A 115,343-nucleotide genomic window follows, 5' to 3' on the forward strand; every position below is an offset into this window, starting at 1 on the left:
GTAGGAGTCTGGGCCGTGTCTCAGTCCCAGTGTGGCTGATCATCCTCTCAGAACAGCTAGGGATCGTCGCCTTGGTGAGCCATTACCTCACCAACTAGCTAATCCCACCTAGGTTCATCCAATCGCGGAAGGCCCGAAGGTCCCCTCCTTTCCCCCGTAGGGCGTATGCGGTATTAGCAGTCGTTTCCAACTGTTATCCCCCTCGACTGGGCAGATCCCTAGGCATTACTCACCCGTCCGCCGCTCGCCACCTCAGGAGTAAACTCCCTTGTGCTGCCGCTCGACTTGCATGTGTTAGGCCTGCCGCCAGCGTTCAATCTGAGCCATGATCAAACTCTTCAATTAAAAGTTTTTTGTTTAACTCGCGTTAAACGACTCAATGAATTCTACTGTTTTGATTCGCTTCGCTCACTAAGAAGCATTGCGTTTCAATTTATACATTACTGTATGTACATATTGCTATGAACACTCATTCATTGATTTAATTCTTTGATTACTCGCCAAACGGCAGAGTAATTTCGATTAACTCAACACCTGTGAGTGTCCACACAGATTTGCTTGATAAATTGTTAAAGAGCATTGACCATCGCATTATCACAAGTGATTTCAGCGGGTCAGGGCTGCGTATTTTACGCATTCCCGTTTTTGCGTCAAGTAGTTTTTTAAACTTTCTTTTCGCTCATCAAGGACTGAATCACTTGATGAACTGGCACTTGAAACTGCGTATCGCTGTCTGCCGTGTCAGTGGATGCGCATTATAGGCAGCGGAACTTTTTGTGCAAGCGCTTTTTTAGCCCCTAAAAACTGTACGCCGACATTTTAAGCATTATGTTTATTTTTTATCTATTTTGGCTTGGTTATTCAATTTTGATGTAAGTTTTTATCTGATAAATGATAATTCGCGCTCAATTTTTCGGCAGCAGTCTAGTGTAAAAGTAAATAATTCATTACCATATGACTTGCTGTTAACAGTTATTTATCATTTTCTATTTCATTCAGAGAGCATTTATATGCAAAAGTCATTTCTTATTGTTTTGGTTATTGCCATTCTTGGCGCAATTGCGCTATCTCAATTTGCAACAACATTACCCGCTTACATCGCCTTTGTTGCTGGCGTGATTATTACTACGCTTATCTTTAAATTTGTCCCTGATTTAGGTACCACTCAAGCTGCTGATGAACAATATGTCGGCCCGACAATGACACTCTATGTAGGTAACTTGCCTTATCGTGTGCATGAGGGAGAAGTGAAAGTCTTGTTTGGTGAATTCGGCCCAGTCAATTCAGTCCGTTTAGTTCGAGATCGTAAAACAGGCCGCCGTAAAGGCTTCGGTTTTGTTGAAATGTCCGAAGCAGGTGCTCAAAAAGCAATGGTTAAGCTAAATGACTTTAACTTCCAAGAAAGAACCTTAAAGGTTAGAGAAGCTAAGACTCAAGATTCGGAAGCTGCCGACCGTACAGGTACTGATGAATAATCTGCGTTAGCTTATCCGTTCTGGTTGATTGTGGTGATTCGCTCTAGGGCCGAAAAGCCACAATCGACTAACATAGTCATCAATCCCTCACTGATTTCCGCTTTAGTATAAAACGCCTGCATAACCGAATCTTGATGCGCGTCTTTTAGACCTTGCTGTTCGCTCTTAGTAGCTAACAGTGTTTTGACTCGTTTAGCTATTGCCTCACCTGAATCAAGCAGAGTCACACCTTGACCCAATACCTGCTGCAATTCATCACGCATCATTGGGAAATGAGTACATCCAAGTACCAATACATCTAACTCCGCCTCGACAATCGGCGACAATATCTGCGTTAATCGCACCATATCCAGCTGACCAGTGGCAATCTTCTGCTCGGCCATCAGCACTAATTCCGAACATCCGAACAGCTCTACATGGCAGTCATCGGCAAATTGGCTAATGAGTTCGTGAGTATAGTGGCGCTTTACCGTACCTGGGGTGGCAAGCAAACCAATACGCTTACTTTTAGATAACTGCGCCGCGGGTTTAATGGCGGGGACAACTCCCACCACAGGAATAGATAGAGTGGCACGCAGCGCGGGCAGCACAACCGTACTCGCGGTATTGCAGGCAACGACAACAATAGCTGCATGGGTACGCTCTACGACTTGGTCGATTAGCGCGACACAACCCGAGACAAGTTCCTGCTCTTCCAACTCGCCATAGGGCAATCTGGCATTATCGAATAAATAGCAGTAATCATGGTGAGGAAGCAGTTTGCGAATTTCTGCTAATACGGATAGACCGCCGATGCCAGAATCGAATACTAATATTGGTTGCGACAAGCCCATCTCCAGTTAATTCTTCTTCGCCCCATGCGCGGGCGGATTTTCCCACAGCTTTGCTCAAACCGCAAAACCAAGATGCTGGACATTCGTGTCACCTAGTATAAAATTTGCGCCCCAATTTACAGCCACGGTGAATCAACAATGAATTTAGCAGCAATGGATCCCACGACCTATGATGCGCAACTGACTGCAAAGCGTATCAAGCTAGAGCAGGCCTTTGCCCAATTTGAGACGCCGAGTGTTGAAGTGTTTGCCTCTGAGCCTGCCAACTACCGTATGCGCGCCGAGTTTCGCGTATGGCATGAGGGCGACGATTTATACTATTACATGTTTGATAAAGTATTGAACGACAAAGTACGTTGTGATCAATACTTACCTGCGAGTGCGTTAATCAATCAAATGATGGCGGCACTGATCGCCGAGTTAAAACCTAACCACAGCCTACGCCACAAACTCTTCCAGGTTGATTTTTTATCAACGCTCAGTGGTGAGATTCTAGTATCACTGCTGTATCACAGACAGCTTGATGACCAATGGCGCAGCGAAGCCACCGCGCTCAAAGCCAGATTGAGCAGCCAATTTAAGGTCAATATCATTGGCCGTGCGCGCAAACAGAAAATCGATTTAGATAAAGACTTTGTAGTTGAGTCACTGCAAGTGAATGACAAAGTTTTCCATTACAAACAAATCGAAAACAGCTTTACCCAGCCAAATGCCAAGGTGGCAATCAAGATGCTGGAATGGGCTATCGACGTGACTCAACACAGCCAAGGCGATTTGCTGGAGCTTTACTGTGGTAATGGCAACTTCTCTATCGCGCTGGCACAAAACTTTAATCGCGTGCTCGCGACCGAGTTGGCCAAACCTTCAGTAGATGCAGCCCAATACAATATCGAAGTCAACAATATCGATAATCTGCAAATTATCCGCATGTCGGCGGAAGAGTTTAGCGATGCGATGGCCAAAAAACGCAGCTTCAGGCGCTTAGAAGGCATCGATCTGGATAGCTATGTGTGCAGCACCATTTTTGTCGACCCACCAAGAGCAGGTATCGACCCAGCTACGTTGGACTTAGTGCAAGGTTATGAGCGGATTTTGTATATCTCGTGCAATCCCTATACCTTAAAAGACAATTTGCAGCAACTAAATCAGACTCACAAGGTGACACGTTTTGCGCTATTCGATCAGTTCCCTTATACCGACCATATGGAAACAGGTGTACTGCTAGAGCGTCGTTAGGCGACTCTATATACCTAAAAACAAAGGAGCCTGTGGCTCCTTTGTTTTTAGTCAAACCATACCCAACTAACGATGTTCTACTTTATGTTGTAATGCTTCAGCGCCCTTGGCGACCATGCGCAGCTGCATTACTAATTGATCGGCAAGCACTTTACGATCGGCGCGCTTCATATCCAGTGCCGACGCTCCGGCGTTAAACACTAAGGTCACTAGCGCTTCTGCCTGTGCTCTGGCCAGCATAGGTGTACGGCCCGCCGTCGCTTCAGTGTAATGAGCCAGTTCAGAAATAAAATGTTCGATCTCGCGAGCCACCGCTGCGCGGAATGCCGCCGAGGTACCTGAACGCTCATGCAGTAAAATTCTGAAAACGTTTGGATTAGAATCAAGTACTTCCATAAAGGTATCCACTGATATACGGATCACGCTACCACCCGCTTCAGCACGTTGACGCCCCTTGCGCATCATTTGCCTTAGGGTAAGCCCGCCCTCGTCGACCATAGTCAACCCAAGTTCATTCATATCCTTAAAATGACGATAAAAGGATGTGGGCGCAATGTTGGCTTCCCTCGCCACTTCTCGCAAACTTAAGCTAGAGAAGCTCCGCTCAGCACTGAGCTGATTAAAGGCCGCATCGACTAGAGCCCGCCGAGTTTTCTCTTTTTGCTGTGCACGAATACCCATTCTTGAATCCGCTAACTGAATGTAATGACGCGATAATACCGCTTTTGCGATTGAAACACAGCCCTATCCACCTTGACCAAACAAGATTGCTGGGCTAAATTAGCTTACAGTTGTACGCTCAAATGCGGATATTGGAAACTATAATGAATAAACCCCCTATCATCTGGCTTAATGTCACCCTATTTAGCCTAACCTTTCTCAGTGCGGTAATCCTCGTTCCTTGGTATGGCCTAGCCCACGGTTACGGTGCCAGCGAATGGATTGCTTTTGTGGTGCTAGCCTTTGCCAGTGGCCTGTCGATCACTGCGGGTTACCATAGACTCTGGTCACATAAAGCCTATAAGGCACACCCTGTAATACGTTTCATCTACGCACTTGGTGGTGCATTAGCATTACAAAACAGCGCGTTACATTGGGCATCCGATCATCGAGTGCATCATAAGCATGTCGATGACAATGACAAAGATCCTTACTCCGCCAACATGGGTTTCTGGTACAGCCATATCGGTTGGATGCTGCGCGAATACCAAGCCCAACGCTACCATGACTACCAAAACGTGCGTGATTTGCAGAACGACCGTATCGTGATGTGGCAACACAAGCACTATCTTGCGCTTGTGCTACTTATGAATATTGGTCTGCCTGCTTTATTAGGCTGGTTCACTGGCAATATCGCGGGTATGTTACTGATGGCGGGACTTCTGCGCTTAGTGGTCGTGCATCACTGCACCTTCTTCATTAACTCCCTCGCCCACGTGTGGGGTAGCCAACCTTATACCGATAAAAATACGGCCCGCGATAACGGTTTTCTGGCTGTACTGACCTACGGTGAGGGTTACCATAATTTCCACCATATCTTCGAAAACGATTATCGTAACGGCATTAAATGGTGGCATTACGATCCCACTAAGTGGTTGATTAAGGCGTTATCTTGGGTGGGTTTAGCCAAAGACTTACGCACGAGTCCGCAGGAGCGAATCGAGAGTGCCCGCTTACAAATGCAACTGCTGCATGCTAAAAGCAAAGTGCTCAATTTGCCAAATGCCGATGAAATTATTGAAAAGATTCAACAAGAGTATGAGTTGATGAAACAACACTTACTCGAATATTATCAAGCCCAAAAGGCACTGTTAGAGGCCAAACGTAAGCAACTGGTCGATCAGCAATTATTGCAGCAAGTCGAAGAGCTAAAAACCCGACTCCTGAATCAGCAAAAAAGCTGGAAGAGCCTGACTGCAACTTATAGCTAGGCCACAATTATCGGTAAAAATCATACGGCCGCCTTGCATGGTGGCCGTATCCTATTATTATGATGCCTCATTCACTTTTTACAGGATGTTAGGCTCATGTCGAATTGTGCAGTATCTCCAACCGATAGCATTAAACTCACCGAATATAGTCATGGTGCCGGTTGCGGCTGTAAAATTTCGCCGAAGGTACTAACGACCATTTTAGCCTCCCAGCTCCCCGTATTTACCGATCCCAATCTGCTGGTCGGCAATCAGAGTCGCGATGATGCGGCCGTGTATAAGCTCAATGATGAGATTGGCATTATCAGTACCACTGATTTTTTTATGCCCATTGTTGATGACCCCTTTACCTTTGGCCGCATTGCTGCCACCAATGCGATTAGTGATATTTACGCCATGGGCGGCACGCCGATGATGGCGATTGCTATTTTAGGCTGGCCAATCAACAAATTGCCTGCCGAAATCGCGCAACAAGTGGTTGATGGCGGTCGTCAAGCCTGTATGGAAGCAGGCATTATGCTGGCTGGCGGTCATAGCATCGATGCACCTGAACCTATCTTTGGCCTTGCAGTAACAGGACAAATCGCCTTAACCGATTTAAAACAAAACGACACTGCTAAAACTGGCGATCGTTTGTATCTCACAAAACCGATTGGCATTGGCATCCTGACCACGGCACAAAAGCTGAAGAAGCTAAAAGACGAAGATAGCCACATTGCGGTGAATGCCATGTGCCAACTCAATAGCGTAGGCGCTAAGATCGCTAAGATCAAAGGCGTAAACGCCCTGACCGATGTCACTGGCTTTGGTCTTGCAGGCCATCTGCTCGAAATGTGCCAAGGCGCTAAACTCACCGCCAAATTAACACTCGATGCAGTGCCGCTCTTACCTCGCGCCCTCGACTATCTTGCGCAAGGTTGTGTTCCCGGCGGAACCCACCGTAACTACGACAGTTATGGCGAACACTTACCCGCCCTTACTGATCATCAAAAAGCCATTTTGTGTGACCCGCAAACCAGCGGAGGCTTGTTAGTGGCGGTATCGAGTGAGGCCGAAGCGGAACTGGTGGCACTGCTTAATGCCCATCAAATTGAGCCTATCTGTATTGGCTCATTAGAAACGCCCACCTCCACCGCTAATGTAGTGCTGTGTTAATGTCAGCGATGATCATTCCCGCCCAGCAATATCACGATATCTTTGTTGCTGGGCAGCCATTAATCGACTTAAGGGCGCCAATCGAGTTTGACCGCGGCGCGTTTCCTTCCTCGGCAAATCTGCCGTTAATGGTTGATAAAGAAAGGGAAAAGGTCGGCACTTGTTATAAAGAGCAAGGTCAGCAAGCTGCAATAGCCTTGGGCCACTCCCTCGTACATGGCGCAGTAAAACAACAAAGAATTGATGCTTGGTTACACTTTTTATCGGCCCACCCCGAAGCTTATCTTTACTGCTTTCGTGGTGGCCTGCGTTCACAATTAACTCAGCAATGGCTAAAAGAAGCGGGCGTAGTCGTACCTTATGTACAGGGTGGCTACAAAGGCATGCGCCAATATTTAATTGGTGTGATTGATGCCATCCCTAACGAACAACGCTTGTTAAGCCTAAGTGGTATGACGGGCTGCGGTAAAACGGATTTTTTAAAACAGCGCAAAGAGGCAGTGGATCTTGAGGGTATCGCCAATCACAGAGGATCGAGTTTTGGTAAAAACATCGACCCACAACCAACGCAAATTAACTTTGAAAATCGGCTCGCCATTGCCCTGTTGCACCATCAATTAGGCAATCACGCCTGTTTGTTGCTCGAGGATGAAAGCTTTTTGATTGGCCGCTCGGCGCTGCCGCAAAGCTTTTATAGCGCCATGCAGGCAGCCGATATTGTAGTACTCGAAGAAGATGATGACATTAGGCTAAGTCGCTTACTCGATGAATATGTTCATAAAATGCATCACGGTTTTGTTGAACGCTTAGGTATTGAGGCAGGCTTTGATGCCTTTAGCCAATATCTTTTGCAGAGTCTTACCAGTATTCGTAAACGTCTCGGTGGTAAACAATTTCAAGAATTACAAGACATCATGCAACTGGCTCTGACGCAGCAACTCAATCAAAACCAAACCTCACAGCATTTAACTTGGATAAGCCTGCTACTGCAAAAGTATTACGACCCTATGTATGAATACCAATTAGCAAAAAAAGCACATAGAGTGCTTTTTAGGGGAAATCACCAAGACATGCATCAGTGGTTAGATAACTTATCGCAAGATAATCTTGGCTAAACAAGTACAGCTCAGCATGTTAAAAACAAGAAAACCGTGTGCTAACTGCCACGGTTTTCTTTATCTATCTCGTCAAGTTAGGACTTATTGAGCAGATTCAAGACACTATCCCTTAGCGAGTGCCGATCAGCGCTTTGACCATCCACCACATCCGTTAAGCTCACCGATACCTTGGACCAGAAGCGTTTCGGCATTGTGGTCAATGCATGGCCATCTTTATGACTGAAGTAAGAGCCCCACAGACCATTGAGCGCCATAGGGATTACGGGCACGGGATCGCGGGCCAAGATTTTATCGATACCAGGGCGAAACTCGCCGAGTTCACCATCCGGCGTTAAACGACCTTCGGGGAAGATACACACCAACTCGCCATTCGCTAACGCCTCATGAATTGATTCAAAGGCTTGATTGTAAGTCGCCTCACTCTGGCGTGGCGAACAAATCGGAATCACTCCTGCATGGCGGAACAGGTATTTCAGCACCGGAATTTCACTGATCGATTTATCCATCACAAAACGAATCGGCCGGGTCGACGCGCCCATAATGATCAACGCATCCACATAGCTCACATGGTTACAGACTATGATACCCGCGCCTTCTTTGGGGATCTTTTCCCGCCCAGTCACAGTCACTCGATACATCACATGGCTGAGTAAGTAACTGATAAATCGTTGGGTAAACTCAGGCACTTGTGAATACACATAGAGAGCAACAACGAAATTCATCACGGCTAGCAGTAAGAACAACTGTGGAATACTCCAGCCAGCCACACCGAGTAACAGCATAGACAACAACGCTGACGCCACCATAAAGAGCGAGTTCATAATGTTATTCGCGGCAATCGCTTGCGCACATTCTCCCTTCGCAGAACGCGCTTGAATAAAGGCGTACAGAGGGACGATAAACAGACCTCCGCTGACCCCAATCATAAAGAAGTCCAGCATCACTCGATAATGCTTCTGCTCGGCAATAAAGCTTTGTAAGCCATAAACAAAACTAGCATCCGCTGGTGCAGGCGGAATCGCCCACAGCAAGTCCACACCAAACACGGTTAACCCGAGCACCCCAAAGGGCAACAAGCCTAACTCCACATGGCCAAAGGAAAAACGCTCACAGACAAAGGAGCCCACCGCAATCCCAATAGAGAACATTCCCAGTAGCAGCGACACCACTGTCGCGCCAGAGTGCAAATGCAGCTTGGCAAAGTTAGGGAATTGGGTCAGATATGTCGCCCCCAAAAACCAGAACCAGCTAATGGCGAGGATGGCCATCCAAATCGAAGGCGTTTGGCGTGCCTTCTTAATGGTGCGCCAAGTGCCTGATAATGGACGAAATTGGATTTTCTGTACCGTGCCCTGCGGCGGTAAAGCAGGGATCGCACGGCTAGACAAATACCCCGCCAAGGCAAGGGCTGCAACCGTGATGGCCGACCACAAGGTGGCGTTGTTTTCAGACACTAAGATCCCGGCACTCAAGGTACCGATCAAGATAGACAAAAACGTCCCCATCTCAACCCAGGCATTGCCCGTCACTAACTCATCCTCTTTTAAGGCTTGAGGCAAGAGGGAATATTTGACCGGACCAAAATAGGCTGACTGGCTACCGGTTAAAAACAGCAGTAATAACATCATCATGTAATTCTCACTCACAATAGCGAGTGCGGCGCTGAACATAATGATGACTTCGAGCAGTTTTAAGCGACGGATAAGTTTGGCTTTATCCATATTGTCGGCCACGACGCCAGCATGGGCAGAGAACAGGAAAAACGGCAGGATAAAGACCCCTGCAGCCAAATTAACAAACATGTCGACGCTAATGGGTAAATCATTGACTTGGCTGAAGGTGACGAGCAACAGCAACACATTTTTATAGATATTGTCGTTAAGTGCGCCCAGACATTGGGTTGCGAAATACGGTAAAAAACGTTTTGTTAGCAGCATGATGCTTCCCTCTGATAACCCATTCCCTGTAAATACCCAGTCACATGACTTTCTAGTAAAGCGGGTAAAGATGCCGTATCGGCAAACAATTTATTATCCAGTGACAATGCCGTGAGGCCGTGGATGCCGCCCCAGAGTACTCGACTCATTTGGAGTTGCTGCTCAGCAGTCTTATGGGGGAACAACAGGGCTAACTCACGTTCAATTAAACTGAATAAACTCGCGATAAGATGGCCTTGAGATTCGGGCAAAGGTTCGGAGTCGAGTAGCTGCAGTTCAAATACCAACTTAAAACATTGGCGCTGTGCATGGGCAAACTCAGCGTATTTTTGCGCCATGTTGATGATTTTATTGCGACTATTATCTGCATTTACCTCGGAGAGCTCATGCATCAGCGCCTGCAGCGTTGCCTCAGAAACGGCTAACAAAAGGTAGTTATAGCTACCAAAGATATTAATTAAGGTACTCGGCACATAGCCAATCTGGCTAGCAATCTTGCGTAAACTCAGTTCTTGTGTCCCTTGCTGTTGCAGCAGTGCCATTGCCGCTTCTACTGCCATAGTACGAATTTCATCATGACTATGCTCTTTGCGTCTCGCCATAGGTCTCACTCCCTGTTGAATGCAGTGAGATTAACAGTCTGAAAAATAAAAAACAACGTTCAAAATAAGTTTATTTTGCGTACAGCATGAAGTAAAAGGCATAAAAATGAGGGAAGAAAGTCTAACTCTGGGCAATCGCTCGATGGCAACCCTGGAGGGAATTTAACTTTTAGCACATAAAAAACGACGCCCTGAATCGAGAGCGCCGTTTCGACATTGAACTTTTACCTAGCGGCAGTGATAACTCATCACGACTCTGTCGGCCCCAGCGCCAAAATAGTCCGCTTCGAAGGCAGTATCGACAAACCCTAAACGCTGATATAAACCATGGGCAGGATTATGGGGATCGACAGTTAAATCCACCCGCTTAACCAGAGGTGGTATTTGGCTTAAACATTGTTGTATTAATTGTTTACCAATGCCTCGCCCGCGGGCTTGCTCACTCACCGCCACGGACAGGATCCACATACAGGTAGGGTCGCCACTTTGAGCGCAGAGCAAATAGCCTAAAAGCTCCCCGTCAGCGTCTACGGCAACCAGAAACTGCTCAGGCCAACAATCAAACCCTTGGCGGAAGAAAAAATCGGGATAACAATGATCGCCAAAGATAGCCTGTTCAAGTTGAAAAACGTCGGCTAACTCTGACTTTAATACTGGACGAATCGACTGCATGTAAACCTATTCACCAATTAAAATTTTATCCCACGCTAAATTGGGCGCACCAACAACAATAAAGTTAGGATTTTCAAGCGTCTCACGTTCGTTGTAGGTTAAAGGTTGCAGCTCGGTATCCATAAGCTGACCACCCGCTTCCTCAATAATGATCTGTGCGGCGCCGGTATCCCACTCTCCCGTAGGCCCGACTCGCACATAACAATCGGCGCGTCCTTCGGCGACCAGACAACTCTTCAAGGCCGCACCGCCCATGACCACCAGTTCACAATGCTTAGGATGATTGAATAGAGTTAATACAGATTGAGGATCCTGACGACGACTCACCGCTAACCTTAGGGAAACTTGCTCACGGTGCTGAATTTGCCTACTACTGATGCGCACTTCCTGCTTATCGGTGCGTTTATAGGCACCTAATCCCGCGATGGCGTAGTAACACACCTGCGTCATCGGCACATAGACCACACCCATTACTGGACGATTGTGCTCCACCAACGCAATGATCACCGAAAAATCACCACTACCGGCAATAAACTCTCCCGTGCCATCGAGAGGGTCGACTAACCAATAACGTTTCCAGCCGACACGCTCACTCAGGGGAATATCGGCAGCCTCTTCAGACAGGATAGGAATATCGGGCGTCAATGCGGCTAAGCGTTCACAAATCAGCTTATTCGCCGCTAGGTCCGCCGAGGTGACAGGGGTATTATCAGACTTGGTTTCTCGCTCAAAATTACCCTTGAGGTAAATCTCACGAATAGTGCGACCCGCATCCGTTGCTATCGCAATCACCTCGTCGATTAACTCTTCTGGCTTCATAACCACTCCAATCGCTAACATCGCGAATGATCCACAAGCACTCAATTGCTGAATGCTATAACAAAAAAGATTATTTAAGTTGTAGGTGTTTCTGCGCTAAAAACAATGCGCTCACACTACGGGATTCCGAAAAATCGCTATTTTCGAGTAACGCTTCCCACTCGGCCAACGCCCAAGGCACCACATCTATGGGTTCTGGCTCATCGCCTTCGAGGCGGCTTTCATATAAATCTTCTGCTATGAAAATTTGCATCTTGCTAGAGAAATAACCCGGCGCAAGGCTAAGTTCTTTCAACAGGGTCAGCTTACGGGCCCCAAAACCAATTTCTTCCTGCAATTCTCGATTGGCCGCTTCGATAGCTTGCTCACCAGGGTCTATTAATCCCTTAGGAAAACCTAGCTCGTAATTGTCAGTACCAGCTGCATATTCACGGGCTAACAGCATGTTACCTTGATGAATGGGTACAACCATCACAGCGCCACGGCTTCCGCCCTTCATCCGCTCATACTGGCGCTCGACACCGTTAGAGAATTTAAGATGGACTTGTTCAATTTGAAACAAACGGCTCTTAGCGACAACTTCAGTATGCAAGATTTCCGGCTTGTGGTGCCGCTGTGACATAACTGCCCCTGGATAAAAATAGCAACAAACTAACTAGGATAAGTGACAATCTTACTATCCTGTCTTTAATCTACAACCTGAATTTAGTGCGGCTATTCCAAAGACCACCACCCAAGTAATGGGATTTAAGTCACGCACTAAGCAATAACAAAGGAGAAGCGGCTAAAACTTTCCCGCTTTTTATCGCGAAAATTCACCCACAAAAAAGGGGCTAAGCCCCTTTTGATGTCAATATCATCTAAAACTGATAACGCAGATTGAGTTGATAGCTCAATAGGTCATTCGGCTCTATAGCAAGGTATTGATAACCTAAACCCACAGACCAAGCATCACTAAATTGGTAACTAAAACGCACTCCCGCATACCAATCTGTGCCATCTAAATCAGTCGTTATCGTGGTATTGCCCATGGTACTACTAATATCCGCTTGCCAATGGAACAAGCCAACGGGTACTTCAAAGCGCCAACCCTCATGTTCAAGCAAGGTAAGCCTCAGGCCAAGCATAACCCCATCGGCAAGCACTGGGGTGACGGTTTTCACCAACTCATGGTATTGCGCTGGCGTTAACGTCGAGCCCTTAATTCTCGCGCTTCCTTCACCAAAATCGGCATAGCCCAGTTCCAACGCCACAATCGGTGTCCATTGATAACCTAGACTCACCCCAAATGCGGTATCCGAGTCATCGACGCTGAGGAGTTGTCCCTCTCCGACTTGGGCGTTTAACTCAGGCAGTGTTTTATCGGCCTGCGCTTGGCCGATAAAACCCTCAACATACCAGTCTGTTGCCTGTGCCTGTTGCGTCACACTGAGCAATAACAGGCAGCCTAAGGCCAATCGCTGTAATTCTCGGCGACGCAATATCGCGCACGCTAAGATAAATGCCAACGCCCATGAGGTCATACTGCCTCCTCCTGACTTATTATCGATAATGACCTCTTGATAGGCTTTCACTGTGATAAGCACCTGCCCCGTCGCTTCACCACCTTGGCCATCGCTAATCCTATAGGTCACGGTATCCACACCATCGAATCCTGTTTTAGGGATATAGCGCAGTTTATTGGCTTCGATAGCCACAGTGCCCTGTTGAGCCGTCGCACTTAATAGGGTCAACGTATTACCATCCACATCGGTGTCATTACTCAGCACATCGATAAGCAAGCTGGTACGGTCATCGGTAGCGGCGCTGTCATCGACAGTCACAGGTGCAGTGTTACCATTGACCACGATCGTCAGCTCACTACTTGCCGTACCACCTTTACCATCGGTAATGCTATACACCAACACATCGGTGCCGATAAAGTCTACCGCTGGCGTGTAACTGATCCGTTGATCCGCTAACACTGTGGCAGTGCCAAACTCACTGATCACTTGAGTAACACTCAAACTATCCCCATCGCTATCCGTATCGTTGGCAAGCACATTGACATCAATACTCTGGTTCCAAGCAATTGCTGCCGAGTCGGGATTGGCGACAGGCAAGTGGTTACCATTGAGCATCACAGCAACGCCACTTGGGTCGACGATAGTACGGTTAGCCACACCATCATCATCGTTAGGGCCACCGTCTTCGATAGTCAACTGCACACACCAATGGCCTTCGGTTAATCCCGGCGTCCAACGGCTATCCCCCGGCGGAGGGCAGAAACCACGTTCCCCCTCAGTACTGGCAACAGTGTTGTTTGCATCAATCACAAAGTCTCGCCAGCCCGCTTGCGCATTAAACTTGCGGTAGACGGCATTCGCTGGAACGGGCGAGCGTTGTGGCAATACCAAGCTATAGCTTTGGCCCTGTTGTGGTAGACCCGTCGCGATAAAGTCGAAAATACCACCCACATTTGCGGCTAAAGCATCTTCAGCCACAGCTTCAGGCTGTAGTTGCACGCCGCTCTGTCCACGGCTTAGGGCAATATTTCCCAAACGTAAACAGACGCCCGCTTGCCCTTCGGCCAAGAAGTACACTGGCTGCAATTCCCCTTCAGGCATCACATTACAGTCATTGTTCGCATCCAAATAATCTGGGATGCCATCACTATCGCTATCGCTATAGCCTTCTTGAACATCGGGGATTAAATCGCCATCCGTATCAGCACTCGTCAATGCGGCTAAACTTGGACGCACTACGATGTACACCGTTTCGGTACTCGACAGCACAGGCGAACCATCATCGGTCGCTGTTAAGCTCACGGGATAAATCCCCGGCGTTACCGCGGCTGGAGAGAACATCATCCCCGTCGCATCCGCTTGCAAGCTTAACGCACCGCTTGCCCACGTCAGCGTTAATGTATCTTGCTCATTGGCATCGGAGGCGGTGGCACGAATATGCACATCGCCGCCATTTTGCGCGACTATCACCTGCTGTTGGCCAGCTTGAGTCACCGCCAAACTAAGCTGTGGTGCAATATTGGCTTCGGTAATCACCACTTGGGTCTGCTGCTTACTACCAAGATTCAGGCTTGGGTCAAGGCTGATTAATACCTCTTCATTCCCTTCACTCACACCATCGTTCAAGGTAGTAAAGTGGATTTCTGCCATTTGTCCTGAGGCTATCTCCACTACGCCATCAACCAAATCATGGTCGCTGCTGTCTGCCGTTCCTGACACTGTGTAAGGAATACTCAGCGGATAGCTTGGTGCCTCTCCGTTGAGGTGAACACTCACGGTCACTTGATTCCCTTCTGCAATAACTTGATCTTTGCTCAGCGAAATCAATGGATTGACTTTGACCTTCTGCGCTTTAATCGCCTTGTTGCCCTCGCTGTCTACTGCCTGCCAATAGGCTAAGGAGTTGCCAGGGGCGAAGAATAAGCTCTTATTCACCAGCGACACGGGTAATGGATGGCCATTACGGTCAACCGCCTTGGCAAAACCGAGTTTCACCCGCGTAAACAGGCCTGTCGCATTCACCTCAACATCATCAGGTAGAGTGATCACGGGTTGACTCGCTGAGTCAGCGCCTTCAATCAGCACATTCACTTTGGCGGTTGCTCGGCCTTTGTTGCCATCGCTAATGGTATAACGCAGTGCAACAGGCCCCACATAAGCCTCGGGCGCGGTAAAGCTGAGTCCATCAGCAGTGATTTGTACACTGCCAATATCCGCAGCAGCACCATCAATGCTTAAGGTGTCACCATCGACATCCACATCGTTTGCCAACACAGCTAACGAATAGGTGTCATTTGCAGTACTGGTTAAGGTATAGCTGTCATCGACAGCTTGAGGATCGTCGTTCACTGGCGTAACCGTAATGGTGACTGTGGCAGGCTCTGAGCTCAGCTCTGCATCTTTAGCGATAAAGCCAATAGAGTCAGTACCATTAAAATCCTTCTCAGGCGTATAGAGCCAGACACTACCGTGCTGCTCTAAGGTACCAGAGGCAGGTTGGGCGCTGATCTCATAGGTCAGAGGATCATTATCGGCATCCTCACCCGCAAGCGTGATCATCACCGAACTGTCTTCCTCAAGAGCTACAGACTGATTGGAAGCGACAGGCGCATCGTTGACGTTTGCCACTGCAATCGTAAAGCTCTGGTCTGCGGTTAAACCATCCACATCGGTGGCGCGAAGCACCACGGCATGACTGCCGACATTGGTGTTAGTTGGGGTGCCACTTAACACGCCCGTGGCTGCATTGAAGCTCAGCCAACTTGGCAAAGTGACTGCGCTTAAGGTGACACTGTCGCCCACATCGCTGTCGGTCGCCACCAAGGTGTAGCTATAGGCCGCATCTTGGGTGGCGCTAGTCTGTGCACTAGAGGTGATGGTTGGTGCATCGTTGACGTTTGCCACCACAATGCTGAAGCTCTGGTCTGCGGTTAAACCATCCACATCGGTGGCGCGTAGCACCACGGCATGACTGCCGACATTGGCATTAGTTGGGGTGCCACTTAACACGCCAGTCGCGGCATTAAAGCTCAGCCAACTCGGCAGAGTGACTGCGCTTAAGGTGACACTGTCGCCCACATCGCTGTCCGTTGCTACCAAGGTATAGCTATAGGCTGCATCTTGGGTAGCGCTGGTTAACGCCGTTGAACTGATGGTCGGCGCATCATTAACGTTTGCCACCACAATCGTAAAGCTCTGGTCAATCGTCAGACCATCCCCGTCCGTGGCGCGTAGCACCACGGCATGACTGCCGACATTGGCATTAGTTGGGGTACCACTTAACACGCCCGTCGCGGCATTAAAGCTCAGCCAGCTTGGCAGTGTAACCGCGCTTAAGGTGACACTATCGCCCACATCGCTATCCGTTGCTACCAAGGTGTAGCTATAGGCCGCATCTTGGGTAGCGCTAGTCTGTGCACTAGAGGTGATGGTCGGTGCATCGTTGACGTTTGCCACCACAATGCTGAAGCTTTGCTCTGCGGTTAAGCCATCGACATCGGTGGCGCGTAGCACCACGGCATGACTGCCGACATTAGCGTTAGCTGGGGTACCACTGAGGACTCCTGTCGCCGCATTGAAGCTCAGCCAGCTTGGCAGAGTGACGGCACTTAAGGTGACACTGTCGCCCACATCGCTATCCGTTGCTACCAAGGTGTAGCTATAGGCCGCATTTTGGGTAGCACTGGTTAACGCCGTTGAACTGATGGTCGGTGCATCGTTGACGTTTGCCACCACAATGGTAAAGCTCTGGTCAATCGTCAGACCATCCACATCCGTAGCGCGTAGCACCACCGCATGGCTGCCGACGTTAGCATTAGTTGGGGTACCACTCAGCACACCCGTGGCTGCATTAAAGCTCTGCCAACTTGGCAGTGTAACGGCACTTAAGGTGACACTGTCGCCGACATCGCTGTCGCTTGCGACCAAGGTGTAGCTATAGGCTGCATCTTGGGTGGCACTGGTTAACGCCGTTGAACTGATGGTTGGTGCATCGTTGACGTTTGCCACCACAATGCTGAAGCTTTGCTCTGCGGTTAAACCATCCACATCGGTGGCGCGTAGTACCACGGCATGGCTGCCCACGTTAGCATTAGTTGGGGTACCACTCAGCACGCCAGTCGCGGCATTAAAGCTCAGCCAACTTGGCAGTGTCACGGCGCTTAAGGTGACACTGTCGCCCACATCGCTGTCCGTTGCTACCAAGGTGTAGCTATAGGCTGCATCTTGGGTGGCACTCGTGAGTGCGGTTGAACTGATAACGGGAGCACCATTAGGCTTCACTGCGTTACTCGCCGAGGAGGCGCTACTGGTTCCTGCTGAGTTTATAGCTGCAACCGTAAATGAATAGGAAGTCCCATTGGTTAATCCCATTATCGTGATGGGTGAAGAAGTACCCGATGCCGTAATACCGCCTGGAGTCGATACTAAGGAATAGCCCGTAATGGCATCACCACCAGTGAATGCCGGAGCACTAAAACTCACCGTTGCTTGAGCATTCCCCGCAGTGGCAGTGCCGATTGTTGGCGCGCTTGGCACAACGGCATTGATACTGAATGAACGACTCACTTGAGTCGCCGCCAAATAACTCGCATTGCCCACTTGGTCTGCGTTGATGGTACAAGTGCCTACAGTGACAAAGCTCAATAAGCCCCCACTGGTGATGGTACAGACACTCGGAGTGGATGAGGTAAAGGTTGGTGCCAAACCTGAATCAGACGTTGCAGTCAAAGTCGGTGAAGTACCAAAGTTTTGCGATCCCGGATTAGTGAAAGTAATGGATTGGCTTGCTGCGGGCGTCACGCTATTTGATGCAGCTGATGCAGCGCCTGTGCCAGCAGAGTTATTTGCCGTTACCGTAAAGGTATAGGCCTGTCCATTAGTCAAGCCTGTCACTAAAATCGGCGAACTGGCACCATCAACTGGGGCAACATCAGGCGGGCTGACGCTCACGGTATATCCTGTTAGGGAGGTTCCACCCGTGTTAACCGGGGCAATAAAGGATACGTTTGCTTGCATGTCACTGGCCGTTGCTGTGCCAATTGTTGGCGCACTCGGTACAACAGCATTTACTGTAAATGTTCGGCTGACCGTGGCGGCGGCCAGATAGGACGAATTACCAGCCTGCTCAGCGTTGATGGTACAAGTACCTGCAGTGACAAAAGTCAGGGTTGAACCGCTAACCGTACATACCCCTGTGGTAGATGAGCTAAAGCTGACGGCTAAGCCTGATGTTGAGTTGGCAGACAAGTTGGGCGACGTTCCAAAATTCTGCGCCCCAGGGTTAGCAAAAGTAATAGTCTGAGGCGATGCGGGTGTGACTGAATTGGATGCTGCAGACGCAGCACCAGTACCTGCGGAGTTAGTCGCTGTGACAGTAAAAGTGTAGGCCACTCCGTTAGTCAGCCCTGTCACTGTAATCGGCGAACCAGATCCAGTACCCGTTGCACCACCGGGGCTAGCGGTGACAGTGTAGCCTCCGGCAAGGATCGGTGCACCACCAGTGCTAACGGGGGCTGTAAAGCTAACCGATGCTTGAGTATCCCCGGCCGTTGCGGAGCCAATCGTTGGAGCACTGGGGACAACAGCATTAACGGTAAAGCTTTGGCTTACCGTCGTTGCAGCATTGGTGGCCGCATTCCCGACCTGGTCGGCATCGATAGTACATGAGCCAGAGTTAACAAAGGTCAACGCACCTCCAGAGGTGATGGTACAGATCCCCGTCGTTGAAGATGAGAAGCTGACCGTCAAGCCCGAGCTAGAAGTCGCACTTAGGGTCGGACTGGTACCAAAGTTCTGTGCACCGGGATTATTGAAAGTAATTGTTTGATTAGCTTTGGGCACCACTGAATTGGAAGCACCAGACACAATGCTTGTTCCAATGGCATTAGTTGCCGTCACTGTAAAAGTATAAGCCGTGCCATTCGTAAGGCCCGTTACCGTTATCGGAGACGTTGTAAATCCATTACCACCTGCGGTAATACCGCCGGGATTGGAAGTCACGGTATAACCAGTAATTGCCGAGCCACCGTTATTGACCGGTGCAGTAAAGGCGACTGTGGCCTGTCCAACGCCTGCCGTTGCAGTGCCTATCGCTGGTGCATCCGGTGCCGTTGGAATGGCTACCGTATGGCTCGTGCCACTGGTATAAGCTGCTGGGCCAGCATTGCCTGCCGCATCAGAAATATTGGTGGAACCGTTCAGGTTGAGCTTTATCGTACCATTGCCAGTAATACCACTCACCGTCACTGTCACACTGGAGCCCGAACTAGCAGATACACTTGCAATCGTGCCTGTTGCACCACCTGTAGTTCCCAAAGCGAAATCGTCAGTGGAAATATTACTGACAGACTCACTGAAATTCACGCTGAAATCCACGCTGGGATCCGTTGAAACCGCGCCGCCAACAGGGGCAGTACTGGTTACAAAGGGCACGACGCCATCCACCACCAACGCTTTGTTAGCGCCTAATGAATTAGCCGCTCCGGGTGAAGCCAGTGTAAGGGTCGCATTATTCGTAGCCGCATCGCGAATACTGCCGCCGTTCAACGCCAGCGAATTGGTTGATACATAGTCCAAATCGCTGTTGTTGTCGCCCGCCTGAACCGTATAGCTGAAGGTCAAGCTGCTGGAGCCACTACCACTCGCATAATTAATGGTGCGATCCGTTGTGCCAGTTTCCAGAGTCAGTTGTGGCGTACCAGTGACATTCACCACTTCGCTAAAGTTAACTTGGATACTGATGCTATCGCCCACTTTATAAGTGCCATTGGCTGTACTGGCTGTCACAGAAGATATAGTGGGCGCTATGCCATCAATAACAATATTCTTATTTGCGCCCAAAGAATTGGCAGTCCCAGGGCTTGGCAAGGTTAGAATGGCATTGTTGCTGGCTGCATCGCGGATAGTGCCACTGTTTAGCGCTAAAGAATTGGTCGCCACATAATCCAAATCGGCCGAGATGTCACCAGATTGAACCGTGTAGTTGAACGTCAAGCTACTAGAATTACTGCCGCTGGTGTAGTCAATAGTGCGATCAGTAGTGCCTGTTTCAAGTGTGAGTTGAGGTGTGCCAGTGACCAACACAGTTTCATCAAAATTCACCTGAACACCAATAACATCGCCTACTTTGTAGGTACCGTTTGTGGTACTGGCGGAAATAGAACTTACCGTCGGAGCAAGAGTATCGGTAGAAAAAGCGCCCACAGGATTAAAGCCAATGCCGCTGCTGGTACCAGTGAGCGAGCTGCTATTGGTTTGACTGTCATTTACGGTAGTACCACTGGTTTCATTTAACTTCCAATAACCCAATAAACCGGTTTCATTCCCCACCAACTCCATACTACGATTGTTTTGAATTTGCGTTTGGGTGCGTGCACTACTCCATAAACGTATGTCATCAATGCTACCTACAAAATCATCGACAGATGGGTGGTTTTGCATACCAAACAGCAGGTTGGTCACCGACGATCCAGCATAATCAGGGACAACATTGATAGCCCCTTGATCAAGAATATTGATACCCTGTGCTACTCCATCGACATAAAAATCCCAAGTTCCGTTATCAAATACTACTGCAATGTGATACCAGGTCCCCGCACTTAAGGACAGTGCATTACTTTCCGTCAAGCAACCAAAATCACAGGCCAAATCGACAGTCAGTTTGCCTGCGTTCAATATGAGACCACCAGCATCGTTACCACCGGTGATATCCACTAAATTGATAATGCCACTGACATTGGTAAATTGCGCCCAGAACTCCAGTGTAAATGTCGTCCGGTTCGATAGCGCAGAAGCCGCATTAGTCAGTGTAACGGTATCATTAGCTGTAAAATCATAGGATCGGTTTTGTGCATTAGCACCAAGGGAAGTCATCGCAAACAAACTGCCTACAATAAGTATTGTCCAATAAGAATGCCAGAATCTAACAATAAGATTCTTAACGGCATGTATCGCTTTATAAGCAGGTTGATGCATGATAATTCCCCATAAATAACTTGCCCTAAATGCAAATAGTGCGTACTACTTACGCACTATTTCTCTTACAGATTCCCCTATCTAGTTCATGTAAATTTAATTACGCGAAGGGAAAATCCCTTCAGTTGCGATAATAAAATTAACCACTACATAAGGTTGTAAAATAGGAACGGGCTGGTTGTTACCGACTACACCCGTATTACCAGTCACATTAACGGTCGTGGTGGTATTCACTGGCAAAAGCGTGGTATTAGGTGCAGTAGTGCTATATGCGTTGAGCGCATTTAATCCGCTGGATACCTTGGCAGGTACTGTCGTTGGTCCCGGTGCTGGTGCATTACCGTTAGCTGAAGATGCCCCAAGCGCAACACTGACATTTCCAGTTCCACTCAATGCAACACCATGACTATGAGTCGGCAATTCACTGATCGTCAATGTTACATTCTCGGTTCCACTTACCTCACCCAAAGTATATTGGCTTGTACCAGGGCTTTGGCCTGCGTGCACAGGCACACGCCCTTGTAAATTAGGCAGCGCAAAGGTCGTTTGGCCATTGCCACCATAGGTAGTACCCAGAATTGCAAAAAGTGCAGAGTTTTGCGAGATAGACAGTAACTGCCCATTACAAAGTGCCCAGCCACGGGGAGCAAAGTTGCCGGCAAACATAGAGATTTGACCGATAAATGGATCTGACATTGTATTTCTCCTTAAATAACGACTTTGTCTATGTAACGTCTTGCAATGACTTAATTACTCACGACAATTAATCGACAGCGAGTCCTTTTGCTGATGACAACATCATTCACATCACACAATCGATGGTCTACTGTGAAACATAATGAAAACAATTTAGCTACAACTAAACATATCTGAAAAATCGGCAAACACAATTAAGCAGAAATAATTTTGTGTAAATTATCTGCCGACGTTTAAGGCCATAGCATTGACTCATAGGTTTCGGAACGGCTTTGAAACTGAAATCCATGCCGTAAATAAAGTGATTTAGCTTGAGTATTTTCACTCTCTACTGATAAATGAACAGGCAACTGACGTTGCCTCGCCTCAAGCTTGACCGCCTCTAATACCGCAGAGCCTAAACCGCGACCTCGCATACTTGGCGCAATAATAAAATCAACAAGATGAACCCTATGCTCATTGGTATCGAGCATTAGTTTGCCGACCGCTTGTTGCTGATAAAACAATATATAGGTAATGGCATGTGGATATTGCTCCCGATAGGAGACTTGTTGCAGCCGATATTGTTGCTCCAACATGTTCTGTACGACATCAAGGGGTAAACCAAGCTCATAGAAGAAGGTTTTAGTTGAATAAAAAAGTTCTGCCATAAATAGGTTATCGCTTGCATTGGCAGGCTTAATACTCAAGCCAGTGAATGGATTTAACTCAGCTAGCATCATGGTTTTTATCTCGAACTAAAGGTTGCAACAGTTGCTCATAAGCATTCAATAACAGCTGCCATGAGAGAGTTTGTGATTCATTTAATGGGGTAGATAGCACGGGTACCATGGGTACAAACAATTGCCCTTGTCGCTTTACATCAAAGCGCCAGTGGCCTTGCCAATGCTCAATATCTTCTGCGGCTAACGGCCATTCTAAAATGGCCGAAAGTGCGCTGGGTTTAAGCGCATTTAATTGTTGATAATCCATTAAGATGCAATGACTTGATTGATAAAGTGCAGCAGTTTGCTGGGCAAAACCATGTAACACACCCATTCGAAATGCATCTACACTAGGCTCACCATGTGTGTTTTCACTAAGCGGCAATGCATGGAGAAATACAGCCTTCACTCGCCCCGCCATATGCATCCCAGCCTCTCGTTGATGCGAAGCCAAAATATCTCTGGGATGGCGCATAAGACATAGCACTCGACTATTAGGGTAGAGTTCTAGCAACATGGGCCAACAAGCTAAATCCCACGCATTCCACTTGATCACTAGCTCACGCTCATCAGGCCGCAACCGCCCTTGCAGCCTTAAACATAAATCCACCAGCTGCGGTGTTAAGGCCGAAGGCCAAGCATCATGGTGCATCACATCGCTGCAGAGCATAGATTCGGATAACACTCGGCAAGTTTTGAGTAGGGAAAAACTGCTTGAAACGAGTGTTGACCCACAACGAGACCAATGGAAAATCATCAAGTTAGGATTGATAGCGGACAAACTTTCGCGTTGGGATAATAAGGGTTCGAGCAAGGTTTGAGGCTGGATAAAACTAGCCAGTAAACCACGACGAGCATCGCAGATATCGTCCTCCAAAAAAGGGTTTGATAACCGCTTAAAAACCGGAACCCAACTGATTGTTTTGGTTTGAGAATGATAACGAGAAGGAAACCAAACTTGGCTAAAGCGTGCTAAATCCGGAATGAACCCTTGTTGCTGCAAGGCAATAAATGCCAGCATCTGCTCTAAATTTAGCTCAGGCCAATTGAGGAAGTCTGCCATCAGAGCAATAAAATGCTCAACATCCTGCGCTTGATGCAGTAAAAACAATGATTCAGGCTGATGCAGCAATTGCCAATGGCGTTGCTGCTGTTCATTAAAATCAATCATTAGCAGGCCATTGGGTAGAAGTTAATGTACTGCACCATGCGTGGTAACACGCCTCGATTGGGCGTCGGTCCATGGGGCAAGGCATGGTGCCAAATAATTAAATCCCCTGCGTTTGCGGAAATGGGTTTAATGGGCCACTCCTCCCAACGCTGTTGCTGCAACTCAATATCAGTCTTGTTTTGTTCCTGTAGCCAAGTTTCTATTTTGAGGTGAAAACCGGGAACACAGCAAAATGCCCCTTGCTCGGCAGGGGTATCCGTAAGATAAATCAATCCTTGAGTCCCAAATGGCACAGGCAGTTGCAATGGCATATCCCAATGCATATGCGGGCCAGGAAACTGCCAAGTGGGCGTTTCAGGGGGATTAAAACTCACTCTATCAGTCGTCATCACTAAATCGGTTCGCTGCCATAATTGTTCAAAGGCTTGACGGATTAGAGGTGCTTGCCGATTGGCATCGAGGATAGGATGACGAAATAACTGCAGCATGATTTTCTGCATCAACTCATGGGACTGATACCAAGTTGATGGATCATTTTCATTCGCGCCAAGCTGTTGCCAAATCACGGCTCGACTGGCCTCGCATTGGGCTTTTGACAACACTTGCGGGATGACTAAATATCCCTCCCGTTGCCAAAAGGCGAGTTGGGCATCGGTAAGCACTTGAGGTAAAGCGTTACCATAAGCTAACTCGGTATTGCCGCTTTCTAGCTCAGCTTGGGATAAGGCACGCAATCGCTGATTAATACCGACAATATCCGCGGTGGTCAGTTTAGTTTGTCTTTGAACGAAGGCGATAAAATCAGTTTGTTTATCAAATTGATAGAGCGCCTTGATCCCAGGTTCTAATCCAATACCGCACAGATCCAGCAGCGCTTTATCTAGGCTCCATTCTCCCTCTGCCACCTCATTGGTTTGTCCACGCTTTTGCAACTGAATTTTTTGCCATAGTCGCTGCAAGTGATAAATGCCCAAACAACTCAAATCCTCACTGCCAACAAGCGCCAATTTATGCTGCTGATATTGGAAGATAAAATCGGGATATGCTCCCAGCTCGTAACGGAAGTCCACTCTGCTAAGAGGTTTAAGCCACAGGGACTTTTTATATTGGGAGAGGGTTAATTGTGATTGGTTTTCAAGTAATTGATGTTCGCCATAAACCCTGATTTTTGTCGTCAGTTTTAGGCTTATGGGTTGGGGTTCATAATCAGGTAACAATAAGCTCCCCACTAGCCCACTTCTGTCACCTTGAGCGAGCAAGCGGGCATGAGCTAAATCGAGACAGAATAAAGGACCCAAATAAATGGGTGGCCGCTCTTTTAGCTCGATCCACGCATCCAACTCAATCGACTCAGGGATCAAACATCCATCCTCTGCTAAAAAATGCTGTAGATGGCTAAAAATCTGTACCTGCGGTTCCTGTTGCAGTAGGTGTTTCATGGTTTCAGAAATTATCAGATCAAAGGTTTGTGTTGATGCTGGCCGCCAAAGCGTAGCGTCAGCATAAATAAGCGCATCGACACGATCCGCTACATCGAAATATGCCAGCAGCTTTTCAACACTCTCCAATGACGCTCGATGAATGTCGAGTAAGGTTACTCGCACTTGCTTCGCCGTAAATAGCGGTAATAAGGCTAAGATTAACCAAGCAAAAGGCCCGGTTCCGGCATAGAGTATGTGCACAGGATGGTTCGAGTTAGCTTTAAGTTTGTCCTGTATCGCTTGATAAATTCCCTGAATAAACACTCTGCTACGTTCGGGATCTTCTGCACATTGCGCCGCAGTTGTCGGTGATACCGCCTTGCCAAAAGCCGTAATACTAGCCTCCGTATCGAGAAACAACGCCGGGTGCAGTTCCAACCCAGTCAATTGGCATAACTGCGCCAGCATTGGATCGATAAGCCGCTTTGCCTCCCCCGCTGAATGGGATTGCAACAGCGCCTGAGCAAACAGCTTTAATCTTAGATACGCCCCGCGCTGCCCTGCATTAGGCTTTGATCTTGGCATCATGGATAAGCTCCTTTAACCACGAGTTGACTTCACAATCGATCACCAAATTAATTCTGGCATCCACGCCTTTATTCGCGACCCAATGGGTTTGGTCAGCATTGATATACCAAAGCTCTCCGGCCCGCATAGGTACACGTTTATCATCCACATAAAAATAAAGCTGATCATGGGTTTGTAGGGGCAAATGTAATCTAGCCTCACCCTGTTCAAGTGATAATCCTTGATCCCTATGGGGCTTGATTTCAGCACCAGCGTGTAAGCGCATTAAGCGCACCGATTTAACTGGGCAAGCAAGGGATTGAATAAACTGCAGCAGCGCGGGGCTCGATTCCAGTGAAGGCAAATTATCCCAATCTGTCGCGGCACTAATGGAAAAGGCTTGTAAAATGGGGTGCGCGACTCGATATTCCTCGGCGCAGCGTAGAGCCAACACATCCCAACCGCCCTGAGAGCCCGCGTGATAATCACGTTGGTTAATGTGTGGCAACCACTCATGCTGCAACAAAGTCGTGAGTTCTTGCTGTAAACTAGTGATATTCGGAGCTTGGGTGAGTAAGGCGAATGAGCAGATATCCATATCCAAGTGTCTCATTTTTAGACAAAAACGAATTAATCAAGCCTAGCACAAAGTGTCATGCTGACAAGATAAGCTGATCTACAAGCCAACCTAACCACACAGGACATCCCATGTTTGACTGGAAGAAGATTGATACTGTACTGCTCGATATGGATGGCACCCTGCTCGACCTGCACTTTGATAACCATTTTTGGTTGAGTCTGGTGCCACAGGAGCTGAGCAAGCAGCGGGGATTAAGCCAGAGCCAGGCACAACAACGGGTGGAAGAAGCCTACGGCAGAGTCGCAGGCACGTTAGATTGGTATTGCCTCGATTATTGGCAGTCCGAGCTGCAGCTCGACATTATGGGGCTTCACCGCGACTTAGTTGACCGTATTCAACTGCGCCAAGACAGTATGCCTTTTCTCGATGCCCTCGCCGCCGCGGGCAAAAAACGCATCTTAGTCACCAATGCCCACCCTAAGAGTCTTGCTCTTAAGCTGGAGCATACTGAACTTGGAAGTGGTTTAGATGCGATGATCTCAAGCCATGAAACGGGTTATCCCAAGGAACACCCACAATTTTGGCAAACGCTATTTGAAAAATTCGCCCTCGTGCCAGAGCGCTGCCTGTTTATCGATGATAGTGAACCCATTTTAAATGCCGCGCGCTTAGCGGGCGTGGGGCATCAGCTCGGGATCAGCAATCCCGATAGCCAAAAACCTGCCAAAACCTTCAATGATTTTCCGGCCATTAGCGACTATCGTTTGTTGCTTAACGATCTCGCGAGTTAACTCCTCGAAACACAAAAGGCACCCAAGGTGCCTTTATCAAATCATGCATTAGGTTACATTACTGGCTAGATTAAAGCCCAGGAATACGCCCCTGATAAACAATAGGGAAGTAACCGTCATCTCCACGCTTGCCGAGGATATTAAGAGATTTACGCATATCTTCCGGCTGTTCGTTGGTCTCTTTGATCTTAGCGGCAACCTTGACCATATTCCCCTCGTCTAACTGTAAGGTACCGATAATTCCCAACTGGTTTTTACTCTCATCGGTAGCAAGCTGGGCTTTCCCCTCAACACAGCTAAGGCCCAACTCGATATTACCCAGTGGATAATCGCCGAATTGATTCTTCACATTGGTTTGGTTTAAGAATAATTTACCCGATAACTGCTCGCACCAAGGTTTACCTTGTTCTAGGGTTTCAACCAGCAGGCTGACTTCACCATTAATTTCGGTTCTAAAGGGCAGCTTAGTATTACCAATTAAGAAGCTATCGGGCGCTTCAAAGCGTAATCCCTGCGCACTAATGCCAGCCATTGACCAAGTGATTAACCCTTTAGCACTTACGGGTGTTGCTCGGCTACCTACTTGAAAATCCAGCTTCACTTTACCTAAAAACAAAGACCAAGGGCTGAGTTCCCAACGCACTTGCTCCAATTGGCGCTGCTGAATATTCAAAGTTTCAATGCTACCCGCCCAAATACTGCCACTCACTCCAGAAATTCCCACATTCGCTGGGAGTGGTGCGAGGCGCACGGCCACACTGGCAGGAAACAACGCCACTAAAAACACGATATAAATTAGTACACCAATAATAATCTTTTTTATCAGACTCACAGCTACACCTTAACCTATTGCGCTAGTTGGATCCGTCTTACTTTGACATAGCCAGGCGCGTCAGCCTCCGCCAAATCAACACTCTCAAGGGATAAGCCCTTTTGCTGCACTAAATCATTCAAATAACTGAGTAAGGCATCGAATGGCACATCATCCATCCACACTTGGATTTTATCGCCCTGGGGCTGCATGCGAGTGATCACTAAGCCATAACTGCCCGCTGTTTGGTTGACGACTGAACTTAAACTGCCGCTCATCGTCGGCTTAGCGCCGCTTTGTTTTAAGCCAGCGATTTTATTCGCCGTCTGCTTTACATAGGTCAAGGTTTGCTGCTGTGCCGTTAAGTTGCGCAGTGCATTGGCCTCAGCATTGGCGATTGGCGTCCAAATCCCCCAGTAAAATAGACCGATCACTAAAAATACGGCGCCAAAACCTACGATCTGCTGCTCGCGCGACGCAAGCCCTTGCCACCAAGTCCGCAAATTATCCATCTTATTTGCTCCTCAAGGTTAAGGTGCTGGTGACCTGATCTTCACCGCTATTCATCGTGCCACCATCGATTTGGAAACGACGGCCGACAATCTCTTTAAACTTCTCAATTTGCGCGTAATTTTTAGCAGTGACTTGCATGCGGATTTCATTACGGGCACTTTCAAATCGTAAGCTATTGGGTTTTAGCTCAGGTACTTGTTTAAAGGCGTCTTGTAACCCCGCCAGCATAGCAAAAAACTCTGCACCACTGCCTTGGCCTTGGAGTGCGCGCAGTTGGCTCTCCATCTGCGAGCGTAAATTCACAATACGTGAATTGCCTGGTATCACTTGTTGATAAATGGCTTCACTTTGCGCCTTCAAATCGGCGATTTGGCCATTTACCTGATGAATAGTTAAGCCTTTATTTACCAGAGACAACACAATAGCAATGGCTAGTACAATTGCCGCATTTTTCCATTGCAACAGATGCTTACTGTATTCGCGCTTAGGCGTATAGACACCCGTCAGTAAGTTAATCGGCGCATGTAAAATGCCGCGCGCCAGCACCAACATAGGTAAGTCGAGTGGCTGTGGCTTAAGCTCGACACCGTCCAACTCCATCTCGGTGTAACTGGCGACCGACACCTCGTCTGTCTGAGCCGTCAGTTGCTTCATTGCCACTGGCAACCAAGATAAAGGCAGGCTATGGCCCGTTCCTAATCCTGTACGCAACAATAACTCATTACCGAAACGCATGGCCGCCCATTGGCATTCCTGCAATGGCAAGGCCAAGCAATCAGGCACGATACGCTTTACTTTTAAGCCCGCTTCGGCCAAACAGCTGAGCCAAGTTTGCATTTGCTCATGGGCAACGGCGACCACGCTGAGGGCATCGCCATTGCGTGGACCAACGGTAAAGTGCATCGCATCCACATCCTCGGCGATGGATTCTTCCAACATAAAAGGCAGGGCCTTTAAGGCTTGGCGTTGACCTTTTTCGGGCAGATTCACGCTGGTGAGCGTCATGGCGGAAGCTGGCACCAACACATCAATGGGGCGATTGCCCGCGCGCTCAGTTAAGGTTGATAAACCTTGGGCGTTGGCCAGTTCGCCTGAGGCGATAATTTCTTGTTCTTGTTCGGACCAAACCAGCCAAGAGCATGCCTGCTCTGCGGTTCTGCCTAAGCGAATAAATAGCCGTTCACTCACAGTTTTTCTCCACCAGCTTCAACCTTAAGGGATTGAGCTTGTTTGCTATTATTTTTGTCCACCAAACTGACGGGTGAGCACATCCATTTTGTTACCGCTGCCCTTTTTGAGCACACTCTCCATCCTAAAAATGGCGTTGTCGACCTTTGCGCCCGAGGCAAGGAGGAAATATTGACTGTCGATCACAAATGTCGACTTCATCGCATCTTCCCATTTAATCGACCCCATTGAGGAGGATTCGTAAAAATCATCAATCTTGGCAAAACCATCGCCAGGGCGCTGGTTAATAATGCTTTCCGCCTCACCGACGGAAATCTGATTATCGAGCATGGCCGCCAGCAGCGCTGCTTGTTCGACATCAATGGTATTCACATTCAACAATTGCCTGTCATTCCCCGGGATAACACAAATATAGGGCAATAATTTCAAATAAATATCCTGTGTGTATCCCATCACTGCCCGCAGCTCACTTCGATGATTCATCAGAGTGTTGGCGGCACGGTATGGCACGTGGCGTGCTTCATACTCGGCATCTTCAGCGCCATAGGGGCTGGTGATCGTGTCTTCGTCGATATAATCCTTTAGGGTTTGAGTGAGATGATCAGCGGTAAAATCATCCATACCTAAACTCACTAATAACGCCTTGTATTGCTTAGCAGCCAAGGGCAATTTAGGTTGACCGTTTTCCACATCTTTTGTGGTGACGGACAAGGCATTTAAGTTAAAACACGAACGCATATCGGTGATCTTGCCTGCAATCTCGCCATATTCTGCCGGAAATACCACATCGCTCATGGCCCAATATTGTTGCTTATGGACACGCCCCTCTGAATCGTCTAAGTCCTGCTTGAGGATCTTCTTCGCCAGCTCTTCGGCGGAAATCGCATACCAATAGGCCTGATCGTACTGAGCTAAGTTTAAGGTGCGGCGCATCGACAACTGATTACGACTGGTAATATTGGTGGCAATAATCACCACCATGGCCACGATCAGTAATACGACGATCAGCGCGACACCACGCTGTTTAGTAGGAGTTCGCCTTATCATGCGCCATCCTCATTTTCTGGCTCACCGGTGCCGGGATCTTCTTCCCCGTTACCGGAACCATCGCCGTTATTATCTTTGTCACCGTTGTCTTCTTTATTGTCTTCGGTGTTTTCGTCTTTGTTGTCTTCATCACTAGACTTTTCTGGCGCCGCCGCGCCCAGAGGCAGCATAAACTTACGCTGAATCTTACCTAGACCTTCAATCTCAATTTCGATTGCAATGGCTTTGGGTAACTTAGTCGCCTCAACCTTTCGCTCCCACTTATCCTCCATAAAGAAGGAGTACTCGACCGAGAGCACCTTATCGATAATCACCGTCTTGATTGGCTCGGCACCAAATTCCGGCTCAGGGTAAGGAAAATACCAGCGTTCTAATTTTCCTTCTCGTACGACATAGGCGACTGACTGCAAACTGCCACGGGGCAATAAGCCATCTGGATTGAGCCAGCCCAAGCGGTAAAAGACTAAAGCCTCGGATTCCGAATCTAAAAGGTCATTCCCCGTCTGAAATACCGTTGTTCCGCGGCCACCTTCGAGGAGTCTAGGTGTGCGGGCAACCATCTGTCCCAAGTCGCGCTCAATCGCTCCAAAGCCCTGTTGCAACGCTTTTAAACGGGTTGAGAAATTCTTTGTCACTTCATCATTGGTCAGAACTGTGCTGAGTACCGCATTAGCCGCTAACCCCAACATGGCAAAAATCGCAATCGCGATCAGCATTTCCAGCAGGGTAAACCCCCGATGAGCATTAGTTTGTTTTAAGGACATAACTGCTCACTTGTGCTGCAATACGCTGATAACGCTCATCTTCACTGACACTAATACGGATCATGCGAAAATTATCATCGGTGGTTTTCACCACTTCTTTTCGCCAGTACCAATCCTTACCCGCCAGTTCTACTTGGCCCTCTTTTTTACCGATTTCCGGAAATTGAGGCTCGAGTCTGGCATCGACCATTTGATTGTCGGCTACCCACTGAGCAAGGGTGCGCGACTCCAAAATCGGCATATTCGCCATTTGCTCACCCAAGCTTTTGGTGATGGAAACGGCGGCAATCGCAAACACCGCCAAGGCGACGATCACTTCGAGTAACGTCATGCCCTTAGCGTATTTCATCGGGGCGCCCTAGGGTTAAACGGCCAAGGGCATCGCCCACCACCAATACGTCGAGGGGGCCTTTATCTGTCTTGGTAATAAAACTCAATTCAAAGGCGCTCATTTCGCCGCTGGGTAATAGCAAAATCTGTGGTTCAGGGTGCTTTTTCTTATCTTCCGCAGAGGGCTCGATTAAAGGTTCTTTAAACCAAGAGTCATCTTGTTCGTCCTCTTGTGCGAGCGGTAAACCATCGAGCACCAAATTAATCACCACACCAGGTTCCATTTGTTTTTCAGACAGAATTCTGTCCTTTTCCAATGGACTCCATTTACCATCCTTATAAAAAACAAACTGATAACTGGTTTTTTCCACCACAATACCGATAAATTGGCCGCTTAATACGGTTTCATCCAGCACTAACTCTGTAGCGGCTATAAATTGCTGCGCGGTTTTTTCCAGCGCCTGTTGTGGCCCCGAATTGCCAATAGACATGGTCACCGCCGCGGCGGTGAGTCCCATTAGCAAAATCACCAGCATCACCTCCATCAAGGTGAAGCCGGCGTGGCGCAGCGTTAACATCTTATTGGAAATTCTGTAAGTTCCAGTTACCGATATCATCTTCGGTACCTGGTTGACCGTCTGGGCCTGCACTAAAGATATCTAACTTGCTGTTTTCGCCAGGGCTTAACAGTAAGTAGTTATTACGCCATGGGTCCTGTGGTAAACGCTTTACATAACCTTCTTCGCGGTAGTTACGAGGCTCAGGTGAAATCGTTGGTTTTTGCACCAAGGCTTCTAAACCTTGCTCAGTCGTTGGATAAACACCGTTATCTAACTTGTACATATCTAAAGCGTTTTCGAGCGCGACTATGTCAGATACCGCTTTTTGTTGGTCGGCTTTATCTTTGTTGCCCATCAGATTTGGCACCACCATAGACGCCAAAATACCGAGGATAACGATTACCACCATCACTTCAAGTAAGGTAAAACCCTTGTGCTTTTTATTCATTTGCATCGATTACATCTCCTAAAAAACCTGTGCCATTCTCAGCCGTATGACTGAAAGGCAATATTCCATAATGTCAAAAACTAGCCACTAATCAAATTGTTCAGCGCCAATATCGGTTGCAGAATGGCCATTACGATAAAGAGTACAACCCCCGCCATACTTACCACTAACATGGGTTCGAATACGCCGAGGGCGAGCGTCACATTACTCTCAAACTCGCGATCTTGGTTATCCGCAGCACGCTCAAGCATGTCTTCGAGCTGACCACTCTTCTCCCCTGAGGCGATCATATATAACATCATCGCAGGGAATAGCTTAGTGTTAGTCAACGCGGTACTGAGGCTAGTTCCTTCCCGTACGCGCGCCGTTGCATCATCCACCGCCGCCCGTACCCGCATATTTTGCAATACCTCGCTGGCAATGCGCATCCCGTCCAACAAAGGCACCGAACTGGCGGATAAAATACTCAAGGTACGCGCAAAACGCGCAGTATTGAGTCCTTTACTTACTCGGCCAATCACCGGCATTTTCAGCAAAAATGTATGGTATTTCATCTTGAAAATCGGTGACTTGAGTAGACGCTGGAACACTACCAACAGAATACCAATCGCTAAAACAACAAACAGACCATAGTGTTGGACAAAATCCGAGGCAGCAATTAAGAAACGGGTCGTCGCCGGTAACTCGGCGCCCATATGCTCAAACTGGCCAACGACCTTTGGTACCACAGCCGCAAGTAACACTGATACCACCCCAATAGCGACAATCGTCAGCATGATGGGATAAATCATCGCCTGTTGCAGTTTAGATTTAAGCTGCTGGCGACGTTCGGTGTAATCGGCTAAGCGGTTTAGCACCACTTCCAAGTGGCCGGATTTTTCCCCCGAGGCCACCATAGCGCGGTATAAGTCATCGAAAATATGCGGAAATTCAGCCAAGGAATCGGCCAGACTATAACCCTCAACGACCCGGGAGCGCACCGCCATGATCATACTGGCAAGCCGCGCCTTCTCACATTGCTGACCTACCGCCTTAAGACATTCCTCGATCGGTAAGCCCGCCGCCACCAGTGTCGCGATTTGACGGGTGATCAGCGCTAATTCCGCCACTGAAATCCCGCGCTTAAAGGGCGAAAATCCCGCACCTTTCGCCTTGGCTTCTTTTTCAGTGACCGGCAGAATATCCAGCGGCATCAAGCGTTGATCGCGCAATTGGCTACGTGCGTGTCTGGCGGTATCCGCTTCGATCACGCCCTTAAGCTGCTTCCCCTTGGCGTCCAGCGCCTTATATTCAAATGCAGGCATAGCTTACTCCTCGCGGGTCACCCTTAGGACTTCTTCCAGAGTGGTGATACCTGAGAGCACCTTGCTCATGCCATCGTGACGAATGCTTGGTACCGACTGGCGGATATATTTCTCAATCGCCAGTTCGCCACGTCCACCGTGAATAAGCTCGCGCACATTATCATCGACCAACAATAGTTCGTGAATGCCCGTACGACCACGGTAGCCACTGTTACCACAGGCCTTACAGCCGTTGGCACGATAAATATGGCGTGGATCATCGGCAATAATACCCAGCAGCTCACGTTCACGCTCATCGGGCACATGCTCTGTCTTACATTTTGGACAGAGGGTACGGATCAAGCGCTGAGCCAATACCCCGAGCAAACTTGATGAGACTAAGAAAGGCTCAACACCCATATCCTGCAAACGGGTAATCGCGCCCGAAGCGGTGTTGGTGTGGAGAGTCGAAATCACTAAGTGACCCGTCAAGGATGCCTGCACCGCAATTTGGGCGGTTTCAAGGTCACGGATTTCCCCAATCATCACCACATCGGGGTCTTGACGCAGAATCGCCCGTAGACCACGGGCAAAGGTCATGTCCGCCTTAGTGTTAACTTGAGTTTGGCCTATGCCTTCTAATTCGTATTCGATGGGATCTTCAACGGTTAAGATATTGGTATCTTTAGAGTTAATCTCAGTAAGCCCAGCATATAGCGTGGTACTCTTACCCGAACCCGTAGGACCCGTTACCAAGATAATGCCGTGGGGACGACGAATAAGCTCATCGAACTTGGCTCGGATGCTGTCCGTCATACCCAGCTGTTTTAAATCCAGATTACCGGCATTCTTATCCAGCAAACGCAGCACCACACGCTCACCGTGGCTCGATGGCATGGTCGATACCCGCACGTCCACCGCGCGGCCCGCAATCCGCAGCGAAATACGGCCATCTTGTGGTACACGTTTCTCGGCGATATCGAGGCGCGCCATCACCTTAATCCGCGACACCAACAAGGATGACAGCTTACGATTCGGCTTAAGCACTTCCTTCAGCACACCGTCGATACGGAAACGCACGACTAGCTGCTTCTCGTAGGTTTCGATATGGATATCCGAGGCTTCTTCTTTAATCGCTTCTGATAACAGGGCGTTAATGAGCTTAATGATCGGCGCATCATCATCGCCTTCGAGCAAATCTTCGGTTTGTGGCAACTCTTCTGCAAGAGTAAATAAATCCATTTCATTGCCAATGTCTTCCATCAGCTGCTGCGCTTCGGAGGAATTGGCTTGATAGGCCTGAGTCAGTTTGACCTCAAACTTACTCGGCTCGAGCTGTACCAAAGGTAAATCCACGCCCGAGTAGCGACGCGCTTCAAGCATCGCCGCTAACGGGGTTTTGGCGGTATAAAACAGGTTCAAGGCGCCATCATCGCCATAGGCTAAAATCACCTCATGGCGGTGGGCAAAGGCAAAGGGTAAACGCTCTTTGCTGCTGGAGCGAAATACCTCATCACCTTCGGCTTCAATACCTAGTTCATTGGAAACTAAGCTTAAATCCTCGACTTGGGATACTTGTATTTCACTCATTGTGTTTTATCTTTGTTTTTGTTTTCATCCAGCGACTTGAGAGTCGGGTCAGTTTTACGCATCTGAGTCTCTAGTCCTTTGCCTTCTTTATAACGATCTAAAATATCGTTCACTTCTGGCGGCACATACTCAGACTGGTTCCACTCATCTAATACCGGCACTTTAGTCTCAGGCATTAGATTGACACCACGCTCCTGCTGTTCAAGCTGCAATGCTCTGAAATAGTTGTATTTACGACCAGCGATACCTTCCATCGTCACACCATCACGGATAATGGTGGGTTTGATAAAGATCATCAGGTTCTTCTTGGTCTTCTTACTGGAAGAAGATTTGAATAAATGGCCAAGTACTGGAATATCGCCGAGGAATGGCACTTTCTGCACGCTTTCTTGGACTTCTTCGTTAATCAAACCACCGAGTACCACGATTTGGCCTGAATCAGCCATAACAGTAGTGGTTAAACGGCGAGTAGCGAAGGAAATATCCACACCCGTGTTACCGTTTACGCCGGAGACTTCTTGCTCAATCGCAAGCTTAACCGCGTTGCCTTCGTTGATCTGCGGCACCACTTTTAACTTCACCCCAACCTCTTTACGCTCAACGGTTTGGAATGGGTTGCTGTTGTTTGAGCTGGCGGTAGAACCGGTAAGAATAGGCACTTCATCACCGACGATGAAAGAGGCTTCTTGGTTATCTAAGGTAGTAATAGAAGGTGTTGCAAGTACGTTTGAGTTAGTGTCACTCGATACGGCTTGTACTAGGGCACCAAAGTCACCCATAGCAACGCCCCATGCCATACCATTCACTTTACCTAAGGCTTGAGCAAGTAAGGTAACATCGCCCTTTGTATCTGGGTTTTTACCAATCACGTCACCTGTGTTTGGATTGGTAATATAGGTTCCTTCTTTATCCTGCGCCTGCCATACACCCGCGCCAATCTCACCGATAGTTGGGCCTAAGTTATTGAACTGAGTTCCACCACCCGCTTTCGCGGCCCATTGCACCCCAAAGCCGACGTTATCGCCTTCGGCAACTTCCACGATAATGGCTTCGACTAATACTTGGGCGCGGCGAATATCGAGTTGGTTGATCACGCTTTCAATAGTGCGCATTTGATCTGGCTCAGCGCTGATCACTAATGCGTTAGTATCAGTGTGGGCCATAATATTGATTTCATTACGACGTTTGCCACCACCCGCTGCCTGAGCGCTAGGATCTTTTTCACCTTCCAACTTTTGGGCAAAACCAGTTAGCACTTCAACTAAGTCTTCGGCCTTGGCATACCGTAAATAACGTACTTTCGTATTGCCCGTGCTGGCTTGCTCGGCATCGAGACGGTGGATCAGCTCCACCACCCGTTGACGACTCTTTTCATCACCACTGACCACAACAGCGTTAATCCGCTCGTCGGCAACAACCTTAGGCGCTTGTCCTGGGAGCTGCGCTTGGTTAGCTGTCGCGCGGTACAGGGTATCGATAATTCGCACCATTTCGCCAGCAGAAGCATATTCAAGTGGCACGACTTGAACAGAGGTATCACCCTGTTTATCTACACGGCGAATGATTTCAACTAACTTATTAACCACCGCAGCGCGGCCAGAGAGCATCAGCACGTTTGATGGATCGTAGTTCACTACGTTACCACCACCAGCGTTATCGTTTAACTGACGTAATAATGGTGCTAATTGCTTGGCTTCGGTGTTATACAACGCCACGATGCGGGTAACCATTTCATCGCCTAGGCCAGGATCGTTGTCATTAGCAACACGAATCGCCGCGGTTTTCGCATCTTTGTCTTTGATCACTTTGATAACGTTATTTTCCATCTCGACGATGGCATAACCGTATACTTGCAGCACGTTGAGGAAGAACTGGTAATACTGCTCATCATTGAGCAGATCATAACTGCGAACGTTGATCTTGCCGCGAATCGTCGGGTCAACAATGATGGTTTTGTTCAAGTTTTTACCAACAATATTGATAAACTCTTGAATATCAGTGCCTTTAAAGTTGGCCGCATATTGTTCAGACCAAACAAATTGCGAGGTCAGCATAGTGGCGCCCGCCACAACTCCAGCAATCAGTTTGCGTCGAATCCGTTTGTTATTCATTATTTTACTTTCCCCTAACGCGTGTTATTGCGGCAAACTAAACATGATTTCAACCAACTGTCCTTCCCGTTCAACCATAACAGAAACTTCAGTTAATTCAGACAATTGGCTCATCATTTCTAACGCCTGACTCATTACGGTCAGGTCGTATCCATTAATCGATTTAGCAAGGTCATTGGGTTTAAAGCCTGCTTGCTTAAATAGGTTCACATCTTTGCCAGGATTGAGGCGATAACCAACAACGTTTTCTCCCTGTCTCACGGGCGAAATCGCAATATAGTCAGTAATTTTACTGGGATCGGCTAAAAGTTCACTGCGAGATTCGGCCAGTTCTTGAGAGATTTCAGCATTCTTGCGCTGATCCACTCGGCTAACGACTTCAGCTTTTCCGCTCTTGGCCTTTTGTAATTGTTGATTCGCTGGGCTTTGACTGGTGTAAACCAAACCATCAAGCATCAAGGTTTCATAGCGACCCGCATTGGTAATGATAATCCGGTCTGCATAGACTTCTTTTAACGAAGCGGATGTACCCTTAATTTTATCACCCAAGCTGTAGGTTTCTTGGCTACCACTGGATTCAATAATCGCTAGACCTTTTTGGTCAGCGGTGGATGCCACCACCCCCGTCAGTTGAATAGAAAGGGAAGTCTTTGGCGCATCGGTTACGGTTTCGACCACTTCGACTTTAGGTTTATCCGCCTTGGCGTCGGCTTTGCCGAAAAGTGCGAGTTGCTGTAATCCTGCCAGATCAATTTGCCCAGCCCCTTTACCCGCCGTGGTCACCGCAGTGGGAGACCATGCTGTAGGAGATGAGGTGGTAGGCACGAGTTTCCATGTAATTTGCGCGGCTAAGAGTAAACTCAGAATAAAACCAAGCCAGAAAACAACCTGACTCAACGGCTTATGCGGAATACCTGCAGCTTTTGCGATAACGTTATCTAATAAATCCATATTTATGTGGACCCTCAATACAGGTCTCTGTTCTGATTATAAAAATTATCATGTTCGCCACATGCTAACCTAGGCCGCATTTGGCAACAACCCCATAACAGTATTGCAATTGGCGAAAATTGGCCATTTATGCTAACTTTGCCCGCCTAAAAAGGGTGTGAAGCGCACCACTCTTTAACATAATAGCAATGCGACTTAGGCATTTTATTACTCAGCATGTGAACTCATCGATCTTTTATCTTGGAGACACTATGACACAAAGTTCAGGCGACAGTGGCAGCGTTCGACTCGATAAATGGTTATGGGCCGCACGTTTTTATAAAACTCGAGCCATAGCCAAAGAAATGATCAACGGCGGCAAAGTACATTACAACGGTGCGCGCACCAAATCTAGTAAGAATGCTGAGATAGGTGCCGTCCTTAAGATACGACAAGGTTATGACGATAAAGAGATCGTCATAAAAAAATTATCAGAATCACGCCAAAGTGCATCAATTGCACAGGAATTGTACGAAGAAACCGCCGCCAGCATCGCTAAACGCGCGTTAAATGCCGAAGCAAGACGATTGAATATTCTTAATAATCCTGCACCCGACCATAAACCGGATAAAAAGCAACGACGCCAACTTATCCGATTTAAAGAATGCTAAGAATTACGTAAAAGTTACCTAATAGTGAGATACAAAATGACCCAAGATATTTTACACCGCTACCTGTTCGATAATGCCGATGTGCGTGGTGAACTGGTGCAATTGCAAGACAGCTATCAGCAGGTAATAGGCTCACATGCCTATCCTCCTGTGCTGCAAACCCTGCTCGGCGAGTTGCTAGCGGCGACCTCTTTATTAACCGCCACCCTAAAATTTAGCGGTGATATTAGCGTGCAGTTGCAAGGGAATGGCCCAGTATCGCTGGCGGTGATCAATGGCAATAACCAGCAGCAATTACGCGGTATCGCCCGCTGGGATGGCGAGTTAGCCGACGATGCCAGCCTAGCCGACCTGTTTGGCCAAGGTTATATGGTTATCACCCTCACACCGGACGAAGGCGAACGCTATCAAGGCGTGGTCGCCCTTGATAAACCCACCTTAGCCGCCTGTGTCGAAGACTACTTTAACCAGTCAGAGCAATTACCCACAGCAATGTGGCTATTTGCCGACGGTAAACAAGCTGCTGGCATGTTCCTGCAAATATTACCAAGCCAAGAAGACCACAATGCCGACTTCGAGCATTTATGTCAGCTGACAGCGACCATCAAGGCGGAAGAGTTATTCACCCTAGAAGCGCAGGACGTATTACACCGCTTGTATCATCAAGAAGAAGTACGTCTGTTCGATCCTATCGAAGTCAGCTTTAAATGCACTTGCTCACGCGAGCGCAGTGCGGCGGCGATTAAAACCATCGATCAAGCCGAAGTCGAAGCCATTCTGGCGGAAGACGGTAAGGTCGAAATGGGTTGTGAATACTGCAATGCGAAATACGTGTTCGATGCTATTGATGTTGCAGCAATCTATGCCAATGGCACCACTTCAAATACCCAGCAGTAAGTTTTTACTTACTGTCAAAGGGCACCTTGGGTGCCCTTTTTTGTACCACCTCAATGATCCAGCTCACACTTTAGCCACGGATAGGATACAATCGGCACACTTTGTCCCCTAGCACGCCTCGGGCGATAAATAAAAGCAAAATCGGCAGACGATCGATAAAAAATAACCTTACAAATACAAGTCAATGGAGACCTCACTATGGCGGATGGATTAAACCGCGTTCATTACAACCCCTCAACAGCACAACTGGTCGAATTTGCCCTGCTCCGCGGCGAAGGTGAATTAACCGCCAATGGTGCGCTGGTTGCCAAAACCGGTACACGCACAGGTCGCTCTCCTGGCGATCGTTTTATTGTTAAAGAACCTAGTTCAGCGGCTGATATCGAATGGGGACCCGTCAACCAAGCATTTGAACCCGGTGCTTTTGAAGGATTATGGGCGCGTGTAGAAGCATTCCTCGCCGATAAAGAGTTGTTTGTATCTGACCTCGAAGTCGGTGCAGACCCAGAACATTACCAGCCAGTGCGCGTGACGACTCAATACGCTTGGCACCAACTGTTCGCCCGCAACCTTTTTATCATCCCAGAAGAATTTAACCGTCAAGACAAGCCTGTATGGCAAATCATCAACGCACCAGACTTCGTCTGTGTTCCTGAGCGTGATGGTACCAATTCAGATGCAGCGGTGATCTTAAACTTTGCCGAGCGCAAAGTGTTGCTAGCGGGCCTGAAATACGCTGGCGAAATGAAGAAGTCGATGTTCTCTGTACAAAACTTCCTGCTGCCAGCCCAAGGCGTATTGCCAATGCACTGCTCGGCTAACGTAGGTAAAGACGGCGACACCACCCTCTTCTTCGGTCTGTCAGGCACGGGCAAAACCACCCTGTCTGCGGATCCAAAACGCTTCCTGATCGGTGACGATGAGCACGGCTGGGCACCGGGCGGCGTATTCAACATCGAAGGCGGCTGCTACGCCAAATGTATCGACCTGAGCCAAAAGAACGAGCCTGTGATTTGGGATGCGATTCGTTTCGGTACTGTGCTGGAAAACGTGGTAATGGACGAACACCGCGTGCCTAACTACAAAGACAGCAGCCTGACGGAAAACACCCGCGCAGCTTACCCGCTCGAGCATATCGCCCAGCGTAAAGAAGACAACCGTGGCGCCGAGCCGCACGCAGTGGTGTTTTTAACCTGCGACGTGTCTGGCGTATTACCACCGGTTTCTATCCTGAGCAAAGAGCAAGCGGCTTACCACTTCCTCTCTGGTTACACCGCGAAAGTCGGTTCGACTGAAATCGGCTCAACCTCTGCGATTCAGTCAACCTTCTCTACCTGCTTCGGCGCGCCTTTCTTCCCACGTCCTGCGGGCGTGTATGCTGAACTGTTGATGAAGCGTATCGAATCATTCGGTAGCCAAGTGTACTTAGTTAACACTGGCTGGACTGGCGGCCCACACGGTATTGGTAAACGTTTCGACATCCCAACCACCCGCGCCATTGTCGATGCGATTGTCAGCGGCGAGCTGAAAAACGTTGAAACCGTTCATTTAGATACCTTAAACCTCGCGGTGCCTGTAGCGGTTAGCGGTGTCGACAGCAATCTACTCAACCCAGTGAACACTTGGAGCGATAAAGCACTGTACGCCGAATACGCCCAAAAACTGGCCGAAGCCTTCACTAAGAACTTCGCGAAGTATCAAGTGTCAGACGCCATCCGTAACGCGGGCCCAAAGGCATAAGCGTAGCGAATTCATTTAGATAATGTAATCAAACACATTGTTGAGTAAAAAAGCGCGAGTTCAGCGATGAACCCGCGCTTTTTACTTGTCTGTTGATTTTGTAACTAAACCCCACCCGCACTAACGTCACTGCGTTAGATTTTTTATGTGTTTTGTTTCTTATCGATTAGTTAAACCAAGCTTAAATTAATGCTGCGTTTTTATAATCACCAATAACAATCATCACTTTTAGGAAGCGGCACCCAAATGGAAAATCATAAACCTGCCACAGGATTCCAGCGATTTCTCAATACCGTCGAAACCGTAGGGAATAAACTCCCCGACCCCGCAGTATTATTTGCACTATTTCTAGGCTTGGTCTGGCTGATCTCTTGGGGGTTATCGGGCGTCAGTTTTGATGAAATCGACCCTCGTACTGGCAACCCCATTCAAGTCGTGAATATGCTCGAAGGCGGTGCATTAACCGCCTTTACCTCAACACTCGTATCAACCTTTGTGACTTTTCCACCGCTCGGTGTCGTGCTGGTTGCTATGCTTGGCTTAGGTGTTGCCGAACATACAGGCTTTATTAATGCGGGGCTGCGCTCAATTTTATCAGTGACCCCCAAGATGTTACTCACTCCGGTACTTATCGCAGTGGGTATCCTGAGCCATGTCGCGGTTGATGCGGGTTATGTTCTGGTTATCCCACTCGGCGCGGTGATCTTCTATGCCGCGGGTCGTCATCCACTAGCCGGTATTGCCGCTGCTTTTGCTGGGGTATCCGGTGGTTTTTCTGCAACCGTGGGCGTGCCATCGAGTCTTGATCCTATGTTAGCCGGCTTAACTCAGGCGGCGGCAAGATTATCCGCCGACCCAGCTGCCGCCACATTAACGATTAACCCACTGAATAATATATTCTTTACGTCGGCATCTGCTGTGTTAATTATCTTAGTTGGCTGGTTTTTAACGGATAAAGTGATTGAGCCACGCCTAAAAAACACTGCGGTGAATGGCGATCCCAGCACGCTGCCAACGCTTGATGAGCTGGCGCCCCATGAGCGCCGCGGTCTCAAATTCGCTATGGGTGCCATGTTGTTATGTGCCTTAGGGCTGGTGTTTACCGCCTATGGTGACAACTCTGCCTGGCGTGGTACCGATGGCGCGCTAACCAGTGCTTCGGCTCCCTTAATGCGCTCCATTGTGGCGATTATTTTTGTGTTCTTCCTCGTGCCAGGCATAGTCTATGGCTATGTTGCGGGTACGGCGAATAACCACAGAGCCATTATTCAAGGCATGAGTAAGTCCATGAGCGGCATGGGTTATTACATCGTCATGGCCTTCTTCTGCGCTCAGTTTATTTATGCCTTTGGCCAATCCAATTTAGGCGCATTAATGGCCATTAAAGGCGCGTTGGCGTTGAAAGAATTGGCTCTTCCGATGGGTGTAACTTTGGTGGGGATTGTGTTTCTCACCGCGTTTGTCAATCTATTAGTCGGCTCGGCCTCAGCCAAATGGGCGTTGATTGGTGCCATTATGGTACCCATGTTAATGGAGCTGGGCGTATCACCCGATTTGACTCAAGCCGCTTACCGCGTGGGCGACTCGTCAACCAATATCATTACCCCGCTGATGCCTTACTTTCCGCTGATAGTCGTGTTTTGCCAAAAATACGTTAAGGAGTCAGGTATTGGCACCCTAGTGGCGCTGATGCTGCCGTTTTCAATCAGTTTTCTCCTGCTTTGGAGCGGTTTCTTATTGGCATATTGGGCATTAGGTCTGCCATTAGGTATCGGTAGCTCATTCACTTTCCCAGCAATGCCTTAGGGCGTAAAAGAGGTATGCAGAGTGCTAGCAACATTGAATTTATAATAAACAGGGCACTCGATACCTCAATAACCACTAAACACTGCACCGCTTACCACCTCGCTTAAACGCCGATGCCGACGTAAAACGTCGGCATTTCATTTGATTAAAAACATTTAAATACAAATACTTAAATATCTATAAACGCATCTCGCTCATAGTAAAAGATAATAGCCTCAAGTAGTTCCTGTTCACTGGGCTGAGCTTTTTGCTGCTTAAGATTAGCAATGACATCCTCGATTTGATCCGTATTTAGCAGATAACCATAGTCACTGCGGCCTAAACCATCCTCAAAGGCATTGATTTCGTCATCCGAGAGATCCCTATCAGCCACTATCGGGAACAACAATGTGGTCAGTTGAAGGGATTCACCTTGATCAAGATCTTGATAGACCAGCCAATAACTTAATCCAGGTTGTTCGATACATTTTCTTATCCAGCACTGTAACGACTCAGGTTTACCAAAGTATGAAGTGATATTCATAATGTCCTCGAATGGTGTTGTCATAGGGAAAACTGAGTGAGTCAAAGAGTTGAATAGTCATGGAGGCTATTTGGCTATTCGCCACTCTCAAGATTCATACAAGTAAAAGATGGGAGTTCTCGCGACTCAACCGGTGCCAAGAATACGAGAGGATATCTGCGCCCATCAAAGCCTAAATCACAATTCATCAATTCGATGGACAAAAAACAAGTCAGAATTAAATAAAAATCACTTTAATACGATAATTTTTAAATATTCTTTATTTATAGGTCATGTTATTTAGGTTTTGGTTATTTTCAAATCAAGGTTGATGATGTTTCACAAAACCTATTAAGCCAACTGTGATACCTTAGGCGCCCAAAAAACCTATCGGGGCTTAGCTTTTTACGCTAAAAGCAAAGGCTGACCTGTAAATAGATAACGAGTCTTAAGACACAAAATGCTGCGGCAACCGGGGAGTTTCGCAAGAATGAAGAGCAAGAGTTTATTAGGCAACATTGGTGTTCAAGTGGTTATCGCCATGATTATTGGCGCACTGGTGGGTTTTATGATGGGTGAAAGTGCGAGTATCTTCGCACCGCTTGGTACCATTTTTATCCATTTAATCAAAATGCTAGTGATCCCACTGGTACTGGTTTCTATCATCAGCGGTGCCGCCAGCTTAGGTGATAGCCCCTCGGCAGGTAAGATTGGTGTGGGCACTTTTGGCTTCTTTATTGTCACCTCAGGCCTTGCCGTCGCTTTGGCATTAGTGATGGGTAAGATGTTTACACCCGGCGCAGGTGTTGACTTTACCGCCCACAGTGGCAGTGGCTTGATGGAAGTAACAGCCGAACATGGCGCACTCCCCGGAGTGATCGACACCTTTATCGGCATGATCCCAACCAATGTGTTCGAATCGCTAAACGGCGGAAATATCCTTCAAATACTGGTATTTAGTATTTTCTTTGGTATCGCACTGACGAAGGTCAAAGGCGATGGCGCTAAGCCCATCATAGCGGCGTTAAATACTGTCGTCGACGCCTTTGTGTGGATGATCAACTGCGTGATGGTGATTGCCCCTATCGGTGTGTTTGGTTTGATGGCCGATTCCGTCGGCACCTTTGGTTTTGATGCCTTAGAAGTCGTGTTTAAGCTGTTTGCCGTGTTTGTGGCCGCGATTCTGCTCTATGGTTTTGTGTTCTTCCCCTTAGTGGTGCAGCTGTTTTCTAAGGTCTCGGCACGCCAATTTATTTCGGCGATGAAAAAGCCCCAGGTGATGGCACTGTCGACGGCGTCATCAATGGCAACGCTGCCAGTAAATATGGAAACCTGCGAAGAAGATCTTAAGGTTTCTAAGGCCACCACTGCCTTTGTGCTGCCTTTAGGTGCCACCATCAATATGAGCGGCAATGCGATTTATTATGGTCTGGTCGCGATGTTTTTCGCGCAAATGTACAACATTGACCTCTCAATGACCGCCTATGCCGCGATTATCTTTACCTCCACCTTAGGCGCCATTGGCCAAGCGGGCGTGCCAGGTCCGTCATTTTTAGTGGTCGCAGTGCTATTGGCTGCGGGTATTCCCATTGATGGTTTACCGCTGTTATTCGCCCTCGACCGAGTGTTTGACATGATCCGCACCGCGCTAAACATCACAGGTGACGCCGCCTGTGCCGTGATTATGGATAAGTACACTGCGGAGCAACCGACTCAAGAACCGAGTTAACACGCACGCGCATCCTAAGGCTTGAATAGGCTTGCTTATTCAAGCCTTTTTTATGACAGAGCCTTGTACAGACTGCACGCTATCTTACTGATTTAATATCAATTACCTAGCTTTAATGTGATCTTGGCGGTGCCTTGGACTAAGCTCAAACAGCGCCGCCTCGCAATTTGCATTTCTTTATCAGCCCAACCACACGGGCGAAGTGCCTTTCTGCGATAATGGCTTGGCTACCATCAGTCCAAAGGAGTGTTGCATTATGTCCGTCTTTGCCCCTGCAAGCCCTTTTGCCGACTTTATCTATCGCCATTTCCGCGCCATTCACGCCCTCAAACTCGGCCTCGCCCTGCTGATTGCCGTCACCATTAATGCCATTTGGTCACCGCCGCATTTTATTTGGAGCATGGTGACGATTGTGATCATTATGATGAGTCTGCCACAGGTGGGCGGTGCGATTGAAAAGTCACTGCAACGGGCGGTAGGCACTTGTTTAGGCTCGGCTTATGGCGTGATGCTAGTGGCCACACTCGACAGCTATTGGGTAATTATGGGGCTGTTAATTTTAGGGGTGACGCTGATCTGTTTTATCTCGGCAGGACGCTACAGCTATGCCTATCTGGTGGCAGGATTCACCATTATTATCGTGGTGGGCGATGCGAACCACGACACCTCAGAGGCACTCTGGCGCACGGCAAATATTCTGCTGGGTTGTGTTATCGCGATTCTGGTGTCGCTGTTTATCTTCCCGATTAAGGCCAAACAGGACTGGCGTAGTCAGCTCGCCAATGCCATCGATAATATGGCAAAGGTGCTGACCCAACATTTACAGGCCCCCGCCAACCATGATTTAGATTTTCGCGCCGAACTCGAAGCAGCGATGAAGGCGGTATTAACTCAGAAGAAACTGTTTTTCTCCCTAGAATGGGAAAGCCAAACCTTAAAAAAACATAAAATACTGCTGGCGGAATTGGTCAATAAACAGGTTCGGCTGATCACCTTACTCGAATTGTTGCCTTTGAGTCGCTGGCAGGAAGCCGACAAAGAGGCATACCACCAAATCAACAAAGTCGCCGCCGAGCTTACGGCTTATCTGCAACGCCTTAGCGAATTTGTTGCAGGTAAAACAGCTACATTGCCCACACTACCAAATGCATTAGAGCAAGAGTTGCAACACAGATTACAACTTAGCTTGGCCAGCTCGGCACCGAATTCGCCCCCTTTGGCAAATGAAGTCGCACAGGGATTTGCCCTCACGGGATACGGCTGGCTTATCTATCAACTCGCCATTGCCGTCGAAGCCCTCTACGCCGATATCGAGATTATCGAAGTCGCCTATCGCGGACAAACCGTGTTACATAAAACTACCAAGCGCGCATAGGCCGTCACCACGGGAATAGAAGCGAAAAATCACTCCCTCAGACCAAGATAAACCCTTGGCAGCCCTTGCACTTGTAGGGGCTTAATGAAAAGATACCGCCCTAATAAAAATTCGATGTGTGGACTGTTTTCATGCGCTTGTTTTCCCCTTCCGTTATCGCCATTGCCTGCTTATCGGCGGGCTCATTATTCACAGCCCAGTTAGCCGTTGCCGCGAATACCGAAGTCGCACAACCCGAAGTGACTAATTCTGGAGCTGCCAACGCTGAAGTTGCCAGCACTGAGGCCGCTAAAACCGACGCGGTTGAAACAGATGCCAGCAGTAGCGCTTTGAGCGCGACAGAAACCGCTCCCGAAGTCGCAGCGACACCAACTCGCGCTAATACCTTTGTCAATGACGCCATTCTCCCGCCGAGCATCACGTGGCACGGTGGCAGCGAAGCTCTGTTACTCAGCGCCGATAACGAATGGGCAACGCCCTTCGAGCAAAGCAATGGCACCGAAAGCCCAAGCTATGACGACACCATCGCATGGCTCGACCGATTGGCGGCCGAAACCACTAAATTGCAAAAAGTCAGCCTAGGTCAGAGCCCTCAAGGCCGCGACATTTGGATGTATGTCGCCAGCAGTGAAGGCATTAACGAATCGGCACGGCTAAAGCAAAACACTAAGCCGACGATTCTGGTGCAAGCCGGTATCCATGCCGGTGAAATCGACGGTAAAGATGCAGGCATGATGCTACTGCGAGATATAGTCAAAGGCGACAAAAGCGAGCTACTCGAAAAAGCCAACCTGCTGTTTGTGCCTATGTTTAGCGTTGATGCCCATGAGCGCAGCGGCGAATTTAATCGCGTTAACCAACGTGGCCCGGTGAATATGGGCTGGCGCACCAATGCCAATAATCTCAACCTGAACCGTGACTATGCCAAGGCCGACACCTTAGAAATGCAGAATATGCTGCGGGCAATCAATGTGTGGCAACCGGATCTGTATATCGATGTGCATGTCACCGACGGCATCGATTACCAATACGACATCACCTTCGGCTACAACCTCGCCCAAGGCTTGAGTCCCGCCAGTTTCCGCTGGCTCGAAAATAGCTACCGCCCAGCGGTAGAAGCGGCCTTAACAGCCCAAGGCCATATCCCTGGTCCACTGATTTTTGCCATCGACAATACCGATATCACTAAAGGCATGTCACTGTGGAACCCAAGCCCACGCTTCTCCAATGGTTATGGTGATGCCCGCCATCTCCCGACTATTTTGATTGAAAACCACAGCTTAAAACCCTTTAAACAGCGCGTACTTGGCACCTATGTAATGCTAGAGCAAACCCTAAAAACCGTGGGTGACCAAGCGACCAAGTTAAAGAGTGCGATTCAAGAGGATAAATACCGCGCCTCACCACTGGTCACATTAACGTGGAAATCGGCACCACTGGCTAAAGGCTGGGATTTTAAAGGCATTGACTACACTCTTGAGAAAAGTCCGATTAGCGGCACCGAGGTAGTGCGTTGGACAGGCGAGCCTAAACTGTACCCTAACCTGCCTGTGATGGCCGAAACCGTGCCCGATATTAAAGTCACTCGCCCGAGCGCCTACTATATTCCCGCAGAATGGACGCAAGTGATTGACCGCTTGAATCTACACGGCATCCGGATGACACGTTTAAGCAAACCGACTGAGCTTAAATTGCAACAATACAGCTTGAGCAATCCGGTGTTTAATACCAAAGCGTTCGAGGGACGACTCACAGTGAAGGCCGACTCGACACTGGCCAAACTGACCACCACCTTGCCCGCGGGCACAGTGAAAATCAGCACAGATCAACCCTTAGGCGATCTGGCGATTTTACTGCTTGAGCCACAATCACCGGACTCGTTACTGCAATGGGGCTTCTTTAACCCTATCTTTACCCGTACCGAATACATTGAGGACTACGCAGTAGAGCCGCTGGCCGCCAAGATGCTTAAGGAAGATCCAAAGCTACAGGCGGAATTTAACAAAGCGCTGGAAAACCCAGAGTTTGCCGCCGATCCCGAGGCACGCTTACGCTGGTTCTATGAACGCAGCCCTTACTACGATAATCAACATCTTAAGTATCCAGTCTACCGTAGCCGTTAATCCCGCCGTTAAAAACGGCAAGGATTAAGCAGGCTTACGCGCGCTAATGCTATATACCAAGGGCACCTGTTGCCCTTGGTGTTTTAGTACATAACGGCCATCGGCTTGCGCCTCTAGCCCTGCAAAACAGTTATAGGGGCTAAACGCAAATTCGTGGAAGAACGCTAACTCCAAACCCGCCTGCAATAAGGCATTGATCACCTCAGACAAGCTATGCGACCAGCACATTAAGGTGTGCTGCTCATCACCGGCATTCTCGGTATAAGTCCCTTCCTGCTCAATATCTGGCACTCCGCGATTAAAATAGCTATAGCCATCGAATAGCTGCTGCGCCGGATGAAACTCGGCCATATAAAACTGTCCGCCGGGCTTTAAACACGCCGCAATGGTCTGCGCCCAGAGTGTTAAATCCGGTAGCCACACAATGGCACCATAGGAGGTAAAAACAATATCTTGCGGCTCAACCTTGCCTACAACGCTGTAGACATCGCTACAAATAAACTCGGCAGACAACTGCGTCTGCTGCGCCAACTTACGCGCCTCAGCAATCGCCACTTCGGATAAATCAACCCCAGTCACTTTTGCGCCCATTCGCGCCCACGACAGGGTATCTAAACCAAAGTGACATTGCAGATGCAATAGACTTTTGCCCGCCACCGCAAGCTCACTCAGCTCGATTTCCGTTAAGGATGTTTTGCCACTCAAAAAGCCTTCAACATCATAGAAATCAGAAGTTAAGTGCACTCGAGTGCGGGCATCCCAAGCGATTTTATTGGTCGTTAAGTAATCCATGTGAATCCTTTCTAGTTGCACTTTTAATCAAGCAGGAATGTTGGACACACGCTAACCGAATAAGTGAGTAATTTCACCACTCTTTGGGAAAATCACTCATTCAGCGGACATGTCCGCCTGCGCCCAAGCGGACACATTTAACTTATCTGCATGATTATTAATACATTTTAAAATTGGCATAGGATGTGCAATCTCTACTTACATAAAGTTAATCGCTATCAGTGTTGCACTCAGTCGGTCGTCGAGTGTCGATAACAAGGAAGAAGAAAATGTCACTACGCCCTTTTATATTCACCCTCGGATTTGTCGCCCTCTTTACGGTTGGCGTGTCACTCACTGGCTGCATTATCAATGTGAACGCCGCTGGCATGCCGGATTTAGACCACGAGCAACGTGAACTCAGCCTCGATGCTCAAGACTTGCAGGAGCTCGTTGCCGAAACAGGTGCGGGCAGCCTTGAAATCATCGGTGTCGAAGGCCTAACCCAAATTAAATTAGTCGCTGATATCTATAGCAATGACGATAGCAAAGTCATTCTCACCCTTGAGAAAAAGGCCAACAAAGCCAAGCTTAAGGCCGACTTTGAATCCCATAGCAGCTTTAGCAATTACTCTCCCTATATCGATTTGAAACTACAAGTGCCAGCAGGATTAGCGCTAGATATCGACGATGGCTCAGGTGCTATGTTTATCAACAAGATGACTGCGGATATCAAGGTCAAGGATGGCTCAGGCGAACTGGTTATCCATGGCGGCAATAATGTCAGCATCGACGATGGTTCTGGCGCGATTGAAGTCAGCCAAGTCAACGGCAACCTTGCCATTGTCGACGGCTCTGGTGGTATCCAAGTCAATGATATTAAAGGCAGCATCACCATTGATGACGGTTCAGGCGAAATTGAAGTCGCTAATGTGCAAAGCACAGTCACCATCAACGATGGCTCAGGCGATATCAATGTGGTGAACACTAAGGGGTTAACCATTCTCTCAGCAGGTTCAGGGGATGTGAGCTTCGATAAAATCGATGGCCCAGTAAGCAAACTCTAAACCCGTTAAACCAACAGCGTTACCGCTCAACCAACTTCCCGGCGTAGAGACTGATGTTGTAACGGTTCCCAACCAAAATGTCAGTCTTCTACCCACCCTTTTTAGCGTTACCGTTCCATGGACAATCTTATGCACTTTATGCCACTAACCCCTTGTAGTGGCATCTTTTTTTGAGTCTGAGACTTTCCGGGATTGGGTGCAACCATTGATAACCGAGTAATGCCTGTCATGACTTTTTTAGTGCCGACTTATTCACTCAATATCGACGTTTTGTTTTGAAAAAGGCAAGTAGTTGCTTTTGTTTACCAGCTTCAGCCAACACATCGTGGCAGGCCTTGCTGGCACTGCCAACACCCATTACGTTTTGGTCGACTATTTCAACTGTAGAGGAAATATTTTGGGAGATATCTTCAGTCACACTTGATTGTTCGCTAGAAGCCGTTGCAACGACAGTATTGACATTAGAAATTGTATTAACCGACGTGGAAATACCATGGAAAGCGTTACGTACCTTTTCCGAAACCATTTGAGATTCATCTAACAAACTTGCATTTGCTTTCATGTAATGATCAGCTTTTTCTGCTTGAGACTGTAGCTTGGAAATGATCCCTTGAATATCAATAGTCGATTGTTGTGTTTTAGCGGCAAGTGAGCGTACTTCATCTGCCACGACAGCAAAACCGCGTCCAGCTTCTCCGGCCCGTGCCGCTTCAATTGCAGCATTTAATGCCAGTAAATTAGTTTGTTCGGAAATACTGGTAATAACGTCAATAACAGAGCCGATTTCTATAGAATAATCTTTTAACTGATTCACTATGGCTCCTGAATCACGAATGGCCGCACCGATTTTTTCAGAAATGACATCAGATTCACCGAGGGATTTATTACCCACTGTGACATTATCCATTGCCTCCCTTGCGCTGGTTTCAGCCTCAGTTGCATTTTTACTGACTTCTAGGGCTGTACTGGACATTTGATTGAGTGCGGTCGCGATCTGTTCTACCTGAACCAGCATTTGCTTAGAGTTATTTTCAACCTGATTCATAGTGGAGGCCAATACTTCCGCAGAAGTCGCTGTATTATCGGCAACGTTAATCAACTGCTCGGTCATTTCAGAAATTTTATCAGCAGTATCATTGCAGCCCTTTGCCAATAGACCTAATTCGTTATTACCAATATCGTTAATTCGATCTGTAAGATCGCCATTTGCTAATTTAGAAATAAAGGCCTGAACTGTCTTAATCGAAGTTACAATAAATCTTGATATGATAATCGATGTAGCTAATACCAATAGCGAAACAATGACTAAGATAAATAGCATTATTTTTATCGATTCATCGTAAATCTCATCACCATAACTGCTCGCAGCTTGTGCTCCTTTGCTATTTAAATCAGATAATTGGAGTAATAAATCCGAGTATTCGTTATAAGCATTTAGAGATTCGGTTAACAGCAGTTGTTTGGCGTCTTCATTCTTGTTTGCTCTTGAGAGAGTGAGAAGCTTCTGCTGAATTCCTAGGTACTCCTTATATAAGCGATTAAAATCATTGAATATGACTTTTTCTTCATTCTCGCTAATCAGTTGTTGATAGGTGCGTATAGATTCGTCAATTTTCTCTTTTATTTTATCCAATTCGCGTTCAGTATCTCGCATTTGAGCATCGTCCAACGAGAGAATATGACGGGATTCTAACACCCTAAGATCTGCCGTTTGGCCATTCAGTCGTTCTATAACGCGCACGGATGGTAGCCAGTCGTTGGATATGACGGTGGATTGCTCATTAATGACTTGCATTTTACCTATCGCTAGCATGGCTAACCCAAGAATCGCAATCATGGGAATTGCAAAAGCTCCAAGTAAAAGATGATTTATCTTTAGATTACGCATGTAAACCCCGACAATGATGACTATGCTCAAATGTATTTATCTGACGCCTGATACAGGCTTATTCCCTCCATAAATATATAAGCCAGACATTCAACTTTCGCTATCCGAACGGATAATTAATAGTAGTTATTTGCTGGTTTCTAAAAGGCATAACCTTAGCTAATACATGATTTAAAGTAACAACGATAAATGTGGGGCAAAATTTAACAATGAGTGTCTCGATAAACTTCGATGGTAGGTACGTCCGGAACAGTTACGGTACACTTGACGCCAGCTAAGTAAAAGGGTGCACACCATGTTAGTTAAATTTATCAATAAACGCAGCCGCAGTCGTAAGCATATGCGCGATTATGCCAAAAATATCTTTGAATATAACCAGTATTTGCTACCTCTTTATATTGACAGCGGGGTAACAGAAGGTTTTGAGAGAATTCAGCCATACCGCGAATTTGATGAGGACTTTCGCCAGTGGGAGTTGTTGGGTGCCGAATTAGGCGTACCCGAATGTTATTTCGCCGATGTGGCGCAACTTGCGTATATAGAATCAGGCAGGCTTGAGGCGGCGCCGCTGATGTGCTCGCTCGCTTACGGTTATTTTGCAACCGCCATTGATTACTATAAATATTGTTCATCGATAGAAAAAACTGGCGGGATAGCAAACGCTATGTGGCCTACAATCAGCGTGTTTCGGCTTGTACTGATGCTGTTCACTGGGCTTAAACACTATGCAGACGAGCTGTACTACGCTGAGGCAACCGCGCGGCGTTCGGGCTGGATTGCTCGCTCCCATGGTTTTATTGGCGATTTTTTGGTGCTGCTGTATGGCCGTTATTTGGGACATATCGAGCCGCCTTTCACTAGTGAGGTGCAAGTGACACTGCGAAAAACGGCTCCTTTCCCCTATGCGTCATTTTTAGATAACTGGGACACACAGGATATCGAATTCATCAGCACCATGCTGCAAACCCTCTGCGATGATCAGGTAGAACAAGCAGTTATCGGGGATAAAAAGTGTTTTTTTGAGTTCCACAATGGACATCTCTCATACATACCGTTGACGGCGTTAATGCTGCTAAAGCTTCGAGACCTCAGGGGCTTGGCTAATCCGCAGTTTAGTCATCCGGCATTTGGCGATATAACAGCTTTGTTTGAGCAAGTTGATCAGCAGTTTACCGATTATATCGCGGCAGAGGGGATTCACAGGATTGAAGATGCTGCCGATGAGGTGTTAACCAAGACGCTTGCACGAATGCAAACACAAACCTTTGATGCAAAATCCATTTTCTCTAAGCGACCTTGATATACAACATAAAGACAGGACATGCATATCTTTTTAGCATCGATACTGCCTATGGGTAGTTCCATAGCAAAACTTAGTTGCGGTAATAGTTCGAGGGGCAAATAGGCGGCATCATGGCTTCTGGCTATCGTATCACCTAATTGCCTGCCGCAGGCTTTCGCACGCTCTTATATGAGCCACACCAGTGACTCGCCGTACTCATGTTTTAAAAATCGCGTCCATGTAGGCTCTACTAAAGAATCCCTGTTTTAGGAGATCACTGGCGCAACAATGCTGGATTGGGTGCAACCATTGATAGTCGAGTAATACCTATCATGACGCTTTCTCGATGCTGGCTGTTAACCCCACAAGAATTTTCCAAGTCTACCATTCCCGTAAGAAAATTTAACAATGGGTGTCTCGATAAACCCTCCTACCTTTTCTTTTCAGCTACTAAAGTATTCATCTAATGCGAATCTCAATTTATTAGCATCGACGAGATCACCAAAGTTAACCTTTACTACTTCTTGACCGTTTAAAGTTTCATCTCTCATAGATATCGATATGTTGTGAAATCCGCGCATATAATCATCCAAGTCATTAGCATCAAAAGTATGATTAACATACATAAACGCCTCATCACCTTCAAAAAATAATTCATTAATTTTCATAAGCTTACCGAATTCCCAAAGAGTTTGTTAATTTCATTTCTGCTGGTATAGGATCGCGTTTGTCGTACCCATTACCTTAAGATTTATCTTGCTTTTTAGAGCAGTACGTCCGCATAAATGGTTAGGATTTAGCCATTGATTTAAATCCAGCAACCAAGGCTTGCTCCACAAAGCTGGGGTTCATCATGCAACTATTCTGTTTAATTGACACACTTATTTTGGTTGGCTCAGCTCTTATTCTCTGTGCAGGCTGTTAATCCTAAAAGAGTTTTTCCAGCCCTATCATTCCTGTAAGGTAATTTAACAGTCGATATCCTGATAAACTGCCTGTAATCTGTTTGTTAAAACGTTCTTACCCATAAAGGTGAACACTCTTTGTACCAGTGGTCTACTTGCATTAATTCATCTTTATCGTTGAAAAAGAAGCTAATACCCTCGATGATTACAGACGATGCAAATTTATTATCGTCCCACGATTGGTTATTATATTGTTCTTTTACTTTCTGGATACCTAATTTTGATTGTGCAATCTTTAAAAGTTCGCCTTTGGAAATAGAGCTGTTAACAAATTGAGATAAAACAAAATTATCACGCTTTAATCTAGAGTGAGCTTCAATAGTGTAACTGTGCTTTGCGAACCAAAAAACCAAGTAAACATTCAATATAAAACTGAGGAAAAACAACACATTTAGTAACATTTATGCCATCCATAATTAGTAATTACAATGTCTTTTCGATGCTGATGAAACATATTACATCAACAATTTAGAGGGTCTATCCCTATGCTTCGCACATGTAAAAATCTTATAGGTTCAAAAATGTATTTTTTACCATTTATAATAATGGATGGTAACTGGACAGAGTAATCTTCCAATTTATACTCAATATCGCTCGAAAAAATACTTATTGATGCGCCAGAATTAAAATACTTTTTACCAAATAATGTGTTATAACCAAAAAAGGTATTACCAGTTATCTTCGATGTTGGAATTACACTGAAATACCCACCATTCTTAGCTGACTCATCAGAATTAGCGTTTGGAATGTTCTCCGCCCGTGTAATTAATTCAACTATCTTTACACTCCATGTTTTGTTTGTTGTATTGTCAGAAATTACAATTTCATCGCTCTCAAATTGAAAATATGTTCCAGATGGAGCAATAATTGAAGCTGAAAAATGAAAATTCTTAAATCTCTCATTTTTTGCTGAACTCGAGCTAGATACTTCGAGTTCAACACCTTCACTAAGCTGTATTGATATTTTATTCGCAGGACCAGAACCTCCACAGCCACTACTGTATGTAACTCCTTCGCTATATATTGGTTTATAGTAATCTCGAACTACAGGCGCACACGATATAGATATCATTGAAAGAGAAATTATAAATACACATTTTTTGAAAAACATATATGGCGCACAATTTCCTTTGAAACATAACGTCTTAGTTCGCATGAGCGTTAACCTCATAAAACCAGTAAAGTGCATATATTTAATCACTTGTAATAAAAGAAATTTATCAGAATTACAATAAATACACCATCACAAGAAATGACATTATAACGAGCAAGTACTATTTCAACTCTTCTTTTAGCGGCTCTATTTTTCTGACACCAATAACAGAATCAGGATATGCGCAGGCTAACAGAACACTCCGTGGTTAATGGAATTAAGCACTGATATGGAAGTGACCGTTGGCGGCATGGCCGCTCTTTCACATCCATGTGATCGCGGCATTCGTACTTCCATATGCAGCAGATGCCGCGGTCGAGCCTATAGGGATACTTCTTGTTAAATGAAAGGGCGGCGTGTCACTGGAATGGCAGTGCTTAATCATTACACGTGTACACCAATGATTTAGCTCTTTTATCTCGCACTATCGATGTTCAGCTGATTCAATCAACCTCAACTTCTGACTGCGGCTCAATTTTTTAACCGCGATCTCACGCTTTAGGGCATCACTGCGGGTGCCGACTTGTTCTTGATACATCAGGGTTAATGGCCCTTTGCCGCGCAGGTACTTTGCTGCTTTGGGGCTGCTTGATTGATGTTCATTAAATCGGCGTGCGACATCTTTGGTGATGCCGGTGTACAAGTGGCCATTGGCGCAGCGGATAAGATACAGATACCACGTTGATGCTTGTTCAATCTCTGATGTTGCGCCTTGCTCCGAAGTCACAGCTTGCTCAGCACCTAGCGCTTCTGGCTTGCTAGAAAGCTGAGCTTGGTTAACAGCTTGCGCTTGGCTAGCCCCTTTTTGGGGGCTAGCCGAAGGAGTTGAAATAGCGGCTTCAATCACTAAATCGGTCACCCGTTGGCGCCTACTTGGTCATGCCTAGCAGACTTAAGAAGAAGGCATATTCCTGCGCTGTATCTTGGTACTGGCGGTAACGACCACTCTTACCACCGTGTCCTGCATCCATATCGACGTGGAATAACAACACCTTATCGTCCAGTTTGTACCATTTATTTTGCACTTCACGCAGTTTTGCGACCCATTTAGCTGGCTCGAAATACTGCACCTGCGAATCATGCAAACCTGTGGTGACCAACAGGTGTGGGTACTCATGGTCGGCAACATTGTCGTAGGGCGAGTAGCTGAGCATATAGTCGAAATAGGTCTTCTCGTTTGGATTACCCCATTCATCGTACTCGTTGGTGGTGAGCGGAATCGACTCATCGAGCATAGTCGTAACCACATCCACAAAGGGCACATGCGCCGCGATAGCAAAGTACTTTTCAGGCGCCATATTGGCAATCGCGCCCATTAACAGCCCACCAGCACTGCCGCCCGAGGCCACCACTTTATTTTTATCGCCATACCCTTGCTCGGTTAAGGCGGTGGTGACATCGATAAAGTCATTAAAGGTATTCTTTTTATTCAGTAATTTGCCCGCATCGTACCAAGGGCGGCCGAGCATTTCTGAGCCGCGCACATGGGCGATGGCATATACAAAGCCACGGTCGAGCAGACTGATCACCGATGAAGAAAAGTCAGGCTCAACAGTGTAACCATATGAACCATAACCATATTGGTACAGAGGGTTGGTGCCGTCTTTCTTGAACTTATCCTTACGATACACCAAGGACACTGGCACCTTAGCGCCATCGCGGGCGGTGACAAATAAACGTTCGGCGCGGTATTGGCTGGCATCGAAGCCGCCGAGAACTTGTTCCTGCTTGAGCAGATCGCGTCTATCGGGATTGCTTAAGTGGTACTCATAAATCGCCTCTGGCGTGGTCAGGCTAGAGTAGAAAACCCGTATCTTATCGCTATCTTGCTGGGCGTTAACATCTAAACCCAGCACATAGGCGGGTTCATCGAAACTCAGCTCAAAGGGCTTTTGGCCATTGAATGGCATCACTTTAATCCGTGTCAGGCCATTTTCACGGGTTTGAATGATCAGGTAATCCTTCAGCACCAGCTCATCTTCAAGCCGCGCATTGGGATTGTGAGCAACTACTTCCTGCCATTTGGATTTATCGGCGGCATCCTTAATCGCCACTTTCATCAAACGGAAGTTAGTCGCCTGCCAGTTGGTGAGAATGTAATAACTATCACCCAGTTTAGAAACGCTATATTCATGGCCTTCTTCCCGCGCAAGCACAGGTTTGAACAGGCTTAAGGGATCGTTTGCATCCAGCACTGACACTTCGCTGGTTGTGGTGCTTTCGTGGAACAGCACAATTTGCGACTCGTCTAAACTCTTGGCGAGAGAGATGTAATAAGCATCATCTTGCTCCTCATACACCAACACATCTCTCGATTGTGGCGTGCCGAGTTCGTGGCGATATACACGATAGCCCAGCAGGGTTTGCAGATCTTTGGCGATATAAAACACATGGCGATTATCATTGCCCCAAACGATACGACCCTCTGTGTTTTCAAGCACATCGGTGATCATGGCGCCGGATTCAATATCTTTAAAGTAGATGTGATACACGCGGCGGCTTAACACATCTTCACCAAAGGCCAGCATGGTTTCATCTGGGCTGACGCTAACGCCACCTAAACCATAAAACTCATGGCCCTTGGCGCGTTCATTCACGTCCAGCATCATTTGCTCAACCCCATCACTGCCTTTGCGGGCGATCAGCGGATATTCGCTGCCCTCTTGGTAGCGGCGGTAATAGCTATGCTGGTGCCATTGGTACGGCACACTCGACTCATCGGCCACTAAACGCCCAGTCAGCTCGTTAAACAACCCGTCTTGCAATGACTTAAGCGGTTTAAAGTAAGCTTGGGTATAACGGTTTTCAGCGTTTAGATGCGCCAATACTTTGGGATCTTGGCGTTTATCGTCGCGCATCCAGTAGTAATCGTCGGTGCGTGTGACCCCGTGCAAGGTCATCACATGGGGGATTTTTTCCGCAACGGGCGCAGAGACTTGCCCTTTTGGAGTGGAGCAACCGGGTAATAACATAGCAAGACCTAAAGTAAGCAGCAGAGAGCGCATGTATACGTCCTTGTGACGTTCAAACACCATCGAGGGGCACGACGGCAAGCCAATAAGTTGATGTGCCGGATATGATATACCCAAGCTAGCTCAAGTTGCGAGTTTCCTAAAGATTGCGCTTGCTTAAGGATCACAAGGCATTGTGCGCTTGCGCAAACATTGCCCAATTTCAGGCGCGATGTTGTTGCCATCACCAATAATTAGGCGCAACATAACCGCGTTTTTAGGCTAAAGCCTAACAACAATTCTCAGGGCGGGGTGAAACTCCCCACCGGCGGTAAATAGTGAGGTGAATAAAATTTCCCCACACTAAAGCCCGCGAGCGCCCGAACGCAATTCGGGGTCAGCAGATCTGGTGCCCTAGCTTGTCTCGTTATGGTTAAGCCTATCGAGCGCTACTATTCCAGAGCCGACGGTAATGGGCTGTTTGCAAACATTGCAACGGTACTGAGTCCGGATGGAAGAGAATGTAAGACAACACTTGGATAATTGGCATTAACTTGAGCTAAGTATCCCTGCTGTTAGCCTCATATTTTGCAATCACGTTTTTAAGCCTGCGCTTAAAACGGGTCGATTGCTACAGCACAATCCCCTTTAGGGTAATGGCTGTATTTCTGCACGCCCTGATTCTGGATATTCCCATGTCGTATTTTTGAAGGATATTAACCATGAATCAGTCTTTACTTGCTCCTTTTGGTACTGCTATCGAACGCGTTGAAGTGGGTCTTGCTGCCCTGCGCCAAGGCCAAGGTGTGTTGGTGGTCGATGACGAAGATAGAGAAAACGAAGGCGACTTAATTTTTGCCGCCGAGTCACTGACCAATGCGCAAATGGCCATGCTTATTCGCGAATGCAGCGGTATCGTGTGTTTGTGTTTACCGGACGAAAAGGTCAAAGCCCTTGAGCTACCACCTATGGTCGAAAACAACTCAAGCCAATATGGCACCGCGTTTACCGTAAGTATCGAGGCCAAAGTGGGCGTCACTACAGGGGTTTCGGCCGCTGACCGTGTCACCACCATTAAAACCGCCATCGCCGACAATGCTAAGCCGAGTGATTTAGCTCGCCCAGGCCATGTGTATCCGCTGCGCGCTCAACCCGGCGGCGTGTTAACTCGTCGTGGCCACACCGAAGGCACGATTGATTTAATGCAACTGGCCGGACTCAAGCCCGCTGGCGTATTATGTGAAGTCACTAACCCCGACGGTACTATGGCGCGTCTGCCTGAGATTATCGCCTTTGGTGCAGCGCATAAAATGCCTGTACTGACGATTGAAGATATCGTGGTTTACCGTAAGTCGTTATTAGCCAATGTAGGCTAAATTTGGCCCCATAAACAGGATGCAATTTAAAGGACGCGTGCGAAGGCACGCGTCCTTTTTTATTTAACTTCGATAAAACACTTTGGTTAAGTATCAAATCACGCTAGATATCACAGACAGCAAAACAATTTATCTGCTAGGAGAAAATTTCATCAATAAAAATATAATCTTAGGTGTATATAATAAATAGCTGAATTTCGTGAGCTAGATTAGATATCCATAAACCAAGGGTCGCGAGCGACAGACTTGTATGTTAAATATTCGCACCCAGTGCCTGACCTTCCGCTTTCACCCCATCAAGGAAATTCCTTGATTTTTTATGTCTCAAATCAGGCCAATTGAGGAGTAAGTTTGTATGCCATCCACGCTACAGCATCTCAGCTTGAAACAGAAACTGATTCTGTTTTCGCTGCTACCTTTGCTGATGATGAGTATTTTTGTGCTGTCGCGAATGTATGTACTTGTGAAAGAGTATCGCTTTGCCACTCAAAACCATTTGGCAATACAAACTACTTCAAAAATCAATGAATTACTCTATCAACTTCATAACGAATATGGATTAAGTACCCAATTACTCCCAGCCACTACGCCTCAAGATGAAACTCGTCTATTGCAACAGCAACAACTGACCTCTGATGCACTAGAAGCACTGCTTAAAAGTCCGGCTTTGCTTGCGTTGAATACTGCGTTAAGTGGCCAACTGGCATCGACCCAGTTACAGGAAAAACTGACGAGTTTAACGCTGCTAAGTCATAAATTGGCATCGAGCCGCCAAGAAGCGCTCGATCAACACCCATCTGCATTTATCGATTTATATCAACAATTTAATTCTGAATTAATGCAGTTAATCCAACAACTGCAATTACTCACCAATGATATTAATCAATCAAGAGCCTACGCAGATTTACTGAATCTACTGATGGTGCAAGAGTTGGCAGTGAAAGAACGCAGCGCCATCAATCGTATGTTGTTGTCAGAAAGCCTCAGCATTAATGACTACAAAGCCATCAATACCATTATGTATGAATATGGCCAAGCCATCTCCCATGCCAGCAATGCCTCAATATCTGACAGACATTCCCTCATCCGCCAGATACAAGCCTCACCGGAAAGCTTGCGAATACTTAAAATCAGTCAACAAATAGAGCAACAGATCCATATCAGCACGTTAGTACAAAGCATCAACGCCAATCTGGGTTACGATGGGTTAATCGATAGTTTTCAAGATTACTTATTAACGGGTAGCCTGATATCGCTTGAGAAGTTCAATCAATCCTTAGCCACGATTCAGCAAAAACTCGCAGAACTTAACCGCGAAACAATCAACCTGCCTTCACTTGCGCCTGCAGTACAGATTATCGAAGAGAGTATCAACCAGTATCAATTCTGCATGTCCAAGATCTTACAATTAAAAGATCAAAAACTATCGCTCGCTGAAATCACCGCCCTTGCTCACATCAACAATACCGATCTCACTAGCGCCATTGATAAATTATTAATGCCTCCCCATCCAGTGAGCAGCAAACACTGGTGGACATTAACCACAGATAGAATCAATAAGCTGAACGCGCTCAGTAATGAAATCACGCGTACCATGGCTCGCCAGAGTAATGAACAACAACAGCATGCGCTAACCCTATTAGGTATTTATCTGCTCTCCGCCTTATTTACCGCCACCATCACCCTGTGGCTAGGGCGGAAAATCATTCGTAGCTTTATGGATAAAATCACCCAAATTGCTAATGATATGCAGCGAATGGCCGCCGACCCTGAGTTGAATATTCATATTGATGTGTCAGGCTCAGATGAACTTGCGCGGATGTCTCGGGCGATGAACCGTATGCTGAGCGAGCGCCAGAAAGCGAATCAAGCGCTTAATCGGGCCGCGGCGGTCTTTAACTATTCGGCCGAAGGCATTATGGTGACGGATGCCGATAACCATATCGAATTAGTTAACCCCGCCTTTAGCCAGATCACAGGCTATAGCTTAGAAGAGGTGAAAGGCCGAAGCCCTTCACTTTTAAGCTCGAAACGCCATCCAAGCCATTTCTATACCGCGATGTGGGAAGCATTAGAAAAAAACGGCAAATGGGAAGGCGAAATCTGGAATAAGCGCAAAGATGGCCAAGTGTATCCCGAGTATTTAGCCATTACTGTAGTGCGTAATGAACGGGGTGAAATAATCCAACATATTGGTTTGTTTATGGATATCAGTAAACGTAAGCAATATGAACAGGATCTGTGGTATCAGGCACATTTCGATACGCTCACCGGATTACCGAATCGCAAACTCTTTAATGAGCGGCTGCAGCATGAAATCCAGCTCGCCCAACATGACTCCCGTAAACTGGCGATTCTGCTGATTGATTTAGACCAATTTAAATATATTAATGACGTACAAGGCCACGCCACAGGCGACTTATTATTACAAGATGTGGCCAAGCGACTGGAAAATATTGCTGGTAAAACCGACTTTGTCGCCCGCATCGGCGGGGACGAATTTGTGCTTATCCTTCCCCGTGTCACCAATGAATTTGCGATCGAGCATATGGCAAGCCATATCATCGAAACCCTGTCGACGCCTTTTAGCTTGAATGAACGGGAAATTCAAATTTCCGCCAGCTTTGGGATTGGGGTTTACCCAGAAGATGGGCTAGATGTCAGCTCGCTGACCCGCAACACCGAAATGGCCATGTATCAGGCAAAAGACGCCGGCCGCAATAACTTCAAATACTTCACCTCGGGAATGAACCAAGCCATGTTTGCCCGTATGGAGCTTGAACAGCGGCTACGCCGTGCCGTGGCACAGAATGAGTTTACGCTGCACTATCAACCGATTGTGGAGATGAAAACGGGTAAAGTCTGCAGTGTTGAAGCGCTGATCCGCTGGCAAGACCCGGATTTAGGCTTAATCCCTCCTGACCAGTTTATTGGCATCGCTGAAGAGACAGGACTTATCGAACCTATGGGGGAATGGGTGCTCAACCAAGCGATGCACGACCTCAGACAATGGCAACAACTTGGCTTACACCTTAACGTGGCTATCAATGTTTCAAGCCGCCAATGTGTAAATGCTCGAGGTTTAGGATTTGATCAAGTGCTGCAAGAATGCTTTAACCGCCACCATATCAACCCAAGAAACGTGCATATTGAGATCACTGAAAGCATGCTGATGGGCGATGCTAGCCACTGCTTAACCACCCTAGAATCCATCCGTCATTTAGGCTCGCAGATTTATATCGACGATTTTGGTACTGGCTATTCATCCTTGAGTTATTTGAAGAAATTCCCTATCTCTGTGATAAAAATCGATCGCAGCTTTGTGGAAAATGCCCTGAGCAATAGCTCAAATACCAATTTAGTGAAAGCCATCGTGATGATGGGGCAAAGCCTTGAAATGGAACTCGTGGCCGAAGGGATTGAAACCGAAGCCCAATGGAATCTACTGCGTGATTTAGGTTGCCACTACGCCCAAGGCTATTTGATCTCTAAGCCCCTGCCATTTGCAGCCATTACGCCGCTGCTAAGCCAAACACTACCGGCATTATTACAGCAGCAAGAACCGCGCGAAAAGTGTGTTAATGCTTGATAGATTGACGAAAATCCTGATTTTTGCCCATAAAAAAACAGCCTAGGCTGCTTTTTTATGGGCAAAGGTGTTGCGCTTAAGCCTGCGGTTGGCTTTGAGCATTCATAATACTTTCGCCGCCCTTTGAGGCTAATTTGGCAAGATCTTTATCAATAAAGAACAGCGCTTTGCCATCTTCACCCACTAAACGGATCTTATCGACAATCGACTTAAACAGCTTTTCTTCTTCATGCTGTTCAGCCACATACCATTGCAGAAAATTGAAGGTTGAATAATCTTGATTCGAAAATGCAGTGTGGGCTAACGCGTTAATCTGACGAGTAATTAACTGTTCATGCTCATAGGTCAGCTCGAATAACGCCAGCAGAGAATCGAACTGTGACTGAGGTGCTGCAATGGCGCCCAATAGAGGTAAACCACCGGTTTCACTCACATAGGTGAACAAACGGCGCATATGGCCCATTTCTTCATCTGCATGTTCGCGCATAAATTTTGCTGCGCCTTCAAAGCCTTGATCTTCACACCATGCACTCATTTGCAGGTATAAATTAGAGGAGAAAAACTCCATATTAATTTGTTCATTCAACTTTTCGATCATGGTTGCAGACAGCATAGTTAATCCTCTTGGGCATTCGCACTTAAATCATCGGCTCACATTGTCATGAAGGGCGGCAGCAAAAGCAACAAAATTTACCTTTGTTGACTTAGCTAAGTTAATGATTCATTGATAAAAATGATTTTCATTTGTTCATAGAATCGCGTTTAGTACCGCACGAACGTTACTGCAAACTCAAGTATAAAAAGAGTAAACCTTAGGCAACACTTAAGGAAAACTACCTAACAAATCACATAAACTCCTATGCAGATCATAGCCAAGCAAGCGCAGCGTGGCATAATAGCCCCCATATTTGCTCCAACCCTTTGCCCATAAGGAAGACCCGATGTCCGTGAAAGCCGATCCTTGTTCGCAACCTAGCTTAATGCATCCAGATCAAGCCATTCCCCTTCTGCTTGAGCAGGTTAGCCCAGTGTCAGACACCGAAGTCGTTACACTTCCCCACGCGCTTGGCCGCGTGTTAGCAGAGGATTTGGCCTCGTGTATCGATTTACCCCCCTTTGATAACTCATCAATGGATGGCTACGCTTTTCGCTTTGCCGATTTAAACAGTCAAACCGAGCAGACCACATTAACACTGATTGGTAGCTCCTTCGCAGGCCATGGCTTTGAGGGTGAAATTACCCCCAACTCCTGCGTGCGCATTATGACGGGCGCGCCAGTGCCTGCGGGTTATGACACAGTGCAAATGCAGGAAGAGACCCAAGCACAGGGCAATCAAATCCAAATCAATCACCCTAAGGCTAAGGGCGCCAATGTGCGTTGCCGCGGTGAAGAGCTATTGCAAGGCACCAAAGTGCTGAAAGCGGGCATCGAAATTAAAGCCGCCGAGCTCGGTGTATTAGCCACCATTGGCGTGAGTCAGGTGCGGGTTTACCGCCAACTCAAGGTCGCATTTTTCTCCACAGGAGATGAGCTGCGCCCCGTGGGCAGCGACTTAGCGCCAGGGCAAATTTACGACTCCAACCGCTATTCAATCCAAGGGTTACTCAACCGCGCCAATGTGGAATGGTTGGATTTAGGGGTTGTCGCTGACGATCCAGAGGCGATTCGCCATGCATTTTGCCATGCTGCGAGCCAAGCGGATATGGTATTAACCTCGGGCGGCGTATCCGTCGGTGAGGCAGATTTTACGAAGCAGATCCTTGATGAAGAAGGCAAAATCACCTTCTGGAAACTCGCCATCAAACCAGGTAAACCCTTCGCCATGGGACGCATAGGCAAAGCAGTATTCTGTGGTTTACCGGGTAATCCTGTGTCCTCTATGGTGACATTCTATAAGCTGGTGTGGCCAATTCTAAACAAGATGCAGGGCTTAACCCCAAAAGCGCCACTGATGTTATCAGCTACCCTGACGACACCAGTGCGTAAACAGCCCGGCCGCGTTGAGTATCAGCGCGGTATTTTATCCCGCAATGCACAGGGCGAGCTGGAAGTCGCCATTACAGGCAGTCAAGGGTCGGGTATGTTGACCTCTATGAGTCTGGCTAACTGCTTTGTGTTGTTAGAACAGTTCCAAGGTGACTCGCCAGCGGGCACAAAAGTCACGGTTGAACCCTTTAACAGCGTGCTTTGCTAAGGTCTTTTTATGAATCAACAAGTAGACATCCTTAGCGATAGCGAACTCACCCGCTACAGTCGCCAAATCTCGATCAAGGCGATGGATATCGATGGCCAAGAACGCTTAAAACTCGCCAAAGTGTTGATGATTGGCGCTGGCGGTTTAGGCTGCGCGGCGGGGCAATATTTGACCGTTGCGGGTATTGGCGAGATGACCTTAGTCGATTTCGATACGGTTGAGCTCTCTAACCTACAGCGCCAAGTGCTGCATCAGGATGCCACTATTGGCCAACCTAAAGTCGAGTCGGCCAAGCAGCGCCTTAATCAGCTCAATCCTCACGTTAAAATCAATACTATCAATGCGGTATTGGATGACCATGAGATCGATGCCTTAGTCGCCAACCACAGTATCGTGGTCGATTGCACTGATAATGTCAGCGTGCGTGAGCAATTAAATAAGAGCTGTTTTAAGCACAAGATCCCTCTGGTTTCTGCCGCCGCCATCCGCATGGAAGGCATGGTCACCGTATTTGACTATCAAGCGCAAACGCCTTGTTATCATTGCTTTAGTTCACTTTTTGGCGAGCAGCAACTCAGCTGTGTCGAATCCGGTATTCTTGCGCCTGTCGTCGGTATGGTCGGCTGCTTGCAGGCGGTTGAAGCAATCAAAGTCATCACGGGTATGGGCAAAACACTGGCAGGACGAATGCTGATGATCGATGCTATGACCATGGAATTTCGCGAGATGAAATTACCCAAGCACCCTCACTGCAAGATATGTGGTGAGTAGCACATTAACCTTTAATATTCAGCACGCTTTTTACAATTAAGGAATGACAAATCAAATGGATACTGAAAATAGCGTATTTGACCGCCGCACAACCGATGACCCCATTATAGGCGCGGGTGTCTATAACTTAGTGATTGGCTTAACCCTCGTCTGGGGTTTTGCCGTGAACTATATGATGGTCAGCTATATCGACCCCGAGGCGATTGCCAGCGTGAATCCGTGGGTGTTCTTTATCGGTTACTTTGCCTCCTGCTTCTTGGGGATTTATCTGTTCCAATCTTCAACTAATCCCCTCGTCAGCTTTATTGGCTATAACTTTGTTGTCGTGCCCTTTGGCCTGATTATTAATATGGTTGTCAGTCAGTACGATCCCGCATTAGTTACCGAAGCGATTAGAATAACTGGCCTAGTCACGATTGCCATGATGTGTTTGGGCACCCTGTTTCCAGCTTTTTTCCAAAAAATATCTGGGGTACTCACCATCGCATTACTATTGGTGATAGTGGTCGAACTAATTGAAATATTTATCTTTAATACCCATCACGGCATTTTAGATTGGATAGTTGTGCTGATCTTTTGTGGCTATATTGGCTACGATTGGGGCCGCGCGAACCAAATCCCGAAAACCGTCGATAACGCCGTCGATAGCGCCGCCGCTTTGTATATGGATATCATCAATCTATTTCTACGTATTTTGCGGATTTTAGGACGAAAATAAGTCACTCAATGACAAGGAAAACAGCATGAAACTAACCTCACCACTGTTAATCGGTCTCATCATCGGCACCAGCTTAATCGGCTGCGGCGAGAAAACCGAGCCAGCAACAAACGCTCAGGCTGAAACAAAAACGGAAGCGAAAGCACAAATCGCCAACCCGGCATCAAAGTATTGCGCCTCCCTCGGTGGCATATCGGAAATCCAAAGAACCGCAGAGGGGGAACACGGTATGTGTACCTTGCCAAACGGTGAACAGATTGAAGAGTGGGCGCTATTTCGCCGCGACCATCCACAGGAAAAGCCCAGTAATTGAGGCTGAGTAAAAAAGCAGGCGCACTCGGCGCCTGTTGTTTTATGTCCCGCTGACGATCTGATTTCGCCACTGCAAACGTTTAGCCTGCGAATGGAAACTCCATGCGAGCACCCGAGTCACCTTATTACCCTGCTGCATCTCAATGGTTTTAACGGTATCAACACCCAACTTTGCCAATGCTTGATAGCAAGGTTTAAGATTTTCCTGCTTTGACACTAAACTGGTAAACCACAGACACTGCTCGGCAAACGCTTGGCTCTCGCGGATCATTGTGGCTAAAAATTGCCTCTCTCCGCCTTGGCACCATAACTCCGCCGCTTGACCACCAAAGTTTAAGGTCGCGCTGGTCGCTTTAGGCTGTTCACCGCGATTAAGTTGCAGATTACGCACCTTGCGCAGCGAGCCTTCGCTAGCTTCTTTTAACGAGCCATGAAAGGGAGGATTGCACAGAGTTAACTCGAAGCGGTCAGATGCCTGAATGATCCCCTTAAAGACCGCCTTTTCATCCTGCTGTTGCCTTAAGGATAAGTGCCCCTGCAAACTCGGGTTATTGTCGATAATCCGCTGCACATTCGTGAGCGACTGAGGATTGATATCCGAGGCGACAAACTGCCAGCCATACACTTGATGCCCTAGAATGGCATAAACGCCATTCGCCCCAGTGCCGATATCTAAAGCGCTGACTTGTCCAGCACGCTGGACGGGGGCGCCTTCGAACAACAGATCAGCCAAGTAGTGTAGATAGTCAACTCGTCCGGGGATTGGTGGACACAGCGCCCCCTTAGGAATATCCCAAAACGCCAGCCCATAATGATGTTTCAATAGGGCCGCATTGAGGGTTTTCACTGCTATGGGGTCGGCAAAATCTATCGATAAGGCGCCGTATGGCGTTGGCCGAACAAAGGTTTTTAGCTTAGGGTAACTCGTCATCAACGCCGAAAAGTCATAGCCGTGAGCATGTAAATTACGCGGGTGTAAGGTCTTTCTCTCAACGCCCTGTTTTGGCTTGCTCGTCGCTTTAGCGGGGGCAATATTTGGTTTTGCTGATTTTGCCACAAGTGGCTTAGGCGTGCTTGGTTTGCTGCGTTTTCCTGTGGGTGACATCGCAGGCTTAGCGGCAATTTTAACGACGGGCTTAGACATAATGATGGTTCAACAAGAGCGGGCCAATCCAAAGATCGGCCCTTAGCCTATTGGCTGGATTAATCGTAAAGATAAGAGGTAAACAGTAGATTGACTACTATTGGTTTACCCGCTTCCTTGGTCAGCAGATTATTGACCATATCAAAGCATTCACGGCGGATTTCTTCACGGCCAGTAAGAGACTTAATTTTTTCTTCGGCTTGGTTACCCAGCACCTCAATAATGGCGGCACGCAACAGTGGATCATGGCGCTCAACGATCACTAAATCATCGGGACTCTTTACCATCAGCTCAACACTGATCTTTACAAACCCGAGCTTTTTGCGGTTTGAAATATAGTTAGTCACAATTTCGGGCTCAAACCCGTAATAGGCGAAATCCCCAGTAGGGGGTGGAGCTTTCTCGTCGGCTGCATATGCGCTAAACACAGCACTAAGCAAAATCAGGCAGGCTGATAATAATTTTTTCATCGCGGTTTACAGCTCCCTAAAAACAATAATGGTCAATGGAAGAAACTTCCCAATCTATCTGGTAGACTGCCGACGTTTGCTTATATTGTAACGAGTATTTAATGAATGTGACCAGCTTAAGCTTTCCCTATGGCGAATCTATTCAATGGTTTTGTGCCGAAAATGCCAAAAATCTTCCCGCTTCTCCCCTTAAGGAATGGTTACTGGCGCCAGGAAGCCTGACGCAAAAACTCAAAACCTGCTGCGATAAGTTTGAAGTAAAAATCCTCGGTGAAGGCCAATGTACCCCGCTCGAAGGGGAATATCCTAAGCAAAACACCGTTTGGGTGCGCGAAGTGTTACTCTGCCTCGATTCTGTACCTTGGGTATTTGCCAGAACCTTGATCCCTCAGTCTTTGTTATCGACACGCCAAGCCGATTTTTTAGGCCTAGGTACACGCCCACTCGGCGAATTATTATTTAGCCAAGATAGCTTCATTCCTGGTCGCATTGAAATCGCCCAATTTGACACCGATAGCCGCCTTGCCCTGCTCGCCCAAAGTTTAGCGCAAAACGTCGAGCATGAACTTTGGGGTCGACGCCGATATTTTCACCATGACGAAGAGGAAATGTTTGTCAGTGAAATGTTCCTTCCGGCCGCTGTACAAGCGATGGCGAGGCTACAACCCTAGCACTCTTAAGCTAAAACAAAAATGCCTCTATATCAGAGGCATTTTTCGTTAGAACAATCCCTTCTTATTGGCGCTGGCGGCACCATGCAAAACCACCGAGCAACATCAGGCTTAGCCAACCTAGACTGCCACCACCGCCACTACTTGGGGTTTCGCCTGGCGTCGTTGGCTCAGATACGGTAACACTTGAACTGCTGCTGGCAGTGGCATTTTGTGTATCTTTCACCGTCAGTGTCACTGTGTAAGTACCCGTCTGAGCATAAGTGTGGGAAGGCGATGCCGAAGTGCTTGAGGTGCCATCGCCAAAGTTCCATGTATAACTTAGGCTACCAACGCCCCCTGCCGAGGTATTGCTAAACTTCACCGTAAGCTGGTTGGCAATGACGCTAAAGCCAGCAGTTAAGGGCAAGCTCATCACCACCGTTTTCGTCGCGGTGGCAATTGCGCCTTTTGCATCGGTTACCGTTAAGGTCAGCGTATAAGTTCCAGCGCTCGCGTAGGTATAACTCGCCGACGATGAATTACTCGTCGCTCCGGCAACGCCAAAATCCCAAGCATAGGTGTAAGCACCCTCGCCACCATCAACCACTGCGGCTACCGTGGCGGTTAAGGCATTTTGGCTCAGATTTATTGCCGCAGTTAACGGAGCTAACGCTGGATCGGCATTCGCATTGGCTAAACGAATTACCGCGGTGCGGTTGTCGCTGGCCTGAGAGACCACTTGCATCGTCAACCCAAGTTGTTGCAGTTGCATGCCAGACTGAGGTTGTAGTGGTGCGCTGTAATCCAAACTATCATCAAAAAGACTGACCGCATCGAGGCTATTGTCACCAAAATAAGCGGTTTGTTTTACCGTGCTAAAAGCCGCATCTCGGATTTGTACATCGGTAGAGTTAGTGCCAATCATATTTTGATCAGCATCAATCACGCCAATTAAGCTTCGGCCGGGATGGTCTGACACGTTGTTATCGCTATAGCTGGCATTCTCGAGCCATAGCAGTACGCCAGGATCAAATCCTTTACTCTTTAACCCCGCATCGACACCATTGTGGCTGCGTAATTGAATCAAGTAACGTGATGCTGGTCCTGGGCGAGTGTTAGTAATGCGGCTATAACCAGAGAAAGTGGCTTTGTTAGCAGCTTCGGCATTATCGGCATACAACTCACTCGTACCTTGCTTGATGCTGATATTGTCGATAGTAATACCTGAGCCACTAACTGCCTCATCGGTCACATAGTTAAATTCAATAGTGACAGCTTTGCCTGCATAGGCCGACAAATCATATTCCAACGCGACCCAAGCATCGCTGCCCACTGCGGTCGGGATGCTCGATGATTTACCTGTAATGATATGTCGAGCACTATTAATGGTGTTGCTGGATTGAGTGTAATTACCCGCAATCGCTGTGCCATCCACGTTGACCTGCATATAGTCAAAGCTATTCTCAATATCCCAGCTCGCTTGCATGGAAAGCGTGAGTTTATCACTCGTCACTGGCAAGGTTGCAGCAAAGCTCATGCTGTTGCTCAGCATGTTTCCTTGGCCAGAATAGTACTGGTAAGTCCCTTGATAAGGCGCTTTAAAGGCAATTTGTGTCGCAGGTAGCGGAATCGATATTTGATTCACCGCATCTTGGTTTATCGCCTGATTGAGCGTGATTTCCATGCCCGATCTAGGAATGGTATCTAAGCTAATCTCACGCTCGTTAAGCCATTTACCTTTATATTTCGTCTGTAAATACGAACGCGCGTAGGGGCTAAAACCGCTCGGTTGTGCGCCAGAAATCGTTCCAGTCCAACTGCCGCCCGACATTAACGACCAATAACCCACGGGTGAGCCATCTTTGTTAGCGTTGTCTGTCGTGTCGTACTCATCGGGCAGCCCAAGATCATGGCCGAACTCATGGGTACACACCCCAGTCGCCGCATCTATTGGTTGAATCGTATAACCAAAGACTTTTTTGTTTGTTCCAGGCAAGGTATAACCTTGAGTGCTTTGATTCACGTAATAACGGTGCGACCAAATGGCATTAGCCCCTAATTTGCCCCCACCGGTTTCTTCCCCAATACTGGAGTGGAAAATCATCACATGGTCAATAATGCCATCGGCTTCGTTTAAGTTACCATTACCATTTAAATCATATGGATCTTCAATATCATAGCTAGCAAGCTCCGCAGCTGACATACTGGCAACCGCCTGCGATACCGCCTCTTTAACCAGCTCGCCAACTTTGACGTCGTTGCTGGTATCAGCATCATTAGCACCATAGTAATCAGCATTTTGGCCAGCGGTATACCAACCTTTAACATCGCCAGTGAAGAAGAAAGTTTTGCCCGAAACAGCTTGGTAATACTGATAGGCCGAATCTAATGTTTGCCCCTGCGGGCCACTAAAACCAGCCGTTGAGAAGAGTAAATTCTTGTAGTGTGAAGCGGGATAACTTGAATAATACATGTCTGTATCACTCGCGGTTAAGCCGTTGTTGTTATATCTTAAATCAGGAAAATCAATCAGTACGGTTAATACCTTAACCGTTTTAGTCACATCTGCATCCGCTAAAGCACGCTGCGCAGGTGCGCGCATCATTGCTGTGGTTTTGGCTTTATGGAGGCGTTCTTGCTCTGCCTCAATCACCACCCGAGGTTCTTTAGGTTGTGCAAGGCTCGCGCGGGCAATATAGGCTTCAACGGCCGCTTGCTTGACACTATCGCTCGCATCCTCGGAGACTTCGCCACGCTTAATTAGCCAATAGAGGATCCTTTCTTTGTTAATGACCCCCGCATCCGCTGGTGTGTGATTAGGCGCAGCGATACTGGCGCCACTTAGCAAGGCCAACATCAATCCAAACGCTGTGATACTCTTTGTACTTCGCATTACCGTCTTCCTTCCGTCACAATCTGCGCTGTTATAGCCAAGCTATTTTTTAAGGCTAGTGCCTATTTGCTCTATGGCAAGTTTGTTTATTGGTTGTCTTCCCTCATCGGAAAGCCAACTTCAATGGGATGTGAAAACATATCAGGACACCAAGAGTGTAACAACTTGATACAGATTGGAAGGTGATGGTTTTTATACTTTTGTCAGCGTTGGTTCAGCAAGCATCCTCAACAGCGATTTTTTGCCATAAAAAAACCGCATTAACGATGTAATGCGGTTTTTGATAACTTGGTGCAATACGCTTACCCAGCAGTTTTCATATAGTTTGATACTCCATCGAGGAACATTTGTACCGATATCATTACCAGCACCATCCCCATCAAACGTTCAACAGCCGTTAACCCTTTTTCACCCAACATACGGGTAAAGAGTTTATAAAACATTAAGATAACCGCACTCGCGCCCCAAGCTGATACGAGAGCAATAGTCCAATCCCCCATACGTGAGCTATCGGTATGCGCTAGTAAAATGAGCGCGGCAAGAATAGATGGTCCCGCCATTAATGGTATCGCCATCGGCACGATAAATGGCTCCTCCCCTGCGGCAAGGCCAACCACACCACCCGGCTGGGGGAAAATCATCCGAATCGCGATCAGAAACAAAATAATCCCACCGGCAATACTGACCGATTCAGATCGCAGATTTAAGAAACTTAAGATGGCTTCGCCGGCATACAAGAAGGCCAACATGATCACTAATGCAAAAATGAGTTCACGAATCAAAACCCTACGACGTTTTTTAGGATCAATATGCCGTAAAATCGACGCGAATATCGGTAAATTACCGAGGGGGTCCATGATAAGAAACAACATTACCGCAGCAGAAAATATATCCATTTAACTTTATCAACGTCTAAGCCAACATGAGCACATATTGTATAACTTTTTCGCGTTACAGATGTGAAAAATTATCTAGAAAATTCCTTAAGATGGATTATGAGTGCCGTTTCATGATCCTCTAGCGGTTTTTTACCTATCATCCATAAGCCATTGAGTCGTTGATTCATTTTTACTACAAGCCGCAGCACAACATCTCGCTTGAGTAAATTGCCTGTAAGTCGCTGCTCATTTAAATTACAACTGGTATACTACAGCGTTTTTTCAGCCAATTTTCGTGGAATCCATGCTCTATCTTCTTGCTAGTTGTCTCGCACTCTTAATCGGGCCACTGTTTTACCGCTACTTTGCATCAGGCAGCGGATTGCAGAAGGGACTTGATGGCTTTATTTTCGTCTCCTTAGGCGGATTAGTGCTGATCCATATTCTACCTGAACTTCTCGAGCATGGCGGCCTGCTGGCCATCGTCTTTGTAGTACTCGGCCTGTGGGGACCCACTGCCAGTGAACGCTTATTCCACCGCTACTCAGAAATTACGCATAATTTTGCCCTTTTTCTTGGCATTAGTGGCTTATTGCTGCACACCATCACAGATGGGAGCGCTATGGTATTAGCCCAAAATGAGGGCAACTCCATTTTGTTAGCCTTGGGCGTTATACTCCATCGTCTCCCTGTTGGTTTTGCTATTTGGTGGATACTAAAACCTCATCTTGGTGCCCGTTGGACGCTGGTTATTTTTGGCGCCATTATGCTATTCACGAGTATTGGCTATTTTGCTAGCGAACAGCTTTTATCACACATGAGCATAGATAAAACTGTTTATTTACAAGCTTTTGTGACAGGCTCGATTCTGCATGTTGTGTTACATCAGCCACATGGTCAACAGGAAACAGATAAACAAGGCCAGTATGAATATCAGGCGGGTATCGGCAGTTTGCTCGGTATTGGTTTATTAATGATGCTGTTATTGATGGATTCTGGCGGCCACGAACATGCCCATCACGACCACAGTACAGAGCAGCTAACAACATGGCTAATGACCATAGCGCCAGTGCTATTACTCAGTTACGCCGTAGCAGCACTAAGATTCCAGCTTGGTTTAACACCACAGGACAATAGCCTCGCCCGTCGTTGGTTCCAACGTTTAGCAGGCCCAGAAGCCCTAGTACTGACGGCGCTATTGCTTGGCCCTTGGTTAGCGCTGTTTCAACTCTTAGTCGTCTTGATCATGAGTGCCTATTTAGCCTATGCGCGGGTCGACATTACCGATCCCCATACTAAATTACCAAGCCAAGCCCTGCGTTTTGGTTTCGCCCATTTGGTTGATCGCAGCGCACCTTGGGTGCTCCTCAGCTTAGTATTAGTTAACTTGATTGGTCACCCTTCGGTACCGTTAAGTAACCCTATATTACAGATTACCGTGCTATTGCTGGTATTTTTACCGATGCGCTTCTGCAATTTAGGCGCGGCCGTATTGTCAATCGCCTTAGCCTATAGCGGCTGGAGTCCGCTGGCCATCGTATTGCCTTTGATTGCCGCTCCGGTGTTGAATATCGCTCAGCTAAAACTTATGGGCTGGTCGCAACGGGGGATTTTGCTGGCAATTATTGCCATAGCCCTCGTTGCTGCCCTTAAGTTGCCCATGTGGTTCTCGTTGTTCACTCTACCAGAGGCCATTAACCTCACGGCACTGCTGATCTTATCAGCCTTATTTGCAGCCAGCTTACTGCGCCTCGGGCCTCGTAAATTCTTGCGCCGCTTAATGATGTTAAAACCTGTGGCCCACGGCCATAAACACCGCCATGATCATGCGCACGCGCATGCTAAAACAGCCGAAACATCACATGTGCACGGGCATGGCCACTCTCATTCACACGGTCAGACTAGCGGCCACAGCCATCCCCATAGCGATAAGCACCAGCACTAACACTGTTCATTTGCCGACAGACAGGCTAAGTTAACCCCATCTTTGGATAAACTTAGCCTGTTATGTGCATACTTTTCGTCGCCCTTAATACTCATCCCCAGTATCCACTGATTATTTGTGCGAATCGGGATGAGTTTCACCACAGGCCTACTGCACCTGCACAGTTTTGGCCGCCTGAGCAGAATATGCTCGCGGGCAAAGATTTACAGGCGGGCGGCACTTGGTTTGGGGTGAATAAGCAGGGACAAATTGCCGGAGTCACTAACCTCAGGGTGGCTCAAAAATCCCAAGAGCCGATGCGCAGCCGCGGCGAACTTGTCATTCAGGCATTAAGTTCGGGCTCGCTGATCTGCCCTAACTGGCTTGTGGAACACGCTGAAAATTATCAACCCTTCAATCTCGTGTTTGGCCAAGGGACTCATCTCTACTGCTTTAACAGTCTTAAACGGGAAACAGTAAAATTAACCACAGGATTCCACGCGATTAGCAATGGCGCGCTCGATGATATTTGGCCGAAAATGGCTAAAGGTCAGCGCTCGCTCGAGGCCCTTATTCAACAATCGGGACCGCTTGAGCTAGAGTCACTTATACGGTTGATGCAGGATGATTCTCGGCCACAGGATAACGAGCTACCCGACACTGGCGTCGGGCTAGAGTGGGAACGCCGACTCGCGGCGATTTATATTTGCCACCCCGACTATGGCACTCGTTCCACCAGCATTTTGCTACAAAATGCCCAAGGGGAAGTTCAGTTCACTGAGGTGAGATACGATGGCAAGGGACGACGTTTGGGACAACAGGATTTTCACTTTACCCTACCATCCCAATTACCGCAACAGCCCGACTGCTTAGCCGATTTTTAGTATATCAGTCAGAGCTGTGATCCATAGTGATCACCCAACGGTCATCAATTTTTTCCACCAGCAAGGTAAATACGCCTGTCGGGCTATCCTTTTGCCGCTTTAAATCCCAGCGACCCACCACCATTGCGGCGTAGTTACTGAGCATTTTGATTTCTTTGATGGTGAACTTCAGCTCTCCTAGTGCCTCTTTATCGGGATAATTTTTCTTATAGGCTGCAAGCGTTTCTTCCCAGCCATAACGAAACTTACCGTTTGAGACGAATCTAAGCTGCTCACTCTGCCAATAACCCTGCATGTAAGCATCAAGATCACCGCGATTCCACGCATCTTCCTGACCTTTTAACATTTGGGTAATCTCATCAGTTGGCACCGCACTTACCTGCCCAACAAATAGCAGCAAAAGCGCCGCGAGAGACTGCAAAATGGGTTTTCTTATCAATCCTTGTCGCAACATAGTACCGCTCCCTCACAATCAGGTTAGACTGTATTATCAGTATTTCGGCCCAGACTATCTTGTCTAAGTCGATTTATAATTAAAAAAAGCTAATGATATTATTCATTTTTCGACTCTGGGCACCACACTATGTTTACACATTTATGCCGCTGGCTACTCAAGATTGCAGGCTGGCAAATCCAAGGGGAACTCCCCAATCAAGCCAAATACATTGTCATTGTCGCACCACACACCAGTAACTGGGACTTTATTATTGGGGTACTCGCACGTGGTGCATTGGCTACGCGCATCCACTTCCTTGGTAAGCATCAATTATTTATTCCACCTTGGGGTTGGTTCTTCCGAGCGATTGGTGGTAGCCCAGTTGATAGGCGTAAAAACAATAACTTAGTCGATTCTGCGGTGCAACTGTTTGCCACCCAGTCCGAATACAAACTGGCACTCGCCCCCGAAGGAACGCGTAGCCCTGTTACCCGTTGGAAATGCGGCTTCTACCATATCGCGACCAAAGCGCAGGTCGCTATTGTCCCTGTAGGCTTAGATTTTGCGCGTAAAGCCGTGGTGATCCGTGCACCACTGCAACCCACGGATATAGAGCAAGATATGGCTGAGATTTTATGCTTTTACCGCAGCATTAAGGGACGTCATCCCAAGGTCATCCCTGATTATTCACCCGATAACAAACGCTAATTCTCTCATCTAACTCGGAGCAAAACATGCAGACCGAAACTTGGTTACTCTACCTTTTTGCGATTGTTTTGATTGGTATTTCTCCTGGGCCTATTGCAATGTTGTCTATGTCCCACGGTATTCATTTCGGTAAAAAACGCAGCATAGCCACAGGGCTTGGTAGTGTGTGCGCCGCACTGGTATTAATGGTGGCCTCGGCGGCAGGTTTAGGGGCACTGATCAGCGCCTCGGAATACGGCTTTACCATACTCAAGTGGTGTGGTGGCGCCTATCTGGTGTTTTTGGGTATCAAATTATTGCTCACAAAACAGCACGTTCAGCCATTGGAAGTGGCAAAAAAAGAAGGAAATGGTCAGCCTAAACAACTCTTTAAACAGGCATTTTTAGTAGGGATCAGCAATCCTAAAGACCTACTGTTTTTTGCGGCGTTATTTCCACAATTTATCGATTTAACCGCACCACAATTACCGCAATTGGCGATTCTTGCCCTCACTTGGGCGCTGGTCGACTTTAGCTTTGTAATGATCTACGCCTCGATGGCCAATGTGCTGGCACCTAGCCTTAAGGCCAGCAACAAATTGCATTGGTTTGACCGAACCAGCGGCGGCGTATTTCTTACCCTCGCCGCGATTCTCGTCAGTCGAGACTAACCCTCGACCTTCACCGATTTCAGACTGCGGATATCGTTACCCGTCGGCGCTTGGAAGGCCTGCAAACCAAACTCAGGCAACACGGCAAAGATATGGTCGAAGATATCCGCTTGTATCGCTTCATAAAAAGCCCAGCGGGTATCATTGGTAAAGATATAAACCTCAATCGGTAAGCCTTCGGTGGTCGGTGCCAATTGGCGCACCATCAGGGTCATATCCTTATGCACTTTATCGTGGCGTTGCAGGTATTCCTGCAAATAAGCGCGGAAAGTCCCCACGTTGGTCAAATGGCGACCATTGACCATCATATCCAGATCCGACACTTTAGCATTCGACGCTTGGATCTCGCTGATCTTGGCGGGGAAATACTCTTTCAAACAATTGATTTTACTCAGGCGATTTCGATCTTCCTCAGTTAAAAACTTAATACTGTTGATATCGATATTAACCGCGCGTTTGATCCGACGACCACCGGATTCCGACATGCCACGCCAGTTACGAAAAGCATCCGAGACGAGTGCATAAGCGGGGATCATGGTGATGGTCTTATCCCAGTTACGTACTTTGACTGTGGTTAAGGACACTTCCTCCACCGCGCCATCGGCGCCGTACTTATCCATTTGGATCCAGTCGCCCTTGCTTACCATGCGGTTGGCTGCGAGCTGAATCCCTGCGACAAAGCCTAAAATCGTGTCGCGGAACACTAACATTACAAAACCAGTTGCTACACCTAAGCCGCTGAGGAAGTACACAGGAGACTGATCGGCGAGCACAGAAAGGGACACGATAAGGCCGACAAAGAATAGGAACAACTTAAACAACTGCACAAAGCTTTTAACCGGTAGTCGGCGGCTGACCAGATTGATGTCAGAGATTTCATTAACCGCATCCAGCCCCGCGTAGATAGCGCGGATCATCAATACCACCAGCCAGATACTCAGTAGGCGATCAACTAAGCCGCTAAGTACCGGATGCTCTGTTAAGGTTATAGGCACCAGCAGATTGAGCACGATAGCGGGCACTAACATCGCCAGCTTTTCGAGCACTTTATAGCGCATAAACACATCGTCCCACGTCACTCTAGATCGCAGGATCACCATGTTAACCGCGCGGATCACCCCACGGCGCATAATAAAATAGGCAATGGCCGCGACTAACACGCAAGCAAGCAGCATAATGCTGGTTGATATTCCGTCGGATGGTTGACTGTCAATTCCCAAACCCGTTAACCATGCCGAAATTTCGAGCCTTATTTCCTGATCCACAATTCACTCCAATTTAGGCGCTAGCGCAACAAAGTCATACAAAGGAAACAACTGGGTTACCCTCAGTTAAATATCCCTTTAAAAACACTCGCCATAAGATACAAAAATTTTACAACCAATTATTTTAAAAGAGATTTTAGCATTTTGAATTGACCACACACAAAAGGAAATGAACAATAATCCACCTGCTACCAAGGAAGCCATCCCATGTATCGTCATTTACCTAAATTCGCCTATCTTAGCATTGGGCTACTGAGCCTATGCCAACCGCTACAGGCAACGGAATATAACACTTCAAATCATCTGATGATGCCAGATAAATCAGTTGAGAGAACCACCATTCCCTATGTAGCGCTCATGCTCGATTACGTTCCCGCAGAAGATAATCTCTACGGAATCACCCTTGCGCCCTATCATTTCGATGATGGTTATCAGCGATGGGGTTATTACCTTGGTTATGCCCGCAGTCGTGAAACCGATATTGAGCTGCCAGAACCCGCACTATCACATCGACAAGAAAGCCTCTGGCGCTTAGGTTTAAGCTACAGTTTAACCAATGACTTTAGCATTTATGCGGGCGGCAGCCTCTATATCAGCACCACAGCTTATACCAACAATATTTCACCCCGCATTGTCGATGGCAAACCCTCGTGGGAAGAAGATAAATCCAAACATTGGGGTGCCGAAGCAGGCCTAAGATATCGCCTAACAGAGCATGTCATGCTGAGTGCAGGTTATAACTCCAGCACTGAATCGACCATTTTGAGCATAGGGTATGCGGGTTAAACCGAAAGAGTCCGAAGTTATTGTGCGAGCTCTGCTCTCGCCTTAGCAAGTTCAGATTCAACTTCTGCAATCTTTTGGCGTTTTTTATTGATTTTATCCATAGGCTTACCATCGGCAATCGCTTCGGTAAGCTCATGCTGGCGCTCGGCTAATTTAGCCTCTAAGACCTCAATTTTAGCTAAACGCTCGGCAGTTAAGCTGTCATCGTCACAATGGTTTGCGACCTCACTATAGGCCTTTTCTAGCCCTGCCACTTTGTGCTGATGACCAGCAGCCTTAGCCTCAGTGAGTTCAGCACTTATAGCCGCTAATTTTGCAGCACAGCCCGTTTTAGGAGGCTCATCTGCCCAGGTTACAGCACTGAAAATCAAGCCGATAACGAGTCCATAAGTACGATGTTTACCTTGCATTTTACTCTCCTCTACAGACGTTTATAGACAATCCGACTCTATGACAACGCCCTGATACTTTTTATCCCTAAGCGCATACCTTAAACTCAGTCTGCCCTCTCTTACGGCTAAATCCGCTTTATTCATCAAAACGCGACTTAGACAGTGACGAATATGCTGCAAATTGTTTATGTTAGGGCAGAATGTTGACTCAGATGGATACCGGAGCCAGAAAATCAATGCAAACCTTATTTCGCCTTAGCGCACTTAGTTCACTCTTATTGCTCTCATCCTCAGTGATGGCAGCCGATGTGGCCACAATTACCCTTGAGAATGGCGCTCAGGTCAGACTAAAAGACGACTTTACCTGGGAATATATCATCACAGAGACCAAAGCCGCTAAAGCGCCAGCTGTTGCCACAGTTGCGGCCCCAAGTTCGACTGTAACAACAGCCGCAGCGGCAGTAGCCAGCAGCACATCCGCCGTTGAAGCAACCCAACCTGTCACAACCTTGACCGCCAATGCCATCGCCAGACCCGAGATCTTAGGCTCTACTGCCAAAGACGGCATTAAAGTCACCTTCAGCGAGAGCCAATGGAAGCAGGATAAACTCGGCTTGACCTTTGAGCTTGCCAGCACCAGCGGCGAACACGTGACTTTAGTTGAGGTCGAAGCCAGCTTCTTTGCCGACGATGGCACCTTGCTCAAAACCGAAAAACTGGAAGTCTGGGAAGCGATTTTCCGCATGCCAGAAACCTACCTACGTAAGGGCGAGCAACGTAAGAGCCCTGTGATTTGGGTTGAAGGCGTTGACAAAAACCGTTGGCAGAAACAATTGCTCAATCTCAAAATCACCGAAATCAATTCTCGTTGATCCTTAAGCAAGAGAGGGAATTGGGTGCTAACATCCAATTCCTGAAATCTTCGCCTATTGTTATTGCCTTACTCTGCGCCATATAGGCTAGAATGCCCAAATCTTCGACACTGTTTATTTTTAGAGCCAGCCACTAATGCCAAATCACTTTTCTAGGTTATCTGTAGCCATATTACTGGCAGGCTTAAGTGGGCAAAGTCTGGCAGATACTGTGTTACTGAGAAATGGCGATAAAATCACTGGCGAAATTAAAAGCTTTGACGAAGCACTCTTAGTTATCAAACCCAGTTATTCCCCCAAAATATCCATAGAGCGTAGCGCGATTAAAAGCTTTGAAACCACCCAAAATCAGCATTGGAGCATCAACCGTACGCTACAAGATGTGAGCATAAAATCCTCCGAACTCGATGGGTTTGTTCAGGTTAACAATAAACAAATTCCCATTAGTGAGCTGGTGTATTCAGACCGAAAAAGTGACTCAGAATGGCGCTATAGTGGCAGTGTTGAGGCCGCACTCGATGTCACCAGCCACAGCAAAAATACCCAAAAACTCCATGCAAAAAGCGATATCACAGCCGAAACCTTGCAATGGCGCCATAACCTGAAAAGTGAAGTGCGCTATGAAACCGAAGGTAACGCCACCAAACGTAATACGATTGAAGGCCACTACAGCCTTGACTACCTCATCAGTGAACATTGGTTATTGCGGCAAGAAGATTATTTTCAAGAAGATAGACTCGACTTCCCAATTAGCAACTATTACGCCGCGATTGGTCCGGGTTATCGGTTTTGGGGAATAGGACGAGATAAACTGGACTTTGTTGTTACGTACAACCATTTTTGGTTGGATACCCAAATATTTACCTATCAACTCAACGCTTGGGCATCCACGCTCAACTATAAACAATATTGGTTTGATGGCGTATTGGAGACCTATGCCGATCTCCAAATCGCCTTTCCTGACACACCAACCATTGATTATATTTCGGACTCAACATTTGGGCTTAAGTATCTACTGACTCAACAAATTTACCTCTCATTCAAATATGATATCAATGAGACTAAAACCTCGATACGCCATGTTCGGGATGTCAGTTATAACCTAGGGCTTGGTGTTAATTTTTAATCATTTAGCTGTTTTGACCGTACAGGTCATTTCTGGCGCTTCATATCCCCAGACAATTTTGGCTTCGCCATGGTGTTCCCATAGGCTTTCGTTGCGCCCCTGATACTTAGCGCCACTGCCACTTGGCTGAACAAACATCAAGGAAGTTTGATCGCCATACTCTGCAATTAAGGTGGCGGGTTCAGTATTAAAGTAACTGACCACGACTTCATTGGCGGGGTTGCCATCGCAGGCATAAAATACTGGGCCAGTCATCTCAACGAGGCGATATTGCGCCTGTAACTCTGCAATCCGTGTTTGGTAACTCGATTCAATACACGCATGTTTATCATCGCTTTTCCAACATTCGTTGCGACCTTTTACCCAACCCCGTTGCAGCGCTTTTAACGTTGGAGGCTGTTCATTTTTAGCTTTTGCGGTGGCCTTAGCATAGACCTCGGCCAATTGTTTATCTAACTTAGTTAAGCCCGCATCCTTACACACCATATCTTCGATACTGTCCGGCTGTACTTTACTACAGTCAAAGGAAGGCTTTTCAGCCGCAATAGCAGGCATACTCAAGGCGATGGCTAAAAACCCCGCTATTCCTGCGATTTGCATATTGATTATCTTAGTTAACTTCATACTCTTGAGTCCCTCACATAAACGACCAACCACTATTCATTGCCATAGCTAACGCCATACCAGCTTAACCTAAGCTGACTTAAGCAAAATACGCTTATCAAACTGGCAAAAAACAGCACTACTCCACAAATAACCACTCAATGCCTGTTCCGCAATCAAGCAGTATTTAACAAACTCGACTAAGTGTAGTGCAGCCTGATGGGTTATCCCAAAAGTGTCCACTGAACGGACACATTGAGACTGAACGCGCGGACACATTTAGGCTCGCCAGGCGGACACTTTCTACATGTGAATGATAAATAAAGAATATTTTATTGGCATGGACTCTGCTTATACAGGTGAGTTAATCACAAACACTTATTCATACAAGGAAGCATTATGAACACACGCACTAAAGTATTTGGCGGCTTATTGATCCTCGCACTTATCCCCTGTGGAATTTGGGCTACACAGCAGACAAGCACTCAGTCATCGACCGAAACCAATATTTCAATCAATAGCAGTAATTATCCTGACTTTTCGTGGATTTATGTACGCCAAGATGGTGAGCTCACGATAGGCGCGGGTGAAAGCCAAGATTGGAACACACTCAAACAACAAGGCAATGCTTACCAAACGGATTACCTGTGGGTTAAGACTGGCGGAAACCGCTATGTGATTACCGATCCAGCCCTTGTAAATCAAGTGAAAGAGGCCGTGCGCCCAATGCAGATCCAAGGCGAAAAAATGCAGCGTCTAGGCGAGCAAATGCAAGTAAAGGGTGATGCTATCAGTGCCGAAACCAACAACCTCTTAGTCAATCTCGCCTCAGGTGAAAAAGATGCTGAGAGTAACGCGCAAATTGAAAGCCTAGGCGCATCGATGGAAGTGATGGGCAAAGAGATGGAGCAACTCGGCGATGAACACCAAAAGCTAGTTAATATAGCCGAAAAGCAGGTTTACGAACTGGCGCAAAACGCGATTAAAAATGGCACCGCCGTATTGGCACCTTAAGCCATTTTTAGCACGAAAAGGTAAATTATCGGTTATTCCAGTTATAGAGATTGAATTTCCTAGTGAAATTGACTATTTTCACGCCGCTTTGTTATTTCACTAGGAAAAGGATCAACATGGAACAAGTGGTTAGTGCAGGGAACGACAACCCTATTCAAATGACCGATACCGTCTATTCGAAGGAAAAGTCACTCTTTACAATTTTAGCGATTATTTCAGGACTGATTTGGGCCGTGCTTATCATAGCCACTAAAGGTCTCGCCCTGATTTATGTGCTGATGTTTTTTATTATCTACCTCTTCACCCACTCGGCGTTTATCAGCTACTTAAAGGGAACGGCGGTTGAGATTAGCCCTGAGCAGTTCCCCGATTTACACAAGCAATACCTCGCCTGCTGTGAGCGTTTAGAGATTAAAGAACCACCGCGCGCCTATCTGTTAGCCGCCGATGGTATGTTAAACGCCCTCGCAACCCGCTTTTTGCGCCGCAACTACATAGTGCTGTTCTCATCAATAGTGGATGCACTTGAGTCGGATAAAGACGCAATTAACTTTTATATCGGTCATGAGCTTGGCCATATTCGCCGTAACCATATTGGCAAAGAACCGCTGTTAGTGTTTGCCACTTGGCTGCCATTGATCGGCGCCGCCTATGCTCGCGCATGTGAATATACCTGTGATTTACACGGCTTGCGCTGCTGCAATAGCTTACGTTCAGCCACCAATGCGGTCGCCGTACTTGCCGCCGGGGTTGAGCAGTGGAAACGGATGAATGTCGATCAATATATTCGCCAAACCCAAGAGTCGAGCGGCTTTTGGATGTCTTTCCATGAGATCAATAGCAGTTATCCTTGGCTGACTAAACGCATGGCAAGAGTACAAGCAACCGCACAAGGCAAAGTGTATACGGCGCCTTCTCGCAGTGTATTTGCCTATCTCTTTAGTTTGTTTATGCCACGTATGGGCACAGCAGGCGGCGGGATTATCATCCTTGCGGCGATTATCGGTGTGGCAGCAGCGGTCGCGATTCCCGCCTATAAGGAATACCAAGAAAAAATGGGCGCAGAAGTAAGTTATGAGGCGCCAACTGATCAAACTCCGGCTTTAACTTTGACAGTTCCCGATACCGATGCTGCGGTTAAACATATAGATCAATTACATCAGTCATTAACGCCCATTACAGATACTTTAACGGCCTACTACCAAGCCAACAAAGCTTGGCCGACAGAATTGGAAGTCCTTGGACTCACGGATGCACAACTGGCCACCTTTAATCTCTACACCGATGGCATAGTCGGGTTTGTGGGCGGCGAACCCCTAGGGGATTATCAAGACTATGAGGTGTACCTATCGCCACAAGTCGACGAGCAGGATAATGTGACTTGGGTATGTAGCAGTAATGGTATTCCCGACGAGTATTTACCCGTTGATTGCCAAGGCTAAAAACCAAAAGCGCTGCTAATGCAGCGCTTTTCATTTGCCGTGATGGCCTTATTCTAATGGCTCAATTAACGCTGGATCAGATAACGAATCGTTGGTCCGTTCTGCTCAATTTCCAGCACTTTATAGCCATGATTCTTGGCATCGAGTGGAATATTATTGATTGACTGCGGGCAGTCACTAATCACTTCTAATATCTCTCCCGGTTTCAGTGTCGGCATGGCCTCAAGGGTGGCCACAGCAGGATAAGGGCAAGGCTCGCCCACCATATCGAGTTGATAATCTGGAATATATTGACTCATTACGCCGCCTCCGCAATCAATTGTTCATCTCGCTTCGCCTTGCGAGCAAAGAAACGTTTTTCCCACAGCAACATGGCCGCAAACGACAATGCCAACAGTAGATAGGTCACTAATAAGCCACCCTTATCGCCAAAGCTTGAAAGCAAGTTAACCTTGTCCCAACTTGTGGCTAATGGCTGGGCTAAATCATCCCAGTAATAGGCCAGCAGGGTTGAACCCAGCACGTTGCCTAAACCAACCCACCAGAAATGCACTTGGCCTTCGACGGCGCGATACATCCACCCCGTCTCACAACCACCTGCCAGCACAATGCCAAAGCCAAACAGCAGGCCACCAATCACCGCATTCGGGCCAGCCCACATAATTTTTGGCGGCACGCCTAATTGCACATAGCTATAAATCCCGATGGCACTTACCGCCATACCGAGAATAATCGCCTTAGCCATATGGGTGCGTCCGGTGATCCACATATCGCGAAATGCCGAGGTGAAGCAGATTTGCGCCCGTTCAATCAACAAGCCAAAACCCACACCGCAGAGCATGGCGATACCCAGCTTAGGCGCATTGAACATAGTCAATAATCCCCAGCCGATAATGGCTGCGAACACTAACATACCGATGCGAAAACGCCGTCTGGCTTGGTTTTCATCCTGTTTGACCGAAGACGCCTTATCGACTTTCTTCAATTTCACTGGAATACGGAACATGGGTAGCAGCGTAAAGCGCGCACCAAAGTAAGAGCCCGCCGCCGTCGCGAGGGCAAAAAACCACGCGTGTAAGGAAAACTGCGGAATACCAGTAAAGAAAGCCGCTAAGTTACAGCCCATCGCCAAGCGCGCACCAAAGCCGGCAATAATACCGCCAATTAATGCCTGAGCGATGCGGATACGGCTCTGTGGCATACGCAGTTTAACGTTATTGGCCCACAGTGCCGCCGCAATACAGCCACCAAACATACCGATGATCATCATGCCGTCGATGCGGTCTAAGGGAGACCCCTGTAAACCTATCACCTTGAAATAACCCCAGGTTTCAGGATTGGCACCCACCAATTGCAGCAAATGCCCACCCCAGCGAGTAAATTCCCCCGTCACCGCCCAGAAGGTGCCCGTTAAACCAAAATAGTAAGTAGAAAGGATACCGGCGGCAATTACCGCAGGCATTGGCGCCCAAAATCGGATCAGATATTGTTGTTTAAATTGTTGCCATGTCATGTCATTACCCTAATGAACGAGACTATAAAAAATAAGCGCAATACGCTTATAACCTGTGTGCCAGAGTGATTGAAGTCGTTCGACAACTTCAATCTCAAGTGGCCTCACGCTTAAATGGCTTTAGCTAAGCTGACACACTGCTGCCCCAACAGGCGATAACCGTGGGTGTAAAGCGTTGCCCTGCCATTACGGCAAAAACCGATAAGCGTGATATTGCTTTTCTCTGCTAATTCCAACGCCAGTGAAGTCACGGCGGACATAGCAAACAGAATTTGGATATTGGCACTAGCGGCCTTTTGCACCATTTCGAAACTGGCACGGCTGGTGAGCAATACGGCGACGGGACGCTGTGCCTTACGCATTGAGAATCCGCCGATTAATTTATCCAGTGCAATGTGCCGACCAATGTCCTCAAAGGCGGCGATGATTTGTCCGTCTTGATCTAAGCCCATGGCAGCATGGGTCGCCCCAGTGAGCTTAAAGTGATGCTGATTTTCCTTCAGTTGCCCGAGAGCGATCTGAAGATGATCGATATTAAACCGCGCGTCCGAGTCTACGCGGATAACGGGTTTAACCGCTTCCTCCAACTGAGCGACACCACAGAGACCGCAGCCAGTACGCCCCGCCATATTGCGCCGCTGCTGCTTGAGTTCCATAAAGCATCTTTGGGTGATTTCTACTTGAATAAGCACGCCTTCGGGGGTGAATTCCAGATCCACCCCTTTGATTTCATTCACATGGGAAACAATCCGCTCCGACAAGGTAAAGCCAATGGCAAACTCTTCGAGGTTTTCGGGGCTGGCTAACATCACAGTGTGGGAAATGCCGTTGTAGACCAGCGCCACACGCACCTCGTTGGCGACATAATCAGTTAACTCCGATGCCTGTCCCTGTTCTAAAAGGGTCACTTTTATTTCAGTAACCACAGCGTGTGAATGATATTCCATAGCGACCCTCTAAACTCATAAATTCAAATAAAAACAATTAGTTTGCTTGTAAAATACGACTTAAGTCACAAACCACTTAATGAAATGCAAATACGCTTGATTCATGTTTACGCATTTTCTACTATCGAGTTGTCTTCTATTGGAAGAACGTCGTCTCCGGTGAGGCGTCCGGATTTCAAATCCGGGTAGGGCTGCCAGCAGTCCTGGGTAGGTTCGACTCCTATGTTCTTCCGCCAATTCTCATGGGAATAAAACAGTTCCCCATCCCGAATTTCCCGGCTGTTACTGCGAAACTTCCTGCGGGTAAAACCGCTGCGGTCAAAAAACTCCAGCAATTGAATGCTGACCTTGCGGCCAAGGCCAATCAGATCCTTAAACTCTGCGGTTTCAAGCTTGCCGTGGGTGTCCACGTGCTCACGCACCAGATTGGCGTAGTGGCACAACTGCTCACTCAGCAAATATCTGTCCTTCACCACCGCGGTAATAAAGCCCTGTTGCACCAGTTGAAAACATAGCAATCTAAGTTTGGCGGGCTCGAGTTCCAGATATTCCCCCATCTCAGTCACCCACACAGGCGACGTTTGCTGCGCCAGCCAAGGGGCCAAGCGTTGCCAGCACTGCTGCGCCTCGCTATCAAGAACAATTTTGTGATCCGCCAACTGCAGCAAAGCGCCGCGCAACACCATCAGCCCTTCTTGGCATAGGCTATCGAGCACCTTATTGGCTAAATCCTGAGGCAATACGCTGTGGCTCATACGTTGCAGACGATTGCGCCCCAGCCCTAATTGGTCTGGGTGCTGTTGGTGATACTCACGTAACAGCTCAATAAATTGCTGTTTTTCTTGCTCAAGTAACTGAGTCGATAGCCCGTAGGCGCCAATTCGAGTCAGCCCCGCCTGCGCTAACATGGCGGCTAGCCCTTCATCGGTTAGCTGCCAGCGCCAATGGATTTCATCGATACTGAGCGCCTCAGTCTGGCCGAGTAGCGCCAGCACATTCACCGGATTGGTGAGCTTGGCCAGCTGTTGCAGCTTACTGACACGCTCAAGCGTACGCTTCTTACGATTGGGGACTTTTAATGCCAGCACCCGCCCCGCGCCCAGCGTTTGCTTACCACCAATATGCCTGAGCACTATCGGGTCGTCTTGGCATAACAGTAGTGGCTTATCCAGCACAATTTCGGCCAGATAACGCCCCTGCTCATCGGCTTCATCCAGAAGCGATACTCGCCCCAAGGTATGGTCGGCGCCGTGGTGACAATGCACATTTTGCCAATGGCTGATGGGTTCGAAACTGCGAATTTGCACTACAGGTCTGGCGCACAACTCGGCTTGTGGCAGGCTGCTTAACCAGTCGCCGCGGGCGGGCGCCCTGTGGTTATCAACACCAGTAAGATTCAAGGCGACCCGAGTGCCACTGAGTGCTCTATGAACTTCCTTCCCTTGGCAGTGAATGCCGCGCACCCGTAATTTCGCTTTTTGCCCAGAGCTGTAGAGGCTATCGCCGACACAAACACTGCCGCTAATCACAGTGCCAGTGACCACACAACCCGCACCTTTAACGCTAAAGGCGCGATCGAGTGTCATCCTAAAGCTACTGGCATCTTCCGCTTGGGTCGATTGCTGCTCGGCAATCTCTAAAATATGTTGTTTAAGGGTTTCTACCCCCGCATCACCTGCATCATTAGCGCAAACCTCAAACACGCCGCTGGCCTCGATACCGTATTCGGCAAGCAGCGCAATTCCCTCTGAAGCCAACTTGGCGGCGGTTTGGTCATCGACCAAATCCCGCTTGGTCAGCACTAAGGTCAAACTATTGAGCGGTAAAAGCGCGAGGATTTGCAGATGCTCGCGGGTTTGCGGCATCACGCCGTCGTCACAGGCCAACACCAGCAGCGCGTGGCGCACATGGCTCACGCCCACCAGCATGTTATTGATGAATTTTTCGTGGCCAGGCACATCGATAAAGGCTAAACGAGTACCATCTCGCAGTGGCATAAAGGCGTAACCAAGATCGATAGTCATACCACGGCGTTTTTCTTCGGGGAGCCTGTCGGTATTCATGCCCGTCAAGGCACGGATCAACGTGCTCTTGCCGTGGTCGACATGGCCCGCGGTGACCATAATCATAGCTGCACACCTAAGGTGCTGAGTTCGGCCAATAATTCGGCCTCATCATCGATACCACGCAGGTCGAGGCGAAGTTGATCTTGGGTCATACGGCCAATCACAGGGCGCTGCGCCTGCTTAAAATGCTGCTCGAGCAACGTTAAACTGCCGCCCTCTTGCGCGTTAAAGCACAGGGCGATTGAGGGTAAAAAGGTATCGGGCTGCGAGCCGCTACCGACTTGGGTTTGGCACTCCACTAATTCGATACCATAGCTCGGGGCAAACAGCGGCACTAAGGCACGTTGCAGGCGCTCACCGATTTGGCGCAACTCAGCTTGGCTGCGGGCAAACTTAGCCATAATCGGCAGTTCTTTGTCTAAGGTTTCGGGGTTGAGATAGTGGATCAGCGTCGCCTCAAGCGCCGCTAAAATCAGCTTGTCGCAGCGCAATGCACGCTTGAGCGGATGACTTTGAAGCTTATTAATTAACGCCTGCTTACCAACAATCAGGCCCGATTGCGGGCCGCCGAGGAGTTTATCGCCGGAGAAGCTAACCAGATCGACCCCATCTGCCAACATAGCTTGGGGCGTCGGCTCTTGTTTAAGACCAAAACGGCGTAAGTCGGTGAGTGAACCGCTGCCAAGATCCGAGATCAATGCAACACCGCGCTCGCGGCAGAGTTGGCCTAATCTGGCCTCATCCACCGAAGCGGTAAAACCACTTATATGGTAGTTGCTGGTATGCACCTTCATAATGGCGGCGGTATTTTCGGTTATCGCCTGCTCATAGTCTTTGAGGTGAGTACGATTAGTGCTGCCGACCTCCACTAAGGTGCAGCCCGCTTGGCGCATAATGTCTGGAATCCGAAAGGCGCCGCCAATTTCCACCAGCTCGCCACGGGAGACGATCACTTCTTTGCCCGCCGCGACCGCCGACAACATCAGCAGCACAGCGGCGGCGTTATTATTCACTACGCAGCAGGCTTCAGCTCCTGTTAGGCGCTGGATTAACCCACTAATGGCATTATCCCTATGGCCGCGCTCACCGGCGGCTAATTCAAATTCCAGCGGTGTGGGATAACGCATCACAGAGGTGACTGCACGAATGGCAGCCTCAGACTGCTGGGCGCGACCAAGATTGGTATGCAGGATTGTTCCCGTGAGATTCCACACGGGTTTTAGACTATGGCTATAGTCCTTAGACAATTGATCAACCAAATATCCGTTCAATAACGCCGGGTTAGCACACCAAGCGGGTAAGCGCCGCTCCTCGGCAATCAGCTCACGCGCCGTGCGTAACTGAGTATCCAACGCCGCTTTTACCGCCGCTTTACCATAGCGTTGCAGCAAAGGAGCCAACGCGGCATCAACCAGCAAACGGTCCATCGACGGCAGCGCACGGTACAGGGCTTGGGGTGTATCGGGTACTTGGGTCATCATTTGTATCATCTTGATAAATATAAGGGGAAGAGCTCAGTGAGCCCTTCCCGACTTTGGTTATTGCTCAGTTTCGTGGGCCAGTAGCAATGGATTGACCGTGGTCGCTCCAAAGCCCTTGGCATTTAGCTCACTGTCGAGCATCAATGTCGCTAAGTCGTCGGCCGCCACATCCATCAGCGGTGACTTTTCGACGAACAGCATCTTGGTGTAACCATGACATTCGTCGCAGCTCTCGATGCGCACCTGGGCCTTAGCATCATCAAATGACCAGAGCGTCGTCCCTTTATCCTGACCACAGCTAGTGCAATGGGCGCGAATGTAGTGCCATTCGCTCTCGCACAAACTGCAATGCAGATAACGCAGACCCGCTCTCGGCTGGTCGACGATTACGCTCGCCACAGGATGACACCCGCAAATCGGGCATAGGTTCTGCTGCACGACTTTGCGTTGATCGATCCGTTTAATCACCATAGGTGCCCAATGGGACCAGTAGACCCCCATCGCCGCCCAGATAAACAAACTAAAGCGTGCAGGCACTGCGCTCATATGTCCCTGACGCAATGCACTGCCCCAGGAGGTGAGTTGTTCTGGAGATTGCTGCATCAACAAACGCAGCACTCGCGCCATATCCTCATCCACCTGCGGCAGCAGATCGCTTAACAGTTGTTGTAGCAGTCCTTGCCAATAGCTATCTGCCTCTGAACCCAAGTGGGAAAGCGGAATCGCTTCATCTTTCCCCCAAGCGAGAAGCTGACCGAAGTCAGCCTCCGCCGCCAATCTGGCCTGAATCGCAACCACACGGCGGCATAGCTCAAAGTAGTCGGCCAGCGGCGAGTCCTTGGCCAACGGCAACAAACGCTGCGCCCGTCTGTGATACACAGTTTTAGGGTCCACCGCCTTTAAGGGTTTAAGCTCCAGCGGCGATTCGCTGCCGGGGACCATAGGTATCTCGGCTGTATGACTCATTAATGTTTCTCCACGTCCGAATGTTCATCCAACATCAGCGGATGATGTTTACGGCACCAAGCCTTAGAGACCTTGCCGTAAAGCATGCCTGTGATAGAACCTTCCACCCAGGTCGCCATCCAAAAGTGCACCATCACAAACATCAGCATGATCAAGGCACAAATGGCATGCAGCACGATCGCCCAGCCCACCACAGTGGCCGAGAAGTAAGGTGCAAAGTAGGGTTGCCACATGATGAATCCCGTCACGGTTAAGGTGATAGAAGTCAACACAAAGGCACGAAACAGCACTTTTTGACCAGGGTTGTAATGGCCGATAGGCGGGATTTTGTCCTCGTTCTCGAACATCACGTCCTTGATGGCGAGCATCCAAGCCAGATCGTGTTTTTCCCATTTGTTGTGGTGGTAATAACGCACCAGCATCAACATCAAAGGTAAACACATCATCAGGCCGGCAATTGGGTGAATAAACTTCGCCAATTGCGGCGTGCCCGCTATCGCCCCTAACCATTGGAAGGAGGGATAGAAGAAGGAAAAGCCCGTCAGAAACGTGACTAGCCCCACGGCCACAATGAACCAATGACAGATGCGGTCGAACAGTTTGTGACGCACTACCATTTCTTGCTTGTTATGCTTGCTCATTTCTTGGCCTCCTCTTCCGCTTGCGCCTTGTCCTCTGGCGGCTGATAGCCGGGTTGGTCCTCTTCCACTATGTTGCGACCGACGGTGATCTTATGCAGGCAGGCCACAGCCGCCGTTGCAAGAAGTCCGACAGTACCTAGTGGTTTCACCCAGTCCTGCCACAGGGTGACAGACAATGGGATTTGCGGATCCTTTGGCATTTCGTAGGTTTCAGGCTGAGTGACATCGTGCAATATCATCAGCATGCCTGTGCCACCCACGCCCTCAGGGTTGTAGAGTCCCGCCTTGGCAAAACCGCGTTCTTTCAGCTCGTTAACACGCTTTTCTGAGTAGAACAGCATGTCTTCGCGGGTGCCAAAACGCAGCGCACCCGTGGTACAGGACTTAACACATGAAGGCTCCAGCCCAACAGCCAAGCGGTCAGAGCACATAGTGCACTTGTAGGCCTTGTTGTCGACGGCACTGATCTTCGGGATATCGAATGGACAGGCACTGGCACAATAACCACAGCCAATACATTTGTCCGAATCGAAATCCACAGTGCCATTGGCATGCTGAACAATCGCGCCAGAGGTAGAACAGGCCTTCAAGCAGGCGGGATCCGCACAGTGCATACAGGCACTGTGAGTAAACTGCCAACGTAATTTGCCTTGGTCTTCAATCTCGTTGAACTTCATCAGGGTCCAGCACTCTGGCGACAGAGATGCTGGGTTTTGATAAGTCCCTTGGAACGAACCCACCTCTTCACGCAGGTCATTCCATTCTGAGCAAGCGACCTGACAGGCTTTACAACCATTACACTTAGTCGCGTCAAACAGCTTCGCAATTTGCTTCACGCCACCGACTCTCGCCTGTGCAGGTGGAGTCGCTTGCGAAGTGCCGGAACGTTGAATGATATCTTGAGTCGCCATTATCAGACCTCCGCCTTTTCAACATTCACGAGGAACGCTTTGTACTCAGGCACACCCGTGTTGGCATCACCCATCTCAGTGGTAAGGACGTTACAGCTATAGGCCTTACGTGTAAGCGCGTTATGGCTACCGTGACGTGGAATACCTAGCGTGTGTACCGTTTGACCATTAACCTGTAATGGACGCAAACGCTTGGTCACTAAGGCTTTGGTGAGAATGTGGCCACGTTTCGAGCTCACTTTCACCCAATCGCCATTCTTGATGCCTTTTTCTGCTGCCAATTGCTCATTCATTTCGACAAAGGTCTCTGGCATGGCAATCGCCGCTAAACGGCAATGTGTCGTCCAGAAGTTAAAGTGTTCTGTGAGTGAGTAAGTGGTACAGGCGTAGGGATATTCCTCTTTAGTACCGATAGTGTCTTTCACCCCTTCGAACCAACGCAGCACAGGGCTGTGCACCACATTTGGATGCAGAGGGTTGGTGCCGATGGGCGATTCGACAGGCTCGTAATGCTCTGGGAACGGTCCTTCCTTAAGCAGTTTGAGCGCGAAGAAACGACCCACGCCGTCAGCCTGCATAATGAAAGGATGCGCACTTTCCTGTGGATTCAACTTGGCATTGAAGTCGGGCACGTCTATCCCTTCCCACTTGCCGTCTTTCCACTCAACGATCTTACGGTGCTCATCCCAAGGTTTACCGTTCACATCACAGGAGGCACGGTTGTAGAGGACGCGGCGGTTAAGCGGCCATGCGAAGGCCCAACCCGGTGTAATACCTTTACCCGATGGATCATGGTTATCGCGGCGAGCCATTTGGTTACCGGCTTCAGTCCAAGAACCCGCATAAACCCAACAGGCGCTCGCAGTACTACCATCGGCCTTCAATTCAGCAAAACTGCTGATCTGACGCTTGGTAGCGACATCGTAACCATTCAACTCTTTCGTCAGCTCGATAGCGCTAGGGTTGTGCGGATCGGTATAGTTCCAGTTAATCGCTTGAATCGGCTCAGGCAGTTTGCCGCCCTCTTCGCGATATAACTTTCTCAACTCCAGCAGCAGACCAGACACAATCTCTGAGTCCGACATCGCTTCGCCTGGAGGATTAGCGCCTTTATAGTGCCATTGCATCCAACGACCAGAGTTAACGATCGAACCTTCTTCCTCCGCAAACACTGTCGCAGGTAGGCGGAATACTTCGGTTTGAATACTGGCAGTATCGACCTCGTTATAACCGGGTTCGTTTTGCCAGAAGGTGGCGGTTTCCGATGACAAGTTATCAAGCACCACTAAGTACTTAAGGTTACTCAGCGCCTTGATATTCTTGTTACGGTTAGGCATTGAGTTAATGGCGTTAACCCCTTGCACGATACAACCGTTCACTTTGCCACGGTACATCATGTCCAGATGCTTACCGAAGTCATACATCTGGTCCCACTTAGGCAACCACTGATAACCGAACTCGTTTTCAGGCGTCGCGTTCTCACCCCAGAAGGCTTTGAGCAAGGACACATAAAACTTCGGATAGTTTTGCCAGTAGTTGGTTTGACCTGGGCGCAATGGCTTAGGTGTGTTCACCGCCAAGTGAGCTGCTAAGGTAGGTTCTTTATCGTTTGGCAGTTTAAGGTAACCGGGTAAACTTTGAGCCAGTAGCCCCATGTCGGTTGAACCTTGAACGTTGGCGTGACCGCGCAATGCGTTAACACCACCGCCTAACTGACCAATGTTGCCCAGTAATAACTGGATCATCGCCATAGAACGGATGTTCTGCGCACCTTTACTATGATGGGTCCAGCCCAGCGCATACATAAATGTCGCCACACGATCTTTAGTATGAGTGCTCGCAATAGCGTCACATACCACTTGGTAATCTTCTGTTGGTGTACCAGTGATATTACTTACCGTTGCAAAATCATAACGTTCTACGTGTTGTTTGAGTAAGTTCCACACACAACGCGGGTGCTCAAGTGTTTCATCCACTTTGGCATAGCCGTCTTCGTCGAGTTGGTAGAACCAGGATTCTTTGTTGTACTCGCCTTTTGCTTCATCAAAGCCTGAGAATAGGCCGTCATGGAAGTCAAAATCATCCCGCACCAGATAACTGGCGTTGGTATAGGCTTTCACATAATCGAAGTTAACTTGATTGGTCGAAATCAAATAACGGATCACACCCAGAAGGAATGCAATGTCAGTTCCTGAGCGGATTGGGGCATAGTGATCTGCCAATGACGCACTGCGGTTGAAACGTGGGTCAACCACAATCAACTTAGCATTGTTATGCTGCATCGCTTCCGTAACCCAGCCGAATCCGACAGGGTGAGCTTCTGCGGCATTACCGCCCATAATAATCACTACGTTTGAATTTTTAATATCGATCCAGTGGTTGGTCATGGCACCACGTCCAAATGTCGGAGCAAGACTTGCTACCGTTGGAGAGTGTCAGTTACGTGCAATAGTATCGATAGCTACAAGGCCTAAAGCGCGAGCAAATTTTTGTGTCGCTAAGCCACTTTCATTGGCCATGCCGGATGAAGTCATCATCCCTGTGGTTAACCAACGGTTAACCGTTACGCCATCGGCGTTCTTTTCAATCAGGTTCGCATCACGGTCATCTTTCATTAAACGAGCAATACGTTTAAAGGCATCATGCCAGCTGATCCGTTCCCACTTGTTGCTGCCGGGGGCGCGATATTCTGGGTACTGTAAACGGTGTGGACTGTTAACATAATCCACAAGGCCAGCACCCTTAGAGCACAATGCACCTCGGTTTACTGGATGATCGGCATCACCCTCGATATGGAAAATAGCATGTTCAGAGTTTTTACCCCCGCTGCCTTGGCTGTACATCAGCAGGCCACAACCTACCGAGCAATACGGACAGTTGTTACGGGTTTCTTTGGCTCCGATCAGCTTAAACTCTCGCACTGCTGCATAGGCCTTTTCGGACATCAATCCCAGCGCTGAAATCGCTGAGGTTGCCGCTCCGGCCGCACACAGTTTAAAAAACTGGCGTCTGTTCATAGCGTTATCTCACACTTTTGTCGTTATGAGTTTGGTAATTGCAGTGGTAACGCTGCAATCGTTTGAGTGAGTCAATAAAGACCTCACTTAATTTAAGATTATCCTTAAAGTGAAAATAGATAACAAATAATGACATGAGATCAAGATCTCAATTTGCCAGCTACAGAGCAAACAACCATTAAATAGATTTTAAATATTATTTTTTAGAATTTAATTCCATAATGGTGAAACAAATTAAGATATAAACCCAAAAACCACCAAAAGACATTTTGTCCACATGTCAAGACCCATTTTGTCTCACAATGGCATATTAAGGTTATATAAGGTGTAGATTTAAAGCCGAAACGAAATAAGAGATGGTTAAAAACACCTCATATTTATCGGTTTTGGATGGATAGACAGCTCTCAAAGCTGACAATGTAAAGATTGGATAAAAAAGCATTCATCCTGCGGTGTTAAACACACCTAAAGTACAAAGTGTAAAAACAGCGAAATCGCCGCATAAGATAGACAAAAGGCATAGCAAATCGCTATGCCTTTCACTTTATTGGTCGCTTGCTTCAGCACTTTTCACCCGCAGAGGGGTTATCGGCGCCAAAGACTGTGCATTACAGACTCGGCAATACGCCTTGGGGCAAGTAAGTATTAAAGCTGGCGGTGTACAACAGATCCGTTGCCGCTTCGATATCCGGCGCGAAATATCTGTCTTTATCGTAGTAGGCAACCACTTCGCGTAGCTCGGCTTTGGCTTTGGCAACCGCCGCGCTTGGCGTTAATGGCACGCGGAAATCCAACCCTTGGGCGGCAGCTAACAATTCAATCGCTAACACACCACGGGTATTTTCACTCATATCCCGCAAACGGCGCGCCGCAAAGGTCGCCATAGAAACGTGATCTTCTTGGTTGGCCGAGGTTGGTAAACTGTCGACCGATGCAGGATGGGCGTAGGTTTTGTTTTCAGAGGCTAATGCCGCCGCAGTCACTTGAGCGATCATAAAGCCCGAGTTTACACCGCCATTTTTCACTAGGAATGGTGGCAATTTAGACAGGCTAGAGTCGATGAGCAGCGCGATACGACGCTCTGCAATCGCGCCTAATTCGGCAATCGCAATCGCCAAATTATCCGCAGCCATAGCGACTGGTTCGGCGTGGAAGTTACCGCCAGAGATAATATCGCCAGTATCTTGGAATACCAGCGGGTTATCGGTCACGCCATTGGCCTCAGTGCCTAACACTTCCGCCGCTTGGCGAATTTGCGTTAAGCAAGCGCCTAGCACCTGTGGTTGGCAGCGTAGTGAGTAAGGGTCTTGTACCTTTTCACAGTTTGCATGGCTTAAGCTGATTTCAGACTCTTCACCCAACAGATGACGGAACACCATCGCCGAATCGATTTGACCTTTTTGACCACGGGCCGCATGGATGCGTGGGTCAAACGGGCTGCGGCTACCCATGGCCGCCTCGACGCTCATCGCGCCAATCACTGAGCTGGCAGCAAACAAGTCTTCAGCGTGGAACAAGCCTTCCAGCGCCAGCGCGGTAGAAGCCTGAGTACCGTTGAGCAGGGCTAAGCCTTCCTTCGCAGCTAAATCGATAGGCTTGAGGCCAGCGATTTCTAAGCCTTCGGCGGCCGAAATAATCTGCCCTTGGTAGCTCATCTCGCCTTCACCCAAGAGCGGCAGACACATATGGGCTAACGGCGCTAAGTCACCAGAGGCACCCACTGAGCCCTTTTCAGGCACGCAGGGATAAACCTCGGCGTTCACTAGGCTGATAAGGAAGTTAATCACTTCTAAACGAATGCCAGAAAAACCACGGCTTAAGGAGTTGATCTTTAACACCATCATCAGGCGCACTGTGGCATCCTGCATATACTGGCCCGTGCCCGCCGCGTGGGATAACACGATAGAGCGTTGCAGCAATTGCAGATCTTCCGGGGCAATCTTAGTGTTGGCCAGCAGACCAAAACCTGTGTTGATGCCGTAAACGGTGCGACCTTCATCCAACACCTTTTGCACGATTTGCGCGCTGGTGTTGATGTCGGTAATGGCCTCTGGCGCCAATTCGAGTGTCAGTTTATGGCGACTGATTTCACGCAGTTGCGCCAGACTTAAGCTGCCGGGCGTTAATACTAAATGGTTGACTGATTTCATTTTTATATCCGTATTCTTGTCGTTGTTTTTCACGGTTTGTGTTGAGTTGTTAGTCTTTAAGCATGGGCAGATCTAAGCCCTGCTCTTTTGCACAGTTTTTGGCGATCTCATAACCCGCATCGGCATGGCGCATCACGCCTGTCGCTGGGTCGTTCCACAGCACGCGGCCAACACGTTTAGCGGCGGCCTCAGTACCGTCACAGACGATTACTACGCCCGAGTGTTGGCTAAAGCCCATACCGACACCACCACCGTGGTGCAAAGACACCCAAGTCGCACCGCTGGCAGTGTTTAGCAGTGCGTTTAGCAATGGCCAATCGGATACCGCATCTGAACCGTCCAGCATAGATTCGGTTTCACGGTTAGGGCTGGCGACTGAGCCTGAGTCTAAGTGGTCGCGGCCAATCACTATGGGCGCCGACAGCTCGCCGTTTTTCACCATCTCATTAAAGGCTTGAGCTAAACGCGCACGGTCCTTTAAACCCACCCAGCAGATACGCGCTGGCAGACCTTGGAAGGCGATACGCTCACGAGCCATATCTAACCAGTTGTGCAGATGAGGATTATCTGGGATCAGTTCTTTGACTTTAGCGTCGGTCTTGTAGATATCCTCAGGATCGCCAGACAGGGCAACCCAACGGAACGGGCCGATACCTTCGCAGAAGAGTGGGCGAATATAAGCAGGCACAAAACCTGGGAAATCGAACGCGTTTTTAACGCCGGTTTCGAAGGCCATTTGGCGAATGTTGTTACCATAGTCTAAGGTCGCAGCGCCCGCCATTTGCAGATCCAGCATGGCTTGCACCTGCACCGCCATCGAAGCTTTAGCCGCTTTAACGACGGCAGCTTCATCGGTTTTACGCATATCGGCCGCTTGCGCCATGGTCCAGCCCTGTGGCAAATAGCCGTTCAGCGGATCGTGGGCAGAGGTTTGGTCGGTGACAACGTCAGGGGTAATGCCACGTTTCACTAATTCTGCAAACACATCGGCAGCGTTAGCTAACAGACCAACTGAAACGGGTTTACCCGAGACATTGGCGTCGTTGATCATAGCCAAGGCTTCGTCTAATGAAGTCGCCTTTTTATCCACATAACGGGTACGCAGACGAAAATCGATACGGGTTTCATCCACTTCGCAGGCGAGCACAGAGAAGCCAGCCATAGTCCCGGCGAGCGTTTGCGCGCCGCCCATACCACCTAAGCCGCCAGTAAGAATCCATTTGCCTTTGGAGATGCCGCCAAAGTGTTGTTTTGCCACGGCAACGAAGGTTTCGTAGGTACCTTGGACAATGCCTTGGGTACCAATATAGATCCACGAACCTGCGGTCATCTGGCCATACATTGCCAACCCTTGTTTATCTAACTCGTTGAAGTGCTCCCAATTTGCCCAATGTGGCACTAGGTTTGAGTTAGCAATCAGCACGCGCGGCGCATCGGCGTGGGTTCGAAATACGCCCACAGGTTTGCCCGATTGCACTAATAAAGTTTCATCGTCTTCGAGGCGTTGTAGGACTTCGATGATTTTGTCGTAACAATCCCAATCGCGGGCAGCTCGGCCGATACCACCGTAGACGACTAAGTCTTCTGGGCGCTCGGCCACATCGGGATGTAAGTTGTTCATTAACATGCGCATTGGCGCTTCGGTTAACCAGCTTTTACAGCTTAATTGGCTACCATGGGGCGCAATAATGCGGCGGCTTGGGTCGTGTCGCTTGTGCATTGAGATGTCCTCTTTCAACCTGTTGAACTCACTTGCCATTAGGCTAAGTGCTATTGTTTTTATTGTGTTTTTCGCTAAACCTAAGGTTAAAGGCATAAGCTCTTAACGGGTTTTCGCGAGTTGTTATTTATTAAAGGTAAGGTGTCCGCCGAGTTTAAAGCGGCTACCTGGGTGTACTAATTTGGCAAAACTCACCACCCCTTGGCGCGACCAAGTTCGGCGTGAAATCTGTAAACAGGGTTCGGTCGCCGGAATGGCTAACCTCTGCTGCAATTCGCTACTGGCAATAATGGCTTCGATGGTGTGGTGCGCCTCGGTCAGCGGCGCCACCTGTGACAGGTATTCATGGGGCGTCTGCTCGCTAAAGTCCTGCTCTAAGTAATCAGGCGCAAAGGCGGGATTCACATAACGCTCCTCGACTTGGAGTGGCACGCCCTGCTCGCAATGCACTAACACCGAATGAAACACCGGACTTCCGAGCTCCAGCGCCAGTGCGATGGCGATAGGCGCGGTAGCGTTTACTTGCTCAAGTGCCAACTGCTGCACACTGTAACCATGACCACGGTCTTTGATTTCGTCGGCAATGTTGCGGATCGCCAGCATGGAGGATTGCGACTTTCGTCCGGCCACAAAGGTGCCCAGCCCCTGTGAACGCTCAAGCACGCCGTTATCTGTTAGCTCGGTCAAGGCACGACGCGCCGTCATACGGCTACAGACAAACAGTTCGGCCAGCTGATTTTCCGAGGGCACGCGGGCATTTTCTTCCCACTCACCAGACTCGATACAACCAATGATATATTGCTTAATTTCTGCAAACTTAGGCGTAGCCAAAACACTTCCTCGGTATAAAAATCTAGAATCTAGGTGCTAGATGCGAGCACACTTTCAAACGTTCAAAATTGCGGCTACAATCCTAGCTTGTATATACAAGTAAATACAAGCTAGCTCACATAACTTTCGATAATAAAGAGTTTGCGGGGCCAAAAAGCCAACGCAGCGAGGGATAACAATGTCTTGGGATCAGGTTTGGATAGACGTTAACGTAGCAACAATGGACCCTTCCATATCAGCACCTTACGGCGCAATTACCCATGCGGCTATCGCAGTAAAAGACGGTAAAATTGCCTGGTTAGGCCCACGCAGCGAGCTGCCCGCCTTCGATGTGTTGTCCATTCCTGTTTACAGGGGCAAGGGCGGTTGGATCACTCCAGGGCTGATTGATGCCCACACCCATTTAGTGTTTGCCGGTAATCGCGCCAACGAATTCGAGCTACGCCTAAAGGGCGCCACCTACCAGGAAATTGCCCGTGCTGGCGGCGGAATTATTTCCACAGTTAACGCCTGCCGTGAGGCCGACGAAGCCGAGCTATTTGACCTCGGGCGCCAGCGTTTAAATGCCTTGGCGAAGGAAGGCGTTACTACGGTAGAGATTAAATCTGGCTATGGGCTAGATACCGAAACCGAACTCAAAATCCTGCGTGTGGCCCGCGAACTCGGCCAACATCATCATGTGGATGTCAAAACCACCTTCCTCGGAGCCCATGCGGTGCCACCCGAGTTTAAAGACAATAGCGACGGCTATGTCGACTTAATCATCAATAAGATGCTGCCTGCGGTGATTGCCGAAAACCTCGCCGATGCGGTGGATGTATTCTGTGAAAACATCGCCTTTAACCTAGAGCAAACCGAGCGCGTACTGAGCGCCGCCAAAGCAGCTGGCCTGCAAGTTAAACTGCATGCCGAGCAATTATCCAATATGGGCGGTTCTGAATTAGCCGCACGTTTAGGGGCTAAGTCGGTTGATCATATTGAATATTTAGATGAGGCTGGCGTTAAGGCCCTAAGTGAAAGTGGCACCTGCGCCGTGCTGTTACCGGGCGCGTTTTACTTTTTGCGGGAAACCCAAAAACCGCCTATCGACTTACTGCGTCAATACGGCGTACCTATGGTGCTCGCCAGCGACTTTAATCCCGGCTCATCGCCCATCTGCTCGACCCTGCTGATGCTGAACATGGGTTGCACCCTGTTCCGCTTAACCCCAGAGGAAGCACTTGCGGGTTTAACACTCAATGCAGCCAAGGCGCTAGGAATTGAAGAGAATGTCGGCAGCTTAGTGGTCGGCAAACAGGCGGATTTCTGTCTGTGGGATATCGCCACCCCTGCACAGTTGGCCTACAGCTACGGCGTTAATCCCTGCAAAGATGTAGTAAAAAACGGTAAGCTAATCCATCAATAATTTCAAAGCTTTGGTCTATTTAACTGCACTCACTCAGTTAAATAGACCTTCTGACAATAGTGACAAGATCTCCTGCACTAGATACATCGCCTAAATACCTAAATTCCAACAGCATAATCTTGATTTAGATGCATTAGGTTAGACCGCCAACACATATCATCTAACACATTGAAATAAAATAAAAATTAAACATTTCATGTGATTTTCTGCAAATAACCACATTTTTATCCTCAAATAGGAAAAATGTCCGTTTTTTTAACGAAAAAATCTTGAATGATTCATCTCTATAAAATGATCTATTACCAGATGATGATGGATGAACCTATGTCAACAATCATGAGTTGTATCGGTATTGCTGTTCTAGTCTTTATTGGGTATCTATTCTCCGAAAATAAACGCCAAATAAAATTTAAAACCATTGCAGGAGCATTAACACTTCAAATTTTACTCGGTGCATTTGTTATGTTTGTACCAGCAGGAGTCACCATCATTGAAGCCATGAGCAGTGGCGTCAACAGTGTAATTGCCTTTTCAAATTCTGGTTTAACCTTTGTTTTTGGCGATCTAGCTAACTATAAATTAGGCTTTGTTTTCGTTATCAACGTACTTTGCGTAGTGATATTTATCTCTGCCTTAATCTCAGTACTCTACTACCTAAAAGTCATGCAATTTATCATTAATATTATTGGTGGCGGACTCTCTAAGATATTAGGTACCAGTAAAGCTGAATCTCTTTCTGCCACAGCAAATATTTTTGTCGGACCAATTGAAGCCCCATCGATGGTTCGACCCTTAGTCAAAAACATGACTCGCTCAGAGTTATTTGCTGTTATGACAGGTGGATTAGCCAGTGTCGCGGGTGGCACTATGGTGGGATATATCAACCTAGGCATTGATCCTAAATATATTCTTACAGCTTGTTTTATGACCGCACCAGCAGGTCTATTATTTGCAAAGCTACTCTGCCCACAAACTGAACAAAATATAGTTAATAATGACAATAAAATCGAAGATGCTGATCAGCCCAAAGGATTATTAGCAGCCATTACTGATGGCTCTTTAATGGGCATGAACCAAGTTATTACTGTAACGGCATTATTAGTATCATTTGTAGCCATTATTGCATTATTAAATGGCATCATTGGTAGTATCGGTAATTTATTTAGTATCGATAAGCTTACATTAGAAATGATTATTGGCTATTTGCTATCTCCATTAGCATTCCTCATGGGAGTCCCTTGGTCTGAAGCAATACCTGCAGCTTCAATTATTGGCCAAAAAATTGCCATTAATGAATTTGTTGCTTATATCAGTTTCTTAGAAGTATCTAATACTCTTTCAGATAAAACACAGGCCATTGTTGTCTTTAGCCTATGTGGATTTGCCAATATTGGCTCACTTGCTATGGTCGTTGGTGGTATCGCTGCCATGTGCCCAGATAAACGAGAACTTATCACTCAAATTGGCCCAAGAGTACTTTTAGCCGCAATCTTGGCCAATTTAATGTCAGGTACTATTGCAGGCGCCTTAGTGTCATTAATGTAATTTAGAGGTGAAACATGTCGACTCCACATATCAATGCGAATCCTGGTGACTTTGCAAAAACAATTATTATGTCTGGTGACCCACTCAGAGCAAAACTTATTGCAGAAACTTATTTAGAGGATGTAAAGGAAGTCACTAATGTCCGTGGAATATTAGGTTTTACTGGAAAATATAAATCTAAAGATATTTCAATTATGGGTCATGGCATGGGTGCACCTTCAGCCTCGATTTATTTTCATGAACTGATGACAACCTACGGTGTTAAAAACTTTATTCGAGTAGGTAGTTGTGGAGCTATATCGGATAATATTCAGCTGAAAGATTTAATTGTTGCCATGGGAGCCTCTACAGACTCCAAAATAAATCGTATTCGCTTTTTAGACCACGATCTGGCAGCCATCGCAAACTTTGACCTATTACAGGCGTGTGTTGAAGTGTTAAAAACGACAACTGTTAACTATAAGGTAGGCAACGTATTTTCATCTGATCTATTTTATCGACCAAATGAAAATGACTATACCCTGATGGCAAAATACGGCGTACTAGGTGTAGAAATGGAAGTAAACGCTCTTTATGCGCTTGCTGCAGAGCATCAATGCCGCGCACTCGCTCTTTGTACCGTTACAGACCATATTACCCAGCATGAACATTTAACGGCTGACGAACGCAGAACCGATCTCCATGAAATGGTCAAAGTCGCATTAGAAACGGCCATTAAAATTTAATCTATTTAATATGGTTAAAGCGTATTGAATAAATCTTAACTTAATGCGTTTTAACCACTTTCACCAAATTCATACTCCAGGGTAGTGATTGCTATTCAATACTGCGATAGTATACTTGTATACAAATAACATGTTTTGAATATGTAACAAATACTTATGGATGATATCGCTACTATTGTTAAAGCTATTGGTATTGCAGAGATTAAATACCATAAGAACTCCTACTTGCTAAGACAATCTAAGCATGTTTCTGAACTCATATTCTGTGAAAATGCCAACCTAACCGTTTCTTATATAAACTCGAGTGGTAATGAATTCATTCTTAAAGTTGAAGATAATTACTGCGGATTTCTAGGTGAAATGGAGTTTTTCCAAGAAAACAACAGTGCTTTATTTAGCATAAAAGCAAATAAATCCGGCGTAATGTATCGAATATCTAAAGCTAATTTTATAAAAATTGTAGAAAAAGATTCAAATATGTTCATGTATATTACGTCATTAATTACAAAAAGATATAATCGAAATATGCACGAACTTATCAGCAATCTGACACAATCAACAAAAGTGAGTATTATCAACCAAATATTAGAAGCTAAAAATTTAGCAAGCGAAGAACAATTTAAGCTTTCATCAACTCTTGGCGCAAAACGACTCGGAATAACGACACGCTCATACCGTAGAATAATTAACGAACTCATCCAAGAAGGGAAAATCGTAAAATTAAAGCCATTTTATAAAATAATTAACTTGTAGCGATTACTTTTACTCTACAAAAACGTATATTGTTAAAAAACAATGCCTTTAAACACTTGGTATATAAGTGGTAATAATGGCGATTTAACGCAAAATACCATCCGCGCATCAAGCGTATAACTAAGCAATCGCGCGGGCGGATTCATACTCACGTGAAACATTAGAAACCGTATTTTTGACTTACATCCACTAACAATGCCTGCCATTTAGGATAGTTTAATAACTCTCCATTCCATGGCGCCATAGTCTTTTCTATTTCTGGTTTTTGGCCTTGCTTTAACTGATACAAATAGGCAAACGCTGAGGCACGATAATTAGCAAGGCAATGAACTAACACATTTTTCCCCTTATGCTGATCCATTACTGTAAAGAAGGCTTCAACATCTTCTACTTTAGGGTTTTGCCAATCCACGGGAATATACACATAGTCCATTCCGGCCTGAGTCACGAGTTTTCTTTCATCTGGATGGGCATCTTTGCTATTGTCCGGCATAAGGTTGATCACTACATCCACACCCGCCTGTTTTAGCTGCGCAAACTGTTGCTCACTCGGCAAGCCTGAACTTAATAACTGAGGCGCTTGCTGCTGTAATGCCCTCACATCTTTAATATTTTCAACCGATTTAAATTCAGCCGTGATATTAGTGGCATTCGCCAGTGGAGACCCTAAAAGCAGTGCAAAAACAAGGCTCGAAAGTGCGGTTTTTCTCATCAACAACTCCTTAGTCAATATAAACATCAACGACTTACTTAATCCTCTGATAATCCCTTATCCGCTAAGTTCAGTAAAATCACTCTGGATGTAAAAACCTTTGAGCAAGCGCTCATTTTTAATATTACCTAGGACAACTTTTCCCAGATACAACGCAAAGACAGCAATTAATCGCTCAATCACAAAAATTAACCACTGAATGGCAGCAATCTCAGCGAGATATGCCCTAATGGTATTGCCTATCAGCCCCAGAGGCCATGATGAATAATGCTTTCTCAGTTAGACATGAATTAGGTGCTTTGCTGTTTTATGTGGATGGGAATCCACTTGAACGCCACCTATTTGAGAATGGCTGCGCATTATAAAGTTCGATAAGGATTTCCTTGTCCCCCACTTCCCTTTTCACTCCAGATTATCAATAAAACTAGTAACAAAATTTATGCAGTTTGAGTGCAATAAACTGTTAGGATAACCGTTCAAATTTGAGCTTGATCACACTAATCACGGTTTAACGCTTGCGGCACAAGTCCAACAACGGATTTGCCCACAATGTTTTTGTATGAGTAACCTGATGAAAAGAATAGTAAATGCTTTAATTCTGGCCATGTTAGCAACGGGTTGTAGCGATCCAAACCCAACACAGACCAATCAAACTACTGAGCAGGCCAAGGCCGAAAAGGCCGTCCAAGTATTGAGCCTTAAGCAGCAACTTGCGCCAATCACCCAGCGTTATTTTGCCCTTAGACCCGAAATCGCCACCTATTATGGCGTGGCCGAGGATGAGGCGGGCAAGGATGTACTCTCTAAGCTGACCGATTACAGCCCGTCGGGGGAAAATCATCGCCGTAAAGCGCTTAAGGCCATATTAGCTGAGCTCAATGCTATCGATGCCAGTAAGCTTAGCGCCTCTGAACAAGTGAGTTTAGGCTCGATAAAATCTGAAATCGCCGGCGCCCTGTTGCCTGCCGAAACCGTGGCCTATGGCACTATGCTTGGCGAATATGGTGTTTGGTTTTTACCTTATGTCGTCAACCACTTATCTGGATTGCATGTTGAGTTTCCGAGCTATATGGAAGATAAGTTTGCGGTCAGCACTCCAGCGCAAGCTAAGGCTTATCTCAACCGCTTAAGCATGTATCCTGCCGCCATGGGTACGGTTATCGATAAGCTGGATCAAGATGTGCAAATGGGGGTAATCCCACCCGATTTTATTATCGATAAGACCATCGCAGGCTTACAGCAACAGTTAGTCCACCATGCCAACAAGCATCCCTTGGTCAGCAGTTTTAAAGCCAAATTAACCGCCGCCCAAGTACCAGAAAGTGAGGCGTTGGTGAACTCTGCCGCCGAACTGGTGGAGACTAAATATTACCCTGCGACGCGCCAGTTGATTTCCGCACTACAAGCTGTGCGTCTCAAGGCCACCCATGTGGCTGGACTTGGACACCAGCCTCAGGGCGCGAAACTCTATAAGGCGATGATTAAACACCTCGCCAATTCAGATAAGACCCCAGATGAGATCCACCAACTGGGATTAGATGAAGTCGCCCGCATTACCGCCGAGATGGATGTATTACTCAAACAAGTGGGTTACCGCAAAGGCACAGTTGGCGAGCGCATGCAGCGATTACTCAAGGATCCTAAATATATCTACCCCAATACCGCCGAAGGCAAACAACAATTAATGACGGACATTCACGGCTATCTGGCGAAAGTGAATGCCAAATTACCGCTGTGGTTTGGGCAGTTACCGAATCAAGAGGTTGCGGTTGAAGCCGTGCCCGATAGTCGCGCCGCCGCAACCAGCGGTGCATTTTACGATGCGCCGTCACAGGATGGTTCGCGTAAGGGTACTTTTTGGATAAGCCTGTACGATATGGCAGCGCTGCCCTCCTATTCGCTGCAAACCTTAACCTATCACGAGACCAATCCCGGCCATCATCTACAGACCCTTATCGGTCTGTCGGATACCTTGCCGCTGCTGAGTACTATTTTTTACTCCAATGCCGCAGGTGAAGGTTGGGCGCTCTATGCCGAGCGGTTAGCCGCCGAGATGGGCATGTATCAGGATAAACCGATTAACGATCTTGGCCGCTTGCAGTCTGAGCTGCACCGCGCGGTGCGCTTAGTGGCCGACACAGGTATGCATGCAAAGGGATGGAGTCGTGAGCAAGCCATTGATTATGCAGTGGCGACTGAGGGAATACACCGCTCAGAGGCCACGTCCGAAATCGAGCGCTATGTGGTTTGGCCGGGACAAGCCTTAGGTTACAAGTTGGGCGAGCTGAAAATTATCGAACTGCGAGCTAAGGCCAAACAAGCCTTGGGCAATAAGTTGGATATCAAAGTCTTCCACGACAAACTGCTGGAAAATGGCGCCTTGCCCTTAGATTTATTGGAGCAAAAGATGGATCTGTGGCTCGAGTCTGCTAAGGCGGCCAATGCCGCCGCAGAGACCAAGGTTTAGTTCGGGTAAAACCGCTCACATCATCTCAAATCGGGGCAGCTTAGGCGGCCCCTGTTCTTTTTACGGCTCCCTATGCTTTTACGTTTCAGGTTAATCCGCAAAACGACGCTGATACTTGCCACTTAAATAGCGGATGACTACAAAACCCACAACACCTGGCAGTGTCCACGACAACAGACGCAAATTACCATGGTCGATAAACAAACGGCTGCCACCAAAGGCGAAAAAGGCGGTGTAGCAGGCGATACCCGAGCCAATCATCGCGCCTAAATGCTCTATCCACCATTCTAATTTGGTCAACGTTGCCTTAAAGCTATAGCGCAGGAATCCCGCCCCAACCGTAGTGCCTAACAGGCCGAAAATCACCGCGAGGATCAGCTTTTCTTGGTATCCCCATAGCGCCATCACAGGGCCAAGTAACGTTAAGCTCAGCATTAACGACAAATGCAGCGGCGATGTTAATTGCTGACGCTGCGCCTTATAACGCAGAACCAACACGCCATGCCTAACGGTCACTAGAGTTAACAAGCTGATATAGATGAGAAATATCCAAGCATTTTTACGATCCGCAATCTGCTCTGCTAAAGCATCGGCGTTGGCCGCAGGCTGTTTAATCACCGCGAGCGGATCAATGAGGCCCGTCGCTGCCATCGCCACGCCCGTCGCCGCCACTGTGTACATGGCATAGACATAATAACGGCCAAAACGACTGTGATTCGCGCTGCCCTTTTTCAGCATGGCAGGCATCCAAAATAACACTAATGCCAGTGCGCCCGCGGTAATATGCACAAATTGCGACAGGGTGAAAATCGTGTTCATCATCTTGCTCCATCAAAGTTGAAGCTTGATAGTAACGAGCACGGGGAGTCACCCATAAGTGCCAAAAGTCATGTTTTATGGGACTGCAATATTGCCTAGCATGACATCCTATAACAGGTATTTGACTCTTTTATGGATTTTGATTAATCCGAAGCTTTGTTTTAATGACCAGAAATAACGTCGGGATCTGTAATACTACAAATGCACCCGCTAAGCCTTTTACTGAAAAAGTAGCTGACCCCGATAAAATAAGTACCGCTGATAAAACAAGCCAAATCATAAAGAAAAATGAACCATAGCCAATCAGCGATTTAAACACTATTTGATTATCTGGCGACATACATTCCTCTAAATTTACGAGCCTGACTATAGCCCGGTATGCTTATCAAGTTTTAAAGTATCGATGATCGAGAAGGTATAGCCTAACTCGGTGAACATCCGCTCGATATTGAGCTTAAAATCGATGGGGCAGTTGATTGATAAAGAAATGGTGTTTAGTCGGGATCTTTATTAGTAATTGTTTTTGATAGAAACAGGCTTCAACTTCGGCATTTAATTCGCGGCTCAAAGCCAACAGATTTTCCATCATCAAAGGATTGAGTAAGTAGCGCGCCTCGACTTGGTCGCTGCTATACACCTCAAAGCAACGCTCAAACCGCACATCCTCAAGCTTGACCCGCGACAGCTTTGTCTTAAACCCCTCAAGGCGATTTTTTAAACTGCCCTTATCCGTGACTAACAAGGTAGTACCGTTGAATCGCTTAGGAATATTGCACACCAGCAGTACACCATTGAAGATGGTTTCCCGCTCAACCGAGCCATTATTGTTCGATTTAGTGTTGTAAGCATCGACCTCGTAAAACTGGAACGACACCTTGTTATAGGTTCCCTTAAGGCAATTTTGCGCATACTGCTTATCGGTTTTAGGCAGCAGCCCCAGCTCAAGGAAGAGAGAGAAATCGACCTTAGGCGCCCTCGTTAGCGCAAAGTCATCGCCAAAATACTTAAGGCTAATGGGATAGAGTTTTTCAAAGGCAGCATTATAGAGTTCATCGCTTTCCTTACCCGAGGCAATGACCACTAACGCTATCACCGGAACGGGCAGAAACACGCCAATCATCAAAGGCACAAAATAATCCATAGGCACCAGCATAAACTGCACCCCGAGCAGCCCAGCGAATGCCCCTAAAATCACCGTGATGCATAGGTAGTAGATTGGGGTGGTGAACTTGGCATTTTCACGCCGCCTTTGGTTTACGCCTTCACGTTTTGCTTCAAACGGTGCACATTTAGGGGCGATTTTTTGTTTGTAATACTTCAGAAAGGGAATGCGGTGCTCTTCGGGAATATCAAATTCAATCGAACTCATTGGCTCCTACTCTTTACGACTCAAATCCATTTAGGCCAATGATTTTACGGATTTTATTCCTGCAAGGCCAGTTTAAGGCCTACAAATGACCCATTAAGCCTGAGCAAGCCTGCGGCCACGGCGTTGCAGTAAGCCAAAAATAATCAGCACACCAAAGGCGGCGCTAAAGAGAGTTAAAGCTCTAGCTACACCGTAAAAGTCCGTGAGATTAAAGGAAACCCCATCCGCCCACAGCACCAATAAACCCAGTGGCATTTGCATCGCCACCGCAGTGTACCAATCGAATGGTAATCGAGGGAAAAGCCGCTGATAGCTAAATAGCATCAGCCCAGAGAGCAGCAATAATAAGCCCGCATCATGGGCAGCTAACCCCAGATAAACCGGACTAGTGTGGCTAAGATTATCGACGCTCCCGAGCAAGGCATGCATATAGCCAGCACTGGCAACCAGTGCAAAACTCGTAAAGCTCAATACCGCCAACAGAATACCTAAGCCTAATGCGGGTAAATATTTCATAAACAGCCTCATCATTGCTACGCGCTCAATCCAATCTTTAAATCGTAAAGGCGCACAAATTCAGTCGAAAGAGAGTAAAGCAACAATAACAGCCAAAATTTCCCTTAGCTATTAAGACCATAGTCTTATGTCGACAACAAACTGCTGGATTATAAACAGCATAATTCCCCACACTAGATCCAGTATTTCACCTATATCCACTAGATAAGCCTCTAAAATTACTCATTTAATTGATTTTCAGCCAAATGAGTTAGTGATATGGCGCACATTCTCCCTTGGCTTAAAGGTGAAATCCACTAGCCAATTACCCCAATAACGCTTAGGATCAGGGTTGCATTTTTTAGCCAACATATTGTGGAGTATCAAAACATTATGGGTATCAGAGCCATAGTCGTAGACACAGCAGGCACCACGACAGACCTAACCTTTATCCAAGATGTGCTATTCCCCTATTCTGTCAAAGCCTTGCCAGACTTTTTAGCGCAGAACCAACACAATGTTTTGGTGGAAAACTGTATCTGCGACACCCGAGATATCGCCCTAGAGCCAGATGCTGACTTAGCGCGCGTGACTGAAATTTTACAGCAGTGGGTTCGTGAAGACCGCAAAGCGACCCCGCTCAAAACCCTACAGGGGTTAATTTGGAAGCAAGGTTATGCCCATGACGAGTTTAAGGGCCATATCTTCCCTGACTTTATCGAAGCAGTTAAACGTTTTAGCGCACAAAATCTGCGTATTTACAGTTTCTCATCGGGCTCTGTCGATGCCCAAAAACTGTTATTCAGCCACAGCGATGGCGGTGATTTAACCGAGATGTTTAACGGTCATTTTGATACCCGTACAGGTAACAAATTAGATAAACAAGCTTACTGCAATATTCTCAACACCATCAGCTTAAGCCCTAAGCAAGTGCTATTTGTGTCTGATGTGATTGAAGAATTAAAAGCAGCTGACGCAGCCGGCATGATGACCTGCCAAATGGTTCGCGACAGCAAGCAGCGCACGGGCGATTTTCGCACTATCAGCAGTTTCGATGAGCTAGTGATCGAGTAACATCGGCACTGCACATCAAAAGCGACCCTAGGGTCGCTTTTTGTTTTTCTGGCAATCACATCTACCTATCCGCAGGGTGATTCACCCCATCGCAAACGGGCACATCGCCTAATTCATAGGGATTCACGCCTTCGAGGCAACCAAGGTTATAGCCATATTCATTGGGATTAGAGCGCCTTTGATGATGGGTATAAATGCCGCACACAGAGCAGAAGTAATGTTTGGCCGTTTTGGTATTAAATTCGTAGCACTTTAATACGGCCTCGCCTTTGATAATCTTCAATCCCGCCAGCGGCACTGAACAGACGATAGCGCCCTTGCGCCGACAGATTGAGCAATCACAACGCCTTGGCTTTTCAATGCCATTGGGCAGCGATAACTCCAACACCACAGCGCTACAATGGCAAGACGCAAAATGTGTTGCCTGAATAACCGTATCCCCAATCTGTTTTATCATCGCCAACTCCTTGCTTCACTTAATGTTGTCACTATTGCCTAAGGCTTGTCGTAGCTATCTTATACTGCTAGTCTGGCTTCTTAAACGAGCGTTTTAACTAGAGCTTTTGACTATGAGTAATACAATGGAAAGTCCAACACTAAGTCCAATAGAAAAGTTTCTCGCACAGCATCCCATAGTGACCGAAATCCCCGTAGCTTGGGGCGAAATGGATGCGCTGCAACACGTCAACAACGTGGTCTATTTCCGTTATTTTGAAACCGCACGTATCGACTTTTTCAACCGTCTCTTTCCACTCGATGCCCTGTATAAATCCGGTGTTGGTCCTGTGATTAGCGAGAATCAAGCCCGCTATAAACGTCCAGTAACCTTCCCCGATACCCTATTGGTCAGCGTGAGTATCAGCGATATTCAAAGCGACAGATTTACCATGCATTATCAGGCGTTTAGTAAACAGCAGCAGGCAATTACAACCCTAGGCACCTCGGTTGCCGTG

Annotated in this window: 97 protein-coding genes, 1 tRNA gene, 1 rRNA gene, 1 pseudogene and 1 riboswitch (1 of these 101 running past the window's edge); of the genes and pseudogenes, 40 read left to right on the forward strand and 60 right to left on the reverse strand. The window is 47.6% G+C overall.

Translation table 11 applies throughout. The features are described from left to right. A 16S ribosomal RNA gene (locus tag MMG82_RS06125) occupies positions 1–345 on the reverse strand; the annotation flags it as partial. A 665-nt stretch (positions 346–1,010) separates the two neighbouring features. On the opposite strand from MMG82_RS06125, the gene MMG82_RS06130 reads away from it, so the two are divergent. Beyond that, positions 1,011–1,475 (forward strand): RNA-binding protein, encoded by a 465-nt coding sequence (locus MMG82_RS06130; RefSeq protein WP_037430549.1) that lies wholly within the window; start codon positions 1,011–1,013, stop codon positions 1,473–1,475. 11 nt (positions 1,476–1,486) lie between these two features. Here the strand turns inward: MMG82_RS06130 and murI are convergent, their stop codons facing one another. Next, a complete protein-coding gene (gene murI, locus MMG82_RS06135) occupies positions 1,487–2,302 on the reverse strand; it encodes a glutamate racemase (protein ID WP_241406620.1) in 816 nt (271 codons plus the stop codon). Positions 2,303–2,446: 144 nt separating this feature from the next. Between murI and trmA the strand changes: the two genes are divergently transcribed. Further along, on the forward strand, positions 2,447–3,544 hold the full coding sequence (gene trmA, locus MMG82_RS06140; RefSeq protein ID WP_241406621.1) for a tRNA (uridine(54)-C5)-methyltransferase TrmA: 1,098 nt from the start codon (positions 2,447–2,449) through the stop codon (positions 3,542–3,544). 66 nt (positions 3,545–3,610) lie between these two features. On the opposite strand, the gene fabR is transcribed toward trmA, so the two are convergent. Then, the gene (fabR, locus tag MMG82_RS06145) at positions 3,611–4,225 is read right to left on the reverse strand and encodes an HTH-type transcriptional repressor FabR (protein WP_011070594.1); all 615 of its coding nucleotides are present in this window, start codon (positions 4,223–4,225) and stop codon (positions 3,611–3,613) included. A 143-nt stretch (positions 4,226–4,368) separates the two neighbouring features. Between fabR and MMG82_RS06150 the strand changes: the two genes are divergently transcribed. The 3 genes from MMG82_RS06150 (at position 4,369) to mnmH (ending at position 7,745) form a co-directional block, all read left to right on the forward strand. Then, a complete protein-coding gene (locus tag MMG82_RS06150; protein WP_037416479.1) occupies positions 4,369–5,475 on the forward strand; it encodes a fatty acid desaturase in 1,107 nt (368 codons plus the stop codon). 96 nt (positions 5,476–5,571) lie between these two features. Then, positions 5,572–6,630, forward strand: coding sequence for a selenide, water dikinase SelD (gene selD, locus MMG82_RS06155; protein WP_241406622.1), 1,059 nt, complete (start codon positions 5,572–5,574; stop codon positions 6,628–6,630). Then, positions 6,630–7,745 (forward strand): tRNA 2-selenouridine(34) synthase MnmH, encoded by a 1,116-nt coding sequence (mnmH, locus tag MMG82_RS06160; RefSeq protein WP_241406623.1) that lies wholly within the window; start codon positions 6,630–6,632, stop codon positions 7,743–7,745. The genes selD and mnmH overlap by 1 nt, the downstream gene beginning before the upstream one ends. Before the next feature lie 77 nt (positions 7,746–7,822). Here the strand turns inward: mnmH and MMG82_RS06165 are convergent, their stop codons facing one another. The 11 genes from MMG82_RS06165 to MMG82_RS06215 all read right to left on the reverse strand — a co-directional run bounded on the left by MMG82_RS06165 (position 7,823) and on the right by MMG82_RS06215 (position 26,414). Next, positions 7,823–9,685 (reverse strand): MFS transporter, encoded by a 1,863-nt coding sequence (locus MMG82_RS06165; protein WP_241406624.1) that lies wholly within the window; start codon positions 9,683–9,685, stop codon positions 7,823–7,825. Further along, positions 9,676–10,287, reverse strand: coding sequence for a TetR/AcrR family transcriptional regulator (locus MMG82_RS06170; protein WP_047535771.1), 612 nt, complete (start codon positions 10,285–10,287; stop codon positions 9,676–9,678). Before MMG82_RS06170 ends, MMG82_RS06165 begins: the two co-directional genes overlap by 10 nt. Before the next feature lie 228 nt (positions 10,288–10,515). Then, a complete protein-coding gene (locus MMG82_RS06175) occupies positions 10,516–10,959 on the reverse strand; it encodes an N-acetyltransferase (RefSeq protein ID WP_047535773.1) in 444 nt (147 codons plus the stop codon). A gap of 6 nt (positions 10,960–10,965) precedes the next feature. Further along, complete coding sequence (gene cysQ, locus MMG82_RS06180; RefSeq protein ID WP_047540291.1) at positions 10,966–11,778, reverse strand: 3'(2'),5'-bisphosphate nucleotidase CysQ; 813 nt, start codon at positions 11,776–11,778, stop codon at positions 10,966–10,968. Between the two features lie 70 nt (positions 11,779–11,848). Next, entirely contained in the window at positions 11,849–12,400 is a 552-nt protein-coding gene (gene nudE / locus MMG82_RS06185; RefSeq protein ID WP_037430523.1) for an ADP compounds hydrolase NudE, read from the reverse strand. A 238-nt stretch (positions 12,401–12,638) separates the two neighbouring features. Next, positions 12,639–21,257, reverse strand: coding sequence for a putative Ig domain-containing protein (locus MMG82_RS06190; RefSeq protein WP_241406625.1), 8,619 nt, complete (start codon positions 21,255–21,257; stop codon positions 12,639–12,641). A gap of 96 nt (positions 21,258–21,353) precedes the next feature. After that, positions 21,354–21,953 carry a tail fiber protein gene (locus MMG82_RS06195; protein ID WP_144346541.1) on the reverse strand — a complete coding sequence of 200 codons (600 nt, stop codon included), beginning with the start codon at positions 21,951–21,953 and terminating at the stop codon, positions 21,354–21,356. A gap of 233 nt (positions 21,954–22,186) precedes the next feature. After that, a complete protein-coding gene (locus MMG82_RS06200; RefSeq protein ID WP_037427517.1) occupies positions 22,187–22,675 on the reverse strand; it encodes an N-acetyltransferase in 489 nt (162 codons plus the stop codon). Beyond that, positions 22,662–23,828, reverse strand: coding sequence for a hypothetical protein (locus MMG82_RS06205; protein ID WP_241406626.1), 1,167 nt, complete (start codon positions 23,826–23,828; stop codon positions 22,662–22,664). The genes MMG82_RS06200 and MMG82_RS06205 overlap by 14 nt, the downstream gene beginning before the upstream one ends. Further along, on the reverse strand, positions 23,828–25,837 hold the full coding sequence (locus MMG82_RS06210) for a phytanoyl-CoA dioxygenase family protein (protein ID WP_240292807.1): 2,010 nt from the start codon (positions 25,835–25,837) through the stop codon (positions 23,828–23,830). Before MMG82_RS06210 ends, MMG82_RS06205 begins: the two co-directional genes overlap by 1 nt. Continuing rightward, complete coding sequence (locus MMG82_RS06215; RefSeq protein WP_240292806.1) at positions 25,815–26,414, reverse strand: aspartyl/asparaginyl beta-hydroxylase domain-containing protein; 600 nt, start codon at positions 26,412–26,414, stop codon at positions 25,815–25,817. Before MMG82_RS06215 ends, MMG82_RS06210 begins: the two co-directional genes overlap by 23 nt. A gap of 110 nt (positions 26,415–26,524) precedes the next feature. On the opposite strand from MMG82_RS06215, the gene yrfG reads away from it, so the two are divergent. Further along, positions 26,525–27,187, forward strand: a complete 663-nt coding sequence (gene yrfG, locus MMG82_RS06220) for a GMP/IMP nucleotidase (protein WP_240292805.1) — start codon at positions 26,525–26,527, stop codon at positions 27,185–27,187. A gap of 70 nt (positions 27,188–27,257) precedes the next feature. Here the strand turns inward: yrfG and MMG82_RS06225 are convergent, their stop codons facing one another. The 12 genes from MMG82_RS06225 to gspC all read right to left on the reverse strand — a co-directional run bounded on the left by MMG82_RS06225 (position 27,258) and on the right by gspC (position 38,783). Beyond that, positions 27,258–28,019, reverse strand: a complete 762-nt coding sequence (locus MMG82_RS06225; protein WP_037427523.1) for a type II secretion system protein N — start codon at positions 28,017–28,019, stop codon at positions 27,258–27,260. A gap of 14 nt (positions 28,020–28,033) precedes the next feature. Continuing rightward, on the reverse strand, positions 28,034–28,510 hold the full coding sequence (locus MMG82_RS06230; protein ID WP_037416438.1) for a type II secretion system protein M: 477 nt from the start codon (positions 28,508–28,510) through the stop codon (positions 28,034–28,036). A 1-nt stretch (position 28,511) separates the two neighbouring features. Beyond that, a complete protein-coding gene (gene gspL, locus MMG82_RS06235) occupies positions 28,512–29,699 on the reverse strand; it encodes a type II secretion system protein GspL (RefSeq protein ID WP_172589899.1) in 1,188 nt (395 codons plus the stop codon). 48 nt (positions 29,700–29,747) lie between these two features. Next, the gene (gene gspK / locus MMG82_RS06240; RefSeq protein WP_037416434.1) at positions 29,748–30,746 is read right to left on the reverse strand and encodes a type II secretion system minor pseudopilin GspK; all 999 of its coding nucleotides are present in this window, start codon (positions 30,744–30,746) and stop codon (positions 29,748–29,750) included. Further along, on the reverse strand, positions 30,743–31,510 hold the full coding sequence (gspJ, locus tag MMG82_RS06245; protein ID WP_037416432.1) for a type II secretion system minor pseudopilin GspJ: 768 nt from the start codon (positions 31,508–31,510) through the stop codon (positions 30,743–30,745). The genes gspK and gspJ overlap by 4 nt, the downstream gene beginning before the upstream one ends. Beyond that, a complete protein-coding gene (gspI, locus tag MMG82_RS06250; RefSeq protein ID WP_037416429.1) occupies positions 31,491–31,859 on the reverse strand; it encodes a type II secretion system minor pseudopilin GspI in 369 nt (122 codons plus the stop codon). Before gspI ends, gspJ begins: the two co-directional genes overlap by 20 nt. Next, positions 31,846–32,418: a type II secretion system minor pseudopilin GspH gene (gene gspH / locus MMG82_RS06255; protein WP_240293456.1), complete on the reverse strand. Its 573-nt coding sequence runs from the start codon at positions 32,416–32,418 to the stop codon at positions 31,846–31,848. The genes gspI and gspH overlap by 14 nt, the downstream gene beginning before the upstream one ends. A 1-nt stretch (position 32,419) precedes the next feature. Next, a complete protein-coding gene (gspG, locus tag MMG82_RS06260; protein ID WP_011715426.1) occupies positions 32,420–32,854 on the reverse strand; it encodes a type II secretion system major pseudopilin GspG in 435 nt (144 codons plus the stop codon). A gap of 74 nt (positions 32,855–32,928) precedes the next feature. Further along, entirely contained in the window at positions 32,929–34,152 is a 1,224-nt protein-coding gene (gspF, locus tag MMG82_RS06265) for a type II secretion system inner membrane protein GspF (RefSeq protein WP_037416423.1), read from the reverse strand. 3 nt (positions 34,153–34,155) lie between these two features. Continuing rightward, on the reverse strand, positions 34,156–35,721 hold the full coding sequence (gene gspE / locus MMG82_RS06270; RefSeq protein ID WP_241406627.1) for a type II secretion system ATPase GspE: 1,566 nt from the start codon (positions 35,719–35,721) through the stop codon (positions 34,156–34,158). Beyond that, positions 35,718–37,832, reverse strand: coding sequence for a type II secretion system secretin GspD (gene gspD / locus MMG82_RS06275; protein ID WP_037427533.1), 2,115 nt, complete (start codon positions 37,830–37,832; stop codon positions 35,718–35,720). The genes gspE and gspD overlap by 4 nt, the downstream gene beginning before the upstream one ends. 24 nt (positions 37,833–37,856) lie before the next feature. Beyond that, positions 37,857–38,783, reverse strand: coding sequence for a type II secretion system protein GspC (gene gspC / locus MMG82_RS06280; protein WP_037427535.1), 927 nt, complete (start codon positions 38,781–38,783; stop codon positions 37,857–37,859). A 251-nt stretch (positions 38,784–39,034) separates the two neighbouring features. On the opposite strand from gspC, the gene hslR reads away from it, so the two are divergent. The 4 genes from hslR to MMG82_RS06300 all read left to right on the forward strand — a co-directional run bounded on the left by hslR (position 39,035) and on the right by MMG82_RS06300 (position 43,876). Continuing rightward, on the forward strand, positions 39,035–39,433 hold the full coding sequence (gene hslR / locus MMG82_RS06285) for a ribosome-associated heat shock protein Hsp15 (RefSeq protein WP_037416410.1): 399 nt from the start codon (positions 39,035–39,037) through the stop codon (positions 39,431–39,433). 36 nt (positions 39,434–39,469) lie between these two features. Next, positions 39,470–40,330 carry an Hsp33 family molecular chaperone HslO gene (gene hslO / locus MMG82_RS06290; protein ID WP_037416407.1) on the forward strand — a complete coding sequence of 287 codons (861 nt, stop codon included), beginning with the start codon at positions 39,470–39,472 and terminating at the stop codon, positions 40,328–40,330. A gap of 198 nt (positions 40,331–40,528) precedes the next feature. Beyond that, positions 40,529–42,070: a phosphoenolpyruvate carboxykinase gene (locus MMG82_RS06295; protein ID WP_037416403.1), complete on the forward strand. Its 1,542-nt coding sequence runs from the start codon at positions 40,529–40,531 to the stop codon at positions 42,068–42,070. 246 nt (positions 42,071–42,316) lie between these two features. Further along, positions 42,317–43,876 (forward strand): AbgT family transporter, encoded by a 1,560-nt coding sequence (locus tag MMG82_RS06300; RefSeq protein ID WP_241406628.1) that lies wholly within the window; start codon positions 42,317–42,319, stop codon positions 43,874–43,876. A gap of 169 nt (positions 43,877–44,045) precedes the next feature. On the opposite strand, the gene MMG82_RS06305 is transcribed toward MMG82_RS06300, so the two are convergent. Continuing rightward, the gene (locus MMG82_RS06305) at positions 44,046–44,399 is read right to left on the reverse strand and encodes a hypothetical protein (RefSeq protein WP_218678075.1); all 354 of its coding nucleotides are present in this window, start codon (positions 44,397–44,399) and stop codon (positions 44,046–44,048) included. A 469-nt stretch (positions 44,400–44,868) separates the two neighbouring features. On the opposite strand from MMG82_RS06305, the gene MMG82_RS06310 reads away from it, so the two are divergent. The 3 genes from MMG82_RS06310 to MMG82_RS06320 all read left to right on the forward strand — a co-directional run bounded on the left by MMG82_RS06310 (position 44,869) and on the right by MMG82_RS06320 (position 49,605). Then, on the forward strand, positions 44,869–46,107 hold the full coding sequence (locus tag MMG82_RS06310) for a dicarboxylate/amino acid:cation symporter (RefSeq protein ID WP_241406629.1): 1,239 nt from the start codon (positions 44,869–44,871) through the stop codon (positions 46,105–46,107). A gap of 256 nt (positions 46,108–46,363) precedes the next feature. Further along, entirely contained in the window at positions 46,364–47,482 is a 1,119-nt protein-coding gene (locus MMG82_RS06315; RefSeq protein WP_172591181.1) for an FUSC family protein, read from the forward strand. Between the two features lie 131 nt (positions 47,483–47,613). After that, positions 47,614–49,605: a M14 family metallopeptidase gene (locus MMG82_RS06320; RefSeq protein ID WP_241406630.1), complete on the forward strand. Its 1,992-nt coding sequence runs from the start codon at positions 47,614–47,616 to the stop codon at positions 49,603–49,605. A 24-nt stretch (positions 49,606–49,629) separates the two neighbouring features. On the opposite strand, the gene MMG82_RS06325 is transcribed toward MMG82_RS06320, so the two are convergent. Then, on the reverse strand, positions 49,630–50,397 hold the full coding sequence (locus tag MMG82_RS06325; protein ID WP_241406631.1) for a class I SAM-dependent methyltransferase: 768 nt from the start codon (positions 50,395–50,397) through the stop codon (positions 49,630–49,632). Between the two features lie 269 nt (positions 50,398–50,666). Here MMG82_RS06325 and MMG82_RS06330 point away from each other — a divergent pair, with 269 nt between their 5' ends. Continuing rightward, positions 50,667–51,443 (forward strand): DUF4097 domain-containing protein, encoded by a 777-nt coding sequence (locus tag MMG82_RS06330; RefSeq protein WP_241406632.1) that lies wholly within the window; start codon positions 50,667–50,669, stop codon positions 51,441–51,443. 256 nt (positions 51,444–51,699) lie between these two features. On the opposite strand, the gene MMG82_RS06335 is transcribed toward MMG82_RS06330, so the two are convergent. Beyond that, positions 51,700–53,331 carry a methyl-accepting chemotaxis protein gene (locus MMG82_RS06335; RefSeq protein ID WP_203432511.1) on the reverse strand — a complete coding sequence of 544 codons (1,632 nt, stop codon included), beginning with the start codon at positions 53,329–53,331 and terminating at the stop codon, positions 51,700–51,702. A 295-nt stretch (positions 53,332–53,626) separates the two neighbouring features. Between MMG82_RS06335 and MMG82_RS06340 the strand changes: the two genes are divergently transcribed. Next, positions 53,627–54,631, forward strand: coding sequence for a hypothetical protein (locus MMG82_RS06340; RefSeq protein WP_241406633.1), 1,005 nt, complete (start codon positions 53,627–53,629; stop codon positions 54,629–54,631). A gap of 425 nt (positions 54,632–55,056) precedes the next feature. Here the strand turns inward: MMG82_RS06340 and MMG82_RS06345 are convergent, their stop codons facing one another. From MMG82_RS06345 to MMG82_RS06365, 5 genes are all read right to left on the reverse strand, one after another. Then, positions 55,057–55,281, reverse strand: a complete 225-nt coding sequence (locus MMG82_RS06345) for a hypothetical protein (RefSeq protein WP_047535844.1) — start codon at positions 55,279–55,281, stop codon at positions 55,057–55,059. Positions 55,282–55,622: 341 nt separating this feature from the next. Next, positions 55,623–55,979: a hypothetical protein gene (locus tag MMG82_RS06350; protein ID WP_172591178.1), complete on the reverse strand. Its 357-nt coding sequence runs from the start codon at positions 55,977–55,979 to the stop codon at positions 55,623–55,625. Between the two features lie 59 nt (positions 55,980–56,038). Next, positions 56,039–56,734, reverse strand: coding sequence for a hypothetical protein (locus MMG82_RS06355; RefSeq protein ID WP_172591177.1), 696 nt, complete (start codon positions 56,732–56,734; stop codon positions 56,039–56,041). A gap of 421 nt (positions 56,735–57,155) precedes the next feature. Further along, on the reverse strand, positions 57,156–57,590 hold the full coding sequence (locus tag MMG82_RS06360; RefSeq protein WP_241406634.1) for a GIY-YIG nuclease family protein: 435 nt from the start codon (positions 57,588–57,590) through the stop codon (positions 57,156–57,158). Between the two features lie 10 nt (positions 57,591–57,600). After that, positions 57,601–59,736, reverse strand: a complete 2,136-nt coding sequence (locus MMG82_RS06365; RefSeq protein WP_241406635.1) for a S9 family peptidase — start codon at positions 59,734–59,736, stop codon at positions 57,601–57,603. A 240-nt stretch (positions 59,737–59,976) separates the two neighbouring features. After that, a riboswitch (FMN riboswitch) is annotated at positions 59,977–60,209 on the forward strand. A gap of 195 nt (positions 60,210–60,404) precedes the next feature. On the opposite strand from MMG82_RS06365, the gene ribB reads away from it, so the two are divergent. Both ribB and MMG82_RS06375 read left to right on the forward strand, forming a co-directional pair. Continuing rightward, a complete protein-coding gene (gene ribB, locus MMG82_RS06370; RefSeq protein WP_241406636.1) occupies positions 60,405–61,058 on the forward strand; it encodes a 3,4-dihydroxy-2-butanone-4-phosphate synthase in 654 nt (217 codons plus the stop codon). Positions 61,059–61,413: 355 nt separating this feature from the next. Beyond that, positions 61,414–64,647: an EAL domain-containing protein gene (locus MMG82_RS06375; RefSeq protein ID WP_188871294.1), complete on the forward strand. Its 3,234-nt coding sequence runs from the start codon at positions 61,414–61,416 to the stop codon at positions 64,645–64,647. Positions 64,648–64,723: 76 nt separating this feature from the next. Here the strand turns inward: MMG82_RS06375 and ftnA are convergent, their stop codons facing one another. Further along, entirely contained in the window at positions 64,724–65,260 is a 537-nt protein-coding gene (gene ftnA / locus MMG82_RS06380; RefSeq protein ID WP_037416358.1) for a non-heme ferritin, read from the reverse strand. A gap of 328 nt (positions 65,261–65,588) precedes the next feature. Here ftnA and moeA point away from each other — a divergent pair, with 328 nt between their 5' ends. Genes moeA through MMG82_RS06400 form a run of 4 tightly spaced genes read left to right on the forward strand, consistent with a single transcriptional unit; the run spans position 65,589 to position 68,644 of the window. Then, positions 65,589–66,842: a molybdopterin molybdotransferase MoeA gene (gene moeA / locus MMG82_RS06385; RefSeq protein WP_241406637.1), complete on the forward strand. Its 1,254-nt coding sequence runs from the start codon at positions 65,589–65,591 to the stop codon at positions 66,840–66,842. Positions 66,843–66,851: 9 nt separating this feature from the next. Continuing rightward, the gene (gene moeB, locus MMG82_RS06390) at positions 66,852–67,613 is read left to right on the forward strand and encodes a molybdopterin-synthase adenylyltransferase MoeB (RefSeq protein WP_144376174.1); all 762 of its coding nucleotides are present in this window, start codon (positions 66,852–66,854) and stop codon (positions 67,611–67,613) included. A 55-nt stretch (positions 67,614–67,668) separates the two neighbouring features. Then, positions 67,669–68,331 (forward strand): Bax inhibitor-1 family protein, encoded by a 663-nt coding sequence (locus MMG82_RS06395; RefSeq protein WP_037416350.1) that lies wholly within the window; start codon positions 67,669–67,671, stop codon positions 68,329–68,331. A gap of 25 nt (positions 68,332–68,356) precedes the next feature. Next, on the forward strand, positions 68,357–68,644 hold the full coding sequence (locus MMG82_RS06400) for a DUF333 domain-containing protein (protein WP_037427557.1): 288 nt from the start codon (positions 68,357–68,359) through the stop codon (positions 68,642–68,644). A gap of 39 nt (positions 68,645–68,683) precedes the next feature. Here the strand turns inward: MMG82_RS06400 and rlmF are convergent, their stop codons facing one another. Together rlmF and MMG82_RS06410 are read right to left on the reverse strand one after the other, a co-directional pair. Then, positions 68,684–69,787: a 23S rRNA (adenine(1618)-N(6))-methyltransferase RlmF gene (rlmF, locus tag MMG82_RS06405; protein WP_241406638.1), complete on the reverse strand. Its 1,104-nt coding sequence runs from the start codon at positions 69,785–69,787 to the stop codon at positions 68,684–68,686. Between the two features lie 59 nt (positions 69,788–69,846). Next, on the reverse strand, positions 69,847–70,257 hold the full coding sequence (locus MMG82_RS06410) for a flagellar basal body-associated protein FliL (protein ID WP_037416344.1): 411 nt from the start codon (positions 70,255–70,257) through the stop codon (positions 69,847–69,849). A 101-nt stretch (positions 70,258–70,358) separates the two neighbouring features. Between MMG82_RS06410 and MMG82_RS06415 the strand changes: the two genes are divergently transcribed. Further along, positions 70,359–70,928 (forward strand): chorismate lyase, encoded by a 570-nt coding sequence (locus MMG82_RS06415; RefSeq protein WP_241406639.1) that lies wholly within the window; start codon positions 70,359–70,361, stop codon positions 70,926–70,928. 64 nt (positions 70,929–70,992) lie between these two features. Here the strand turns inward: MMG82_RS06415 and MMG82_RS06420 are convergent, their stop codons facing one another. Then, positions 70,993–73,803, reverse strand: coding sequence for an immune inhibitor A domain-containing protein (locus MMG82_RS06420; protein ID WP_241406640.1), 2,811 nt, complete (start codon positions 73,801–73,803; stop codon positions 70,993–70,995). A 302-nt stretch (positions 73,804–74,105) separates the two neighbouring features. Further along, positions 74,106–74,699: a YhgN family NAAT transporter gene (locus tag MMG82_RS06425; protein WP_037416335.1), complete on the reverse strand. Its 594-nt coding sequence runs from the start codon at positions 74,697–74,699 to the stop codon at positions 74,106–74,108. A gap of 286 nt (positions 74,700–74,985) precedes the next feature. Here MMG82_RS06425 and MMG82_RS06430 point away from each other — a divergent pair, with 286 nt between their 5' ends. Beyond that, positions 74,986–76,626, forward strand: a complete 1,641-nt coding sequence (locus MMG82_RS06430) for a metal transporter (protein ID WP_241406641.1) — start codon at positions 74,986–74,988, stop codon at positions 76,624–76,626. A 62-nt stretch (positions 76,627–76,688) separates the two neighbouring features. Continuing rightward, entirely contained in the window at positions 76,689–77,489 is an 801-nt protein-coding gene (locus MMG82_RS06435; RefSeq protein WP_055647610.1) for an NRDE family protein, read from the forward strand. 4 nt (positions 77,490–77,493) lie between these two features. Here the strand turns inward: MMG82_RS06435 and MMG82_RS06440 are convergent, their stop codons facing one another. Further along, positions 77,494–77,943 (reverse strand): nuclear transport factor 2 family protein, encoded by a 450-nt coding sequence (locus tag MMG82_RS06440; protein WP_037416327.1) that lies wholly within the window; start codon positions 77,941–77,943, stop codon positions 77,494–77,496. A gap of 129 nt (positions 77,944–78,072) precedes the next feature. On the opposite strand from MMG82_RS06440, the gene MMG82_RS06445 reads away from it, so the two are divergent. Both MMG82_RS06445 and MMG82_RS06450 read left to right on the forward strand, forming a co-directional pair. After that, entirely contained in the window at positions 78,073–78,633 is a 561-nt protein-coding gene (locus MMG82_RS06445; RefSeq protein ID WP_241406642.1) for a lysophospholipid acyltransferase family protein, read from the forward strand. Positions 78,634–78,659: 26 nt separating this feature from the next. After that, entirely contained in the window at positions 78,660–79,283 is a 624-nt protein-coding gene (locus MMG82_RS06450) for a LysE family translocator (protein WP_172589868.1), read from the forward strand. On the opposite strand, the gene MMG82_RS06455 is transcribed toward MMG82_RS06450, so the two are convergent. After that, the gene (locus MMG82_RS06455) at positions 79,280–80,548 is read right to left on the reverse strand and encodes a mechanosensitive ion channel domain-containing protein (protein WP_037416320.1); all 1,269 of its coding nucleotides are present in this window, start codon (positions 80,546–80,548) and stop codon (positions 79,280–79,282) included. The two genes, MMG82_RS06450 and MMG82_RS06455, sit on opposite strands and share 4 nt — an antisense overlap. Positions 80,549–80,755: 207 nt before the next feature. On the opposite strand from MMG82_RS06455, the gene MMG82_RS06460 reads away from it, so the two are divergent. Continuing rightward, on the forward strand, positions 80,756–81,334 hold the full coding sequence (locus MMG82_RS06460) for an outer membrane beta-barrel protein (protein WP_241406643.1): 579 nt from the start codon (positions 80,756–80,758) through the stop codon (positions 81,332–81,334). 17 nt (positions 81,335–81,351) lie between these two features. On the opposite strand, the gene MMG82_RS06465 is transcribed toward MMG82_RS06460, so the two are convergent. After that, a complete protein-coding gene (locus tag MMG82_RS06465) occupies positions 81,352–81,744 on the reverse strand; it encodes a DUF1090 domain-containing protein (protein ID WP_218678080.1) in 393 nt (130 codons plus the stop codon). A 218-nt stretch (positions 81,745–81,962) separates the two neighbouring features. Here MMG82_RS06465 and MMG82_RS06470 point away from each other — a divergent pair, with 218 nt between their 5' ends. Next, positions 81,963–82,598, forward strand: coding sequence for a DUF3157 family protein (locus tag MMG82_RS06470; RefSeq protein ID WP_037416310.1), 636 nt, complete (start codon positions 81,963–81,965; stop codon positions 82,596–82,598). Between the two features lie 136 nt (positions 82,599–82,734). Then, the gene (locus MMG82_RS06475; RefSeq protein ID WP_240292787.1) at positions 82,735–83,724 is read left to right on the forward strand and encodes a DUF481 domain-containing protein; all 990 of its coding nucleotides are present in this window, start codon (positions 82,735–82,737) and stop codon (positions 83,722–83,724) included. On the opposite strand, the gene MMG82_RS06480 is transcribed toward MMG82_RS06475, so the two are convergent. Next, a complete protein-coding gene (locus MMG82_RS06480) occupies positions 83,725–84,348 on the reverse strand; it encodes an MliC family protein (protein ID WP_037416303.1) in 624 nt (207 codons plus the stop codon). It lies immediately after the preceding gene. Positions 84,349–84,726: 378 nt separating this feature from the next. Between MMG82_RS06480 and MMG82_RS06485 the strand changes: the two genes are divergently transcribed. Continuing rightward, positions 84,727–85,341: a hypothetical protein gene (locus MMG82_RS06485; RefSeq protein ID WP_037416298.1), complete on the forward strand. Its 615-nt coding sequence runs from the start codon at positions 84,727–84,729 to the stop codon at positions 85,339–85,341. Between the two features lie 116 nt (positions 85,342–85,457). Continuing rightward, the gene (locus MMG82_RS06490) at positions 85,458–86,783 is read left to right on the forward strand and encodes a M48 family metallopeptidase (protein ID WP_241406644.1); all 1,326 of its coding nucleotides are present in this window, start codon (positions 85,458–85,460) and stop codon (positions 86,781–86,783) included. 65 nt (positions 86,784–86,848) lie between these two features. Here MMG82_RS06490 and yedF read toward each other — a convergent pair whose 3' ends face one another. The 3 genes from yedF to fdhD all read right to left on the reverse strand — a co-directional run bounded on the left by yedF (position 86,849) and on the right by fdhD (position 89,243). Beyond that, the gene (gene yedF / locus MMG82_RS06495; protein ID WP_011070517.1) at positions 86,849–87,082 is read right to left on the reverse strand and encodes a sulfurtransferase-like selenium metabolism protein YedF; all 234 of its coding nucleotides are present in this window, start codon (positions 87,080–87,082) and stop codon (positions 86,849–86,851) included. Then, entirely contained in the window at positions 87,082–88,296 is a 1,215-nt protein-coding gene (gene yedE / locus MMG82_RS06500; RefSeq protein ID WP_037416291.1) for a selenium metabolism membrane protein YedE/FdhT, read from the reverse strand. The genes yedF and yedE overlap by 1 nt, the downstream gene beginning before the upstream one ends. 110 nt (positions 88,297–88,406) lie before the next feature. After that, entirely contained in the window at positions 88,407–89,243 is an 837-nt protein-coding gene (fdhD, locus tag MMG82_RS06505) for a formate dehydrogenase accessory sulfurtransferase FdhD (RefSeq protein ID WP_144376185.1), read from the reverse strand. A 141-nt stretch (positions 89,244–89,384) separates the two neighbouring features. Here fdhD and MMG82_RS06510 point away from each other — a divergent pair. Both MMG82_RS06510 and MMG82_RS06515 read left to right on the forward strand, forming a co-directional pair. Next, positions 89,385–89,479 (forward strand) — tRNA-Sec (locus tag MMG82_RS06510). A gap of 6 nt (positions 89,480–89,485) precedes the next feature. Further along, positions 89,486–89,758 (forward strand): hypothetical protein, encoded by a 273-nt coding sequence (locus MMG82_RS06515; protein ID WP_235522162.1) that lies wholly within the window; start codon positions 89,486–89,488, stop codon positions 89,756–89,758. A gap of 1,610 nt (positions 89,759–91,368) precedes the next feature. Here MMG82_RS06515 and selA read toward each other — a convergent pair. From selA to hutC, 8 genes are all read right to left on the reverse strand, one after another. After that, positions 91,369–92,790 carry an L-seryl-tRNA(Sec) selenium transferase gene (selA, locus tag MMG82_RS06520; RefSeq protein ID WP_241406645.1) on the reverse strand — a complete coding sequence of 474 codons (1,422 nt, stop codon included), beginning with the start codon at positions 92,788–92,790 and terminating at the stop codon, positions 91,369–91,371. 57 nt (positions 92,791–92,847) lie between these two features. Continuing rightward, positions 92,848–93,756, reverse strand: coding sequence for a formate dehydrogenase accessory protein FdhE (fdhE, locus tag MMG82_RS06525; protein ID WP_218678084.1), 909 nt, complete (start codon positions 93,754–93,756; stop codon positions 92,848–92,850). Further along, entirely contained in the window at positions 93,756–94,397 is a 642-nt protein-coding gene (locus MMG82_RS06530; RefSeq protein ID WP_011620938.1) for a formate dehydrogenase subunit gamma, read from the reverse strand. Before MMG82_RS06530 ends, fdhE begins: the two co-directional genes overlap by 1 nt. Then, positions 94,394–95,308: a formate dehydrogenase subunit beta gene (gene fdxH / locus MMG82_RS06535; protein ID WP_275403230.1), complete on the reverse strand. Its 915-nt coding sequence runs from the start codon at positions 95,306–95,308 to the stop codon at positions 94,394–94,396. Before fdxH ends, MMG82_RS06530 begins: the two co-directional genes overlap by 4 nt. Before the next feature lie 2 nt (positions 95,309–95,310). Next, positions 95,311–98,325 carry a formate dehydrogenase-N subunit alpha gene (fdnG, locus tag MMG82_RS06540; RefSeq protein WP_241406646.1) on the reverse strand — a complete coding sequence of 1,005 codons (3,015 nt, stop codon included), beginning with the start codon at positions 98,323–98,325 and terminating at the stop codon, positions 95,311–95,313. Positions 98,326–98,933: 608 nt separating this feature from the next. Beyond that, positions 98,934–100,475 carry a histidine ammonia-lyase gene (hutH, locus tag MMG82_RS06545; protein ID WP_241406647.1) on the reverse strand — a complete coding sequence of 514 codons (1,542 nt, stop codon included), beginning with the start codon at positions 100,473–100,475 and terminating at the stop codon, positions 98,934–98,936. Positions 100,476–100,524: 49 nt separating this feature from the next. Then, the gene (gene hutU, locus MMG82_RS06550; protein WP_047536460.1) at positions 100,525–102,195 is read right to left on the reverse strand and encodes a urocanate hydratase; all 1,671 of its coding nucleotides are present in this window, start codon (positions 102,193–102,195) and stop codon (positions 100,525–100,527) included. Positions 102,196–102,318: 123 nt separating this feature from the next. Further along, positions 102,319–103,026 (reverse strand): histidine utilization repressor, encoded by a 708-nt coding sequence (hutC, locus tag MMG82_RS06555; protein ID WP_047536458.1) that lies wholly within the window; start codon positions 103,024–103,026, stop codon positions 102,319–102,321. A 178-nt stretch (positions 103,027–103,204) separates the two neighbouring features. Between hutC and hutI the strand changes: the two genes are divergently transcribed. From hutI to MMG82_RS06575, 4 genes are all read left to right on the forward strand, one after another. After that, positions 103,205–104,431 carry an imidazolonepropionase gene (gene hutI, locus MMG82_RS06560; protein WP_047536456.1) on the forward strand — a complete coding sequence of 409 codons (1,227 nt, stop codon included), beginning with the start codon at positions 103,205–103,207 and terminating at the stop codon, positions 104,429–104,431. A gap of 324 nt (positions 104,432–104,755) precedes the next feature. Beyond that, the gene (locus tag MMG82_RS06565) at positions 104,756–105,976 is read left to right on the forward strand and encodes a NupC/NupG family nucleoside CNT transporter (protein WP_047540364.1); all 1,221 of its coding nucleotides are present in this window, start codon (positions 104,756–104,758) and stop codon (positions 105,974–105,976) included. Between the two features lie 14 nt (positions 105,977–105,990). Beyond that, positions 105,991–106,701, forward strand: a complete 711-nt coding sequence (gene deoD, locus MMG82_RS06570; RefSeq protein WP_047536455.1) for a purine-nucleoside phosphorylase — start codon at positions 105,991–105,993, stop codon at positions 106,699–106,701. A 156-nt stretch (positions 106,702–106,857) separates the two neighbouring features. Further along, positions 106,858–107,454, forward strand: coding sequence for a Crp/Fnr family transcriptional regulator (locus MMG82_RS06575; RefSeq protein ID WP_047536454.1), 597 nt, complete (start codon positions 106,858–106,860; stop codon positions 107,452–107,454). 160 nt (positions 107,455–107,614) lie between these two features. Here MMG82_RS06575 and MMG82_RS06580 read toward each other — a convergent pair whose 3' ends face one another. Then, positions 107,615–108,166, reverse strand: a complete 552-nt coding sequence (locus MMG82_RS06580; RefSeq protein ID WP_169548460.1) for a protein tyrosine phosphatase family protein — start codon at positions 108,164–108,166, stop codon at positions 107,615–107,617. A 571-nt stretch (positions 108,167–108,737) separates the two neighbouring features. Between MMG82_RS06580 and MMG82_RS06585 the strand changes: the two genes are divergently transcribed. Beyond that, positions 108,738–110,633 carry a DUF885 domain-containing protein gene (locus MMG82_RS06585; RefSeq protein ID WP_241406648.1) on the forward strand — a complete coding sequence of 632 codons (1,896 nt, stop codon included), beginning with the start codon at positions 108,738–108,740 and terminating at the stop codon, positions 110,631–110,633. Between the two features lie 90 nt (positions 110,634–110,723). Here MMG82_RS06585 and MMG82_RS06590 read toward each other — a convergent pair whose 3' ends face one another. The 4 genes and pseudogenes from MMG82_RS06590 to MMG82_RS06605 all read right to left on the reverse strand — a co-directional run bounded on the left by MMG82_RS06590 (position 110,724) and on the right by MMG82_RS06605 (position 113,337). After that, a complete protein-coding gene (locus MMG82_RS06590) occupies positions 110,724–111,455 on the reverse strand; it encodes a hypothetical protein (RefSeq protein WP_055646909.1) in 732 nt (243 codons plus the stop codon). Between the two features lie 127 nt (positions 111,456–111,582). Further along, positions 111,583–111,792, reverse strand: coding sequence for a hypothetical protein (locus MMG82_RS06595; RefSeq protein ID WP_037416240.1), 210 nt, complete (start codon positions 111,790–111,792; stop codon positions 111,583–111,585). Between the two features lie 26 nt (positions 111,793–111,818). Further along, positions 111,819–112,821: pseudogene (locus MMG82_RS06600) on the reverse strand (DUF3137 domain-containing protein). A gap of 93 nt (positions 112,822–112,914) precedes the next feature. Continuing rightward, complete coding sequence (locus MMG82_RS06605) at positions 112,915–113,337, reverse strand: hypothetical protein (protein ID WP_239000470.1); 423 nt, start codon at positions 113,335–113,337, stop codon at positions 112,915–112,917. 372 nt (positions 113,338–113,709) lie between these two features. Here MMG82_RS06605 and mtnC point away from each other — a divergent pair, with 372 nt between their 5' ends. After that, positions 113,710–114,390 carry an acireductone synthase gene (gene mtnC / locus MMG82_RS06610; RefSeq protein ID WP_037427953.1) on the forward strand — a complete coding sequence of 227 codons (681 nt, stop codon included), beginning with the start codon at positions 113,710–113,712 and terminating at the stop codon, positions 114,388–114,390. 61 nt (positions 114,391–114,451) lie between these two features. On the opposite strand, the gene MMG82_RS06615 is transcribed toward mtnC, so the two are convergent. Further along, on the reverse strand, positions 114,452–114,847 hold the full coding sequence (locus MMG82_RS06615) for a GFA family protein (RefSeq protein WP_241406650.1): 396 nt from the start codon (positions 114,845–114,847) through the stop codon (positions 114,452–114,454). A gap of 148 nt (positions 114,848–114,995) precedes the next feature. Here MMG82_RS06615 and MMG82_RS06620 point away from each other — a divergent pair, with 148 nt between their 5' ends. Continuing rightward, positions 114,996–115,343: the 5' portion of a thioesterase family protein gene (locus MMG82_RS06620; RefSeq protein ID WP_041416664.1), read on the forward strand. Its footprint extends 81 nt past the window's final position; 348 of the gene's 429 nt are visible here — the first part of the coding sequence; the start codon lies at positions 114,996–114,998; the stop codon falls past the right edge of the window.

The sequence above is a fragment of the Shewanella sp. MM_2022_3 genome (genome assembly GCF_022557375.1).
GTDB lineage: Bacteria > Pseudomonadota > Gammaproteobacteria > Enterobacterales > Shewanellaceae > Shewanella > Shewanella xiamenensis.

Bases quoted from the DNA above. Each gene is read 5' to 3' on its own strand.
- MMG82_RS06130 (WP_037430549.1), top strand. From the start codon at position 1,011: ATGCAAAAGTCATTTCTTATTGTTTTGGTTATTGCCATTCTTGGCGCA.
- trmA (WP_241406621.1), top strand. From the start codon at position 2,447: ATGAATTTAGCAGCAATGGATCCCACGACCTATGATGCGCAACTGACT.
- fabR (WP_011070594.1), bottom strand. From the start codon at position 4,225: ATGGGTATTCGTGCACAGCAAAAAGAGAAAACTCGGCGGGCTCTAGTC.
- MMG82_RS06150 (WP_037416479.1), top strand. From the start codon at position 4,369: ATGAATAAACCCCCTATCATCTGGCTTAATGTCACCCTATTTAGCCTA.
- selD (WP_241406622.1), top strand. From the start codon at position 5,572: ATGTCGAATTGTGCAGTATCTCCAACCGATAGCATTAAACTCACCGAA.
- mnmH (WP_241406623.1), top strand. From the start codon at position 6,630: ATGTCAGCGATGATCATTCCCGCCCAGCAATATCACGATATCTTTGTT.
- MMG82_RS06165 (WP_241406624.1), bottom strand. From the start codon at position 9,685: ATGCTGCTAACAAAACGTTTTTTACCGTATTTCGCAACCCAATGTCTG.
- MMG82_RS06170 (WP_047535771.1), bottom strand. From the start codon at position 10,287: ATGGCGAGACGCAAAGAGCATAGTCATGATGAAATTCGTACTATGGCA.
- MMG82_RS06175 (WP_047535773.1), bottom strand. From the start codon at position 10,959: ATGCAGTCGATTCGTCCAGTATTAAAGTCAGAGTTAGCCGACGTTTTT.
- cysQ (WP_047540291.1), bottom strand. From the start codon at position 11,778: ATGAAGCCAGAAGAGTTAATCGACGAGGTGATTGCGATAGCAACGGAT.
- nudE (WP_037430523.1), bottom strand. From the start codon at position 12,400: ATGTCACAGCGGCACCACAAGCCGGAAATCTTGCATACTGAAGTTGTC.
- MMG82_RS06190 (WP_241406625.1), bottom strand. From the start codon at position 21,257: ATGCATCAACCTGCTTATAAAGCGATACATGCCGTTAAGAATCTTATT.
- MMG82_RS06195 (WP_144346541.1), bottom strand. From the start codon at position 21,953: ATGTCAGATCCATTTATCGGTCAAATCTCTATGTTTGCCGGCAACTTT.
- MMG82_RS06200 (WP_037427517.1), bottom strand. From the start codon at position 22,675: ATGATGCTAGCTGAGTTAAATCCATTCACTGGCTTGAGTATTAAGCCT.
- MMG82_RS06205 (WP_241406626.1), bottom strand. From the start codon at position 23,828: ATGATTGATTTTAATGAACAGCAGCAACGCCATTGGCAATTGCTGCAT.
- MMG82_RS06210 (WP_240292807.1), bottom strand. From the start codon at position 25,837: ATGATGCCAAGATCAAAGCCTAATGCAGGGCAGCGCGGGGCGTATCTA.
- MMG82_RS06215 (WP_240292806.1), bottom strand. From the start codon at position 26,414: ATGGATATCTGCTCATTCGCCTTACTCACCCAAGCTCCGAATATCACT.
- yrfG (WP_240292805.1), top strand. From the start codon at position 26,525: ATGTTTGACTGGAAGAAGATTGATACTGTACTGCTCGATATGGATGGC.
- MMG82_RS06230 (WP_037416438.1), bottom strand. From the start codon at position 28,510: ATGGATAATTTGCGGACTTGGTGGCAAGGGCTTGCGTCGCGCGAGCAG.
- gspK (WP_037416434.1), bottom strand. From the start codon at position 30,746: ATGATAAGGCGAACTCCTACTAAACAGCGTGGTGTCGCGCTGATCGTC.
- gspJ (WP_037416432.1), bottom strand. From the start codon at position 31,510: ATGTCCTTAAAACAAACTAATGCTCATCGGGGGTTTACCCTGCTGGAA.
- gspI (WP_037416429.1), bottom strand. From the start codon at position 31,859: ATGAAATACGCTAAGGGCATGACGTTACTCGAAGTGATCGTCGCCTTG.
- gspH (WP_240293456.1), bottom strand. From the start codon at position 32,418: ATGTTAACGCTGCGCCACGCCGGCTTCACCTTGATGGAGGTGATGCTG.
- gspG (WP_011715426.1), bottom strand. From the start codon at position 32,854: ATGCAAATGAATAAAAAGCACAAGGGTTTTACCTTACTTGAAGTGATG.
- gspF (WP_037416423.1), bottom strand. From the start codon at position 34,152: ATGCCTGCATTTGAATATAAGGCGCTGGACGCCAAGGGGAAGCAGCTT.
- gspE (WP_241406627.1), bottom strand. From the start codon at position 35,721: ATGAGTGAAATACAAGTATCCCAAGTCGAGGATTTAAGCTTAGTTTCC.
- gspD (WP_037427533.1), bottom strand. From the start codon at position 37,832: ATGAATAACAAACGGATTCGACGCAAACTGATTGCTGGAGTTGTGGCG.
- gspC (WP_037427535.1), bottom strand. From the start codon at position 38,783: ATGGATTTATTAGATAACGTTATCGCAAAAGCTGCAGGTATTCCGCAT.
- hslR (WP_037416410.1), top strand. From the start codon at position 39,035: ATGACACAAAGTTCAGGCGACAGTGGCAGCGTTCGACTCGATAAATGG.
- hslO (WP_037416407.1), top strand. From the start codon at position 39,470: ATGACCCAAGATATTTTACACCGCTACCTGTTCGATAATGCCGATGTG.
- MMG82_RS06295 (WP_037416403.1), top strand. From the start codon at position 40,529: ATGGCGGATGGATTAAACCGCGTTCATTACAACCCCTCAACAGCACAA.
- MMG82_RS06300 (WP_241406628.1), top strand. From the start codon at position 42,317: ATGGAAAATCATAAACCTGCCACAGGATTCCAGCGATTTCTCAATACC.
- MMG82_RS06305 (WP_218678075.1), bottom strand. From the start codon at position 44,399: ATGAATATCACTTCATACTTTGGTAAACCTGAGTCGTTACAGTGCTGG.
- MMG82_RS06310 (WP_241406629.1), top strand. From the start codon at position 44,869: ATGAAGAGCAAGAGTTTATTAGGCAACATTGGTGTTCAAGTGGTTATC.
- MMG82_RS06315 (WP_172591181.1), top strand. From the start codon at position 46,364: ATGTCCGTCTTTGCCCCTGCAAGCCCTTTTGCCGACTTTATCTATCGC.
- MMG82_RS06320 (WP_241406630.1), top strand. From the start codon at position 47,614: ATGCGCTTGTTTTCCCCTTCCGTTATCGCCATTGCCTGCTTATCGGCG.
- MMG82_RS06325 (WP_241406631.1), bottom strand. From the start codon at position 50,397: ATGGATTACTTAACGACCAATAAAATCGCTTGGGATGCCCGCACTCGA.
- MMG82_RS06330 (WP_241406632.1), top strand. From the start codon at position 50,667: ATGTCACTACGCCCTTTTATATTCACCCTCGGATTTGTCGCCCTCTTT.
- MMG82_RS06335 (WP_203432511.1), bottom strand. From the start codon at position 53,331: ATGCGTAATCTAAAGATAAATCATCTTTTACTTGGAGCTTTTGCAATT.
- MMG82_RS06340 (WP_241406633.1), top strand. From the start codon at position 53,627: ATGTTAGTTAAATTTATCAATAAACGCAGCCGCAGTCGTAAGCATATG.
- MMG82_RS06345 (WP_047535844.1), bottom strand. From the start codon at position 55,281: ATGAAAATTAATGAATTATTTTTTGAAGGTGATGAGGCGTTTATGTAT.
- MMG82_RS06350 (WP_172591178.1), bottom strand. From the start codon at position 55,979: ATGTTACTAAATGTGTTGTTTTTCCTCAGTTTTATATTGAATGTTTAC.
- MMG82_RS06355 (WP_172591177.1), bottom strand. From the start codon at position 56,734: ATGCGAACTAAGACGTTATGTTTCAAAGGAAATTGTGCGCCATATATG.
- MMG82_RS06365 (WP_241406635.1), bottom strand. From the start codon at position 59,736: ATGCGCTCTCTGCTGCTTACTTTAGGTCTTGCTATGTTATTACCCGGT.
- ribB (WP_241406636.1), top strand. From the start codon at position 60,405: ATGAATCAGTCTTTACTTGCTCCTTTTGGTACTGCTATCGAACGCGTT.
- MMG82_RS06375 (WP_188871294.1), top strand. From the start codon at position 61,414: ATGCCATCCACGCTACAGCATCTCAGCTTGAAACAGAAACTGATTCTG.
- ftnA (WP_037416358.1), bottom strand. From the start codon at position 65,260: ATGCTGTCTGCAACCATGATCGAAAAGTTGAATGAACAAATTAATATG.
- moeA (WP_241406637.1), top strand. From the start codon at position 65,589: ATGTCCGTGAAAGCCGATCCTTGTTCGCAACCTAGCTTAATGCATCCA.
- moeB (WP_144376174.1), top strand. From the start codon at position 66,852: ATGAATCAACAAGTAGACATCCTTAGCGATAGCGAACTCACCCGCTAC.
- MMG82_RS06395 (WP_037416350.1), top strand. From the start codon at position 67,669: ATGGATACTGAAAATAGCGTATTTGACCGCCGCACAACCGATGACCCC.
- MMG82_RS06400 (WP_037427557.1), top strand. From the start codon at position 68,357: ATGAAACTAACCTCACCACTGTTAATCGGTCTCATCATCGGCACCAGC.
- rlmF (WP_241406638.1), bottom strand. From the start codon at position 69,787: ATGTCTAAGCCCGTCGTTAAAATTGCCGCTAAGCCTGCGATGTCACCC.
- MMG82_RS06410 (WP_037416344.1), bottom strand. From the start codon at position 70,257: ATGAAAAAATTATTATCAGCCTGCCTGATTTTGCTTAGTGCTGTGTTT.
- MMG82_RS06415 (WP_241406639.1), top strand. From the start codon at position 70,359: ATGAATGTGACCAGCTTAAGCTTTCCCTATGGCGAATCTATTCAATGG.
- MMG82_RS06420 (WP_241406640.1), bottom strand. From the start codon at position 73,803: ATGCGAAGTACAAAGAGTATCACAGCGTTTGGATTGATGTTGGCCTTG.
- MMG82_RS06425 (WP_037416335.1), bottom strand. From the start codon at position 74,699: ATGGATATATTTTCTGCTGCGGTAATGTTGTTTCTTATCATGGACCCC.
- MMG82_RS06430 (WP_241406641.1), top strand. From the start codon at position 74,986: ATGCTCTATCTTCTTGCTAGTTGTCTCGCACTCTTAATCGGGCCACTG.
- MMG82_RS06435 (WP_055647610.1), top strand. From the start codon at position 76,689: ATGTGCATACTTTTCGTCGCCCTTAATACTCATCCCCAGTATCCACTG.
- MMG82_RS06440 (WP_037416327.1), bottom strand. From the start codon at position 77,943: ATGTTGCGACAAGGATTGATAAGAAAACCCATTTTGCAGTCTCTCGCG.
- MMG82_RS06445 (WP_241406642.1), top strand. From the start codon at position 78,073: ATGTTTACACATTTATGCCGCTGGCTACTCAAGATTGCAGGCTGGCAA.
- MMG82_RS06450 (WP_172589868.1), top strand. From the start codon at position 78,660: ATGCAGACCGAAACTTGGTTACTCTACCTTTTTGCGATTGTTTTGATT.
- MMG82_RS06460 (WP_241406643.1), top strand. From the start codon at position 80,756: ATGTATCGTCATTTACCTAAATTCGCCTATCTTAGCATTGGGCTACTG.
- MMG82_RS06465 (WP_218678080.1), bottom strand. From the start codon at position 81,744: ATGCAAGGTAAACATCGTACTTATGGACTCGTTATCGGCTTGATTTTC.
- MMG82_RS06470 (WP_037416310.1), top strand. From the start codon at position 81,963: ATGCAAACCTTATTTCGCCTTAGCGCACTTAGTTCACTCTTATTGCTC.
- MMG82_RS06475 (WP_240292787.1), top strand. From the start codon at position 82,735: ATGCCAAATCACTTTTCTAGGTTATCTGTAGCCATATTACTGGCAGGC.
- MMG82_RS06480 (WP_037416303.1), bottom strand. From the start codon at position 84,348: ATGAAGTTAACTAAGATAATCAATATGCAAATCGCAGGAATAGCGGGG.
- MMG82_RS06485 (WP_037416298.1), top strand. From the start codon at position 84,727: ATGAACACACGCACTAAAGTATTTGGCGGCTTATTGATCCTCGCACTT.
- MMG82_RS06490 (WP_241406644.1), top strand. From the start codon at position 85,458: ATGGAACAAGTGGTTAGTGCAGGGAACGACAACCCTATTCAAATGACC.
- yedF (WP_011070517.1), bottom strand. From the start codon at position 87,082: ATGAGTCAATATATTCCAGATTATCAACTCGATATGGTGGGCGAGCCT.
- yedE (WP_037416291.1), bottom strand. From the start codon at position 88,296: ATGACATGGCAACAATTTAAACAACAATATCTGATCCGATTTTGGGCG.
- fdhD (WP_144376185.1), bottom strand. From the start codon at position 89,243: ATGGAATATCATTCACACGCTGTGGTTACTGAAATAAAAGTGACCCTT.
- MMG82_RS06515 (WP_235522162.1), top strand. From the start codon at position 89,486: ATGGGAATAAAACAGTTCCCCATCCCGAATTTCCCGGCTGTTACTGCG.
- selA (WP_241406645.1), bottom strand. From the start codon at position 92,790: ATGATGACCCAAGTACCCGATACACCCCAAGCCCTGTACCGTGCGCTG.
- fdhE (WP_218678084.1), bottom strand. From the start codon at position 93,756: ATGAGTCATACAGCCGAGATACCTATGGTCCCCGGCAGCGAATCGCCG.
- MMG82_RS06530 (WP_011620938.1), bottom strand. From the start codon at position 94,397: ATGAGCAAGCATAACAAGCAAGAAATGGTAGTGCGTCACAAACTGTTC.
- fdxH (WP_275403230.1), bottom strand. From the start codon at position 95,308: ATGGCGACTCAAGATATCATTCAACGTTCCGGCACTTCGCAAGCGACT.
- hutH (WP_241406647.1), bottom strand. From the start codon at position 100,475: ATGAAATCAGTCAACCATTTAGTATTAACGCCCGGCAGCTTAAGTCTG.
- hutU (WP_047536460.1), bottom strand. From the start codon at position 102,195: ATGCACAAGCGACACGACCCAAGCCGCCGCATTATTGCGCCCCATGGT.
- hutI (WP_047536456.1), top strand. From the start codon at position 103,205: ATGTCTTGGGATCAGGTTTGGATAGACGTTAACGTAGCAACAATGGAC.
- MMG82_RS06565 (WP_047540364.1), top strand. From the start codon at position 104,756: ATGTCAACAATCATGAGTTGTATCGGTATTGCTGTTCTAGTCTTTATT.
- deoD (WP_047536455.1), top strand. From the start codon at position 105,991: ATGTCGACTCCACATATCAATGCGAATCCTGGTGACTTTGCAAAAACA.
- MMG82_RS06575 (WP_047536454.1), top strand. From the start codon at position 106,858: ATGGATGATATCGCTACTATTGTTAAAGCTATTGGTATTGCAGAGATT.
- MMG82_RS06580 (WP_169548460.1), bottom strand. From the start codon at position 108,166: ATGAGAAAAACCGCACTTTCGAGCCTTGTTTTTGCACTGCTTTTAGGG.
- MMG82_RS06585 (WP_241406648.1), top strand. From the start codon at position 108,738: ATGAAAAGAATAGTAAATGCTTTAATTCTGGCCATGTTAGCAACGGGT.
- MMG82_RS06590 (WP_055646909.1), bottom strand. From the start codon at position 111,455: ATGATGAACACGATTTTCACCCTGTCGCAATTTGTGCATATTACCGCG.
- MMG82_RS06595 (WP_037416240.1), bottom strand. From the start codon at position 111,792: ATGTCGCCAGATAATCAAATAGTGTTTAAATCGCTGATTGGCTATGGT.
- MMG82_RS06605 (WP_239000470.1), bottom strand. From the start codon at position 113,337: ATGAAATATTTACCCGCATTAGGCTTAGGTATTCTGTTGGCGGTATTG.
- mtnC (WP_037427953.1), top strand. From the start codon at position 113,710: ATGGGTATCAGAGCCATAGTCGTAGACACAGCAGGCACCACGACAGAC.
- MMG82_RS06615 (WP_241406650.1), bottom strand. From the start codon at position 114,847: ATGATAAAACAGATTGGGGATACGGTTATTCAGGCAACACATTTTGCG.